The organism is Rickettsia endosymbiont of Urophora cardui (assembly GCF_964030725.1).
In the GTDB taxonomy this organism is placed as follows: Bacteria; Pseudomonadota; Alphaproteobacteria; order Rickettsiales; family Rickettsiaceae; genus Rickettsia.
In genome coordinates this window covers 1-115,343 of record NZ_CAXIPY010000006.1, presented here as the reverse complement: position 1 = coordinate 115,343, position 115,343 = coordinate 1, and the positions used below count along the sequence as shown (strand labels likewise).

The following is a 115,343-nucleotide window of genomic DNA, read 5'->3' as shown; positions in this document are numbered from 1 at the left end:
TCAGGATAGTAAGAAATTAGCTGTTGAAAAGAATAATGAAATCTTGTATCTTGAATATGTATCTGACAGTCAAAATTTAACTGACAATCAGGTGCGAAATTTATAGTGTCTGTAAGATCAAATCTTGACTTCTACAAATAGAATAAATAAATTTTGTTATTACTAAAAAAGTATAAAAAAATTGGAATACATTTCTCCTGATGGAAAGGATTTTGTCAAAACTTCAGAGTTAAAAAATGCTAATTTATAGCATTTTTTATTATTTTTTTTGGATTGCCGCGTCGCTACGCTCCTCGCAATGACGATTTACGATCCATGCAACAACGCTGGACAAGCCACGGAATGACAGCACTGAAGCTAATCCATGCAACAATAACCGCCACAGGATGACACCGAAAAATAAAAATGACCTACTAAATAATCATAGATACCAATGAAATTACTAACTGCTAAGACTTACTTAATATTTCAAACAATCACTAGAATAGCTTTATGCACATATGCATCGTTCTATAAACAAGTTTCGCTTATAGAATTGCCGTTAGTGTTTATTTTCGGTTTAATTAATGATCTCATTTCTGCGGCTTATTTCTTGCCTATAATGTTAGTGTTAATATTGCTAGGCAACTTAGCATTATCAAGGTTTAGGCTAGTCTACACGCCGCTTTGTTACTTATTTTACTGCGGTTTTATTGCTTCACTAATTTTTATTACAGCAGCTGAACTTACTTTTTGGGATGAGTTTGGTACGCGCTTTAATTTTATTGCCGTTGATTATCTAGTATATACTCATGAAATTATCGGCACAGTTAAAGAATCTATGCACTATATAGAGATCATTAGCGGAATTCTGATAGTTAGTGCTATTACTACCTATATCTTGCGAAAAGCTGTTATTGATGCAACATATAATATAAACAGAAAATGTTGTTTAGCTACAGCAATTATTCTAGCTGCAATTAGTTTTATTGCATTTAAATTTTATAGCCCTGAAAAGCTAAATTTCCACTCTAATAAATATGCAGAAGAGCTTGCTAAAAACGGTCCATATGAGATTTTTTCCGCTTATCTTAATAACAGTCTAAATTATAATAGCTTCTATCCCACTATAGATAGTAAGCAGGCTTTAAGCATAGTACGTGATAGCTTACAAAATAATAGTGATAAATGTGTAGATAATGAATCTATCGAGCGTATTATTATTTCTAAAAATTCGAATAAGCAAAAATATAATGTAATCTTTATTACAGTAGAAAGCTTAAGTGCCAAATTCATGCAAAGCTTTGGTAATAGCGATAATATTACGCCTTACTTGGATGAATTAACAAATAAAGCTATGTTCTTCACTAATATTTATGCTACTGGTACAAGGACAGTGCGGGGACTTGAAGCTATAACTTTATCAATTCCTCCAACTCCAGGTTCATCACTCGTGCGTAGACCTGATAACCAGAATTTATTTAATATCGGCACTGTGTTTAGGAATCAAGGATATAACACTAACTTTATATTTGGTGGTTATAGCTATTTTGATAATTTACGTAATTATTTCGGCGGTAATCACTATAATATAATAGACCGAGGTAACTTAACAGCTTCAGAGATAAGCTTTGCAAATGTATGGGGAGTAGCAGACGAGGATATTCTAAACAAGGCAATAGAGCAAGCTGATACAGATTATAAAGATGGTAAGCCGTTTTTCTCGTTAATTATGACTACCTCAAATCATCGACCTTATACTTTCCCTGATAATAGGATTGATTTACCATCAGGCGGTGGACGTAATGCAGCAGTTAAATATACCGATTATGCAATAAATAAGTTCTTAGAAACTGCTAAAACGAAAGAATGGTTTAACAATACTATCTTTGTTATTACTGCCGATCATTGTGCTTCAAGTGCCGGTAAAACGGAGCTACCTGTAGAAAAATATCATATACCACTAATTATCTATGCACCACAAATATTAAAGCCGAAAAAAATAGATAATCTAGCAAGTCAAATAGATATAGCACCGACGATTTTTGGTTTGCTTGGCTTTGAATATAAAAGCAAATTATGGGGGCAGGATATAATAAATAATCCAGCAAATAGAGCTTTCATAAGCACTTATCAGTTACTAGGCTTTTTAAAAGATGATAAGCTAGTAATTTTAAGCCCTAAACTACACCCGAAAACCTATATATTATTAGGAGAAGAAAAAGAAGAAATCCCGAGTTCTATTAGCCTTACCGAGGAAGCAATTAGCTTTTACCAAACCGCATACGATTTTTACGTACAAGGTAAATTAGGTGAATAAAAGATACTGGTATTAAGTTATAATTATTTTTAAGAAAATTTAAGTCCGATTATAGATACTATTAAGGTAGTAACAAAAAATAAGCGTAATATAGATACCGGTTCATTGAAAACAAGTATACCTAATATAACTGTCCCTGCCGCACCTATACCTGTCCATGGCTTGGAAAGTTCTATAATTAATTAAGCCAGATATAATCAATTTTTAATCTCTCAGGGTTTAATTCCCCGAAGCTCTGCTTCGTGATATCATAAGAAACAACTAAAACTTTTTTAGATACCTCGTAGCTCTGCTGCGAGGAGCATCATTTAAATATAGATATATCATGGCTCATTTAACGATAGATGAAAGATTTAAAATATACGAAATGAATAAGAGTGGTTATAGCTCGCGATATATAGGGACAAAGATTGGCCGTGATAAAAGCACTATATGTTATGAACTCAAGAGAATGAGGCATAATTATAGACCAGATAGGGCTAACACACTTGCTTGCAGTTTAAGGCAAGGTAAGAGAAAAAGAAAATTAGATATTGATAATAATTTACGAGCAGAAATAATAAAGCAGTTAACACAGGGTATTTCACCAGATATAATTTCAGGTAGACGTAAACTATCACGAGATACTGTCAATATTTCTACAGAGAGTATAGACCAGTTTATTTATACATCTCCTATAGCACAAAGGCAAAAATTATATTTATCTTTAGCAAGAAAAAGGAAAAATAGGTTGCATCATGGTACAAGAATCAGAAACAAAAGAATTACAATACCAAATCGAGTTTCCATTACTGAAAGACCAGAGATAAATAGAAAGATAGCAGCAATAGGTCATTTAGAAGGTGATTTAACTTTTAACAAAGGTAATCAAAGTCGTAATATAGGCGCTCTTGTGGATATCAGAACACAAAAAGTGTTTCTCACTTTAAACCGTTCAAAAAGAACACAAGATGTGATTGGTAACATGAATAAAAAACTTAAACAATTGTCGCATATAATCAAAAGCATAACGTTAGATAATGGCAAAGAATTTACCAATCATGAACAACTATTGCCAAAATCTGAACGAAAAGTATATTTTTGCAATCCTTATTCTCCATGGCAAAAACCATTGATAGAGAAGATTAACTCAATGGTGCACAGAGTATACTCTAAATCTTTAGATATAAAAAAATTAACAATAAAGCAATTACAAGAAATTGAGGATTTTTTAAATAATTTACCAAGAAAAGTGCTCGGTTATAAAACACCCAATGAGGTATGGGAAGAAAATATAAATCTGGCTTAATTAATACTGGAATTTACCCTTTGTTGCATAAATAAGATTTGTAGAGCAAGAGTGGTGATAATCTGGTAAGATGTCCTGAATTAAAAATAATCCAGATTATATGAGATCTCGGAAGAAAGCCCCTTTTAGTAAATCACGCAAGTATTCTAAATATAAAATAACGAATTGGTCAGAATATAATAATTTTTTACGCAATAGGGGTCGCATAGATTTTATGATTGCCAGTGATTTGGCGATTGGCTGGTATGCTGATTACAGAGAGGAAATGAAACGAGGAAGACCTAGACGCTATAGTGATCACGCTATATTACAGTGTTTGAAGATCAGATGCTTATTCGGTCTTAAGTTACGCCAAACCCAAGGCTTTATAAACTGGCTCTTTGAAATATCGGGTTTATCTATTAGATGTCCAGACTATACAACATTAAGTAAGCGTATGAAGTCATTAGATCTTAGGTATTTACATGGAAATCAAGATAAAGAATTTAGTTGTATTGCAATGGATAGTACAGGGATACAAGCCTACACAGGGAACGAATGGCTAGAAAATAAGCATGGTAAGCAATATAAGCGTCGCATATGGAAAAAGCTACATATCGTTATAGAAGATCAAGGTATGATACTTGCCGATAGTACCACAGAGCATACTATAGATGATAGATCACAGATTGGACTACTAACAGCTAATGTCAGAGCCAAGGATTTTCTGGGAGATCGAGGGTATGACGGTGAATCTACATATCAATTGTTGAGAAAGAAGAAGATAAAACCAGTTATTAGACTCCCAAACTCTTCAGTAAAAGTTCAATCGCTTAGGGATAAAACTGAGAGAGATGCAGCTGTTATATATCAACAAAACAAAGGATACCAAGCATGTGATGAACGAACATTAGAATTACCCATGACGAATATTAAAATTACCCATTTTTGAGTAAAAAGTCCGTCCGCCAAAACTCTACAAGCCTTATAGATAATATGGTTTTAAGACAAGAAGTAATACAACAATCCGTAAGAAAATGATAAAATATGGTCATAAACCTTATGGATTTCAGTCAATGCCAATAGACAACATTATCAAATCGCAAGAACAAGGGAAACTGTTTGGTTATAAATTAAAAGAAGAATTAAACCCAAATAATAAGCTATATAAATTAAGAGAATTAATAAATTGGTCTAGGCTCGAAGAGTGGTTATCAAAAAATGTTTGTATTAAGAAATTTGGTAGAAATAGAAAATGTCATAGAGTGATGCTTGGCATAACGATGCTACAAGCAATGTATAATTTTTCAGATTCATTATCAGAGGAAGAGCTAAAAGAGAATATGTATTGGCAGTATTTCTGCGGGTGGGAATATATAGAAAAAGACATAGCTATCTCGGAAACTAGTATACGACGGTTTCGTAGTGTATTAGGTGAAGCTGGATATAATGAGATATTATCGGAGTTGATCAGGGTTGGGATAAAAACTAACACAATTAAAAAAAAAGATTTGGAATTAATCATCGCTGATACGACTGTACAAATTAAGAATATCAAACACCCACACGATGTTTATTTAATGGATAAAGCTAGGCTTAGCATAGTAAAGCTTTGCAACAGTTTGGGTATACATTTGAATGAAACATACGCTAGAACCTATAAACGCGATATAGTAAAGCTATGGAAATATAAAGAACATAGTAAAGCCAAGAAGCGTTGGAAAATAATGAAGCATTTAAAAATATTACTGGGTCGTTTGATTAGAGTATGTGAGCGTGAGATCAAAAATAAGCAATTAAACTTGTCTCTCAAAAATCAAGAAGTATTGCAAAAAATAAAACAAATACATAACCAATCTGTTTTAAAAAGAGAAGCTAAAAAGCAATATAAAGAAGATAACAAAGTATTATATAGTTTTCATGCCCCTGAAGTAGAGTGTATAGGAAAGGGAAAACGCAACAAGCCATATGAGTTTGGCAATAAAGTAGCGGTAGTAGTAAGTGGTCGTAGAAATTTTGTTTTATCCGCAAAATCGTTTCATAATAATCCTTATGATGGTCATACATTGCATCAGAGCTTTGAAGCAGTAGAGAGTGTCACTGGAATCAAGATAAAGAAATCATTTGTTGATCTTGGGTATAGTGGTAGCAATGTAAAGGAGAAGAGTAAGGTATATACCCCAAAAACGCGGAAGAAGTTGTTACAAGAGGACAAGTCTATGATCAAGAGACGCAGTGCCATAGAACCAATAATAGGTCACTTAAAGCAATATGGTCGGATGGGTAGAAACTTCTTGAAAGGTATGATAGGAGATATTATCAATCCAATAATCTCTGCTATTGGTTTGAATTTACGATGCATTGCAAATCATTTACAAATCGTGTCTAACTCCACATAAATCAAAAATATCATCATGCAAAAACTAGATGAACGATAAAAAATCGTTAACAATAGCTCCATATCAAAATTAGACCAACACAGAAATGTATCAGTAAAAATTAACATAACTTATTAATTTTTATTGAAAATCTTAGCAATTTGTTGTCAAAACTCTATCCCATTACAAATGATCAGGATTTGAAGTGTTTTTGGCGGATAGACTAAAAAATATTGTCTAAAGTGTTACATTATTATCCTCCGAGGCTCTGTCTCATCAATTGTGTAAATTTCGTGAACCATTAAATTCTACCATCAAATTTGATCATAAAATGAGCCATAGCTTCATTCCAATTGGGGATAGGCATAGACCATTTTTTGGTAATATAATCAATTGTCAGATATAAAACCTTAAATACTGCGTCATCATTTGGAAAGATGCGTTTATTCTTAGTAACTTTTCTCAATTGGCTATTCAGCGATTCTATCGCATTTGTAGTGTAAATAATCTTACGAATCTCCTTTGGATATTGCAAGAAAATTATCAAATTATCCCAATTATTATACCAAGATTTAGCTATATGCGGATATTGCTTACTCCATTTTTGATCAAATGACTCAAGAGCTAATTCTGCTTCTTTTTCAGTAGCAGAAGTATAGATTAGTTTCAAATCCGCTGCTAATTGCTTTCTATCTTTATATGATACATATTTGAGGCTATTCCTGATCTGATGGACAATACAAATTTGATGTTCAGTTTTCGGATATACTGATGCAATAGCATCAGACATACCAGTTAGATTATCACTACAAGCAATTAAGATATCTTTTACTCCTCGATTCTTCATTTCAGTAAAATTACCAAGCCAAAATTTAGCTCCTTCATTCTCACTTATCCATAAGCCTAAAATATCCTTTCTGCCAGATAAATCTATTCCTAAAGCTACATATACTGATTTATTAATAATAAGTTTATCTTGTCTTACTTTCACTACTAAACAGTCAAAATATACTATAGGGTATACTGATTCAAGAGGTCTACTCTGCCAAATCTTGACCTCATCTATTACTTCATCTGTAATCCTGCTGATTAGGCTCTCACTGATCTCAGCTCCATATAATTCTTGCAATTGTGTTTTAATATCAGACACACTCATACCCTTCGCATATAAGGATATTATCTTTTGGTCTAAGCCATCTATTCTTGTTTGTTGGTAAATTCCAGTATTAATTAAGCCAGATTTATATTTTCTTCCCATACCTCATTGGGTGTTTTATAACCGAGCACTTTTCTTGGTAAATTATTTAAAAAATCCTCAATTTCTTGTAATTGCTTTATTGTTAATTTTTTTATATCTAAAGATTTAGAGTATACTCTGTGCACCATTGAGTTAATCTCTCAGGGTTTAATTCCCCGAAGCTCTGCTTCGTGATATCATAAGAAACAACTAAAACTTTTTTAGATACCTCGTAGCTCTGCTGCGAGGAGCATCATTCTTCTCTATCAATGGTTTTTGCCATGGAGAATAAGGATTGCAAAAATATACTTTTCGTTCAGATTTTGGCAATAGTTGTTCATGATTGGTAAATTCTTTGCCATTATCTAACGTTATGCTTTTGATTATATGCGACAATTGTTTAAGTTTTTTATTCATGTTACCAATCACATCTTGTGTTCTTTTTGAACGGTTTAAAGTGAGAAACACTTTTTGTGTTCTGATATCCACAAGAGCGCCTATATTACGACTTTGATTACCTTTGTTAAAAGTTAAATCACCTTCTAAATGACCTATTGCTGCTATCTTTCTATTTATCTCTGGTCTTTCAGTAATGGAAACTCGATTTGGTATTGTAATTCTTTTGTTTCTGATTCTTGTACCATGATGCAACCTATTTTTCCTTTTTCTTGCTAAAGATAAATATAATTTTTGCCTTTGTGCTATAGGAGATGTATAAATAAACTGGTATATACTCTCTGTAGAAATATTGACAGTATCTCGTGATAGTTTACGTCTACCTGAAATTATATCTGGTGAAATACCCTGTGTTAACTGCTTTATTATTTCTGCTCGTAAATTATTATCAATATCTAATTTTCTTTTTCTCTTACCTTGCCTTAAACTGCAAGCAAGTGTGTTAGCCCTATCTGGTCTATAATTATGCCTCATTCTCTTGAGTGCATAACATATAGTGCTTTTATCACGGCCAATCTTTGTCCCTATATATCGCGAGCTATAACCACTCTTATTCATTTCGTATATTTTAAATCTTTCATCTATCGTTAAATGAGCCATGATATATCTATATTTAAATGATGCTCCTCGCAGCAGAGCTACGAGGTATCTAAAAAAGTTTTAGTTGTTTCTTATGATATCACGAAGCAGAGCTTCGGGGAATTAAACCCTGAGAGATTAAAAATTGATTATATCTGGCTTAATTAATTATAGAACTTTCCCATAAGAGTCATAATGTCACAGTACTAATATATCATTTAGTAACGCCGGCAAAGTATAGAAGAGTAATATTCAATCAAGAACTAGATGATTATTTGTGTAAAATTTGTGAGCACATAGAAGATCGTTATGAAATTAGATTTTTAGAAATAGGAGTAGATAAAGATCACGTACATTTTTTATTACAGTCAATACCAATGTATAGCCCAACAAAAATAACTCAAATCATAAAAAGTATTACTTCTAAGAAAATGTTTAAGAAATATCCAAATCTTAAAGAAAAATTATGGGGAAGTGAGTTTTGGAGTAAAGGATATTTTATGAGCACAGTAGGTAAACATGGTGATGAGCAGAAATTACGTAATTATGTACAGAATCAAGGTTCAGGCAAACCTTCTTATAAAGCATTTCAACAAAAACAGTTAAAGCTTTTTGGATAGATACCTCGTAGCTCTGCTGCGAGGAGCATCATTTTACAATCAAAAGTCAAATATTATTTTTAGAAATTCTACTTTTGTTATATTTTATGGGAAAAATTTTGTAATTATTTGAAGATATTCATCAAGTATTTTTTGGTTTCTTTCAACAAATTTTAGTGAATTTTCTTGATAGTTTTTTAATTCTCTAGAATTATTAGGATCAAGCAAATATTCCAGCATATTTAATAACTCTTCACCGCTTTTGATTTGAATAGCTGCTTTACTTTGCAACACGCCTTTAGCAATATCAGTGTTTTTACTCATATCAGGACCAAAGATAATACAATTAGAGAAATGTGCCGCCTCTAAAATATTATGCCCGCCTTGTTTGAAAGAACCACCAATAAAAGATATTGAAGATATGGAGAAAAATAAACCCATTTCACCGAATCTATCAACTATATAAAGATCATCAGTTAAAACAGGTAAGTCATTCTGTGATTTAGCAGTAGCTGATAAATCTTGTGCTATGCAGTTATCAAGAATTGATTTAATACGTTCAGGATGCCTAGGGATTAAGATAATATAGCAATTTATAACTTGTTTTTTTAAGTTTTTTATAATAGGTAAAATAATTTGTTCATCTTCCGGATGGGTGCTAGCAAATACGATAATTTGCTTGTTTTTTAGATGTTCACTTAGTTTTATAAGTTCTTCTTGATTAACAGGAAGTTTTTCATTAGCAAATTTAATATTTCCTAAGTTAGTTGTGTGTGATATTCCAAGCTCATTAAATTTTTGTAAATCACGCTCACTTTGCACAATAACTTCGCTAAAATTTTTAACAATGAGCTGAAAAAAGCCTTTTCTTTTCTTCCAAGATTCAAAGGATTTATCAGACATACGGGCATTCACAAGCAATAATTTACACTGCTTTGCTGCTTCGTTAATAGTACCTGGCCATAATTCCGATTCTATGAAAATACCTAAATCAGGCTTCCAATTATTTAGAAAAATTTTGGTAAAAATAATATTATCTATCGGAAGCAATTGGTGAGTAGCTATTTTAGGTAATTTGCTGCTTAATATTTTAGCAGAAGATTGTGTCCAAGAAGTGATTAAAAAACGGACTTCAGGAAAATGTTTGCTTATATTATCAACTAAATTTAAAGCAATCATAGATTCGCCGACGCTAGCCGCATGAATCCAAATTAAAAATCCATTATCTTGCCTGTGTTTACCGATTGCAAAACGCTCCTTAACACGCCTTATATCTTCTTTGCCTATTAATAAGCGAATGAAAATTATAACAAAATAAATAGGTAATAATAAAAAACTTAAAAAGTAATATAAACGCATCATTTTATTAAGTTCTCAGTTAAATTAACTAAATATTTTTCAAGATTCATATGATTTTGTACTTTATTGTCGGTCAGCTCTAAAGGTGACCCTATTATTACTTTAATCGTACCAAATGGCAAAGGGATTATCAACTTATCCCAGCTTTTGAACCTAAAACATCTAGAAGTAGTACTGACTACCGGAATTAATTTTTTATTGTATTTATAAGCAATTTCAGTAATTCCACTATTTATTTTATATACAGGACCTTTAGGACCATCAGGCGTAATTATTACATTTGCACCTTGAGAAAGCTTTTTGATAATATTCCGCAATGCCCCAAGTGGATTTTTATTGCTAGAACCGACTATAACTTTGCAGCCAAATTTATCGACTAAATCATTTAATATCTTACCATCTAAATGTGGGGATATTAATGCGTAAACATCTGACATTCCTTTAAACATAGCAGGACTTAATGCAAGCATATTATGCCAAAATGCAAAAATTACGCCTTGCTCATTTAAAAACTTTTCCTTATTGCCATTATCATAAAATATAAATTTTTGCTTTGAAGTAAAATAAACAAAACGCAAATACCAATATAGTAAAATAGTAATTAAACTAAGGACAAATTCATTACGTTTTAAAAATTTTTTAAAAGCTTTACGCATTAGTTTTTTTATTAGTTTAGTAGTTGTAACGTCATTGCGAGGAAAATTACAAAGTAATTTGACGAAGCAATCTCAGGAAGTTCGATAAGATTGCCGCGTCGATGTTACACATCTCCTCGCAATGACGCTATAGAATTACAAGCCCGCTCCATCCGCAAACAAGCCTCTTCCAGCTCTTCCATAGAAGTAGCATAGGAAATCCTGAAATATCCCTCTAAGCCAAAAGCAATACCAGGGACTACAGCGACTTTTGCTTCTTCAAGTAAATATTCACCGAAATCATTACTATTATTAATTACTTTTCCTGATTTAGTTTTAGCTCCAAAAATCTTATCACATTTAATAAATAAGTAAAAAGCCCCCTCAGGTTTATAGCATTCAAAATATTTCACTCTTTGTAGAATCGATAAAGCAAGATCATGTTTTTTCTCAAAATTTAAAGCATTTTGTGCAATATAGCCTTGCACGCCATTTAGTGCCTCAACGGCTGCTACTTGGCTTATTGAACATGGGTTTGAAGTACTTTGTGACTGAATAATAGTCATAGCTTTAATTAAAGCTTTCGAACCTGCACCATAACCTATACGCCAACCTGTCATAGAATATGCTTTGGATACGCCATTAACAGTAAATATTCGATCTTTTAAATCAGGAGCTATTTCTGCTAAAGTATAAAATTTAAAACCATCAAAAGTAATATGCTCATAAATATCATCAGACATGACGTTTACATACGGATACTTTCCTAGAATTTCAGCAATATTTTCTAACTCTGAATGGCTATAGCTTGCACCTGTTGGATTACTAGGCGAATTAATAATAAGCCATTTTGTTTTAGGCGTAATTAACTGCTCTAAAGCCTCACCACTTAGTTTAAAGTTACTTTCAATACCACAATTTGCAAAAACTGGCACGCCTTCAGCAAGTAAAACCATATCGGGGTAAGATACCCAATAAGGAGCAGGAATAATAACCTCATCACCTTTATTTAAAGATGCCATAAATAAATTATATATAACTTGCTTGCCGCCGGTGCTAACTATTATTTCCTCAAGATCATAATCTATATTATTTTCTCGTTTAAATTTAGCTTGTATCGCTTCTTTTAAAGCTGGTATCCCCTCAACGTTTGTATATTTAGTAAACCCATCTTTAATAGCTTTGATCGCCGCTTCTTTGATATTATCAGGCGTATCAAAATCAGGCTCACCTGCCCCAAGTGCAATAATATCAATGCCCGCTCTTTTAAGCTCAAGCGTTTTCCTAACTACTGCAAGCGTCGGAGATGGTTTTATAGCATTTAATCGCGTAGAAATAATTGACATAACGTTAGCCCGTATTAATGAAAATGATCATATAGTAAGTTTTAAATTCTGTGAAGAAAATCTTAATCATCTAAATCAACTTCAATAAATTCGCCTCTTTCCGCTCGCTTAATAGCTTCCATTATTCGGCTAGCATTTACTGAATTAGACAGTAAATATAGTGTTTCTTTTGTAGATTCATCATCTTCATCAGTAATTGATTTCATAATATAACCATTATTTTATTTTAAAATTTATAAAGATATGCTTTATTATATTAGATAATATTTAATTTAAAAATAGCTATGCTTAGTAAAATAAAGGATAAAATCAAACATTTTTGCTTAACGATACTAAATATACCAAATTTTATTAAAAACAAAATTCTAGAATTTAAAAAATATTTAAATGATTGTAAATATAAAATGAATCATTTAAGTGAAACCAATTATGAGCTTGGACTTGAACATTTATATAGAGGTAATTTAAACGATGCATTACTGAGATTTAAATTAGTCGATAACTTTTTTAGTCCTAATGATTCTAGAGTATATTACCAATTAGGTTGGACTTGTTTTTTAAAAAATGACTATCCAAAAGCCATAAAATATTTAGAAAAATCAAATGAAAAATATAAAGCAATTTTTATAAATTTTTTGAACAATTATAAAAATGCTACCGAAATACCTGTGGAAATTTGGGGACAATACAGGGACTTAACTGCAAAAAATTATCCAAGTATTTTTAACAATGATAAAAATATTCATTTGCCTTATAGATTTGTGAATGAGAGCTTGAAGCATATAACTGACCTGCCAGATGATTATTCTATCTTAGAACTTGGTGGTAATATAGGACTTGCCGGATACGAATTAGAAAAGCGTTTTCCAGAAAGCTTTACTTTAACAGCTGTAGAAATTTCTAGTTTAATGAATGATATTCAAGAAGAATATTATGCTAACCTTAAAATTTACGATCAGATATATAATATTTCCATAAGTGAGTTTCTGAAACAAAATTCAAATAAATTTGATATTATCTTAAGTTTTTGTGGATTGACTTTTTCTAAAGATCTTTCTGCATATTTCAATGCAATATATTCATCGCTCAATCAAGATGGGTATTTTTCTCTTTGTTTACCTACTAATTCGAATACGCATTATTCAGTAAAACGTAAAGAATTTATTTTTAATTTAAATGAAATAAATAATATTTTACAAAAAAATAATTTCGTTATATTAACTTCTGAAGAAATAATCCTAGCGGAAAATAATAAATACGGTATTATTATTTGTAAGAAAACTGAAAATAAATCATGAGAATACTAATTATACTTTCGATTATCCTATGTTCATTATTCGCAAAAGCCGATCTTGAATATGTAGATGATGACATATACAACTATAATGGTAGCAGTAATATTAATGGTTGCCGAGAAGTTTACGATCCATACGAAAAATTTAACCGTAAAATTTTTGCTTTTAACTCAGTATTAGATTATATATTCTTGCGTCCTTTAGCGGTTGGGTATAAAAACCTTACAAATGATTATATGAAAGCACGCGTTAATAGTTTTGTTGGTAATATTGATATGCCACTTACGGCTGTAAATTATGGGTTGCAGCTTAATTACGATAAGACTATGAAAAGCGTATGGCGGTTTATCATTAACACAACGCTTGGTATAGGTGGTTTATTTGACGTAGCAGGTAAAGTAGGGCTGCCATCAGATCACCAGACTTTTGGTAATACTCTTGCACATTATGGAGTAGGTCCAGGTCCTTATTTGGTGTTACCGATAATAGGTAGTACTAATGCAAGGGATATGACTGACCCAATATTTACTAATTATGCACTTAATCCTTTAATGTATTATACTCATAAAGATTTTGAATTAAGTGTTTTAGCGGTGAGTAAAATAAATGATAGATATAATGTATTATCATTTAGTGATTATGTTATGAAGAATTCGTTAGACCCTTATGCTACTATCAGATCGGCATTACACCAAGCTCGTGAAGCATCTGTTCAATATCCTAAAAACTTTAAATGCCCTAACCTAAAAACGTAAATTCTAATTAAAAGAGGTTCTTATGCAAAAAATTATTACTAGCTTATTTTTATTGATTTTTACATTTTCTTCTTATGCAGACGATAATGCCCCTGCAGGTTTAAATGATTATGTTACTAACTTAGTAAATGAAGCTTCTACTACTTTAAATAATCCTAACCTATCTCAAGATGCAAAAGTTGCCAAAGCACGTGAACTAATGCATAATAATCTAGATTTTGACTGGATGGCTAGGTATACATTAGGACGTAACGGAGTACAAACTTTATCTAAGGAACAAATTGCAAAGTTTACAGAAGTTTATTCTAAATATGTTACTAAAGCTTATACTGATCTAATAAAAGATTACAAAGGTGAAAAACCTCAAGTAACAGGAGTGCGTGTTCTAAGCCCAAAAGATTCTATGGTGAGCATGAATATTAATAATAAAGGACAGGATATTAAAGTAGAATATTTAGTGCGTAAAATGGAAAATGGAAAATTCAAAGTTTCCGACGTTATTACAGAGGGTGTAAGTCTTATTGGTGCTCAACAACAAGATTTTACTTCGACTCTAAAAGACCAAGGTTTTGATGCTTTAGTGCAAAGCCTACAAAGCCGTTCATAAAAATTTGTCTATGTAGAAGTCAAGATTTGATCTTACAGACACTATAAATTTCGCACCTGATTGTCAGTTAAATTTTGACTGTCAGATACATATTCAAGATACAAGATTTCATTATTCTTTTCAACAGCTAATTTCTTACTATCCTGAAAAGTTTGCATAGGAGTTTTACCATAACAATATTTACCAGAATGAGGTCTTTCATTATTGAAATGCTCTAACCAAATATCAAGATCTAATTGTAAATCATCAAGATCTGTATAAATCTTTTTTCGCATAGCCGTATCAAAGAATTCTTGTTTCATGGTTTTAATTTAATTAAAAAAATCTATCATACTCAACATTAATCTCCTTTAAACCCTTTATCTATAAGCTTTCTATCTATCCCTTATCCTAAATTAGCGTTGATACACTCGCCACTTTTTTTAATAAAAATTTTTTGTCAAAACTTCAGTTTATAAGAAGGTTTGCCTGAACCTTGATTCTGTACATAATTACGTAATTTCTGCTCATCACCATGTTTACCTACTGTGCTCATAAAATATCCTTTACTCCAAAACTCACTTCCCCATAATTTTTCTTTAAGATTTGGATATTTCTCAAACATTTTCTTAGAAGTAATACTTTTTATGATTTGAGTTATTTTTGTTTGGGCTATACATTGGTATTGACTGTAATAAAAAATGTACGTGATCTTTATCTACTCCTATTTCTAAAAATCTAATTTCATAACGATCTTCTATGTGCTCACAAATTTTACACAAATAATCATCTAGTTCTTGATTGAATATTACTCTTCTATACTTTGCCGGCGTTACTAAATGATATATTAGTACCGTGACATTATGACTCTTATGTATATAACTGCTTTCTTCCATTCAAGTAGTATATCACGAAGCAGAGCTTCGGGGAATTAAACCCTGAGAGATTAAGATACTGACACTAAATTTGTGGGATGCCTTATTATATGACATATTAAACATTACCACCATGTAAGGACCTTAGTGAAATAAGCTATACAACGTAACCTCATCAATAAGCTTATCTATATGTTTAAATTCTTCACTTGTAACTAAATTGTGCATATGTTTTACCTTTTTTTATAATAAATAACTATATAAATTTCTGCCGTTTCTTTTTAGCCATAATTTAGCCGGTTGGTATTCGGGATAAATATCCTCAACTAGCTGCCAAAAATTTTTGCTATGGTTCATTTCCTTTAAATGTGCCATTTCATGAGCTACTAAATATTTTAGAACTTCGTAAGGAGCAAAAACTATTCGCCAGTTAAAAGAAAGATTGCCGCAGCTAGAGCAGCTGCCCCATTTCGTAGTTACATTTTTCATTATTCTAATATTAGAATAAATTAAATTATGCTTTTTGGAAATGGTTTCTACTATAGCTTTTATTTCTGATAGTAATTTCTTTTTCAAAAATACTTCAATGCTAATTTTTTTAAGTACTTTGCTGCAATATACTTCCAATGCGTCATTTTGTAATTTCACCTGATTTTCAGGTGAATCAGTATGAATTATTTGATAATCTTTGCCTAAAATGGCAATCTTATTTTCTTCATTGATAGGTTTAGTTACGTTACGGCGTAATTTTTGCCTAACCCAATGTTCTTTACTTAGCAAAAAATTATAACCCCTTTCAGCTTTTACCTTAAGGGGTAATACAAGCTCAGCCCCTTTATGTGTAATTCGAATGCTAACATTCTTGGCCTGAGTGCTTCTTCTGACTGCTACATTCTGAGGATCACCATATTTAGTTAAAGTAATAAGCTCCATTTTAGAATGCGATATATTTAGTTGGGTCAATTGCTACTTTGCCTTTACGCATAGCTAGATACAACTTATCTTCCACATGCCCGATTATGCTAGTTTTAGTAACCTTATCGCCTTTTTTAACTGATAAATCTTTTAAGCCGGCATAAGCTACTTCTAGATCGTCTTTATCTAATTTGACTATTACTAAGTTACCGAATTGTGCATTATTTCCTGAAAATATAACAGTTCCTGAGCCTATAGAATTAACACTACTTTCTTCTAAAACAGCAATATCTATGCCTTTATTCTTCCCCTCTTTAAACTCGGTAACAATCTCGCCATCTAGAGGTTTCTCAAAAATTAATTTTGTTATTTCTTCATCATGTTTTGTGGTAGGAATCACGACAGCATCATTATCGTTTTCAGTAGTTTCTATTGCAGGCTCTTCTAAAGAGCCGCTTACTTCTAATTTAGGAGCTTCTTCTATAGTGCTACTAGTTATTATTCCCTCATCATTATCAATAACATTACCAGAATTACTAACGGTAATTCCTCTTTCTTTATACTCGATTGGGGCAGGAGGTTGATCAACGCAAGCAGTTAGAAAAAAGCATAATATAGTACTAAGTGTACACCGAATCAGTAGAGAATTAGCATACGAAGTTTTATTTGGACAAGAGCAAGGAATTTGTAGACCGAGGAACGGAGCGTACACACTTAGTACGTGAGTACCGAAGGAGCTGCAAAGATGATGTAGCCAATTTTTCAAATAAAACGAGTATGCAACAGAGTATTTCATATATTTAATAAGATTATTATATTGTGTTAGTCAATAAATTATACTTATTATATAATTCTTATCATTCATTTTCCATTAAAAAAATTAATGTCCCCCTACGGGGATAAAAAATCCCTCGCCTTCAGGCGAAGGGAAGATATAATGAAGTTGCTTTAGCAACGAATTTATAAAAAGATATGAGAAGTTATAGAAAAAATAGTCATAGCCAGTATGATTTAAAAGTACATATTATATGGATACCAAAGTATAGAAAAAGAGCATTGGTAGGAAAAGTAGCTGAGAGAGTCAGGGATTTATTAAGGCAAATTTGCATGGAACATGAAGCATATATAGTCTATCCGCCAAAAACACTTCAAATCCTGATCATTTGTAATGGGATAGAGTTTTGACAACAAATTGCTAAGATTTTCAATAAAAATTAATAAGTTATGTTAAGAGTCTTTTGCAATGATTGTGTAAATTTTTGTTGAGCCTATATTAGAAGTAATTAAAAATATAGGTAACAGAAATGCAAATAGAGAAGAATAAAAAAATAAATGAAGCAATAGATTTGCTGATAGAAGGCGGAGTAGATTTAAAAACAGTACTAAGTCAGAATGGATTAATTAAGGAATTAACCAAGGGTATTTTAGAGCGAGCACTGCATGCTGAGATGTCAGAACATTTAGGTTATAGCAAGTATGATAGAGCTGAAACTGAGAATGCGAGGAATGGTAGTTTTAGTAAGAATCTGATTAGTGAGAATGGTACTATAGAGCTAAATGTTCCAAGAGACAGACAAGGTAAATTTGAACCTATAATAGTCTCAAAGAAACAAACAAGAATAGATGGCTTAGACCAAAAGATAATATCCTTATATGCGAAGGGTATGAGTGTGTCTGATATTAAAACACAATTGCAAGAATTATATGGAGCTGAGATCAGTGAGAGCCTAATCAGCAGGATTACAGATGAAGTAATAGATGAGGTCAAGATTTGGCAGAGTAGACCTCTTGAATCAGTATACCCTATAGTATATTTTGACTGTTTAGTAGTGAAAGTAAGACAAGATAAACTTATTATTAATAAATCAGTATATGTAGCTTTAGGAATAGATTTATCTGGCAGAAAGGATATTTTAGGCTTATGGATAAGTGAGAATGAAGGAGCTAAATTTTGGCTTGGTAATTTTACTGAAATGAAGAATCGAGGAGTAAAAGATATCTTAATTGCTTGTAGTGATAATCTAACTGGTATGTCTGATGCTATTGCATCAGTATATCCGAAAACTGAACATCAAATTTGTATTGTCCATCAGATCAGGAATAGCCTCAAATATGTATCATATAAAGATAGAAAGCAATTAGCAGCGGATTTGAAACTAATCTATACTTCTGCTACTGAAAAAGAAGCAGAATTAGCTCTTGAGTCATTTGATCAAAAATGGAGTAAGCAATATCCGCATATAGCTAAATCTTGGTATAATAATTGGGATAATTTGATAATTTTCTTGCAATATCCAAAGGAGATTCGTAAGATTATTTACACTACAAATGCGATAGAATCGCTGAATAGCCAATTGAGAAAAGTTACTAAGAATAAACGCATCTTTCCAAATGATGACGCAGTATTTAAAGTTTTATATCTGACAATTGATTATATTACCAAAAAATGGTCTATGCCTATCCCCAATTGGAATGAAGCTATGGCTCATTTTATGATCAAATTTGATGGTAGAATTTAATGGTTCACGAAATTTACACAATTGATGAGACAGAGCCTATGTTAATTTTTACTGATACATTTCTGTGTTGGTCTAATTTTGATATGGAGCTATTGTTAACGATTTTTTATCGTTCATCTAGTTTTTGCATGATGATATTTTTGATTTATGTGGAGTTAGACACGATTTGTAAATGATTTGCAATGCATCGTAAATTCAAACCAATAGCAGAGATTATTGGATTGATAATATCTCCTATCATACCTTTCAAGAAGTTTCTACCCATCCGACCATATTGCTTTAAGTGACCTATTATTGGTTCTATGGCACTGCGTCTCTTGATCATAGACTTGTCCTCTTGTAACAACTTCTTCCGCGTTTTTGGGGTATATACCTTACTCTTCTCCTTTACATTGCTACCACTATACCCAAGATCAACAAATGATTTCTTTATCTTGATTCCAGTGACACTCTCTACTGCTTCAAAGCTCTGATGCAATGTATGACCATCATAAGGATTATTATGAAACGATTTTGCGGATAAAACAAAATTTCTACGACCACTTACTACTACCGCTACTTTATTGCCAAACTCATATGGCTTGTTGCGTTTTCCCTTTCCTATACACTCTACTTCAGGGGCATGAAAACTATATAATACTTTGTTATCTTCTTTATATTGCTTTTTAGCTTCTCTTTTTAAAACAGATTGGTTATGTATTTGTTTTATTTTTTGCAATACTTCTTGATTTTTGAGAGACAAGTTTAATTGCTTATTTTTGATCTCACGCTCACATACTCTAATCAAACGACCCAGTAATATTTTTAAATGCTTCATTATTTTCCAACGCTTCTTGGCTTTACTATGTTCTTTATATTTCCATAGCTTTACTATATCGCGTTTATAGGTTCTAGCGTATGTTTCATTCAAATGTATACCCAAACTGTTGCAAAGCTTTACTATGCTAAGCCTAGCTTTATCCATTAAATAAACATCGTGTGGGTGTTTGATATTCTTAATTTGTACAGTCGTATCAGCGATGATTAATTCCAAATCTTTTTTTTTAATTGTGTTAGTTTTTATCCCAACCCTGATCAACTCCGATAATATCTCATTATATCCAGCTTCACCTAATACACTACGAAACCGTCGTATACTAGTTTCCGAGATAGCTATGTCTTTTTCTATATATTCCCACCCGCAGAAATACTGCCAATACATATTCTCTTTTAGCTCTTCCTCTGATAATGAATCTGAAAAATTATACATTGCTTGTAGCATCGTTATGCCAAGCATCACTCTATGACATTTTCTATTTCTACCAAATTTCTTAATACAAACATTTTTTGATAACCACTCTTCGAGCCTAGACCAATTTATTAATTCTCTTAATTTATATAGCTTATTATTTGGGTTTAATTCTTCTTTTAATTTATAACCAAACAGTTTCCCTTGTTCTTGCGATTTGATAATGTTGTCTATTGGCATTGACTGAAATCCATAAGGTTTATGACCATATTTTATCATTTTCTTACGGATTGTTGTATTACTTCTTGTCTTAAAACCATATTATCTATAAGGCTTGTAGAGTTTTGGCGGACGGACTATATAATTTCAGGTAAAGTATCTTGTGATCATGTTCATATATTTATTTCATACCGTCCTCAAGTGGCTTTAAGTAAGCTTGTACAATATCTAAAAGGGAGTAGCTCAAGAATATTATTGCAAGAATTTGCTCATTTAAGGAAACAATTTTGGGGTAATCATTTTTGGGCTAGAGGATATATGGCAGTGAGTTCAGGTAATATTACTGACGAAATGATACAGCAGTATATTGATGAACAAGAAGGTGAGCCAGTAAATGATGATCGATTTCTAATCGATTCCACTTTATAACCCCTCAGCTTATAGCTGAGGGTTGTTTAGTTATGAAAACTTACGATATTGTTATACTGAAGTTTTGACAAAAAATTTTTAAAATGATGCTCCTCGCAGCAGAGCTACGAGGTATCTAAAAAAGTTTTAGTTGTTTCTTATGATATCACGAAGCAGAGCTTCGGGGAATTAAACCCTGAGAGATTAATCCACTGCTCGCTAATTTTACAAAAATCATCGACAAAACAAAATAATGCAGTAATATCTTTCTTCATGGGGATACTCTTGTTTTTTTGCTAAAAATTATATAGAGTATCTTCTATCCCTTGTAAATACTTACTTCCAAACCTAGATTAATCCAGAATTCAGGTTCATAAAATATCCTTTACTCCAAAACTCACTTCCCCATAATTTTTCTTTAAGATTTGGATATTTCTCAAACATTTTCTTAGAAGTAATACTTTTTATGATTTGAGTTATTTTTGTTGGGCTATACATTGGTATTGACTGTAATAAAAAATGTACGTGATCTTTATCTGAAGTTTTGACAAAAATTCAGTTGATTGAATATTACTCTTCTATACTTTGCCGGCGTTACTAAATGATATATTAGTACTGTGACATTATGACTCTTATGTATATAACTGCTTTCTTCCATTCAAGTAGTATATCACGAAGCAGAGCTTTGGGGAATTAAACCCTGAGAGATTAAAAAAAGTGGCGAGTGTATCAATCTATAATTTGTATTATATATCAAATAATTTACTTTAAATTGTAGAAATATCGCTTTTAAGCTGATAAAAGCACTAAATATTTAACTTTAAATATAAATTTTTACTTTAGTCAGAAAAATTAGAATTTTTGTCAAAACTTCAGATCTTGAATATATATCTGACAGTCAAAATTTAACTGACAATCAGGTGCGAAATTTATAGTGTCTGTAAGATCAAATCTTGACTTCTACAAATATTCACAATATTCTTTAATAGGGCAGATTTCACAATCGGGTTTTCGTGCTTTGCAAATATATCTGCCGTGCAGGATTAGCCAGTGATGGGCGTGACTTAGCCATTTTCCATCGATAATTTGCAGCAGCTCCTTTTCAACTGCTTCAGGGGTATTACCTTTAGCAAGCCCTATTCTTTTTGCTACTCTAAATACATGGGTATCAACTGCCATTGTTGGCAAGCCAAATAAACAATTAAGTATAACATTTGCGGTTTTTCTGCCTACTCCCGGTAGTTTAACTAACTCTTCAAAATTATTCGGCACTTTGCTATCATAATTGTTTATCAATATTTGACATGAGGCAATAACATTTTTTGCTTTGCTATTAAATAGTCCTATAGATTTTATGTATTTTTTTAAGCCCTCTTCACCAAGCCCTAAAATTTTTTCTGGTGTGTCATAAATTTCAAATAAAGATTTAGTCGCTAAATTCACTGACATATCTGTTGCTTGAGCTGATAATATTACCGCTACTAATAGGGTAAAATCGTTTTTATAAACTAATTCAGTTTTTGGGTTTTCATTATTCGTGCTAAAAACTTCAAAGATTTTATTAACTATTTCTGCTTGCATGGTGTATAATGTTACAAATAAAATTAAACATATCAGGTTTTTAATGTTAGAAAATAAAAGTTTTAAATTTATAGAAAATGAGATAAAAAATAATAAAGTAGTATTATTTATGAAAGGCACTAAGGAAGCTCCTATGTGTGGGTTTTCTGGTAAAGTAGTTGCTATTTTGACTAAGCTAGGAACAGAATTTCGTGATATTGATGTGTTATCAGATCCCGAGTTACGTGAGTCTTTAAAAGTTTTTAGCGATTGGCCTACATTCCCACAATTATATATTAATGGCGAATTAGTTGGCGGCTGCGATATCGTAACAGAACTATATAATAATGGCGAACTTGAGAAAATGCTGAAATAGTATTGTCATACCGCGATCAAGTCGCGGTATGACGGATTTGAATCATGAACAAAAACTTTGAATACCCTGAAATAGCAAGTATCGAACAGCCGGCAAAAAAGCTAGTAGTGTTGCTGCACGGTGTCGGTTCGGACGGTCACGATTTAATAGGATTAGTTCCTTATATCAAAGACGATTTACCGGATTGTCATTTTATTTCGCCGCATGGCATCGAGCCTTATGATATGGCTCCATATGGCAGACAATGGTTTAGTTTACAGGATCGTAGCCCTGATAATATATCTAAGCTTCTGGTAAAAAATATTTCTAAGCTTGAAGGTATAATAAAGCAAAAACAAGAAGAGCTAAATTTAACCAATAAAGATACAATAATTATTGGATTTTCTCAAGGTACTATGATTGGGTTATATTTAACTCTCATTCAAAAAGAGCCATTTTATTGTACTGTAGGTTTTTCGGGTGCATTAATTCCGCCTGCTGAGATTAATAATAAGACCACGCCTATATGCTTGATTCATGGAGAGCTGGATGATGTAGTAAGTGTTAATGAAATGTATAACGCTTCGTACTATTTATCCAAATATCATATACCTCATAGCGGGCATAAATTAACGAGACTTAGCCATTCAATAGATGGTAGAGGGATTGAGATTGCTGTTAATTTTATAAATGGATGTCATTGCGAGCAGCCGTAGGCTGCGTAGCAATCTCAGGATTTTTATTGTCATCCCGTGGCGGCTTTGTTGCGTGGATTATTCTCCCCCTGTCATCCCGTGATTTATTCACGAGATCCAGCTAAAAAATACTAATAAAATTAGTATTTTTTATTATTTTCTAGATGCCGTGGTCAAGCAACTAGATGACACCGAGGACGTTTTTTGATCCACGCGGGCATGCCATACGGGAATGACATAAATATATAACAAAACCAAATAAATACTTGAGGCATAATGAACATTTTTAATAATAAATTACAAGAAATAGATAAAGAAATTTTCGAAATAATTAAGCACGAGAAAGCTCGTCAAAATAGCGTGATTGAGCTTATTGCCTCTGAGAATTTCGTAAGCCCTGCGGTGCTTGAAGCTCAAGGATCGGTGCTGACTAATAAATATGCTGAAGGATATTCAGGTAAGCGTTTTTATAATGGCTGCGAAGAAGTGGATAAGGCTGAAAATTTGGCGATAGAGCGAGCAAAAAAGCTATTTAACTGTAAATATGCCAACGTGCAACCTCATTCCGGTTCGCAAGCAAATCAAGCTGTATATCTTGCTTTAATGCAGCCTGGTGATACTGTGCTTGGTATGTCTTTAGATAGCGGTGGGCATTTAACGCATGGCTCAACTGCTAATATGTCAGGTAAGTGGTTTAATGCAGTTTCTTATAGCGTCGATAAAGAGACTTACTTAATTGATTATGATGAAGTTGAACGCTTAGCAATTTTACATAAGCCAAAATTGCTTATAGCTGGTTTTTCAGCTTACCCACGCAATCTTGATTTTGCTAAATTCAGAGAAATAGTGGATAAAGTAGGAGCATATCTTATGGCTGATATCGCTCATATTGCGGGGTTAGTTGCGGCAGGTGAGCATCAAAGCCCTATTCCGCACGCTCATATTGTTACCTCAACTACCCATAAAACACTTAGAGGACCAAGAGGTGGCTTAATTTTGTCTAACGATGAAGAGATAGGCAAAAAAATAAATTCTGCTTTATTCCCGGGTTTGCAAGGTGGACCATTAATGCATATAATAGCTGCAAAAGCTGTAGCATTTTTAGAAAGCTTGCAGCCGGAATATAAAAGCTATATAAAACAAGTTATAATTAATGCCAAGGCTCTAGCTAGTAGCTTGCAAGAGCGAGGATATGATATATTAACAGGTGGCACTGATAATCATATTGTGCTAGTGGATTTACGAAAAGACGGCATTACCACCGGTAAAATCGCTGCTAATTCTTTAGATAGAGCAGGTATGACTTGCAATAAAAATGCTATTCCTTTTGATGAAACTTCGCCTTTTATTACTTCAGGTATTAGGCTCGGTACACCAGCCTGCACTACTAGAGGATTTAAGGAAAAAGATTTTGTGCTAGTTGGTCATTTAATAGCTGATATTTTAGATGGTTTAAAGGATAACGAAGATAATAGCAAAGCCGAACAGAAAGTATTAAGCGAAGTAACAAAATTAATTAAATTATTTCCATTTTATGACTAATTTAGATAGACATCTTTCCAAATTCGCTTATAGAGAGGAATTTGCAGGAAACACGGAAGCGCTTGCCACCGCAGCGTACAAAGAAGTACGTGAGGATGCGAGTACCGGATTGACGCCCAAATTACCTCTAGAAGTAGAATTTGGAAAGATGTCTAAAAGACCTAATTGGATAAAGGTTAAAGCTCCTAACTCTTCAGAGTATTATAATACAAAAGATTTAATCAAAAATCTCAAGTTAAATACTGTGTGTGAGGAAGCTGCTTGCCCTAATATCGGTGAATGCTGGTCAAAGAAACATGCAACTGTGATGATCTTAGGTTCTGTCTGTACTAGAGCTTGCAGGTTTTGTAACGTTAAAACTGGTAGACCGGATTTGCTTGATCCGCATGAACCGCAAAGGCTAGCGGAAGCAGTACAAAAGCTGGGTCTTAAACATGTAGTAATTACTTCGGTTGATCGTGATGATTTAGAAGACGGCGGAGCTACACATTTTGCAGAGTGCATTAGTGAAATTCGCAAATCTTCACCAAATACTACTATCGAGATTTTAACCCCTGATTTTTTAAGAAAAGATGGAGCTGCTGAAATAATAGCGAACGCAAAACCTGATGTTTTTAACCATAATGTTGAGACTGTCCCGTTTTTATATAAAACGATTAGACCAGGAGCTAGATATTATACTTCTCTAAGCTTACTCCATAACATCAAGAAATTATCACCGGAAGTTTTTACAAAATCTGGTATGATGGTAGGGCTTGGGGAAGAAATCAGCGAAGTAGTGCAAGTTATGGATGATTTAAGGGAAGCAGAGGTTGATTTTCTAACTATTGGGCAGTATCTACAACCTACGAAAAATCACGCAGAAGTGGCAAAATACGTTACTCCTGAAGAGTTTAAATATTTAGAGCGAGTAGCACGCACAAAAGGATTTTTGATGGTTTCCGCAAGCCCACTAACCCGCTCTTCATACCATGCTGACGAGGATTTTGAGAAGTTAAAGGAAAATTATAAGCATCGTCATTGCGAGGAAAGGCGAAACCTTGACGTGGCAATCTCATAAAACAGTATAAGTTCCTGAGATTGCTTCGTCAAAACTTACAGTTTTTCTGAGTTCAGACGACAAAAATTATATAATAATGATAAACGTAGAGATTATAAAAAACTACAGCAAATGGCGTGAATATAAGCAAATAGGTAAATTCCAGTATTAATTAAGCCAGATTTATATTTTCTTCCCATACCTCATTGGGTGTTTTATAACCGAGCACTTTTCTTGGTAAATTATTTAAAAAATCCTCAATTTCTTGTAATTGCTTTATTGTTAATTTTTTTATATCTAAAGATTTAGAGTATACTCTGTGCACCATTGAGTTAATCTTCTCTATCAATGGTTTTTGCCATGGAGAATAAGGATTGCAAAAATATACTTTTCGTTCAGATTTTGGCAATAGTTGTTCATGATTGGTAAATTCTTTGCCATTATCTAGTCCGTCCGCCAAAACTCTACAAGCCTTATAGATAATATGGTTTTAAGACAAGAAGTAATACAACAATCCGTAAGAAAATGATAAAATATGGTCATAAACCTTATGGATTTCAGTCAATGCCAATAGACAACATTATCAAATCGCAAGAACAAGGGAAACTGTTTGGTTATAAATTAAAAGAAGAATTAAACCCAAATAATAAGCTATATAAATTAAGAGAATTAATAAATTGGTCTAGGCTCGAAGAGTGGTTATCAAAAAATGTTTGTATTAAGAAATTTGGTAGAAATAGAAAATGTCATAGAGTGATGCTTGGCATAACGATGCTACAAGCAATGTATAATTTTTCAGATTCATTATCAGAGGAAGAGCTAAAAGAGAATATGTATTGGCAGTATTTCTGCGGGTGGGAATATATAGAAAAAGACATAGCTATCTCGGAAACTAGTATACGACGGTTTCGTAGTGTATTAGGTGAAGCTGGATATAATGAGATATTATCGGAGTTGATCAGGGTTGGGATAAAAACTAACACAATTAAAAAAAAAGATTTGGAATTAATCATCGCTGATACGACTGTACAAATTAAGAATATCAAACACCCACACGATGTTTATTTAATGGATAAAGCTAGGCTTAGCATAGTAAAGCTTTGCAACAGTTTGGGTATACATTTGAATGAAACATACGCTAGAACCTATAAACGCGATATAGTAAAGCTATGGAAATATAAAGAACATAGTAAAGCCAAGAAGCGTTGGAAAATAATGAAGCATTTAAAAATATTACTGGGTCGTTTGATTAGAGTATGTGAGCGTGAGATCAAAAATAAGCAATTAAACTTGTCTCTCAAAAATCAAGAAGTATTGCAAAAAATAAAACAAATACATAACCAATCTGTTTTAAAAAGAGAAGCTAAAAAGCAATATAAAGAAGATAACAAAGTATTATATAGTTTTCATGCCCCTGAAGTAGAGTGTATAGGAAAGGGAAAACGCAACAAGCCATATGAGTTTGGCAATAAAGTAGCGGTAGTAGTAAGTGGTCGTAGAAATTTTGTTTTATCCGCAAAATCGTTTCATAATAATCCTTATGATGGTCATACATTGCATCAGAGCTTTGAAGCAGTAGAGAGTGTCACTGGAATCAAGATAAAGAAATCATTTGTTGATCTTGGGTATAGTGGTAGCAATGTAAAGGAGAAGAGTAAGGTATATACCCCAAAAACGCGGAAGAAGTTGTTACAAGAGGACAAGTCTATGATCAAGAGACGCAGTGCCATAGAACCAATAATAGGTCACTTAAAGCAATATGGTCGGATGGGTAGAAACTTCTTGAAAGGTATGATAGGAGATATTATCAATCCAATAATCTCTGCTATTGGTTTGAATTTACGATGCATTGCAAATCATTTACAAATCGTGTCTAACTCCACATAAATCAAAAATATCATCATGCAAAAACTAGATGAACGATAAAAAATCGTTAACAATAGCTCCATATCAAAATTAGACCAACACAGAAATGTATCAGTAAAAATTAACATAACTTATTAATTTTTATTGAAAATCTTAGCAATTTGTTGTCAAAACTCTATCCCATTACAAATGATCAGGATTTGAAGTGTTTTTGGCGGATAGACTATCTAACGTTATGCTTTTGATTATATGCGACAATTGTTTAAGTTTTTTATTCATGTTACCAATCACATCTTGTGTTCTTTTTGAACGGTTTAAAGTGAGAAACACTTTTTGTGTTCTGATATCCACAAGAGCGCCTATATTACGACTTTGATTACCTTTGTTAAAAGTTAAATCACCTTCTAAATGACCTATTGCTGCTATCTTTCTATTTATCTCTGGTCTTTCAGTAATGGAAACTCGATTTGGTATTGTAATTCTTTTGTTTCTGATTCTTGTACCATGATGCAACCTATTTTTCCTTTTTCTTGCTAAAGATAAATATAATTTTTGCCTTTGTGCTATAGGAGATGTATAAATAAACTGGTATATACTCTCTGTAGAAATATTGACAGTATCTCGTGATAGTTTACGTCTACCTGAAATTATATCTGGTGAAATACCCTGTGTTAACTGCTTTATTATTTCTGCTCGTAAATTATTATCAATATCTAATTTTCTTTTTCTCTTACCTTGCCTTAAACTGCAAGCAAGTGTGTTAGCCCTATCTGGTCTATAATTATGCCTCATTCTCTTGAGTTCATAACATATAGTGCTTTTATCACGGCCAATCTTTGTCCCTATATATCGCGAGCTATAACCACTCTTATTCATTTCGTATATTTTAAATCTTTCATCTATCGTTAAATGAGCCATGATATATCTATATTTAAATGATGCTCCTCGCAGCAGAGCTACGAGGTATCTAAAAAAGTTTTAGTTGTTTCTTATGATATCACGAAGCAGAGCTTCGGGGAATTAAACCCTGAGAGATTAAAAATTGATTATATCTGGCTTAATTAATTATAGAACTTTCCCTTGTTTATTAGTGGGAGATGACACCTTATTGTCAAAGCAATACAGTAAGAGGATCGAGCTTGTAAATTATCAATATTCTGGGGCTGTACATGATGTTATACCTGGTATAGGAATGGTAAACTTACTGCATTACAATACTCAAATTGATCAATCTACTCCTGTAGATTATAGAATATATGATAAAGAAACTGATGGTAAAACAAAGAACGAGCATTTTTGTGATATGCTTACTTTAGCTAAAGAAAGAGGTATCAAGCCTGATGCTATAGTTATGGATGCTTGGTATAGTGGTTTGGATAATTTAAAACATATACGTAGTCTATCCGCCAAAAACACTTCAAATCCTGATCATTTGTAATGGGATAGAGTTTTGACAACAAATTGCTAAGATTTTCAATAAAAATTAATAAGTTATGTTAATTTTTACTGATACATTTCTGTGTTGGTCTAATTTTGATATGGAGCTATTGTTAACGATTTTTTATCGTTCATCTAGTTTTTGCATGATGATATTTTTGATTTATGTGGAGTTAGACACGATTTGTAAATGATTTGCAATGCATCGTAAATTCAAACCAATAGCAGAGATTATTGGATTGATAATATCTCCTATCATACCTTTCAAGAAGTTTCTACCCATCCGACCATATTGCTTTAAGTGACCTATTATTGGTTCTATGGCACTGCGTCTCTTGATCATAGACTTGTCCTCTTGTAACAACTTCTTCCGCGTTTTTGGGGTATATACCTTACTCTTCTCCTTTACATTGCTACCACTATACCCAAGATCAACAAATGATTTCTTTATCTTGATTCCAGTGACACTCTCTACTGCTTCAAAGCTCTGATGCAATGTATGACCATCATAAGGATTATTATGAAACGATTTTGCGGATAAAACAAAATTTCTACGACCACTTACTACTACCGCTACTTTATTGCCAAACTCATATGGCTTGTTGCGTTTTCCCTTTCCTATACACTCTACTTCAGGGGCATGAAAACTATATAATACTTTGTTATCTTCTTTATATTGCTTTTTAGCTTCTCTTTTTAAAACAGATTGGTTATGTATTTGTTTTATTTTTTGCAATACTTCTTGATTTTTGAGAGACAAGTTTAATTGCTTATTTTTGATCTCACGCTCACATACTCTAATCAAACGACCCAGTAATATTTTTAAATGCTTCATTATTTTCCAACGCTTCTTGGCTTTACTATGTTCTTTATATTTCCATAGCTTTACTATATCGCGTTTATAGGTTCTAGCGTATGTTTCATTCAAATGTATACCCAAACTGTTGCAAAGCTTTACTATGCTAAGCCTAGCTTTATCCATTAAATAAACATCGTGTGGGTGTTTGATATTCTTAATTTGTACAGTCGTATCAGCGATGATTAATTCCAAATCTTTTTTTTTAATTGTGTTAGTTTTTATCCCAACCCTGATCAACTCCGATAATATCTCATTATATCCAGCTTCACCTAATACACTACGAAACCGTCGTATACTAGTTTCCGAGATAGCTATGTCTTTTTCTATATATTCCCACCCGCAGAAATACTGCCAATACATATTCTCTTTTAGCTCTTCCTCTGATAATGAATCTGAAAAATTATACATTGCTTGTAGCATCGTTATGCCAAGCATCACTCTATGACATTTTCTATTTCTACCAAATTTCTTAATACAAACATTTTTTGATAACCACTCTTCGAGCCTAGACCAATTTATTAATTCTCTTAATTTATATAGCTTATTATTTGGGTTTAATTCTTCTTTTAATTTATAACCAAACAGTTTCCCTTGTTCTTGCGATTTGATAATGTTGTCTATTGGCATTGACTGAAATCCATAAGGTTTATGACCATATTTTATCATTTTCTTACGGATTGTTGTATTACTTCTTGTCTTAAAACCATATTATCTATAAGGCTTGTAGAGTTTTGGCGGACGGACTACGTAATTTAGGTTGGATATGGGTTACCAACCTAAGAAAAAATAGAAAAGTTAATCGTAATGTTAGCTTGGAAACTTTAGAGATTCCCGATGAAGGGCTAAAAATTCACCTACGTGGATACGGTTGGGTTACGGTATTTAAGTTTGTGGCAAAAAATGGTCGCATTGATTACATAACAACTAATTTAGAGAATCCTACACGTGAGCAAATAGAGAAAATTGTTAAGGCGCGTTGGTCTATAGAAGTTTATCATCGAGAATTGAAACAAACTTGTGGTATTGAATGCTGTCAGGCACGCACGGGTCGAGCTCAAAGAAATCATATTTGCCTTGCTGTATTGGCCTGGCTTGATATGAACAAAAGGAGGATAAATGAAAACATTACTTTATATCAACAAACTTGGGAAGTTATAAAAACATCAATTCAGAACAACATTAAATGGCTTCTAACTAATACACAATTTTGCTAAGTGCGAAACTCCTGCCTATATATCGCGAGCTATAACCACTCTTATTCATTTCGTATATTTTAAATCTTTCATCTATCGTTAAATGAGCCATGATATATCTATATTTAAATGATGCTCCTCGTAGCTCTGCTGCGAGGAGCATCATTTAATTATAGAACTTCCCTTCATTCTCACTTATCCATAAGCCTAAAATATCCTTTCTGCCAGATAAATCTATTCCTAAAGCTACATATACTGATTTATTAATAATAAGTTTATCTTGTCTTACTTTCACTACTAAACAGTCAAAATATACTATAGGGTATACTGATTCAAGAGGTCTACTCTGCCAAATCTTGACCTCATCTATTACTTCATCTGTAATCCTGCTGATTAGGCTCTCACTGATCTCAGCTCCATATAATTCTTGCAATTGTGTTTTAATATCAGACACACTCATACCCTTCGCATATAAGGATATTATCTTTTGGTCTAAGCCATCTATTCTTGTTTGTTTCTTTGAGACTATTATAGGTTCAAATTTACCTTGTCTGTCTCTTGGAACATTTAGCTCTATAGTACCATTCTCACTAATCAGATTCTTACTAAAACTACCATTCCTCGCATTCTCAGTTTCAGCTCTATCATACTTGCTATAACCTAAATGTTCTGACATCTCAGCATGCAGTGCTCGCTCTAAAATACCCTTGGTTAATTCCTTAATTAATCCATTCTGACTTAGTACTGTTTTTAAATCTACTCCACCTTCTATCAGCAAATCTATTGCTTCATTTATTTTTTTATTCTTCTCTATTTGCATTTCTGTTACCTATATTTTTAATTACTTCTAATATAGGCTCAACAAAAATTTACACAATCATTGCAAAAGACTCTACTCATTTTTTTGTCTTGATTTTTCATGTATGGACCTCCTGTAGAATGCAAGAAAAAAATAACATCAATAATAAAAACAAACAAATGCAGTCATGTATCCGGCTTATAGCTGATAAATCAACCTAATTTATTCTACAGCCCTGATGGAATTCGCTGGCTTACAAACTATATACTTATCAGTCCATCGGCTTCTAAAAGAGCCACTGAAAAACGCAGTTTTTTTGTAAGCTAAGGTTTGTCTTATTTACCATCAATATTAATTATCTCAAGCATATTTCGGGTTGGAATCTCTTACATATTGTTTTGCTTTTACCTATTCATTATATAAATCACCATTTATTTTACTTATAAGTGCTATGCTACACACTCTTTAGCTACAAACTTTACTCTCTACATAATCATCTCCTGATCTTAGTACAGCAAACACCACTCTTGCCAACTTATTAGCTATGGCAACTGTCGTTTTATTATGGCTACTTCGCTCAGATAAATTAAACATCCATTTCGTAAATTGGCTAAAATCTTTTTTAGATTTCTGTTCTTCCGATGTAAATCTTATCTTGGCATTTAGTACAGCTCTAGCCCCTTGAATTAATAAAGTGCGTAAGTATACATCACCTCGCTTGCTAATTCCCAGCAGCTTATCCTTCCCACCACTTGAATGTTGTCTTGGCACTAATCCTAGCCATGCCGATAATTGCCTGCCATTCTCAAAACTTGTAGCATTACCTATTGATGCTATTAAAGCAGTAGCAGTAATTAAACCAAGACCAGGTATAGCTCTTAATCGTTGATATTGAGTTAGGTTACTTGCTATCATTGTTAATCGTTTTTCTATCTCTTTTATTTTTCTGTTATTATCTAAGAATTCTTCTTTTAGTTCACTAAATGTTTGATAACTTAACTGGCTTAATTTCCCTGCATCTAAAATCTCAATTAATTTTGTGATAACCTTATTAATGCCTTGAGGAACAATAAAACCAAACTCATGTAGTAGCCCCCTAATTTCATTAGCAAGTGCTGTACGATTTTTTACCAATCTCTCTCTTACCCTATGTATTGATAAAATTTCTTGTTGCTCTATAGTTTTAATTGCAACAAATCTCATATTAGGTCTTGTCACGGCTTCACATATCGCTTCAGCATCTGCTTGATCATTTTTATTAGTTTTAACATATGGTTTGACAAATTGCGGTGCCATTAGTTTTACTTCATGCCCTAATTTAGTTATTTCTCTTGCCCAATAACTAGAACCACCACAAGCTTCCATCCCTACTAAACATTGTGGTAAATTAGCCATAAATGTCAAAACCTGATCTCTCATCAATTTTTTCTTTAATACTGTCTTGCCATTTTTATCTACACCATGAATTTGAAAAATTCTTTTTGCAATATCTATACCAATTGTAGTAACCTCCATATGGACCTCCTTAATTGTTGTTTTAATATGTTAAATATTAACCCTAGAAGATTAGCAACTGCTTTTCATTCTCTATATCAGGAGGTCCATACCATTAGTCCACTATCAACCTTTTCTGCAAACAGCGTAATTGCTTCCCATTATAATTCCCATGATACTTTTCTGTCAAATATGCTAATATGGTAGTTGCTTGCAACTCCGGTGCTGATTCTAGCATTGATTCTATTTCATCCCAGTGCTTCACAAATGGATCCTTACGTGTCCTATATTTACGTATTGTGCGTAATTCGCTTGGATACTTATTAATACGTAAATACTTACGTGCCGTTTTTACACTCATACCTGCTTTTGCAGCAGAAATTATCTGATTATATTTTTTGATCTTTTGCATTAAAATACCTACTTGGTTATTTGTACATGTCATCAGTAATTCTCGAATAATATTTAAATATTTAAAAATAAATTTTTATTCGATTTTACTGTCCATAGTTACTTCTTTTTTATAGGTAATTTTAATGTTCGTTGAGGGTAATTCTAATATTCGTTAGTCAAAATTCTACCATCAAATTTGATCATAAAATGAGCCATAGCTTCATTCCAATTTGGGGATAGGCATAGACCATTTTTTGGTAATATAATCAATTGTCAGATATAAAACCTTAAATACTGCGTCATCATTTGGAAAGATGCGTTTATTCTTAGTAACTTTTCTCAATTGGCTATTCAGCGATTCTATCGCATTTGTAGTGTAAATAATCTTACGAATCTCCTTTGGATATTGCAAGAAAATTATCAAATTATCCCAATTATTATACCAAGATTTAGCTATATGCGGATATTGCTTACTCCATTTTTGATCAAATGACTCAAGAGCTAATGGTAAATTCCAGTATTAATTAAGCCAGATTTATATTTTCTTCCCATACCTCATTGGGTGTTTTATAACCGAGCACTTTTCTTGGTAAATTATTTAAAAAATCCTCAATTTCTTGTAATTGCTTTATTGTTAATTTTTTTATATCTAAAGATTTAGAGTATACTCTGTGCACCATTGAGTTAATCTTCTCTATCAATGGTTTTTGCCATGGAGAATAAGGATTGCAAAAATATACTTTTCGTTCAGATTTTGGCAATAGTTGTTCATGATTGGTAAATTCTTTGCCATTATCTAACGTTATGCTTTTGATTATATGCGACAATTGTTTAAGTTTTTTATTCATGTTACCAATCACATCTTGTGTTCTTTTTGAACGGTTTAAAGTGAGAAACACTTTTTGTGTTCTGATATCCACAAGAGCGCCTATATTACGACTTTGATTACCTTTGTTAAAAGTTAAATCACCTTCTAAATGACCTATTGCTGCTATCTTTCTATTTATCTCTGGTCTTTCAGTAATGGAAACTCGATTTGGTATTGTAATTCTTTTGTTTCTGATTCTTGTACCATGATGCAACCTATTTTTCCTTTTTCTTGCTAAAGATAAATATAATTTTTGCCTTTGTGCTATAGGAGATGTATAAATAAACTGGTATATACTCTCTGTAGAAATATTGACAGTAGGTAAATTCCAGTATTAATTAAGCCAGATTTATATTTTCTTCCCATACCTCATTGGGTGTTTTATAACCGAGCACTTTTCTTGGTAAATTATTTAAAAAATCCTCAATTTCTTGTAATTGCTTTATTGTTAATTTTTTTATATCTAAAGATTTAGAGTATACTCTGTGCACCATTGAGTTAATCTTCTCTATCAATGGTTTTTGCCATGGAGAATAAGGATTGCAAAAATATACTTTTCGTTCAGATTTTGGCAATAGTTGTTCATGATTGGTAAATTCTTTGCCATTATCTAACGTTATGCTTTTGATTATATGCGACAATTGTTTAAGTTTTTTATTCATGTTACCAATCACATCTTGTGTTCTTTTTGAACGGTTTAAAGTGAGAAACACTTTTTGTGTTCTGATATCCACAAGAGCGCCTATATTACGACTTTGATTACCTTTGTTAAAAGTTAAATCACCTTCTAAATGACCTATTGCTGCTATCTTTCTATTTATCTCTGGTCTTTCAGTAATGGAAACTCGATTTGGTATTGTAATTCTTTTGTTTCTGATTCTTGTACCATGATGCAACCTATTTTTCCTTTTTCTTGCTAAAGATAAATATAATTTTTGCCTTTGTGCTATAGGAGATGTATAAATAAACTGGTATATACTCTCTGTAGAAATATTGACAGTATCTCGTGATAGTTTACGTCTACCTGAAATTATATCTGGTGAAATACCCTGTGTTAACTGCTTTATTATTTCTGCTCGTAAATTATTATCAATATCTAATTTTCTTTTTCTCTTACCTTGCCTTAAACTGCAAGCAAGTGTGTTAGCCCTATCTGGTCTATAATTATGCCTCATTCTCTTGAGTTCATAACATATAGTGCTTTTATCACGGCCAATCTTTGTCCCTATATATCGCGAGCTATAACCACTCTTATTCATTTCGTATATTTTAAATCTTTCATCTATCGTTAAATGAGCCATGATATATCTATATTTAAATGATGCTCCTCGCAGCAGAGCTACGAGGTATCTAAAAAAGTTTTAGTTGTTTCTTATGATATCACGAAGCAGAGCTTCGGGGAATTAAACCCTGAGAGATTAAAAATTGATTATATCTGGCTTAATTAATTATAGAACTTTCCCTAAATTCTTTATCTTGATTTCCATGTAAATACCTAAGATCTAATGACTTCATACGCTTACTTAATGTTGTATAGTCTGGACATCTAATAGATAAACCCGATATTTCAAAGAGCCAGTTTATAAAGCCGTGGGTTTGGCGTAACTTAAGACCGAATAAGCATCTGATCTTCAAACACTGTAATATAGCGTGATCACTATAGCGTCTAGGTCTTCCTCGTTTCATTTCCTCTCTGTAATCAGCATACCAGCCAATCGCCAAATCACTGGCAATCATAAAATCTATGCGACCCCTATTGCGTAAAAAATTATTATATTCTGACCAATTCGTTATTTTATATTTAGAATACTTGCGTGATTTACTAAAAGGGGTTTTCTTCCGAGATCTCATATAATCTGGATTATTTTTAATTCAGGACATCTTACCAGATTATAACCACTCTTGCTCTACAAATCTTATTTATGCAACAAAGCCCTACTGCATCTCTTATATCTATAGCTCGGCTATCAGGATTATTTGCTAAAAATTCAATTATATTCTCCTTATTAGTAAACCTAGCATCACGTCCACTTTGCAGATGTTGTCTTGAGCTGTAGTCTCCATTTTCTTTATAACGTCTAATCCAATTTGATATCGTATGACGCTCTATACCTAATAAGTCTGATATTGCTTTTATTCTATATTTAGAGGTTTTGTGAAGACTGATTACCCTATCTCTTAAATCCTGACTGTATGCTTTCATCTCTACCGTAGTTAAAATCATTATCTTACATTATTCTAAGGAATAATTCTAGTCGCGTTAGCTATAAAAGATCAGTAACTTAACATGAAAAGATGTATCATAACTGTATATTATTTAGTAGATAATTTTTGTAAAATATATGAAGAATGGATAGAACACCGTCTATTATCAACAAATCAGCAAAGGCATAGAATAGGAAAATTAAGTCTTGCAGAATTGATGACAATAGTCATATATTTTGGCTCTGTCTCATCAATTGTGTAAATTTCGTGAACCATTAAATTCTACCATCAAATTTGATCATAAAATGAGCCATAGCTTCATTCCAATTGGGGATAGGCATAGACCATTTTTTGGTAATATAATCAATTGTCAGATATAAAACCTTAAATACTGCGTCATCATTTGGAAAGATGCGTTTATTCTTAGTAACTTTTCTCAATTGGCTATTCAGCGATTCTATCGCATTTGCAGTGTAAATAATCTTACGAATCTCCTTTGGATATTGCAAGAAAATTATCAAATTACCCCAATTATTATACCAAGATTTAGCTATATGCGGATATTGCTTACTCCTGAAGTTTTGACAAAAAATTTTTAATGATGCTCCTCGCAGCAGAGCTACGAGGTATCTAAAAAAGTTTTAGTTGTTTCTTATGATATCACGAAGCAGAGCTTCGGGGAATTAAACCCTGAGAGATTAAAAATTGATTATATCTGGCTTAATTAATTATAGAACTTTCCTTTGATGGTAGGATTTAATGGCTCACGAAATTTACACAATTGATGCAACAGAGCCTAACTGGCATAAAGAAGAAAATGAAGAATAAACTTATGCCATTATTTGAAAAAATATTATTACGCAAACGCTCAATTATCGAAACAGTATTTAGTGTGCTGAAGGGTGCTTTCGAGATCGAACATACAAGACATAGATCAATTTGGAATGCCTTTGTACATATCTTATCCGCCCTAATTGCATACTGTATGAAACCTAACAAACCTGCTATATCTCAAAATTAGCTAATCCAGAATTCAGGTTGAGAGATTAAATGCCACTTATTAAACAAAATGTTTGAAATTGGTAAACCTGTGTCTGTTGGCTAGGCTAGCATTGCGGGGTTAGGGGCAGTATATTCAAAAGCTTATTTATGCAACAAAGCCATGAACTCCTAGCTCTTTTGAACAGGAGTTTCGCACTTAGCAAAGTTGCGAATCAGTTAAAAGCCATCTGATATTGTTTTGAATTGATGTTTTTATAACTTCCCAAGTTTGTTGATATAAAGTAATGTTTTCATTTATCCTCCTTTTATTCATATCAAGCCAGGCAAATACTGCAAGGCAAATATGATTTCTTTGAGCTCGGCCCGTGCGTGCCTGACAGCGTTCAATACCACAAGTTTGTTTTAATTCTCGATGATAAACCTCTATAGACCAACGTGCCTTAACAATTTTCTCTATTTGCTCACGTGTGGGATTTTCCAAGTTCGTTGTTATGTAATCAATGCGACCATTCTTTGCCACAAACTTAAATACCGTAACCCAACCGTATCCACGTAGGTGAATTTTTAGCCCCTCATCGGGTATCTCTAAACTTTCCAAGCTAACATTATGATTAACTTTTCTATTTTTCCTTAGGGTGGTAACCCATAGCCAGCCTAAATTACGTATATGTTTTAAATTCTCCAACCCGCTATACCAAGCATCCATGACTATGGCATCAGGATTGAGACCTCTTTCTTTAGCTAAAGTAAGCATATCACAAAAATGCTCATTCTTTGTTTTACCATCAGTGTCTTTATCATATATTCTATAATCTACGGGAGTAGATTGAGCAATTTTAGTATTGTAATGTAGTAAGTTTACCATTCCTATACCAGGTATAACATCATGTACAGCTCCAGAATATTGATAACGTACAAGCTCAATCTTCTGACTGTATTGCTTTGATAATAAGGTGTCATCCCCCACTAATAAACACGGTGCTTCCCAATCTATATATTTTGACACTTCCTTATAGATTTCGCTAGGACGAAAATCCTTACTCTTTAACCATCGACTTGCACTATCGTGAGATAGATCTACTGGACTCACTTCAGATAATGCCTTGCTAGTATATCTGACACTACTTGCTTGTAAAAATGATTTATATAAGTCCTTGCTACATTTTGTTCTTGTCATTTTTATCTAAAACTATTTTTCTCTAGATTAACATACTTTTTGCTAAGTGCGAAACTCCTGTTGAAGTTGATCTTCGTCTATCTACTATAATTTCACATCCTTAAATATTGCTAATTCAAACCTATTATGACTTCTTTAAAGGGAGTTTTGGGGAAAGGTCAATGATATTTTTACCACATTTATATAGCACTATTTGTATTTTATAGTATTTTAGCCTTTAAACTCATAAAATAATGATATATACTAACCTCATAGTTTTAGTTAGTTTAAACTTGTTATCTAACTGAATAATTTAAATTTTAATAAATTATAACCTCAAGGAGTTTAATTATGAAAATAACAAAAATAACATTAGCTTTTCTTGCATTATTTGTGCTTGCAGGGTGTAATAAAACCAAAAGAGCGTCACATGGTTGTGGAATGAATCAATCAGAAGAAACATCTATAATGAAAGATTTTGAAAAGCAAGCAGGTAATGCTGTATGGTTTGCTTTCGATAGTTCTGCTTTATCTGAAAAAGCTAAAGAAGAATTACAAAGACAAGCTTGCTGGTTATCAAGACATCCTCATGTAAAAGCTACTGTCGAAGGACATTGTGATGAAAGAGGTACTAGAGAGTATAACTTAGCTTTGGGTGAAAGAAGAGCACAAAAAGCTGCAGAATTCCTAAAACATAAAGGAATTGAGCATCATAGAGTAAGCACAATATCTTATGGTAAAGATAGACCTGCTATGATGGGTAACACTGAAGAAGCTTTTGCTTATAATCGTAGAGCTGTAACAGTTGTACATCGCTAAAAATTTCTAAATCATCAGATTTAGTATTTATAGGAAAGGTCGAGTAATTATTACTCGACCTTTTTTATTTGTATACTCTTCTGCTTTGAAGAATTGGAGCTCTGCAAAACTTTTGGAAACTCACATGCTCACCTATTAAGTTAGGCTCTGCGTGTTCGATCCTTGTTTTATATTTCAATTTTCCAAATCATTTGAGTATACTAACGCTAATTTAGGATAAGGGATAGATAGAAAGCTTATAGATAAAGGGTTTGAAGGAGAATGATGCTCCTCGCAGCAGAGCTACGAGGGGTAAATTCCAGTATTAATTAAGCCAGATTTATATTTTCTTCCCATACCTCATTGGGTGTTTTATAACCGAGCACTTTTCTTGGTAAATTATTTAAAAAATCCTCAATTTCTTGTAATTGCTTTATTGTTAATTTTTTTATATCTAAAGATTTAGAGTATACTCTGTGCACCATTGAGTTAATCTTCTCTATCAATGGTTTTTGCCATGGAGAATAAGGATTGCAAAAATATACTTTTCGTTCAGATTTTGGCAATAGTTGTTCATGATTGGTAAATTCTTTGCCATTATCTAACGTTATGCTTTTGATTATATGCGACAATTGTTTAAGTTTTTTATTCATGTTACCAATCACATCTTGTGTTCTTTTTGAACGGTTTAAAGTGAGAAACACTTTTTGTGTTCTGATATCCACAAGAGCGCCTATATTACGACTTTGATTACCTTTGTTAAAAGTTAAATCACCTTCTAAATGACCTATTGCTGCTATCTTTCTATTTATCTCTGGTCTTTCAGTAATGGAAACTCGATTTGGTATTGTAATTCTTTTGTTTCTGATTCTTGTACCATGATGCAACCTATTTTTCCTTTTTCTTGCTAAAGATAAATATAATTTTTGCCTTTGTGCTATAGGAGATGTATAAATAAACTGGTATATACTCTCTGTAGAAATATTGACAGTATCTCGTGATAGTTTACGTCTACCTGAAATTATATCTGGTGAAATACCCTGTGTTAACTGCTTTATTATTTCTGCTCGTAAATTATTATCAATATCTAATTTTCTTTTTCTCTTACCTTGCCTTAAACTGCAAGCAAGTGTGTTAGCCCTATCTGGTCTATAATTATGCCTCATTCTCTTGAGTTCATAACATATAGTGCTTTTATCACGGCCAATCTTTGTCCCTATATATCGCGAGCTATAACCACTCTTATTCATTTCGTATATTTTAAATCTTTCATCTATCGTTAAATGAGCCATGATATATCTATATTTAAATGATGCTCCTCGCAGCAGAGCTACGAGGTATCTAAAAAAGTTTTAGTTGTTTCTTATGATATCACGAAGCAGAGCTTCGGGGAATTAAACCCTGAGAGATTAAAAATTGATTATATCTGGCTTAATTAATTATAGAACTTTCCAGGTATCTAAAAAAGTTTTAGTTGTTTCTTATGATATCACGAAGCAGAGCTTCGGGGAATTAAACCCTGAGAGATTAAAAAAAGTGGCGAGTGTATCAATCTATAATTTGTATTATATAGCTAACGCGGAAAGGTTTTTACCATAGTTTTTGTATTTACTCACATATTCACCAGATCTAAATCCTATTAAACATTGCTGGACTAACTTTAAAAACTGTTTACGTAAAATTATTGATCAATGCCTAAGTTGTTCCTAATCTGTGGTAGAAACATTGCCGTGTTAGCTATATATCAAATAATTTACTTTAAATTGTAGAAATATCGCTTTTAAGCTGATAAAAGCACTAAATATTTAACTTTAAATATAAATTTTTACTTTAGTCAAAAAAATTAGAATTTTTGTCAAAACTTCAGATCTAGTTCTTGATTGAATATTACTCTTCTATACTTTGCCGGCGTTACTAAATGATATATTAGTACTGTGACATTATGACTCTTATATATATAACTGCTTTCTTCCATTCAAGTAGTATATCACGAAGCAGAGCTTCGGGGAATTAAACCCTGAGAGATTAAAAATTCTTTACTTACGTTGCTAATAAATGTATAAAGTACTAATAAAAAATTACAATTTAGTTAACAATAATTAAATTATAGCACGAACATAAAAATTGAATTTTAGGAGAAAATAAAATGAGAGTTTTATTAATTGAAGATGAACCAGAAATGGCTAATCTAATCGAGCTGACTTTAGCTTCAGAAGGAATAGTTTGCGATAAAGTTTCGGTTGGTTTAGAAGGTTTAAGATTAGGTAAACTTGGTAGGTATGATCTAATGATTTTAGATTTAATGTTACCTGATATTAATGGTTTCGAAATATTACTAAGATTGCGTGCAGCAAAAATAAAAACCCCTATTTTAATCTTATCTAGTTTAACTGATACAGACCAAAAGATTACTGGCTTTTCTTCAGGAGCTGATGACTATTTAACTAAACCATTTGTTAGAGAAGAGCTAATCGCTAGAATTAAAGCTATAGTTAGACGTTCTAAAGGGCATGCGGCATCAGTATTTAGATTTGATAAAGTTAGTGTAAATTTAGATACTAGAAGTGTGGAAATTGACGGTAAAAAAGTACATTTAACCAATAAAGAATATGCTATTTTAGAACTATTAATATTGCGTAGAGGAACAATTTTAACTAAAGAGATGTTCTTAAATCATTTATATAGTAGTCTTGATGAGCCTGAAATGAAGATCATTGATGTGTTTATCTGTAAATTGCGTAAGAAATTAAGCGATGCTTCTGGTGGTAAAGACTATATAGATACCGTTTGGGGACGTGGTTATATGCTAAAAGAGTATGATGAGCATGGACATAAGGAAGCTTTAGCCCAAGGAGCATAGTGTATTTTCATTTAGAAATAGGTGTTGTTGCATGAATACTAAGTCGTCATTGCGAGCAGCTGTAGGCTGCGTGGCAATCTCATGAAGTGGTATAAAACTCCTGAGATGAGTCTTTTGCAATGATTGTGTAAATTTTTGTTGAGCCTATATTAGAAGTAATTAAAAATATAGGTAACAGAAATGCAAATAGAGAAGAATAAAAAAATAAATGAAGCAATAGATTTGCTGATAGAAGGCGGAGTAGATTTAAAAACAGTACTAAGTCAGAATGGATTAATTAAGGAATTAACCAAGGGTATTTTAGAGCGAGCACTGCATGCTGAGATGTCAGAACATTTAGGTTATAGCAAGTATGATAGAGCTGAAACTGAGAATGCGAGGAATGGTAGTTTTAGTAAGAATCTGATTAGTGAGAATGGTACTATAGAGATAAATGTTCCAAGAGACAGACAAGGTAAATTTGAACCTATAATAGTCTCAAAGAAACAAACAAGAATAGATGGCTTAGACCAAAAGATAATATCCTTATATGCGAAGGGTATGAGTGTGTCTGATATTAAAACACAATTGCAAGAATTATATGGAGCTGAGATCAGTGAGAGCCTAATCAGCAGGATTACAGATGAAGTAATAGATGAGGTCAAGATTTGGCAGAGTAGACCTCTTGAATCAGTATACCCTATAGTATATTTTGACTGTTTAGTAGTGAAAGTAAGACAAGATAAACTTATTATTAATAAATCAGTATATGTAGTCCCTCCGCCAAAACTCTAAAAAATATCACTTGTGTCACTAATTTCCAAAAATAGTGCGATTTTAGAGCAAATTACTCTAATTTTGAGGGCTGATTTTAAATTTTTGTATTAAAAACCACACTATTTCCCAAAATGCATTCATTTTTTTATTGTCATTTTTTTGTATTTCCATAAGCTTTTGATATAAAACCTTTCATTTTCTTATGGATTTTACTATGCATTTTTGCCTTAAAACCCTATTGCCTATAAGGCTTTTAGAGTTTTGGCGGACGGACTATGTAGCTTTAGGAATAGATTTATCTGGCAGAAAGGATATTTTAGGCTTATGGATAAGTGAGAATGAAGGAGCTAAATTTTGGCTTGGTAATTTTACTGAAATGAAGAATCGAGGAGTAAAAGATATCTTAATTGCTTGTAGTGATAATCTAACTGGTATGTCTGATGCTATTGCATCAGTATACCCGAAAACTGAACATCAAATTTGTATTGTCCATCAGATCAGGAATAGCCTCAAATATGTATCATATAAAGATAGAAAGCAATTAGCAGCGGATTTGAAACTAATCTATACTTCTGCTACTGAAAAAGAAGCAGAATTAGCTCTTGAGTCATTTGATCAAAAATGGAGTAAGCAATATCCGCATATAGCTAAATCTTGGTATAATAATTGGGATAATTTGATAATTTTCTTGCAATATCCAAAGGAGATTCGTAAGATTATTTACACTACAAATGCGATAGAATCGCTGAATAGCCAATTGAGAAAAGTTACTAAGAATAAACGCATCTTTCCAAATGATGACGCAGTATTTAAAGTTTTATATCTGACAATTGATTATATTACCAAAAAATGGTCTATGCCTATCCCCAATTGGAATGAAGCTATGGCTCATTTTATGATCAAATTTGATGGTAGAATTTAATGGGAGTCTTGTGCAATGATTGTGTAAATTTTTGTTGAGCCTATATTAGAAGTAATTAAAAATATAGGTAACAGAAATGCAAATAGAGAAGAATAAAAAAATAAATGAAGCAATAGATTTGCTGATAGAAGGTGGAGTAGATTTAAAAACAGTACTAAGTCAGAATGGATTAATTAAGGAATTAACCAAGGGTATTTTAGAGCGAGCACTGCATGCTGAGATGTCAGAACATTTAGGTTATAGCAAGTATGATAGAGCTGAAACTGAGAATGCGAGGAATGGTAGTTTTAGTAAGAATCTGATTAGTGAGAATGGTACTATAGAGCTAAATGTTCCAAGAGACAGACAAGGTAAATTTGAACCTATAATAGTCTCAAAGAAACAAACAAGAATAGATGGCTTAGACCAAAAGATAATATCCTTATATGCGAAGGGTATGAGTGTGTCTGATATTAAAACACAATTGCAAGAATTATATGGAGCTGAGATCAGTGAGAGCCTAATCAGCAGGATTACAGATGAAGTAATAGATGAGGTCAAGATTTGGCAGAGTAGACCTCTTGAATCAGTATACCCTATAGTATATTTTGACTGTTTAGTAGTGAAAGTAAGACAAGATAAACTTATTATTAATAAATCAGTATATGTAGCTTTAGGAATAGATTTATCTGGCAGAAAGGATATTTTAGGCTTATGGATAAGTGAGAATGAAGGAGCTAAATTTTGGCTCGGTAATTTTACTGAAATGAAGAATCGAGGAGTAAAAGATATCTTAATTGCTTGTAGTGATAATCTAACTGGTATGTCTGATGCTATTGCATCAGTATATCCGAAAACTGAACATCAAATTTGTATTGTCCATCAGATCAGGAATAGCCTCAAATATGTATCATATAAAGATAGAAAGCAATTAGCAGCGGATTTGAAACTAATCTATACTTCTGCTACTGAAAAAGAAGCAGAATTAGCTCTTGAGTCATTTGATCAAAAATGGAGTAAGCAATATCCGCATATAGCTAAATCTTGGTATAATAATTGGGATAATTTGATAATTTTCTTGCAATATCCAAAGGAGATTCGTAAGATTATTTACACTACAAATGCGATAGAATCGCTGAATAGCCAATTGAGAAAAGTTACTAAGAATAAACGCATCTTTCCAAATGATGACGCAGTATTTAAGGTTTTATATCTGACAATTGATTATATTACCAAAAAATGGTCTATGCCTATCCCCAATTGGAATGAAGCTATGGCTCATTTTATGATCAAATTTGATGGTAGAATTTAATGGTTCACGAAATTTACACAATTGATGAGACAGAGCCTTTAATGGTTCACGAAATTTACACAATTGATGAGACAGAGCCAAAGCTACATATACTGATTTATTAATAATAAGTTTATCTTGTCTTACTTTCACTACTAAACAGTCAAAATATACTATAGGGTATACTGATTCAAGAGGTCTACTCTGCCAAATCTTGACCTCATCTATTACTTCATCTGTAATCCTGCTGATTAGGCTCTCACTGATCTCAGCTCCATATAATTCTTGCAATTGTGTTTTAATATCAGACACACTCATACCCTTCGCATATAAGGATATTATCTTTTGGTCTAAGCCATCTATTCTTGTTTGTTTCTTTGAGACTATTATAGGTTCAAATTTACCTTGTCTGTCTCTTGGAACATTTAGCTCTATAGTACCATTCTCACTAGTCTATCCGCCAAAAACACTTCAAATCCTGATCATTTGTAATGGGATAGAGTTTTGACAACAAATTGCTAAGATTTTCAATAAAAATTAATAAGTTATGTTAATTTTTACTGATACATTTCTGTGTTGGTCTAATTTTGATATGGAGCTATTGTTAACGATTTTTTATCGTTCATCTAGTTTTTGCATGATGATATTTTTGATTTATGTGGAGTTAGACACGATTTGTAAATGATTTGCAATGCATCGTAAATTCAAACCAATAGCAGAGATTATTGGATTGATAATATCTCCTATCATACCTTTCAAGAAGTTTCTACCCATCCGACCATATTGCTTTAAGTGACCTATTATTGGTTCTATGGCACTGCGTCTCTTGATCATAGACTTGTCCTCTTGTAACAACTTCTTCCGCGTTTTTGGGGTATATACCTTACTCTTCTCCTTTACATTGCTACCACTATACCCAAGATCAACAAATGATTTCTTTATCTTGATTCCAGTGACACTCTCTACTGCTTCAAAGCTCTGATGCAATGTATGACCATCATAAGGATTATTATGAAACGATTTTGCGGATAAAACAAAATTTCTACGACCACTTACTACTACCGCTACTTTATTGCCAAACTCATATGGCTTGTTGCGTTTTCCCTTTCCTATACACTCTACTTCAGGGGCATGAAAACTATATAATACTTTGTTATCTTCTTTATATTGCTTTTTAGCTTCTCTTTTTAAAACAGATTGGTTATGTATTTGTTTTATTTTTTGCAATACTTCTTGATTTTTGAGAGACAAGTTTAATTGCTTATTTTTGATCTCACGCTCACATACTCTAATCAAACGACCCAGTAATATTTTTAAATGCTTCATTATTTTCCAACGCTTCTTGGCTTTACTATGTTCTTTATATTTCCATAGCTTTACTATATCGCGTTTATAGGTTCTAGCGTATGTTTCATTCAAATGTATACCCAAACTGTTGCAAAGCTTTACTATGCTAAGCCTAGCTTTATCCATTAAATAAACATCGTGTGGGTGTTTGATATTCTTAATTTGTACAGTCGTATCAGCGATGATTAATTCCAAATCTTTTTTTTTAATTGTGTTAGTTTTTATCCCAACCCTGATCAACTCCGATAATATCTCATTATATCCAGCTTCACCTAATACACTACGAAACCGTCGTATACTAGTTTCCGAGATAGCTATGTCTTTTTCTATATATTCCCACCCGCAGAAATACTGCCAATACATATTCTCTTTTAGCTCTTCCTCTGATAATGAATCTGAAAAATTATACATTGCTTGTAGCATCGTTATGCCAAGCATCACTCTATGACATTTTCTATTTCTACCAAATTTCTTAATACAAACATTTTTTGATAACCACTCTTCGAGCCTAGACCAATTTATTAATTCTCTTAATTTATATAGCTTATTATTTGGGTTTAATTCTTCTTTTAATTTATAACCAAACAGTTTCCCTTGTTCTTGCGATTTGATAATGTTGTCTATTGGCATTGACTGAAATCCATAAGGTTTATGACCATATTTTATCATTTTCTTACGGATTGTTGTATTACTTCTTGTCTTAAAACCATATTATCTATAAGGCTTGTAGAGTTTTGGCGGACGGACTCACTAATCAGATTCTTACTAAAACTACCATTCCTCGCATTCTCAGTTTCAGCTCTATCATACTTGCTATAACCTAAATGTTCTGACATCTCAGCATGCAGTGCTCGCTCTAAAATACCCTTGGTTAATTCCTTAATTAATCCATTCTGACTTAGTACTGTTTTTAAATCTACTCCACCTTCTATCAGCAAATCTATTGCTTCATTTATTTTTTTATTCTTCTCTATTTGCATTTCTGTTACCTATATTTTTAATTACTTCTAATATAGGCTCAACAAAAATTTACACAATCATTGCAAAAGACTCAAACCCTGAGAGATTAATCCTCCAACACTAGTGCCTGTGATGATCGGGAATAACTCCGTTATAGATTTCCCTGTCCGCTCCTCTATTTCAGAAAGTATCACTAATTCCGCTACCCCCTTTACTCCTCCTCCTGATAAGGATAATATCCGATTACTCTTCACAATCTCGGTTTCTATATTTGATGTTACATTTTGTTCTTTATTGCTCATTGCCTCGTTCATATCTTTTTTGATAACTTTAATTGATACTTATATAATATTTTTCAATAATTACTAGTCAGTCATTATGGCTTTGTTGCATAAATAAGCTTTTGACTGAAGTTTTGACAAATGATGCTCCTCGCAGCAGAGCTACGAGGTATCTATCCAAAAAGCTTTAACTGTTTTTGTTGAAATGCTTTATAAGAAGGTTTGCCTGAACCTTGATTCTGTACATAATTACGTAATTTCTGCTCATCACCATGTTTACCTACTGTGCTCATAAAATATCCTTTACTCCAAAACTCACTTCCCCATAATTTTTCTTTAAGATTTGGATATTTCTCAGACATTTTCTTAGAAGTAATACTTTTTATGATTTGAGTTATTTTTGTTGGGCTATACATTGGTATCGACTGTAGTTAATCACCCTGCATTGTAAATGCAGGGCTTAAGATTACGGCATAAATGCCTTAGCTAGTCTATCCGCCAAAAACACTTCAAATCCTGATCATTTGTAATGGGATAGAGTTTTGACAACAAATTGCTAAGATTTTCAATAAAAATTAATCTCTCAGGGTTTAATTCCCCGAAGCTCTGCTTCGTGATATCATAAGAAACAACTAAAACTTTTTTAGATACCTCGTAGCTCTGCTGCGAGGAGCATCATTAAGTTATGTTAATTTTTACTGATACATTTCTGTGTTGGTCTAATTTTGATATGGAGCTATTGTTAACGATTTTTTATCGTTCATCTAGTTTTTGCATGATGATATTTTTGATTTATGTGGAGTTAGACACGATTTGTAAATGATTTGCAATGCATCGTAAATTCAAACCAATAGCAGAGATTATTGGATTGATAATATCTCCTATCATACCTTTCAAGAAGTTTCTACCCATCCGACCATATTGCTTTAAGTGACCTATTATTGGTTCTATGGCACTGCGTCTCTTGATCATAGACTTGTCCTCTTGTAACAACTTCTTCCGCGTTTTTGGGGTATATACCTTACTCTTCTCCTTTACATTGCTACCACTATACCCAAGATCAACAAATGATTTCTTTATCTTGATTCCAGTGACACTCTCTACTGCTTCAAAGCTCTGATGCAATGTATGACCATCATAAGGATTATTATGAAACGATTTTGCGGATAAAACAAAATTTCTACGACCACTTACTACTACCGCTACTTTATTGCCAAACTCATATGGCTTGTTGCGTTTTCCCTTTCCTATACACTCTACTTCAGGGGCATGAAAACTATATAATACTTTGTTATCTTCTTTATATTGCTTTTTAGCTTCTCTTTTTAAAACAGATTGGTTATGTATTTGTTTTATTTTTTGCAATACTTCTTGATTTTTGAGAGACAAGTTTAATTGCTTATTTTTGATCTCACGCTCACATACTCTAATCAAACGACCCAGTAATATTTTTAAATGCTTCATTATTTTCCAACGCTTCTTGGCTTTACTATGTTCTTTATATTTCCATAGCTTTACTATATCGCGTTTATAGGTTCTAGCGTATGTTTCATTCAAATGTATACCCAAACTGTTGCAAAGCTTTACTATGCTAAGCCTAGCTTTATCCATTAAATAAACATCGTGTGGGTGTTTGATATTCTTAATTTGTACAGTCGTATCAGCGATGATTAATTCCAAATCTTTTTTTTTAATTGTGTTAGTTTTTATCCCAACCCTGATCAACTCCGATAATATCTCATTATATCCAGCTTCACCTAATACACTACGAAACCGTCGTATACTAGTTTCCGAGATAGCTATGTCTTTTTCTATATATTCCCACCCGCAGAAATACTGCCAATACATATTCTCTTTTAGCTCTTCCTCTGATAATGAATCTGAAAAATTATACATTGCTTGTAGCATCGTTATGCCAAGCATCACTCTATGACATTTTCTATTTCTACCAAATTTCTTAATACAAACATTTTTTGATAACCACTCTTCGAGCCTAGACCAATTTATTAATTCTCTTAATTTATATAGCTTATTATTTGGGTTTAATTCTTCTTTTAATTTATAACCAAACAGTTTCCCTTGTTCTTGCGATTTGATAATGTTGTCTATTGGCATTGACTGAAATCCATAAGGTTTATGACCATATTTTATCATTTTCTTACGGATTGTTGTATTACTTCTTGTCTTAAAACCATATTATCTATAAGGCTTGTAGAGTTTTGGCGGACGGACTAGCTATAGCTAGTTTTCAACTTGAAAGTTTCCAAACTTATCATCTCTCGATTCATGTTTATCAATATAATCCTTAATCATTTTGTCAGTCACATTGCCTGTGGTTCTGACAAAATATCCAACAGCCCATAAGTGTTTACCCCAATACTGTTGCCGTAATTCTGGAAATTCCTGCTGAATCTTCCTTGAACTCTTTCCTTTTAGATACTGTACCACCCTTACTAATACTTTGATAAGGTGGCACAGATACATAGATATGTACGTGATTTGAAGCTATCTTCCCTCTTAATATCTCTACACCATTATTCTTACATATCTCTTGGATTAGGTCCTTGACTCTCCTACCAATATATTATAGCGATATTTAGTCACCCATACTATATGATAAGTGCAATCGTAAACTGTGTGGCTTAGCTTCATACTGCATCTCTTCATTCTATATGTTAAAACGACGCACTGCAAGTGCGGGGTTTTTCTCCCAAATTTGGGACAATAAAAAATGTACGTGATCTTTATCTACTCCTATTTCTAAAAATCTAATTTCATAACGATCTTCTATGTGCTCACAAATTTTACACAAATAATCATCTAGTTCTTGATTGAATATTACTCTTCTATACTTTGCCGGCGTTACTAAATGATATATTAGTACTGTGACATTATGACTCTTATGTATATAACTGCTTTCTTCCATTCAAGTAGTATATCACGAAGCAGAGCTTCGGGGAATTAAACCCTGAGAGATTAACCTTGGCCATAATTGTACTATTCTACTATAACATGGTAAATTAAAGTAACCCTTATATTTATGCGGTAAGTAGTATAAATAATAGTTTTTAAAGTCCTTGCAAGGCGATAGATAAAAATATATGACTATTGTCATCAATTCTGCAAGACTTAATTTTCCTATTCTATGCCTTTGCTGATTTGTTGATAATAGACGGTGTTCTATCCATTCTTCATATATTTTACAAAAATTATCTACTAAATAATATACAGTTATGATACATCTTTTCATGTTGAGTTACTGATCTTTTATTAAAAAAATCTATCATAACTCAACATTAATCTCCTTTAAACCCTTTATCTATAAGCTTTCTATCTATCCCTTATCCTAAATTAGCGTTATAAATAAAAAGTTATGAACTTTTTGACTTTATAGTATTTCATTTAATACTTCAAGTAAGTTGTAATATTTGTGCTGATTTAATATGATTTTCGGTGTGAGAAGATAGAAGTACAATACCGCCACTATTTGCTTTCATGACAATTAAGTTATTTAGTAAATCTCTATTTTCTTTACTTAAATTGGTTTCAACTTCATCAAGCAACCATAGATCCGATTGGCAAGCAATAAGTCTTGCTAAAGCTACAACTTTCTGCAATCCACTGGATAAAGTGTAGCATTTCTCATCTAATAAATCATATAATTTAAAATAATGAATGGCAGCATCTAGAGTTTCTACTGAATTATAAATCTCTGACCAGAATTTTAGATTTTCCAAAACAGTCATCTCAAGCTTTAGACCTAAATTATGACCAATATAAGTGCAGTAAGGCTTAGCAATATTGTTAATGTTAAGCTTTCTGTAGAAAATATTACCGTTACTTGGCTGCATAATGCCCGCTACCATGCGTAATAGCGAAGTTTTACCACAACCATTAGCTCCTTTTATATAAGTAATAGCAGGATCTAAAAAAGTAATACTTAAATTATCAAATAATTGTTTTTGATATATATTAAATTTTAATTGGTGGAATGATAGCATCTTAGTATAGCTCTAATAATATTAGACCTCTTTCCAAACTCGCTTATAGGAAGGAATTTAAAGGAGACACGGAGCACAGAACCGCAGCGTATACAGACATACGTGAGGATTCGAGCACCGGATCGACGTATAAACTACCCCTAGAAGTAGAGTTTCGAAAGGGGTCTACTATATCATGATTAGGGTTGTCATCTAACTTAGTTTCTAAAGCTTGGCTTCCAACACTTACATCAGTTATAGCAAAAATGATGCTCCTCGCAGCAGAGCTACGAGGTATCTATCCAAAAAGCTTTAACTGTTTTTGTTGAAATGCTTTATAAGAAGGTTTGCCTGAACCTTGATTCTGTACATAATTACGTAATTTCTGCTCATCACCATGTTTACCTACTGTGCTCATAAAATATCCTTTACTCCAAAACTCACTTCCCCATAATTTTTCTTTAAGATTTGGATATTTCTCAAACATTTTCTTAGAAGTAATACTTTTTATGATTTGAGTTATTTTTGTTGGGCTATACATTGGTATTGACTGTAATAAAAAATGTACGTGATCTTTATCTACTCCTATTTCTAAAAATCTAATTTCATAACGATCTTCTATGTGCTCACAAATTTTACACAAATAATCATCTAGTTCTTGATTGAATATTACTCTTCTATACTTTGCCGGCGTTACTAAATGATATATTAGTACTGTGACATTATGACTCTTATGTATATAACTGCTTTCTTCCATTCAAGTAGTATATCACGAAGCAGAGCTTCGGGGAATTAAACCCTGAGAGATTAACGTCTTGACCAACTGCTCTACTTGCATCATCTAGCTTCTCATTTACGTCTTTAACTGTTTTTTTTATTCTGTTTTTCATATAGACCTCAATTTAAAGTTCTATAATTAGAGTAACACTTGAATCTTTTATAATCAACTAGAAAAATTTAACTAACAAATTCTCTACCGACAAATGAAATACATTTAAAATAGAACTTGGCATTAGACCGAAATAAATAATTAGTAATATTAAAGGAGCGATTGAGATTATTTCATAACTATATAAATCTCTGAAATTAATGATTTCTTTATTAGTAATTTTGCCTAGCATCACTTCTTTATATAGCTTCAGCATGTAAACAGCACCAAGAATTATACCAAGAGCTGCTAAGAAAGTTGCTATCACATTTACCTTATAAATTCCAAGTAGGCTTAAAAACTCACCGATAAATCCGCTAGTTCCTGGCAAGCCGACAGAGCCAAGCATTGCAATCATAAAAAATGTGGCAAGCACCGGCATTTTACTTGCAACGCCACCATATTTAGCTATCTCTTTAGTATGTAACCTTTCATATAAAGTGCCAACTATTAAGAATAAGCAGGAGGATATTATACCATGGCTTAACATTTGAAATAATGCCCCGCTCACTCCGCTATCAGTAAAGCTAAAAATACCTATAGTAACATAACCCATATGGGCAATAGACGAATAGGCAATCATTTTCTTCATATCTTTTTGGGCCAAGGCGACAAGGGAGGCATATATTATAGCAATAACACTAAGCCAAATTACATAAATTGCAAATTCCTGCGATGCATTAGGTAGAAGCGGCAGTAATACCCTTAAAAAACCATAGCCACCAAGTTTTAGCAAAATACCAGCAAGAATAACTGAGCCGCTAGTAGGGGCTTGTACGTGAGCGTCAGGTAACCATGTGTGAAATGGAATCATAGGAATTTTGATGGCAAAGGCGATAAAAATAGCCCACCATAAAATTTGCTGCACATGCAAGGGGAAATTATTAGTAAATTCGCCAATATTGCTTAAATCAAAGCTGTGAATCTTACTATAAATATATATTATTGATAATAAGAAAAATACCGAGCCAAAGAAAGTATATAAGAAGAATTTAACAGCCGCATATATTCTATTCTCACCGCCCCATACTCCGATAATAATATACATTGGTACTAATATTACTTCGAAAAATAAGTAGAATAATAATAAATTTATTGAGGTAAATGCTCCTATACAAAAGGATTCCATTAATAAAAAACATACCAAATATTCTTTGATATATTTTTTAACAGTAAATAAGCTCCCAATAATGCAAATAAGAGTAAGAAAGGAAGTTAAGCTTACGAAAAATATTGATATACCATCAATACCTACATGAAATTCAAGCCCAATTTTATCAAGCCAGCTATATCGTTCAACAAATTGATAAGCAGGGTTAGATGAATCAAATTCTATTAATATATATATAGTTGAGATGAATTTTAAAACACTACTCAGCACCGCAACATACATTGTATGTATTTGCTTATCGGGTTTTTTGCTTTGACTAATAAATAGCAAAATATATAGCACGCTTATTAGCGGCAGAAAGATAGTAATTGATATGATTGGTAATTCTAACATTTTTTTAAGATCTTATAATTTTTTCGTCATTCTTAGCAATGGCAGAAACCCTTGACATATAGCTTAATCCATTAAGATACTGACACTAAATTTGTGGGATGCCTTATTATATGCCATATTAAATATTAGCACCATGTAAGGACCTTAGTGAAATAAGCTATACCGCAAGCTTGTAGCGGTATCCAATTAAAAATACTAATATTATTTAGTATTTTTAATTATTTTCTGGATCCCGTGGTCAAGCCACGGGATGACAGAAGTGGAGGTGCTACCCTATCCACACGAAACAGCTTATTGCTGCAACCATGAAAAATACTACATATAAAGTATAATTAAAAACATATCCAGTTTGGGTTTTGCCGGTCAACCTACTGAAACAATTAACACTCCTAGCAAAGCCATTAGGACCAAAACGATCAATTATTTTTTGATCACCAGAATAAAATAAACAAGCTAAGCAGTTAATAGGTTTTACTATTAAGAAATTATATAGCTCATCAAAATAATATTTATTGATTACTATTTTAGTAAAGTAATTATCTTTACTGGATTCCCGCCTACGCAGGAATGACATAACAACATCTGATTTATATAAATAAATCCCTGCAACAATCCCTATTATTCCCACTATAATTGGTAATAATTTAATATGCAAAGGTGGATGAGTAATTAATAGCTTATAAGCTTGTAAATTAAGTAAACTATCATGGAAATAACCATTCGGTTTATCCATTGAAAGCAGATAATAACCAATCATCCCGCTAAAAAAGCTTCCTGCCACCAACAATGTAAGGGGATTATTCATTACTTTAGGCGGTTCATGAGCATGCTCGAAAACATCTTTTTCTAGTCTAGTTTTGCCGTGAAATACCAACATAATAATTTTCATTGAGTAAATAGCGGTAAGTATTGCAGCTAATATACCAAATATAAACATAAATGACCCTCTGCTATAAACCGCTTCTAAGATCGAATCTTTCGAATAAAACCCTGCAAGCGGATAGATCCCTATTAACGCAAGCGAACCGATTAAAAAATTTCCATAAGTTATAGGCATCTTATTTCGCAGCTCACCCATTTTAAATATATCCTGCTCATGAACCGCATGTATAACGCTGCCAGCTGATAAAAATAGTAAGGCTTTAAAAAAGGCATGCGTTACTAAATGAAATATACCGCTATTATATGCTGATACCCCGCAAGCCATAAACATATAACCAAGCTGGCTACAAGTTGAATAGGCGATAATTTTTTTGATATCGTGTTGCATAATGGCAATACTTGCAGCAAAAAGGCAAGTAATACCGCCGATGATCGTGATGAATTGTAGCACCATAGGGCTGTATTCAAACAAATATGAACAGCGTGCTACTAAAAACACTCCTGCCGTTACCATAGTTGCTGCGTGAATCAGTGCAGATACAGGAGTAGGTCCTTCCATTGCATCAGGAAGCCATACATGCAAGCCTATCTGTGCCGATTTACCCATACAACCGATGAATAACAATAAGCAGGCAATATCAAGGATAGAAATTTCAAAATTAGCTAGCAATATTTTTGTATTAGCTAATTTTGGAGCAAGCAAAAATACATCCTCATAATTTGCTGAATGACAATAAAAAATAATCGTTATTACGCCTAAAATAAATGCAAAATCTCCGACTCTATTGGCTATAAAAGCTTTAATAGCTGCTTTATTTGCTGATTCTTTTGAGTACCAAAAACCAATTAATAAATACGAACAAACGCCAACTCCCTCCCAACCAAAAAATAATTGTAAGAAATTATCAGCTGATACTAGCATTAGCATAAAGAAAGTAAACAACGACAGGAAAGATAAGAAACGTACTATCCCCTTATCTCGAGACATATAGCCGAGAGAATAAATATGCACGACGCTAGATACCCATGTGACGGCTATAAACATTATGCTTGTTAGCTGATCTATATAAATCGACCAATCTACCTTAAATTGGCTTACTGTAATCCATGTCAATAATTTTATATGGATTATATGCCCGTTTAATCCTGTGTGATAAAATATTATTAATGCAAATAATGCTGATAAAGATAAAAACGATGTTGCAACTATAGACGCTAGTTTTTTATCTATTCTTCTTACAAATAATCCGTTTATTAAAGCAGAAGCAAGAGGTAATACAATAATCATTATAGCAATGCTTTGATACATCTTTATCCCCTCATCTGATTGATATCTGTGACTTCAATCGAGCCTTTATTACGGAAATATATCAGTAATATTGCAAGACCAATAGAAGTTTCAGCAGCAGCTATAGTTAGAATTATGATGCTGAAAATCTGCCCTGATAATTCTTGCATATATACCGAGAAAGCAATAAAATTTATATTAACTGCAAGCAGCATTAGTTCAATCGACATTAATATATTGATAATGTTTTTGCGGTGCATAAAGAATCCAAGCATCCCGATAGTAAACACTAAACTGCTTAAAACTAAATAGTGATTAAGCCCTATATATTCATTCATATTTAATATTCTCAATTCCTTTATTTATAAAAGGTTTTGTCATTAATACAGCATTTTCCTTATTATGCGAAAGTTGTTTTGTGATATTTTGACGCTTTACTCCGTCACGTTTTCTAAGAGTTAAGGTAATACAACCGATCATGGCAGCAAATAAAATAAGTCCCGCAATTTGGAAAGGTATAATAAAATCAGTATATAATATTTTTCCTATTGCTTTAGTATTTGATACATCACTTACTATGGCAAATGATAAATCAGAACTAAAATGAATATTTTTAGTACCGAGTAAAATAATCACTACTAAATCAGCAAACATAATCAAAGATACAACAATGCTTAAGATAGGCTTTTCCTTTAGCTGCATTATAGCCTTATTAAAATGCATATCCAGCATCATTATCACAAATAAAAATAATACTGCTACTGCTCCGACATATATGACTATTAGCATCATTGCTAAAAATTCTGCACCAAGCAGTATCATAATTCCAGAGCCGTTAATAAAGGCAAAAATTAACCATAATACTGAGTATACGGAATTTTTGCTCAAAACAACGCATAGACTGCTAATTATGATTAATGTTGTAAATAAATAAAAAAATATGGGCATGAGTTATTATATTGTGTTTCCTCGTCATTGAGAGGATATGCATGGCATCAACGCAGCAATCTTTTCAAACATCCTGAGATTGCCACGCTCCTTGCAGTCACTCGCAATGACGGGTTGTATATTAAACCAATAAAGCGTTAGCGGCAAACTTGTCAATCATTGGCATAAATAAAACCTCGAGTTGTTTACGTATCACTTCTTGATCTTCTATCTTTTGTCCGTCTTTGCTTAAATTTATTTCACCTTTTACTACATGACCCATCACTGCGTCAATAATAGCTTTCTTATCATGCTTACCATCCATATATCTTAATAGCAAGTTTTTCAAAGAAATTAACCCCTACTGGCTCGTGTTTTAAATTTGTAACCCACATATAAGGAGTATGTATTGCTTGATGTATTACAAGCTTCGTAGTTTTAGGCTTATTAAGCTCAGGCGTTTCTCTATGTTTCTGAGTAGTAATATTAATGTAACCTTGTAATACTAACTTCATTGCGTTTTCCAAAAGCTCAGCTTTTATTTCATTTAATCTCTCAGGGTTTAATTCCCCGAAGCTCTGCTTCGTGATATCATAAGAAACAACTAAAACTTTTTTAGATACCTCGTAGCTCTGCTGCGAGGAGCATCATTTTAGTACCATGGAGCTTTTTATTAGCTTCCTCGGTTATTTTCTCAAAACTTAAGGGGTTATTAAGATGCTCACTAAAAGTATATAAAATAGCTTTCATGTAGGGGGAGGCAGTGTTGTCACATTACTATCTGTATTGCCGTTCAAAAAGAACGCTAAGCTTTCAGAAGAATTATTAAGATCAACCTCTTTAAGCGATTTTTCAGGAACGACGTTAAAGATCATAAATGATGCTCCTCGCAGCAGAGCTACGAGGTATCTATCCAAAAAGCTTTAACTGTTTTTGTTGAAATGCTTTATAAGAAGGTTTGCCTAAACCTTGATTCTGTACATAATTACGTAATTTCTGCTCATCACCATGTTTACCTACTGTGCTCATAAAATATCCTTTACTCCAAAACTCACTTCCCCATAATTTTTCTTTAAGATTTGGATATTTCTCAAACATTTTCTTAGAAGTAATACTTTTTATGATTTGAGTTATTTTTGTTGGGCTATACATTGGTATTGACTGTAATAAAAAATGTACGTGATCTTTCTCTACTCCTATTTCTAAAAATCTAATTTCATAACGATCTTCTATGTGCTCACAAATTTTACACAAATAATCATCTAGTTCTTGATTGAATATTACTCTTCTATACTTTGCCGGCGTTACTAAATGATATATTAGTACTGTGACATTATGACTCTTATGTATATAACTGCTTTCTTCCATTCAAGTAGTATATCACGAAGCAGAGCTTCGGGGAATTAAACCCTGAGAGATTAATCCATTCTGACTTAGTACTGTTTTTAAATCTACTCCGCCTTTTATCAGCAAATCTATTGCTTCATTTATTTTTTTATTCTTCTCTATTTGCATTTCTGTTACCTATATTTTTAATTACTTCTAATATAGGCTCAACAAAAATTTACACAATCATTGCAAAAGACTCAACCCCTCAGCTTATAGCTGAGGGTTGTTTAGTTTTTTTGCATATATTCACCTTGCACGTATGTTATACGTATATTATACCACTATTATAAAAACTAATCAATTATCTGGATCTTCAGCTCTTCTTTTTTTGCAGTTATTTTTACTATTTTTCCGCTACTTACCTCGCCTGCTAAAATCATCTTAGCTAAGTTATTTTGTATTTCACGCTGGATAAGTCGCTTTAATGGTCTTGCTCCAAAGCTCGGATCATAACCTTTTAAGGCTAAATAGTTTAAAGCCGGTTCATCAAATTCAAGAATGATATTTTGTGCTGATAAGATTTTCTTTAAACCCTCTAGCTGAATTTTTACTATATCGTGAATATTACTTTGGTTTAATCTATGGAATAATATAATTTCATCTAACCTATTCAAGAATTCAGGTTTAAATACCATCTTCACATATTCCATAACTTGGTCTTTTACCTTATAAGTATCTTCACTCTCTTTCTGGTTAACGAGTATTTCAGCCCCTAAATTAGATGTTAGCACAATAATAGTATTCTTAAAATCAACTGTGATACCCTGACTATCGGTAAGTCTTCCCTCATCTAGGATTTGCAGCATAATATTAAAAATATCAGGATGGGCTTTTTCTATTTCATCAAACAATATGACTTGATAAGGTCGGCGTCTTACGGCTTCGGTAAGCACTCCACCTTGATCATATCCAACATACCCGGGAGGTGCTCCGATAAGCCGTGAAATAGCATGCTTCTCCATATATTCCGACATATCGATACGTAAGATGGCGTTACGATCATCGAAAAGAAAACCCGCTAAAGCTTTAGTCAGCTCTGTTTTACCTACTCCAGTCGGACCGAGAAACAAGAAAGAACCAAGCGGGCGGTTAATATCCTGAATACCTGCACGTGACCGCCTAACTGCATCACTAACACCTTTAATCGCCTCATCCTGCCCTATTACGGCTTCACGTAATTTCTGCTCCATCACAAGCAAACGTTCACGCTTACTTGATAGCATAGTATCGATCGGAATACCGGTAATACGAGAGATAATACTTGCTATATCACTTTCTGAAACAATTTCCTTTAACAATCCTTTACTGTCAGCATTTTCGGATTCCTGAATTTTCTTCATAATCTCAGGAATAATTCCATATTTTAACTCACTAGCTTTGGCTAAATTAGCATCACGTTCTGCTCGCTCTAAATCAATCCTAGCACGGTCTAACTCTTCTTTAAGTTTTTGCTGCCCTTGAATCTTGGATTTTTCGGCTTGCCATTTAGAACTCATATCGTAAGATTTGGATTCTAACTTTTCTAACTCTGCGGTTAAATGCTCAATTTTCTTTTTAGAATGTTCATCAATTTCTTTCTTCAAAGCTGCAAGCTCTATCTTTATCTGAATAATGCGGCGATCTAGTGCGTCCAGTTCTTCAGGTTTACTTGATAGCTCGATTTTCATACGACTACAAGCTTCATCCATTAAATCAATCGCTTTATCAGGTAGAAAACGATCCGTAATATAGCGGTTTGATAGAGTTGCTGCCGCAACTATTGCACTATCGGAAATCCGTACCGCATGGTGCAGTTCATACTTTTCCTTAATACCTCTAAGTATCGATATAGTATCCTCTACTGTCGGCTCGCTAACATAAACAGGTTGGAAGCGGCGAGCAAGTGCCGCATCTTTCTCGATATATTTGCGATACTCGTCTAAAGTAGTAGCCCCGATACAATGCAGTTCACCGCGTGCAAGCATTGGCTTTAGTAAATTTGATGCATCCATAGCTCCGTCAGTTTTACCCGTACCAACTAATAAATGTAATTCATCGATAAATAAAATAATCTCACCGCTTGATTCTTTTATTTCACCAAGAACAGCTTTAAGCCTCTCTTCAAACTCACCACGATATTTTGCTCCCGCAATCAACGCTCCCATATCAAGCTCGATAATTCGGCAATTAATAAGAGTTTCTGGCACATCTTTGCTAAATATTCGTTGTGCTAATCCTTCAATTATCGCAGTTTTACCAACACCAGGCTCACCAATTAACACAGGATTATTTTTCATACGACGAGATAATACTTGCACTGTTCTTCTGATTTCTTCATCACGTCCGATTATTGGATCAAGCTTACCACTGTCAGCAAGCTCAGTTACGTCTCTGCCGTATTTTTTTAGAGCATCATAGCTATTTTCTGCTGATTCAGTATCCGCTTTTTTGCCTTTACGAAGCTGCAAAATACTAGCCGCTAGCTTCTTACTACTGATTCCATTATTGGTTAAAATTTTACCAGCTATAGTATTATCAAAACTTAAAGCTTCCAAAATACGCTCAATCGTGACAAAGCTATCCCCATTATTTTTAGCAAGGTCATCAGCTCTTTGTAAAACTTTAAGGAGTTCGGCAGAAAAATAAATTGTTCCTCCGCCATCAACTTGTACTTTTGGAATTTTATTTAATTCTACCTGTACTTGATCAGCTAAAATATTTAAGTTACCTCCACTATTATTAATAAGCGTTCTGATAATCCCAGTATCTTCATTAAAAAGACTAGCTAATAAGTGCAAAGGTAATATTTGCTGATGATCATTTTTAGCAGCAATGTGTTGACAGTTTGTTATTGCTGATTTAGCATGTGCAGTAAATTTATCAATATTCATATAATTAATCCCTGTTGGGTTAAATTCCCCGTGGCTTGCCACGATTATTTGAATCAAAGCAGGACGGTCCGCAGGAAAATTTGCCGTAAATACCCCGTAGGCTTGCCTCGGGGATAGGCAAATTTAGTTCTGCGAATTTTATTTTTAGTTATAAACGACTCTAAATCATCTTTAGTAAATTTGAACTTAGCAATATTTTCATCATAAGTTTTAGTTTTATCAAATCTTGCATCTTTGCTTTTATCTATAGCAAACACCTCTATAAAACTTTCTTTTACTTCATTAGAAGTACTCGGAGCATTCAATACATGGAATAAAGCTTTTACTGAATTTGTATTGTCTTTTAATATACCATTACGGCTAGTTGCAGCTGCTATTACATATTCTGTAAGAAGTAGTTGTAAATTTTCTTTAGTTAAAGCATTAACATTACAAAATGATAATAGTATTTTTGCTTTATCATCATGGTTTTCAACAACTCCTTGTTGCCATTTAGAATCATTATTTTCCTTTGACGGAATAAACATTTCTAATAATTTGGTTCCAAAGGTTTTATTTAAATTTTTGTTGTCATAAACTTCATAAACATTTAATAGAAATTTCTGATGTTCAAGCGTTTTATCTTTTTCTTTAGCAAGCCCATGATTATTAGCATATTCCATAGTTTGGCAATACCCTTTAATATGTAAGTAATTAGCATATTTTTGGGCATCTTTAAAATCAAGAGTATCGATTCCTTGAGTATCTAAAACAACAGTATTTAAAGCATTTTCACGTAGCTGCTCATTTGTTTCTTTTAGAGTATCGGTATATTTTAATTTTCCACCTATTTTTGCAATCATTTTAAATAATACGTCAGCTAAAAATTTTACAATTTCACTTGGACTTTTAAATTCTTTAGCACTATATATTGCAATATTTGCATCCGCTTCCATGCCAACACCAAAAGCCATAGAAAGAGTTCTACCTTGCTTTTTAGCTAATATAATCTCATCTGTATCATTCGTTATTTCTTTTACATCAAATTCCGGCTCATTATCTTTAAAATATTTTGTCGGTACGTTATCCAAATAACCACCATCAACATATTTTTTGCCATTAATTTCTACTGGCTCAAAAACAAGGGGGATAGAAGCAGAAGCACGACAGGCTAAAGCAACTTCAACATCAGGCGTATCAAGGCTGCTAAAAATAGTTAGCACACCTACATCTTTCTCAACAGCCGTAACCACTAAATCTTTATAGTTAGTAGGATCATATTTTCGAAGTAATGCTAAATCCCTAAAATATATTTTACCGCCGCTTTTATGCCTTTCTCTTAACCTATCTAAATCTTTATCATCTTGGACATTTATAATATCTGGTCTTTGTAAAAAATCACCTACATTATCTTTTATAGTTTTATCAAGCAAATTATATAAAGGTTTACCATCTTTATTTAACTGTAGAACACCAGCAGAAAATCCTTTTTGTCCTAATAAATCCTGTAAATTAGTAGTTTTAGATATTTCTTCAAATCGCTCAGCTGGGGTACCAAATGCCACTATTGCAGCAGTTATAGCACCGGCTGATGAGCCTGCAACAGCTTTTACATTATCTACAAGATCGGCTTTTTTTAGTGCAGCATAAGCACCTGAATATATAGCCCCTTTAGCCCCACCACCGCTAAAAGCTACATATTCTATAAGAGCTTCTTTAGAATCTTCTATATTTCTAATTGGAGTTTCTTGAACTTCTTTTAGATCATCTATATATTTGACTTGATCTTCTTGAACTTCCTTTAAATCAACAATAGGTTTAATAAAATTTCGATTTTTTTTAAAGTTTTCTATTTCTGCCATAATTTATATTTATTTAGTTAAATTATTTTCTACAAATTCCCAATTGATCATATGCTTAATAAAAATGTCAACGTAATCAGGACGTTTGTTACGATAATCAATATAATAAGCATGCTCCCAAACATCACATGCAAGAAGCGGTTGCATACCATTTGCTATAGGTGTACCAGCATTTGCAGTTTTTACAATTTGTAATCTATTATTATGATATATCAGCCAAGCCCAGCCACTCCCGAACTGCCCCGTTGCTTCTGCTTTAAACTGTTCACAAAACTCTTCAAAACTACCAAAATCCTCATTAATTTGCTTTAATATCTTACCACTTGGCTTTCCTCCACCATTCGGCTTTATTGAATGCCAAAAAAATGTATGATTCCAAACTTGTGCAGCATTATTAAAAATTGCAATATTTTGATTTTGTGATGACCAGTCTATAATTTCTTCTAAATTCTTTTTTTGTAGTTCTTTTTTATCTTTTAGCAAATTATTTAAATTCTGCACGTAAGCATTATGGTGTTTACCATGATGATACTCAAAAGTTTCAGCAGTAAAATGTGGTTTAAAACTTTCTTTATCATAAGGTAAATTAGGTAGCACAAAAGGATAGGAAGTTTGATTAGATTTATCACAATAAGTCATGTTATTTTTCTCCTGTTTTATTATTAGTCTCTAGAAAAAATATATAGAGAATAGCTTTTTGTACGAATAACCAAAAAGACTTATATCATATATAAGCATACTGTATTTGGTAGAATATTAAAACTAATAAAATTATTTTTAAGTGTTTTTAGCATTAAATTATTTTAACTTTATTCTTGACTTACATATTAATATCCTTTAGTAAAGGAGCGTATTTTATGGTTTTTAACTTAAATTGGAGAATAAATTATATATATACCTAAAGTTTTTAAATGTGTTATGCCTGTAGGTTTAACCGAAATTACCGATAAATTAGGTAATAATATGAAATATGCAATTTCTCAAATAGCCAGCAAAACATTTCTGTCTGTTTATACAACAAATAATGATGGAGAATTCAGAGAAGGTTAGTCCGCTAATATTTTATCATGTGATTTACCGCAGATTTATAAGGATAGTAAGCAAGAAGGAGCAAGTTTAACAACAGTATTTAAGAATTGTGGTAATAGAAATGCAATACATGAAATAGCGGGTCTTATTAACGCCAATTTAGGATAAGAGAAGTTGTTCTGGAGCTAAAGCATCAAGTTTTATACGAGATTTAGTGATAGCATAAGAAGTAACACAAGCTAGAATATGCACCAAGAAATTAACAGGAGATCTATGCCTTGTATGCTCTGGGTTCATTCTATTTTTTTGTAATAGTTGAGATTATATCTTACATTTAGTAAAATAAATTAATTATTAAATGGAGATAAAGAATGAACTTAAATCAAAAAATAATAAAACCAAAATTAGGTTTACTTGAATTAGCTAAGAGCCTTGGTAGTATATCATCAGCATGTAAAGCGATGGGATATAGTAGAGATAGTTATTACAGATTTAAAGAACTGTATGAAACTGGTGGCGAAGAAGCGTTGTATGAAATTAGTCGAAGAAAGCCAATAATAGCGAATAGAGTTGATCCTGCTGTAGAGAAAGCAGTACTAGATATGGCAATAGAATATCCAGCATATGGTCAGCTAAGAGTATCAAATGAGCTTAAAAAGACAGGTGTACTTGTATCACCTGGGGGAGTAAGATCAATTTGGTTACGTAATGATTTAAACAACATCAGTAAAAGACTTAAAGCATTAGAAGCAAAAATGGCTCAAGATGGTATTGTGCTTACTGAGGCACAATTACAAGTGCTAGAGAAGCGTCGTAATGAAAAAGAAGCTCATGGAGAAATTGAGACACAGCATCCAGGGTATCTAGGATGCCAAGATACATATTATGTAGGCAACTTTAAGGGTATAGGTAAGGTTTATTCTCAGGTATTTATTGATAGCTACAGCAGAGTAGCTGATGTTAAACTATATACTGATAAAACAGCTTTAACTGCTGCTGATATGCTTAATGACCGAGTGTTACCATGGTATGAGACTCAAGGGATACCAATACTTCGTATTCTGACAGATCGTGGGTCAGAATATAAGGGGAATATAGAGCATCATGCTTTTGAATTATTTCTAAGTATCGAAGGTATAGAGCATACTACTACTAAAGCATATTCTCCTCAAACAAACGGTATGTGTGAGCGTTTTAATAAAACCATGAAACAAGAATTCTTTGATACAGCTATGCGGAAAAAGATTTATACAGATCTTGATGACCTACAATTAGATCTTGATATCTGGCTAGAGTATTTCAATAATGAAAGACCTCATTCTGGTAAATATTGTTATGGAAAAACTCCTATGCAAACTTTTAAGGATAGTAAGAAATTAGCTGTTGAAAAGAATAATGAAATCTTGTATCTTGAATATGTATCTGACAGTCAAAATTTAACTGACAATCAGGGGCAAAATTTATAGTGTCTGTAAGATCAAATCTTAACTTCTACAATTCAAATGATGCTCCTCGCAGCAGAGCTACGAGGTATCTATCCAAAAAGCTTTAACTGTTTTTGTTGAAATGCTTTATAAGAAGGTTTGCCTGAACCTTGATTCTGTACATAATTACGTAATTTCTGCTTATCACCATGTTTACCTACTGTGCTCATAAAATATCCTTTACTCCAAAACTCACTTCCCCATAATTTTTCTTTAAGATTTGGATATTTCTCAAACATTTTCTTAGAAGTAATACTTTTTATGATTTGAGTTATTTTTGTTGGGCTATACATTGGTATTGACTGTAATAAAAAATGTACGTGATCTTTATCTACTCCTATTTCTAAAAATCTAGTCCGTCCGCCAAAACTCTACAAGCCTTATAGATAATATGGTTTTAAGACAAGAAGTAATACAACAATCCGTAAGAAAATGATAAAATATGGTCATAAACCTTATGGATTTCAGTCAATGCCAATAGACAACATTATCAAATCGCAAGAACAAGGGAAACTGTTTGGTTATAAATTAAAAGAAGAATTAAACCCAAATAATAAGCTATATAAATTAAGAGAATTAATAAATTGGTCTAGGCTCGAAGAGTGGTTATCAAAAAATGTTTGTATTAAGAAATTTGGTAGAAATAGAAAATGTCATAGAGTGATGCTTGGCATAACGATGCTACAAGCAATGTATAATTTTTCAGATTCATTATCAGAGGAAGAGCTAAAAGAGAATATGTATTGGCAGTATTTCTGCGGGTGGGAATATATAGAAAAAGACATAGCTATCTCGGAAACTAGTATACGACGGTTTCGTAGTGTATTAGGTGAAGCTGGATATAATGAGATATTATCGGAGTTGATCAGGGTTGGGATAAAAACTAACACAATTAAAAAAAAAGATTTGGAATTAATCATCGCTGATACGACTGTACAAATTAAGAATATCAAACACCCACACGATGTTTATTTAATGGATAAAGCTAGGCTTAGCATAGTAAAGCTTTGCAACAGTTTGGGTATACATTTGAATGAAACATACGCTAGAACCTATAAACGCGATATAGTAAAGCTATGGAAATATAAAGAACATAGTAAAGCCAAGAAGCGTTGGAAAATAATGAAGCATTTAAAAATATTACTGGGTCGTTTGATTAGAGTATGTGAGCGTGAGATCAAAAATAAGCAATTAAACTTGTCTCTCAAAAATCAAGAAGTATTGCAAAAAATAAAACAAATACATAACCAATCTGTTTTAAAAAGAGAAGCTAAAAAGCAATATAAAGAAGATAACAAAGTATTATATAGTTTTCATGCCCCTGAAGTAGAGTGTATAGGAAAGGGAAAACGCAACAAGCCATATGAGTTTGGCAATAAAGTAGCGGTAGTAGTAAGTGGTCGTAGAAATTTTATTTTATCCGCAAAATCGTTTCATAATAATCCTTATGATGGTCATACATTGCATCAGAGCTTTGAAGCAGTAGAGAGTGTCACTGGAATCAAGATAAAGAAATCATTTGTTGATCTTGGGTATAGTGGTAGCAATGTAAAGGAGAAGAGTAAGGTATATACCCCAAAAACGCGGAAGAAGTTGTTACAAGAGGACAAGTCTATGATCAAGAGACGCAGTGCCATAGAACCAATAATAGGTCACTTAAAGCAATATGGTCGGATGGGTAGAAACTTCTTGAAAGGTATGATAGGAGATATTATCAATCCAATAATCTCTGCTATTGGTTTGAATTTACGATGCATGGCTTTGTTGCATAAATAAGATTTGTAGAGCAAGAGTGGTGATAATCTGGTAAGATGTCCTGAATTAAAAATAATCCAGATTATATGAGATCTCGGAAGAAAGCCCCTTTTAGTAAATCACGCAAGTATTCTAAATATAAAATAACGAATTGGTCAGAATATAATAATTTTTTACGCAATAGGGGTCGCATAGATTTTATGATTGCCAGTGATTTGGCGATTGGCTGGTATGCTGATTACAGAGAGGAAATGAAACGAGGAAGACCTAGACGCTATAGTGATCACGCTATATTACAGTGTTTGAAGATCAGATGCTTATTCGGTCTTAAGTTACGCCAAACCCAAGGCTTTATAAACTGGCTCTTTGAAATATCGGGTTTATCTATTAGATGTCCAGACTATACAACATTAAGTAAGCGTATGAAGTCATTAGATCTTAGGTATTTACATGGAAATCAAGATAAAGAATTTAGTTGTATTTCAATGGATAGTACAGGGATACAAGCCTACACAGGGAACGAATGGCTAGAAAATAAGCATGGTAAGCAATATAAGCGTCGCATATGGAAAAAGCTACATATCGTTATAGAAGATCAAGGTATGATACTTGCCGATAGTACCACAGAGCATACTATAGATGATAGATCACAGATTGGACTACTAATAGCTAATGTCAGAGCCAAGGATTTTCTGGGAGATCGAGGGTATGACGGTGAATCTACATATCAATTGTTGAGAAAGAAGAAGATAAAACCAGTTATTAGACCCCCAAACTCTTCAGTAAAAGTTCAATCGCTTAGGGATAAAACTGAGAGAGATGCAGCTGTTATATATCAACAAAACAAAGGATACCAAGCATGGAGGGTAAAGAATAATTATGGTAGAAGGGAGCGTGTAGAGAACACGTTCTTTCGATTTAAAACTTCTTTTGGTAGTAAGTTTCTATCAAGACATGATCAAAATATGACAAAAGAAATGTCTATTAAATGCCACTTATTAAACAAAATGTTTGAAATTGGTAAACCTATCTCTGTGCCTGTTGGCTAGGCTAGCATTGCGGGGTTAGGGGCAGTATATTCAAAAGCTTATTTATGCAACAAAGCCGCTCCGCTCGGCTTTGTTGCATAAATAAAATTTGTAGAGCAAGAGTGGTGATAATCTGGTAAGATGTCCTGAATTAAAAAATAATCCAGATTATATGAGATCTCGGAAGAAAGCCCCTTTTAGTAAATCACGCAAGTATTCTAAATATAAAATAACGAATTGGTCAGAATATAATAATTTTTTACGCAATAGGGGTCGCATAGATTTTATGATTGCCAGTGATTTGGCGATTGGCTGGTATGCTGATTACAGAGAGGAAATGAAACGAGGAAGACCTAGACGCTATAGTGATCACGCTATATTACAGTGTTTGAAGATCAGATGCTTATTCGGTCTTAAGTTACGCCAAACCCAAGGCTTTATAAACTGGCTCTTTGAAATATCGGGTTTATCTATTAGATGTCCAGACTATACAACATTAAGTAAGCGTATGAAGTCATTAGATCTTAGGTATTTACATGGAAATCAAGATAAAGAATTTAGTTGTATTTCAATGGATAGTACAGGGATACAAGCCTACACAGGGCACGAATGGCTAGAAAATAAGCATGGTAAGCAATATAAGCGTCGCATATGGAAAAAGCTACATATCGTTATAGAAGATCAAGGTATGATACTTGCCGATAGTACCACAGAGCATACTATAGATGATAGATCACAGATTGGACTACTAATAGCTAATGTCAGAGCCAAGGATTTTCTGGGAGATCGAGGGTATGACGGTGAATCTACATATCAATTGTTGAGAAAGAAGAAGATAAAACCAGTTATTAGACCCCCAAACTCTTCAGTAAAAGTTCAATCGCTTAGGGATAAAACTGAGAGAGATGCAGCTGTTATATATCAACAAAACAAAGGATACCAAGCATGGAGGGTAAAGAATAATTATTGTAGAAGGGAGCGTGTAGAGAACACGTTCTTTCGATTTAAAACTTCTTTTGGTAGTAAGTTTCTATCAAGACATGATCAAAATATGACAAAAGAAATGTCTATTAAATGCCACTTATTAAACAAAATGTTTGAAATTGGTAAACCTATCTCTGTGCCTGTTGGCTAGGCTAGCATTGCGGGGTTAGGGGCAGTATATTCAAAAGCTTATTTATGCAATAAAGCCATGCTGACTTAGTTGTAATAGTTGAGATTATATCTTACATTTAGTAAAATAAATTAATTATTAAATGGAGATAAAGAATGAACTTAAATCAAAAAATAATAAAACCAAAATTAGGTTTACTTGAATTAGCTAAGAGCCTTGGTAGTATATCATCAGCATGTAAAGCGATGGGATATAGTAGAGATAGTTATTACAGATTTAAAGAACTGTATGAAACTGGTGGCGAAGAAGCGTTGTATGAAATTAGTCGAAGAAAGCCAATAATAGCGAATAGAGTTGATCCTGCTGTAGAGAAAGCAGTACTAGATATGGCAATAGAATATCCAGCATATGGTCAGCTAAGAGTATCAAATGAGCTTAAAAAGACAGGTGTACTTGTATCACCTGGGGGAGTAAGATCAATTTGGTTACGTAATGATTTAAACAACATCAGTAAAAGACTTAAAGCATTAGAAGCAAAAATGGCTCAAGATGGTATTGTGCTTACTGAGGCACAATTACAAGTGCTAGAGAAGCGTCGTAATGAAAAAGAAGCTCATGGAGAAATTGAGACACAGCATCCAGGGTATCTAGGATGCCAAGATACATATTATGTAGGCAACTTTAAGGGTATAGGTAAGGTTTATTCTCAGGTATTTATTGATAGCTACAGCAGAGTAGCTGATGTTAAACTATATACTGATAAAACAGCTTTAACTGCTGCTGATATGCTTAATGACCGAGTGTTACCATGGTATGAGACTCAAGGGATACCAATACTTCGTATTCTGACAGATCGTGGGTCAGAATATAAGGGGAATATAGAGCATCATGCTTTTGAATTATTTCTAAGTATCGAAGGTATAGAGCATACTACTACTAAAGCATATTCTCCTCAAACAAACGGTATGTGTGAGCGTTTTAATAAAACCATGAAACAAGAATTCTTTGATACAGCTATGCGGAAAAAGATTTATACAGCTCTTGATGACCTACAATTAGATCTTGATATCTGGCTAGAGTATTTCAATAATGAAAGACCTCATTCTGGTAAATATTGTTATGGAAAAACTCCTATGCAAACTTTTAAGGATAGTAAGAAATTAGCTGTTGAAAAGAATAATGAAATCTTGTATCTTGAATATGTATCTGACAGTCAAAATTTAACTGACAATCAGGGGCAAAATTTATAGTGTCTGTAAGATCAAATCTTAACTTCTACAACTTAGTACTGTTTTTAAATCTACTCCGCCTTCTATCAGCAAATCTATTGCTTCATTTATTTTTTTATTCTTCTCTATTTGCATTTCTGTTACCTAGTCCGTCCGCCAAAACTCTACAAGCCTTATAGATAATATGGTTTTAAGACAAGAAGTAATACAACAATCCGTAAGAAAATGATAAAATATGGTCATAAACCTTATGGATTTCAGTCAATGCCAATAGACAACATTATCAAATCGCAAGAACAAGGGAAACTGTTTGGTTATAAATTAAAAGAAGAATTAAACCCAAATAATAAGCTATATAAATTAAGAGAATTAATAAATTGGTCTAGGCTCGAAGAGTGGTTATCAAAAAATGTTTGTATTAAGAAATTTGGTAGAAATAGAAAATGTCATAGAGTGATGCTTGGCATAACGATGCTACAAGCAATGTATAATTTTTCAGATTCATTATCAGAGGAAGAGCTAAAAGAGAATATGTATTGGCAGTATTTCTGCGGGTGGGAATATATAGAAAAAGACATAGCTATCTCGGAAACTAGTATACGACGGTTTCGTAGTGTATTAGGTGAAGCTGGATATAATGAGATATTATCGGAGTTGATCAGGGTTGGGATAAAAACTAACACAATTAAAAAAAAAGATTTGGAATTAATCATCGCTGATACGACTGTACAAATTAAGAATATCAAACACCCACACGATGTTTATTTAATGGATAAAGCTAGGCTTAGCATAGTAAAGCTTTGCAACAGTTTGGGTATACATTTGAATGAAACATACGCTAGAACCTATAAACGCGATATAGTAAAGCTATGGAAATATAAAGAACATAGTAAAGCCAAGAAGCGTTGGAAAATAATGAAGCATTTAAAAATATTACTGGGTCGTTTGATTAGAGTATGTGAGCGTGAGATCAAAAATAAGCAATTAAACTTGTCTCTCAAAAATCAAGAAGTATTGCAAAAAATAAAACAAATACATAACCAATCTGTTTTAAAAAGAGAAGCTAAAAAGCAATATAAAGAAGATAACAAAGTATTATATAGTTTTCATGCCCCTGAAGTAGAGTGTATAGGAAAGGGAAAACGCAACAAGCCATATGAGTTTGGCAATAAAGTAGCGGTAGTAGTAAGTGGTCGTAGAAATTTTGTTTTATCCGCAAAATCGTTTCATAATAATCCTTATGATGGTCATACATTGCATCAGAGCTTTGAAGCAGTAGAGAGTGTCACTGGAATCAAGATAAAGAAATCATTTGTTGATCTTGGGTATAGTGGTAGCAATGTAAAGGAGAAGAGTAAGGTATATACCCCAAAAACGCGGAAGAAGTTGTTACAAGAGGACAAGTCTATGATCAAGAGACGCAGTGCCATAGAACCAATAATAGGTCACTTAAAGCAATATGGTCGGATGGGTAGAAACTTCTTGAAAGGTATGATAGGAGATATTATCAATCCAATAATCTCTGCTATTGGTTTGAATTTACGATGCATTGCAAATCATTTACAAATCGTGTCTAACTCCACATAAATCAAAAATATCATCATGCAAAAACTAGATGAACGATAAAAAATCGTTAACAATAGCTCCATATCAAAATTAGACCAACACAGAAATGTATCAGTAAAAATTAACATAACTTATTAATTTTTATTGAAAATCTTAGCAATTTGTTGTCAAAACTCTATCCCATTACAAATGATCAGGATTTGAAGTGTTTTTGGCGGATAGACTACCTATATTTTTAATTACTTCTAATATAGGCTCAACAAAAATTTACACAATCATTGCAAAAGACTCAAAGTTTTATATCTGACAATTGATTATATTACCAAAAAATGGTCTATGCCTATCCCCAATTGGAATGAAGCTATGGCTCATTTTATGATCAAATTTGATGGTAGAATTTAATGGTTCACGAAATTTACACAATTGATGAGACAGAGCCCAGTTTATAGCTCAATATGGCCTTGCTATGCCAATCTATAATAGCTGCCATATACATAAAGCCACCATTAGTTCTAATGTAAGTAATGTCACCACTCCAAACCTCATTCACATTAGGCACATACACTTGCTTTGTTGAGCCAGATTTAGTCCAATATTGATCAAGTAAGTAGCTATAGATCTTATGCTCACTATCGTTTCGAGAAGTAGATTTTTTCTTATGTGGGTAAATAGCTTCTATACCCATCATCCTCATATATTTCAGTACTCGATCTTTACCGACAATAAAACCATCTTCTAGTAACTGTTGATGAATATAGCGATAACCAAATTCAGGATTATCTGTATATATTTCATCTATTCTATTTAAAATACTTAATTTATTTATACTCATCTCCTTGGATTTATAGTAGGCTGTAGATCGACTAATCTTTAATAGTTCACACTGTCTTGATTTTGAGAGTTGATTTAGCTTGGAGTGTACAAGACTCTTTTTATTTGATAAATCCAAGCTTTTGAGCTTTCCCACGGCCCAGTCCCTCTCAACTGTGATTCTACCAAGAGCTTTAGCAAGTTCATCATTTTGCTCTTGTAAATGATTTATTTGTTCTTGATATTCACTCAAAACTTTAGCTGGTTCAAAAGCTAATGCCGCATTACCTAAAAACTGTTTTTTCCAATTTTGAATTGTTTTAACACTTATTGCATATTTTGAAGCTAACTGACCAAGTGTCGACTCCTCTTTTATTAATCTCTCAGGGTTTAATTCCCCGAAGCTCTGCTTCGTGATATCATAAGAAAACAACTAAAACTTTTTTAGATACCTCGTAGCTCTGCTGCGAGGAGCATCATTAAAAATTTTTTGTCAAAACTTCAGTAGATAAGGATATGCCAACTCTTCATTTATTAGCAGCATAAACCACTAGTAAATGAAGAGATTAATTAGAAACTTTTATTGCATTTAATTTATTATATAGTTTGTAAATAGACTGTTCAGCATCGTTAATTTTTCTATTAACTACTTTCAATAATTTTTTTGAAGGCTCTTCAGTTATTTGTGCAGCAGAGCTTATCTGTTCTGCTAAATTTTTAAGAGATTCTTGTATTTCTATAAAGGATCTTCTAAATTGCTCTTTAATCGTAGTAGATGATTCTTCAAGCTCTTTTATTTTTAAACATAAATTTTCTAAAAGCTGCTCTACCTTAGCTTGCATTAAGTTTAATTTTTGCTTCTCTTTTTCACTAAGATAACTTAATGTTTCTTGCATTTTTGCTTGAATTCTTACCTTTGTAGTACGATCAAGTTCTGAAGCAAGCCCAACCTTACTCATCAAGAATATTATCCATTTGTGGACATCAAAATGATACCATTTTGCACCATTACGATAGTCTGAAGGGAAAGCATGGTGATAATTATGCCAATTTTCTCCAAGTAAAAATAAAGCCATCCACCAAATATCTCCAGCAGTTCCTTTATAATATTTTTTACTACCGACAAAGTGGCATAAAGAATTTACACAAAAAGTTGCTTGTTGTTGCAAGAATCTACCAAGCCCCATAAATAAAAATCCCATATATGCCGAATGCAGAGTGCCGCCGACTAGGTAACCTATAATTAATGGTACAGCTATATTCATAAAGGCTGCTATCTGCCAATAATATCTTAGCTGCCACTTTAACAAATTATTTTTACCAAGTTTAACCCAAGTAATACGATCAATAGATTTATAGCTGCCTTGCCCAACTAACATCCAACCTATATGAGACCAAATAAAACCTAAAACCCTATTTTCAAATTTTACAGGACTATGCGGATCTTGATCTGTATCTGTTTTAGCATGGTGCTTATAGTGGTTTGAAGCCCAAGATAAAGCAGGTCCTTGCAAAGTTCCAGCAGATAGTGCAACTAAAACAAACTCAGCATATTTATTTATCTTATAAGAATGATGAGACCATAATCTATGCAATCCAATTCCAACCGTAATATTATTAACATAATAACTGCTCATCAGAAAAATAATTTCAGTCCAACCTATTCCATAATTGGATACATATTTAACTAAAAGCGATATTAGGATAAGAGGATAAATTATTAGTGCAAAAAATGCAGGCTTATTTATTTTACTTAGCATAAAGTTTAACCGATTTTTAATTGTAACAATGAACCTAACTAGCATCAATAAGAAATATTAACACAATGAATATATAAATACAAAGAAATTTTTAATTTACCTCCTGTTATGTTACTTCTAAAAAGACTTGTATGCAGTGTTCGATGTCATTCCCGCGCAGGCGGGAATCCAGTAATAAAAAATACAACTATACTAAAATCTTAAAATAACAAGCTCGATTTATCTCGCTTTATACTGGATTCCCGCCTACGCGGGAATGACATAGGAATCATACAATAATGCCGCTGCGGAATGACACCAGAAATTAATTTGTCTTTTATTTAAAAGTAACCTATGTTAGATCTGAAGTTTTGACAAAAAATTTTTATTAAAAAAAGTGGCGAGTGTATCAATCTATAATTTGTATTATATATCAAATAATTTACTTTAAATTGTAGAAATATCGCTTTTAAGCTGATAAAAGCACTAAATATTTAACTTTAAATATAAATTTTTACTTTAGTCAGAAAAATTAGAATTTTTGTCAAAACTTCAGTTAGATATTATTTAAAGGAATAATGTGTAAATCTATGGAAATTGTTAATAGTGTTGATGCATCTGTATCTTGCGGCGGTAAAGAGCCGCCTTATGATCATCCGAAAGTTTATTTAGAAATTGATAAAGAAAAAAAAGAAGTTAGCTGCCCTTATTGTAGTAAAAAATTTAGATTAATAGAACCAAAATGACTATAAAGCTTCTTTCAGAAAGTACTATCAACCGCATTGCTGCCGGCGAAGTTATAGAGCGTCCCGCATCGGTTGTAAAGGAATTGGTTGAAAATGCCGTTGATGCAGGTAGTACCAAAATTAACATTATCTTAGAGCGTGCTGGTAAAAATCTAATCATTATTTCCGATGACGGCGTCGGTATGACGGATAAGGAGCTAGAGATTGCCGTTGAGCGTCATACTACTTCTAAACTTGATGAGACCGATTTCCTAAATATACATACTTTCGGTTTTAGGGGCGAAGCATTACCATCTATTGCTGCTATTAGTAAAATGCTAATTACCTCTAAAAAACGCGACAATCAAAAAGCTTTTCAAATTAAATTAATTGGTGGTGACGAAAAACAAATTACGGCTTCTATACATAATGAAGGTACTAAAATTGAGATAAGAGATTTATTTTTTGCTACGCCCGCACGTCTGAAATTTTTAAGAACTGATAAAACCGAGCTTGCAGCTACTGTAGATGTGGTTAAAAAGATTGCACTCGCACATCCTGAAATATCATTTAGCCTAACACATGATGGTAAAACCTTACTAAAGCTTAAAGGACAAAATAAGGACGCCGAAAACAACTTGAAACAAAGAATAATTGACGTAATAGGGGAGGATTTTATAAAAAATGCCTCTTATATAGATTTTAAATCCCATGATTTCTCTATTTACGGCTATACGAGCATCCCAACATATAATAGAGCATCTAGCGAAGATCAGTTTTTATTCATCAATAACAGACCGGTAAAAGATAAATTACTGCAAGTAGCTCTAAGGGTAGCATATCAAGATTATATGCCGCGTGATCGCTATCCGCTATGTGCCATATTCCTGCAAGTCGATCCACAACTTGTTGACGTAAATGTCCATCCGGCAAAAGCTGAAGTTAGGTTTCATGATCCAAATTATGTGCGAAATTTACTTATAGATTCAATCAAAAATGCCTTGTCGAATAAAAGTCATATCGCATCAACCGCTATTGCATCTAGTGCTATTGAATTATTTAAAAACCCATTCGTTAATAAAGAACCAGCTATAAGTAAACCCTTAAACGTGAATAGTAAACCTAGCGAATATCGACCTGCTATATCACCTACTGTGCCTAAATATACGCCAAATAACACTTGTCAAAAACTAATCGATACACTGCCCCATGCTAAAATAGAGCAGGAAGTAGAACAGCGTATCCAAAATGAACCACAAAAATCTTCGCAATATAGGCTGGGAGCTGCTAAAGCACAGCTTCATACCACTTATATTATTTCTCAAACAGAGGATAGTATAGTAATTACTGATCAGCATGCAGCACATGAGCGTCTTGGATATGAAAAAATCAAGAATTATATTAAGAATGAAGAGCTGATAAAACAGCGTTTACTTATCCCTGAAATAGTGGAGTTACCAGACGAAAAAAGAGCAGATATTTTATATGAGAACAAAGATAAATTGTCTAAATTAGGCTTAAGCTTAGAAAAATTCGGCGAAAAATCTATTATAGTAACCGAAATTCCCAATATTCTTGGTGATATAAACGTACAAAAGCTAATTCAAGATTTAGCTGATCATTTAGCAGAATGCGGCGAAGATATAGCCTTGACTGAGTTAATTGAGCATGTTACCGAGACCTATGCTTGCCACTACTCTATCCGAGCAGGACGAAAATTATCAGCGGATGAAATGAACGCACTACTCCGCCAAATGGAAAACACGCCATTTTCAGGACAGTGCAACCACGGCAGACCTACCTATATTGAACTTAAGCTTCAAGATATCGAACGTTTATTTGGTAGAAAATAGATAGCCTTATTGCGTGGATCGACAAACGTCTTGAGTGTCACCCCATGGCGGCATTGTTGCGTGGATCGAAAAGCACTCTCGATGTCATCCCGTGGCTTGTCCAGGAGATCCAGAAAAAGCAACTTTTAATACTAATAATTTTAGTATTTTAACGCTAATTTACTGAAGTTTTGACAAAAATTCTAATTTTTCTGACTAAAGTAAAAATTTATATTTAAAGTTAAATATTTAGTGCTTTTATCAGCTTAAAAGCGATATTTCTACAATTTAAAGTAAATTATTTGATATATAATACAAATTATAGATTGATACACTCGCCACTTTTTTTAATCTCTCAACCTGAATTCTGGATTAATCTAGGTTTGGAAGTAAGTATTTACAAGGGATAGAAGATACTCTATATAATTTTTAGCAAAAAAACAAGAGTATCCCCATGAAGAAAGATATTACTGCATTATTTTGTTTTGTCGATGATTTTTGTAAAATTAGCGAGCAGTGGATTAATAAATCATTTCTACCATTAATTAATAAAAACCCTACAAGAAAGCCTGAAATAAGCTATTCTGAGCTGTTAACAATAGTGCTTTTATACCATCAATCACCTTGTAAAAACTTTAAATATTTTTATATAGCTAACGCGGAAAGGTTTTTACCATAGTTTTTGTATTTACTCACATATTCACCAGATCTAAATCCTATTAAACATTGCTGGACTAACTTTAAAAACTGTTTACGTAAAATTATTGATCAATGCCTAAGTTTTTCCTAATCTGTGGTAGAAACATTTCCGTGTTAGCTATATGTCCTATCTACAATTATATAAATCAGACTTTGTAACTCTTCCATCATATACTCGTTTTATAGCTCTAAAACCAAGAGTGCTGAGTTATTTAGTTTTATTACTTGAATGGTATATGCAGGCAGCTCAATCTACGGGAGTTTCTTATATTGACGCCACATCTTTAGAACCTGAATTCTGGATTAGCTAATTTTGAGATATAGCAGGTTTGTTAGGTTTCATACAGTATGCAATTAGGGCGGATAAGATATGTACGGAAAGTTCTATAATTAATTAAGCCAGATATAATCAATTTTTAATCTCTCAGGGTTTAATTCCCCGAAGCTCTGCTTCGTGATATCATAAGAAACAACTAAAACTTTTTTAGATACCTCGTAGCTCTGCTGCGAGGAGCATCATTAATTTGCTTAAGTTTTAAACTAAGCTTTGCTTCTAGTAATTGTTGAACCAAATTAGCTGCTGTTGTATATAATACACGTCTACCAGCAAGACACCACTCACGTGCTAAACCTATACTAAGATGACTTTTGCCAGTGCCAGGATTACCAAAAATAAGTATATTTTCATAGCGATCCATAAATTCTCCTTGTGCAAGATATTGGATCTTAGTTGGCGATAATCCTGGGATACGCTTAATATCAAAGTTGCTTAATAACTTATCTCGAGAGAGTTTTGCTTGCTTCAGCAATCTGGCAATACGTTGTTGTTGTTTATGTTCTAACTCACGTATGGCTAACTCCTGTAGATAATCTATATATGTTTTCTTTTCTTGCTCAAAGCTTTCTGCAACTGATTTATAGCACGATGCAAAAGTAGGTAAGCAAAGGTTCTTGGCTTTGTTGCATAAATAAGCTTTTGAATATACTGCCCCTAACCCCGCAATGCTAGCCTAGCCAACAGGCACAGAGATAGGTTTACCAATTTCAAACATTTTGTTTAATAAGTGGCATTTAATAGACATTTCTTTTGTCATATTTTGATCATGTCTTGATAGAAACTTACTACCAAAAGAAGTTTTAAATCGAAAGAACGTGTTCTCTACACGCTCCCTTCTACCATAATTATTCTTTACCCTCCATGCTTGGTATCCTTTGTTTTGTTGATATATAACAGCTGCATCTCTCTCAGTTTTATCCCTAAGCGATTGAACTTTTACTGAAGAGTTTGGGGGTCTAATAACTGGTTTTATCTTCTTCTTTCTCAACAATTGATATGTAGATTCACCGTCATACCCTCGATCTCCCAGAAAATCCTTGGCTCTGACATTAGCTATTAGTAGTCCAATCTGTGATCTATCATCTATAGTATGCTCTGTGGTACTATCGGCAAGTATCATACCTTGATCTTCTATAACGATATGTAGCTTTTTCCATATGCGACGCTTATATTGCTTACCATGCTTATTTTCTAGCCATTCGTTCCCTGTGTAGGCTTGTATCCCTGTACTATAGCTAACACGGAAATGTTTCTACCACATATTAGGAAAAACTTAGGCATTGATCAATAATTTTATGTAAACAGTTTTTAAAGTTAGTCCAGCAATGTTTAATAGTATTTAGATCTGGTGAATATGTGAGTAAATACAAAAACTATGGTAAAAACCTTTTCGCGTTAGCTATATCCATTGAAATACAACTAAATTCTTTATCTTGATTTCCATGTAAATACCTAAGATCTAATGACTTCATACGCTTACTTAATGTTGTATAGTCTGGACATCTAATAGATAAACCCGATATTTCAAAGAGCCAGTTTATAAAGGGTAAATTCCAGTATTAATTAAGCCAGATTTATATTTTCTTCCCATACCTCATGGCTTTGTTGCATAAATAAGATTTGTAGAGCAAGAGTGGTGATAATCTGGTAAGATGTCCTGAATTAAAAATAATCCAGATTATATGAGATCTCGGAAGAAAGCCCCTTTTAGTAAATCACGCAAGTATTCTAAATATAAAATAACGAATTGGTCAGAATATAATAATTTTTTACGCAATAGGGGTCGCATAGATTTTATGATTGCCAGTGATTTGGCGATTGGCTGGTATGCTGATTACAGAGAGGAAATGAAACGAGGAAGACCTAGACGCTATAGTGATCACGCTATATTACAGTGTTTGAAGATCAGATGCTTATTCGGTCTTAAGTTACGCCAAACCCAAGGCTTTATAAACTGGCTCTTTGAAATATCGGGTTTATCTATTAGATGTCCAGACTATACAACATTAAGTAAGCGTATGAAGTCATTAGATCTTAGGTATTTACATGGAAATCAAGATAAAGAATTTAGTTGTATTTCAATGGATAGTACAGGGATACAAGCCTACACAGGGAACGAATGGCTAGAAAATAAGCATGGTAAGCAATATAAGCGTCGCATATGGAAAAAGCTACATATCGTTATAGAAGATCAAGGTATGATACTTGCCGATAGTACCACAGAGCATACTATAGATGATAGATCACAGATTGGACTACTAATAGCTAATGTCAGAGCCAAGGATTTTCTGGGAGATCGAGGGTATGACGGTGAATCTACATATCAATTGTTGAGAAAGAAGAAGATAAAACCAGTTATTAGACCCCCAAACTCTTCAGTAAAAGTTCAATCGCTTAGGGATAAAACTGAGAGAGATGCAGCTGTTATATAGTCTATCCGCCAAAAACACTTCAAATCCTGATCATTTGTAATGGGATAGAGTTTTGACAACAAATTGCTAAGATTTTCAATAAAAATTAATAAGTTATGTTAATTTTTACTGATACATTTCTGTGTTGGTCTAATTTTGATATGGAGCTATTGTTAACGATTTTTTATCGTTCATCTAGTTTTTGCATGATGATATTTTTGATTTATGTGGAGTTAGACACGATTTGTAAATGATTTGCAATGCATCGTAAATTCAAACCAATAGCAGAGATTATTGGATTGATAATATCTCCTATCATACCTTTCAAGAAGTTTCTACCCATCCGACCATATTGCTTTAAGTGACCTATTATTGGTTCTATGGCACTGCGTCTCTTGATCATAGACTTGTCCTCTTGTAACAACTTCTTCCGCGTTTTTGGGGTATATACCTTACTCTTCTCCTTTACATTGCTACCACTATACCCAAGATCAACAAATGATTTCTTTATCTTGATTCCAGTGACACTCTCTACTGCTTCAAAGCTCTGATGCAATGTATGACCATCATAAGGATTATTATGAAACGATTTTGCGGATAAAACAAAATTTCTACGACCACTTACTACTACCGCTACTTTATTGCCAAACTCATATGGCTTGTTGCGTTTTCCCTTTCCTATACACTCTACTTCAGGGGCATGAAAACTATATAATACTTTGTTATCTTCTTTATATTGCTTTTTAGCTTCTCTTTTTAAAACAGATTGGTTATGTATTTGTTTTATTTTTTGCAATACTTCTTGATTTTTGAGAGACAAGTTTAATTGCTTATTTTTGATCTCACGCTCACATACTCTAATCAAACGACCCAGTAATATTTTTAAATGCTTCATTATTTTCCAACGCTTCTTGGCTTTACTATGTTCTTTATATTTCCATAGCTTTACTATATCGCGTTTATAGGTTCTAGCGTATGTTTCATTCAAATGTATACCCAAACTGTTGCAAAGCTTTACTATGCTAAGCCTAGCTTTATCCATTAAATAAACATCGTGTGGGTGTTTGATATTCTTAATTTGTACAGTCGTATCAGCGATGATTAATTCCAAATCTTTTTTTTTAATTGTGTTAGTTTTTATCCCAACCCTGATCAACTCCGATAATATCTCATTATATCCAGCTTCACCTAATACACTACGAAACCGTCGTATACTAGTTTCCGAGATAGCTATGTCTTTTTCTATATATTCCCACCCGCAGAAATACTGCCAATACATATTCTCTTTTAGCTCTTCCTCTGATAATGAATCTGAAAAATTATACATTGCTTGTAGCATCGTTATGCCAAGCATCACTCTATGACATTTTCTATTTCTACCAAATTTCTTAATACAAACATTTTTTGATAACCACTCTTCGAGCCTAGACCAATTTATTAATTCTCTTAATTTATATAGCTTATTATTTGGGTTTAATTCTTCTTTTAATTTATAACCAAACAGTTTCCCTTGTTCTTGCGATTTGATAATGTTGTCTATTGGCATTGACTGAAATCCATAAGGTTTATGACCATATTTTATCATTTTCTTACGGATTGTTGTATTACTTCTTGTCTTAAAACCATATTATCTATAAGGCTTGTAGAGTTTTGGCGGACGGACTATATATCAACAAAACAAAGGATACCAAGCATGGAGGGTAAAGAATAATTATGGTAGAAGGGAGCGTGTAGAGAACACGTTCTTTCGATTTAAAACTTCTTTTGGTAGTAAGTTTCTATCAAGACATGATCAAAATATGACAAAAGAAATGTCTATTAAATGCCACTTATTAAACAAAATGTTTGAAATTGGTAAACCTATCTCTGTGCCTGTTGGCTAGGCTAGCATTGCGGGGTTAGGGGCAGTATATTCAAAAGCTTATTTATGCAACAAAGCCCAGCACCACCAGGGAAAAGCGTAGCATATTTTTGATCAATACGATATAGTAACTCGTTTAACGAGCAAGATTCATGCAACGGTTCTACATTAGGACGCAAAATATAAATACCATCCTTTAGTCTATGCACCTTATCAAGTAGGTTGTAATCATACGTCCCACCGCCTAATATTTTATTTTCTACTGAGTCTATATCTCTATTAAATTGTAAAGTAGTAATATTACTCTTATTATCAGGATTTGATGCAATAATAGCTGTATGGCCTCGCACAAGGTAAATATCACCAGGTTGGATTAATTTTAATTGTTCATCTTTGATATCACCTCTTAAAAAAGTAACGGGATTATAATGATATTCATTGCCTGGGTTAGAATATGCTGCCTTCATAGTGATAGTACTTATACTTTCAACTTGTTCGGTAGTAAGGTATGTTGCTTTACCTACAGATGTCGAACAATCTTCAGCACCAAATAATAATTGCTTTTTAAAATCACGTTGAGCACCATATTGATAATCTCCAAACAGCATCATGCTCTGTGTAGAAGAGAAAGGATAAGAGTACGGTATCAAGTCATCCGGTAAGTGATAGCTAGTATTACGACAAGAGAATGATGTAGCCGCACCAACCATACTGTCTTGCTTTTTATTACAAGTGGCAGCAAGACTCGCAAGCAATACTGAACTGACAGAAGGATTCTCATTACCCCAATATGTCTGTTCACTTGGCGATTGTAAAGTTGGGAGCTCACAAGGGTCAATAGTATTAGTTAATTTATGATAAAATTTACCATCATTTATTTGGCTAACTAACGTCTCCTCTTGACTCTCTGCCCAGTGTTTAGCCATATTAAGTTGTAAGTGAGTTTTATTAGTCTTTATAGGATATCCTATATTACTTAAGTCTTGATCTTTTAAATAGTTATTAATTACTATACTAGTACCATTAAATTCTTTTAAGCTTTGTGTAAACAGTGTGACTAATTCTGCATCTGATATATCAGTATGTTGTTCACGATATTCAAGAATAATCTTTTGTATTTTATCTTGACTATCTTTTGTGTAGAAGTTAAGATTTGATCTTACAGACACTATAAATTTTGCCCCTGATTGTCAGTTAAATTTTGACTGTCAGATACATATTCAAGATACAAGATTTCATTATTCTTTTCAACAGCTAATTTCTTACTATCCTTAAAAGTTTGCATAGGAGTTTTTCCATAACAATATTTACCAGAATGAGGTCTTTCATTATTGAAATACTCTAGCCAGATATCAAGATCTAATTGTAGGTCATCAAGAGCTGTATAAATCTTTTTCCGCATAGCTGTATCAAAGAATTCTTGTTTCATGGTTTTATTAAAACGCTCACACATACCGTTTGTTTGAGGAGAATATGCTTTAGTAGTAGTATGCTCTATACCTTCGATACTTAGAAATAATTCAAAAGCATGATGCTCTATATTCCCCTTATATTCTGACCCACGATCTGTCAGAATACGAAGTATTGGTATCCCTTGAGTCTCATACCATGGTAACACTCGGTCATTAAGCATATCAGCAGCAGTTAAAGCTGTTTTATCAGTATATAGTTTAACATCAGCTACTCTGCTGTAGCTATCAATAAATACCTGAGAATAAACCTTACCTATACCCTTAAAGTTGCCTACATAATATGTATCTTGGCATCCTAGATACCCTGGATGCTGTGTCTCAATTTCTCCATGAGCTTCTTTTTCATTACGACGCTTCTCTAGCACTTGTAATTGTGCCTCAGTAAGCACAATACCATCTTGAGCCATTTTTGCTTCTAATGCTTTAAGTCTTTTACTGATGTTGTTTAAATCATTACGTAACCAAATTGATCTTACTCCCCCAGGTGATACAAGTACACCTGTCTTTTTAAGCTCATTTGATACTCTTAGCTGACCATATGCTGGATATTCTATTGCCATATCTAGTACTGCTTTCTCTACAGCAGGATCAACTCTATTCGCTATTATTGGCTTTCTTCGACTAATTTCATACAACGCTTCTTCGCCACCAGTTTCATACAGTTCTTTAAATCTGTAATAACTATCTCTACTATATCCCATCGCTTTACATGCTGATGATATACTACCAAGGCTCTTAGCTAATTCAAGTAAACCTAATTTTGGTTTTATTATTTTTTGATTTAAGTTCATTCTTTATCTCCATTTAATAATTAATTTATTTTACTAAATGTAAGATATAATCTCAACTATTACAGATTTAACACGTACTGATAATATTGTAGGTGCATTCCATTTCCTGATTGGTAACTCTTGTAAATGAACTAATTCTTCAGCTAATTTTTCTTTTCTACAGCTATTGCGCTTTTCTTTAATTTGTGTAAGGAATAATTCATAAGCTTTTAAATCAACAAAATTACGTGATCCACGTAATAGCAGATGTTGATTCACTGCTTGCTTAAATGTATCATGACTTTTTTCAACAGAACCATTTTCATGACTGACGCCTGGATTATTTCGCGATGGTGCAAAATTGTAATAACCAAGCAATTCTTGCCATCTTTCTGTAAATTGTCTACTATTACCACATTGCTTGGTAGCTGCACTTAAATTATCTGTACGATGCTCTGGTAAAACTCCACCTAACTCCCATACAGCTTTTTCAAACCCTGATGCTAATATATCAAAACTTTCACTATGGCATATGCTAAAAGTTTCCCAACATGAATAAGGCAACATAAAATGAAATAGTAAGTGAGGATATGGTTGCCCACCAATACAAATACCCAATTGATTCATATTGGTCCAATCAGACTGACTCTGTTTGCCAGGAAGAATATTTTGTAAAAAGATTACTGTCTTATCCTTACCATGTGCAGCTCTCCATTGTTTTAACCTTTTCTGCAAACAGCGTAATTGCTTCCCATTATAATTCCCATGATACTTTTCTGTCAAATATGCTAATATGGTAGTTGCTTGCAACTCCGGTGCTGATTCTAGCATTGATTCTATTTCATCCCAGTGCTTCACAAATGGATCCTTACGTGTCCTATATTTACGTATTGTGCGTAATTCGCTTGGATACTTATTAATACGTAAATACTTACGTGCCGTTTTTACACTCATACCTGCTTTTGCAGCAGAAATTATCTGATTATATTTTTTGATCTTTTGCATTAAAATACCTACTTGGTTATTTGTACATGTTATCAGTAATTCTCGAATAATATTTAAATATTTAAAAATAAATTTTTATTCGATTTTACTGTCCATAGTTACTTCTTTTTTATAGGTAATTTTAATGTTCGTTGAGGGTAATTCTAATATTCGTTAGTCAATTATCAAAAAAGTTTTAATTATACAATACTTACGCTATGTTATTATAAATAAGCTTAAAAACCCTTGATGTCAAGGTACGTTTTTATAGTGCATCACTTCATAAGATCCCTGAATGCATGGGAATTATGCGACACATAGAGTAAGTCTTGTTATATTCTCTTTACTGCACAGGTATTTCCTTACCATTTTGGTCTTTGAGTTCAATTCTAGGCAAAATAATGGTCAAGATGCCATTTTTTAGCTTAGAAGAAATGGCATTTTGATCAATATCATCATACAGAGAGATAACATAATTAAATTTTTTATTTAAATGATCAGTAGCACTATTTGCTTTAGTATCGTCAATGTTAGCTTCAATAAAAAGCTTATAATTATTTACTTTAAGTTTAATGTTGTCCTTATCATATCCTGGTATTTCTAGGACTAGGATATATTGTTTATCTTGAGTAATTAATTTACTTTTTATAGAACTTGAGTCATAGATAGATAATCTATCATCAAATATGCTATTCCAGTAATAATCAAAGGCAGAGAAAGGACGATTAATAAAATCTAATGGATGACGTAAATAAATAGTATTAGTATAATGATTACTATTTGATGTTTTTTTATCCTCAGCCGCAATGGTTGGATTAGCCAATAAAATAACAGTAATGCAAGTTATTAAAAATTTAATATTGTTGTATAACATAATTACCTTCTTTTACTTCAATTTGACTATATAACATATAAGGTTAATTTATAGAATTGTAACATAATTATATATCTAAACTAGATATAGTTTTAGAATAGAAAAATTCAAGTAATTATTCATGACGCTTATATCCTCCTAGGAATCTAATAAGGTATAAAAATAGGTTAATAAAGTCTAGATATAAGTTAAAAGCAGCTACAATAGACATTTTTTGTGCTAAATGATTGTCAGTATTAGTGAAGTAAAAAGATTTAATTTTTTGAGTATCCCAAGCTATTAGCCCAATGAAGATGATTACTCCTAGAAAAGAAGAAGCAAAATACACAGCAGGACTTTGCAAGAAAAGGTTAACCAGTGCAGTAAGCAGTAATCCAACAAGTCCCATTACAAAGAAAGAACCCCAAGAAGTAAGATCCTTATTAGTGCTATATCCATATAAGCTCATTATACCAAAAACAGCAGCACAAATAAAGAAAGTTCTAGCAATAGAGATAGTAGTGTAAATAAGAAATAGGTACGATAAAGACATGCCTACTAGAGCTGCATATATCCAAAATAAAGTTTGAGCTGATTGGATAGATGGTAAATTCCAGTATTAATTAAGCCAGATTTATATTTTCTTCCCATACCTCATTGGGTGTTTTATAACCGAGCACTTTTCTTGGTAAATTATTTAAAAAATCCTCAATTTCTTGTAATTGCTTTATTGTTAATTTTTTTATATCTAAAGATTTAGAGTATACTCTGTGCACCATTGAGTTAATCTTCTCTATCAATGGTTTTTGCCATGGAGAATAAGGATTGCAAAAATATACTTTTCGTTCAGATTTTGGCAATAGTTGTTCATGATTGGTAAATTCTTTGCCATTATCTAACGTTATGCTTTTGATTATATGCGACAATTGTTTAAGTTTTTTATTCATGTTACCAATCACATCTTGTGTTCTTTTTGAACGGTTTAAAGTGAGAAACACTTTTTGTGTTCTGATATCCACAAGAGCGCCTATATTACGACTTTGATTACCTTTGTTAAAAGTTAAATCACCTTCTAAATGACCTATTGCTGCTATCTTTCTATTTATCTCTGGTCTTTCAGTAATGGAAACTCGATTTGGTATTGTAATTCTTTTGTTTCTGATTCTTGTACCATGATGCAACCTATTTTTCCTTTTTCTTGCTAAAGATAAATATAATTTTTGCCTTTGTGCTATAGGAGATGTATAAATAAACTGGTATATACTCTCTGTAGAAATATTGACAGTATCTCGTGATAGTTTACGTCTACCTGAAATTATATCTGGTGAAATACCCTGTGTTAACTGCTTTATTATTTCTGCTCGTAAATTATTATCAATATCTAATTTTCTTTTTCTCTTACCTTGCCTTAAACTGCAAGCAAGTGTGTTAGCCCTATCTGGTCTATAATTATGCCTCATTCTCTTGAGTTCATAACATATAGTGCTTTTATCACGGCCAATCTTTGTCCCTATATATCGCGAGCTATAACCACTCTTATTCATTTCGTATATTTTAAATCTTTCATCTATCGTTAAATGAGCCATGATATATCTATATTTAAATGATGCTCCTCGCAGCAGAGCTACGAGGTATCTAAAAAAGTTTTAGTTGTTTCTTATGATATCACGAAGCAGAGCTTCGGGGAATTAAACCCTGAGAGATTAAAAATTGATTATATCTGGCTTAATTAATTATAGAACTTTCCAAATAATGCAGTAATATCTTTCTTCATGGGGATACTCTTGTTTTTTTGCTAAAAATTATATAGAGTATCTTCTATCCCTTGTAAATACTTACTTCCAAACCTAGATTAATCCAGAATTCAGGTTACAAGAAGCTAAGCCACACAGTTTACGATTGCACTTATCATATAGTATGGGTGACTAAATATCGCTATAATATATTGGTAGGAGAGTCAAGGACCTAATCCAAGAGATATGTAAGAATAATGGTGTAGAGATATTAAGAGGGAAGATAGCTTCAAATCACGTACATATCTATGTCAGGAGTTTCGCACTTAGCAAAAAGTATGTTAATCTAGAGAAAAATAGTTTTAGATAAAAATGACAAGAACAAAATGTAGCAAGGACTTATATAAATCATTTTTACAAGCAAGTAGTGTCAGATATACTAGCAAGGCATTATCTGAAGTGAGTCCAGTAGATCTATCTCACGATAGTGCAAGTCGATGGTTAAAGAGTAAGGATTTTCGTCCTAGCGAAATCTATAAGGAAGTGTCAAAATATATAGATTGGGAAGCACCGTGTTTATTAGTGGGGGATGACACCTTATTATCAAAGCAATACAGTCAGAAGATTGAGCTTGTACGTTATCAATATTCTGGAGCTGTACATGATGTTATACCTGGTATAGGAATGGTAAACTTACTACATTACAATACTAAAATTGCTCAATCTACTCCCGTAGATTATAGAATATATGATAAAGACACTGATGGTAAAACAAAGAATGAGCATTTTTGTGATATGCTTACTTTAGCTAAAGAAAGAGGTCTCAATCCTGATGCCATAGTCATGGATGCTTGGTATAGCGGGTTGAAGAATTTAAAACATATACGTAATTTAGGCTGGCTATGGGTTACCACCCTAAGGAAAAATAGAAAAGTTAATCATAATGTTAGCTTGGAAAGTTTAGAGATACCCGATGAGGGGCTAAAAATTCACCTACGTGGATACGGTTGGGTTACGGTATTTAAGTTTGTGGCAAAGAATGGTCGCATTGATTACATAACAACGAACTTGGACAATCCCACACGTGAGCAAATAGAGAAAATTGTTAAGGCACGTTGGTCTATAGAGGTTTATCATCGAGAATTAAAACAAACTTGTGGTATTGAACGCTGTCAGGCACGCACGGGCCGAGCTCAAAGAAATCATATTTGCCTTGCAGTATTTGCCTGGCTTGATATGAATAAAAGGAGGATAAATGAAAACATTACTTTATATCAACAAACTTGGGAAGTTATAAAAACATCAATTCAAAACAATATCAGATGGCTTTTAACTGATTCGCAACTTTGCTAAGTGCGAAACTCCTGTATGTATCTGTGCCACCTTATCAAAGTATTAGTAAGGTGGTACAGTATCTAAAAGGAAAGAGTTCAAGGAAGATTCAGCAGGAATTTCCAGAATTACGGCAACAGTATTGGGGTAAACACTTATGGGCTGTGGGATATTTTGTCAGAACCACAGGCAATGTGACTGACAAAATGATTAAGGATTATATTGATAAACATGAATCGAGAGATGATAAGTTTGGAAACTTTCAAGTTGAAAACTAGCTATAGCTAAGGCATTTATGCCGTAATCTTAAGCCCTGCATTTACAATGCAGGGTGATTAACTATTATTTTCTGGATCTAGTTCCCAAGCCACGGGATGACATCGTTTTATATTAGGAGTATCAAAAAAATGGACACGATATTTGCACAAAGCTCTAGCTTTGGTAAAGCAGGGGTAGCAGTTTTTAGAGTTTCTGGGGCTAAAAGTTTAGAGGTTTTAAAGTTACTAACTGGTAAATCTAATTTTAAACCACGCTTTATGTATTATCAAAAACTTACTTCCCCAGAAAGCAATGACTTAATTGATAATGCTATGGTTGTTTATTTCAAAGCACCTAATAGCTTTACCGGCGAAGATGTGGTGGAAATTCATACGCACGGTAGTAAAGCCATCTCTATAATGCTTACGAATGCTTTACTAAACATACCAGGTGTTCGTTTGGCAGAAGCAGGGGAATTCACCAAAAGAGCTTTTCTAAATAATAAATTCGATTTAACTGCAGCAGAGGGCATTGCCGATTTAATTAATGCTGAAACAATTATGCAACATAAACAGGCAATTAGGCAAGCAGGGGGAGCACTTGAAGAACTATATAATAGCTGGCGAAGTCAGTTGCTGCGGATTATATCTTTACTTGAGGCTTATATAGATTTTCCTGATGAAGATATACCAAAAAGCGTATTAAAAGATGTTACAAATACTCATAAAACACTTATAAACACAATATCCGAATATCTTAATGATAATAGAAAAGGAGAATTGCTCCGAAGTGGGTTAAAGCTCGCAATTATAGGACCACCGAATGCTGGCAAGTCTAGCCTACTTAATTTCCTGATGCGAAGAGATATTGCAATTGTCTCAAATATAGCAGGTACTACTAGAGATATAATAGAGGGACATTTGGATATAGGCGGATACCCTATTATTTTGCAAGATACAGCAGGTATAAGAGGCGAAAGCAATGATGTTATAGAACAAGAGGGGATAAAGAGGGCAATAGATTCAGCAAAAAACGCTGATATTAAAATTGTGATGTTCGATGCTGAGACTTTAGACTCCGCAGTCAATGAAGATATAACAGGTTTGATTGATGAAAATACTATTGTAATAATTAACAAAATTGACCTTATTCCCGAAAATAGAATATTTAATATAGAAAATAAATATAAATGCTTAAAGGTTTCAATTAAAAACAATATAGCTTTACCGAGTATATTAAAAAACATTGAAGAAATTGCTGAAAATATGGCAGGTTTTACTGAAACGCCTTATATAACAAATGAACGCCACCGCCATCACCTTAAGCAAGTTCTTGCCTATCTAAAAGATTTTAACCTTGATAATGATTTAGTTCTAGCAACTGAAGATATCAGAATGACTATGCGTAGAATAGGTACTATTACAGGCATTATTGATGTTGAAGAAATCCTCGGCGAGATATTTAAGAATTTCTGTATAGGGAAGTGAGGAATCTGCATCATTGCGAGTGGCTTTGTTGCATAAATAAGATTTGTAGAGAAAGAGTGGTGATAATCTGGTAAGATGTCCTGAATTAAAAATAATCCAGATTATATGAGATCTCGGAAGAAAGCCCCTTTTAGTAAATCACGCAAGTATTCTAAACGCCAATTTAGGATAAGAGAAGTTGTTCTGGAGCTAAAGCATCAAGTTTTATACGAGATTTAGTGATAGCATAAGAGGCTCTCAGGAGTTTCGCACTTAGCAAATAATATGCTAATCTAGAGAAAAATAGTTTTAGATAAAAATGACAAGATCAAAATGTAGCAAAGATTTATATAAATCATTCTTACAAGCAAGTAGTGTAAGATATACTAGCAAAGCATTATCTGAAGTAAGTCCATTAGATCTATCGCACGATAGTGCAAGTCGATGGTTAAAGAGTAAGGATTTTCGCCCTAGCGAAATCTATAGCAAAGTGTCAAAATATATTGATCTGGAAGATCCTTGTTTATTAGTGGGAGATGACACCTTATTGTCAAAGCAATACAGTAAGAGGATCGAGCTTGTAAATTATCAATATTCTGGGGCTGTACATGATGTTATACCTGGTATAGGAATGGTAAACTTACTGCATTACAATACTCAAATTGATCAATCTACTCCTGTAGATTATAGAATATATGATAAAGAAACTGATGGTAAAACAAAGAACGAGCATTTTTGTGATATGCTTACTTTAGCTAAAGAAAGAGGTATCAAGCCTGATGCTATAGTTATGGATGCTTGGTATAGTGGTTTGGATAATTTAAAACATATACGTAATTTAGGTTGGATATGGGTTACCAACCTAAGAAAAAATAGAAAAGTTAATCGTAATGTTAGCTTGGAAACTTTAGAGATTCCCGATGAAGGGCTAAAAATTCACCTACGTGGATACGGTTGGGTTACGGTATTTAAGTTTGTGGCAAAAAATGGTCGCATTGATTACATAACAACTAATTTAGAGAATCCTACACGTGAGCAAATAGAGAAAATTGTTAAGGCGCGTTGGTCTATAGAAGTTTATCATCGAGAATTGAAACAAACTTGTGGTATTGAATGCTGTCAGGCACGCACGGGTCGAGCTCAAAGAAATCATATTTGCCTTGCTGTATTGGCCTGGCTTGATATGAACAAAAGGAGGATAAATGAAAACATTACTTTATATCAACAAACTTGGGAAGTTATAAAAACATCAATTCAGAACAACATTAAATGGCTTCTAACTAATACACAATTTTGCTAAGTGCGAAACTCCTGGCTCTGTCTCATCAATTGTGTAAATTTCGTAAACCATTAAATTCTACCATCAAATTTGATCATAAAATGAGCCATAGCTTCATTCCAATTGGGGATAGGCATAGACCATTTTTTGGTAATATAATCAATTGTCAGATATAAAACCTTAAATACTGCGTCATCATTTGGAAAGATGCGTTTATTCTTAGTAACGCCAATTTAGGATAAGAGAAGTTGTTCTGGAGCTAAAGCATCAAGTTTTATACGAGATTTAGTGATAGCATAAGAAGTAACACAAGCTAGAATATGCACCAAGAAGGCTCTGTCTCATCAATTGTGTAAATTTCGTGAACCATTAAATTCTATAGCTAACGCGGAAAGGTTTTTACCATAGTTTTTGTATTTACTCACATATTCACCAGATCTAAATCCTATTAAACATTACTGGACTAACTTTAAAAACTGTTTACGTAAAATTATTGATCAATGCCTAAGTTTTTCCTAATCTGTGGTAGAAACATTTCCGTGTTAGCTATACCATCAAATTTGATCATAAAATGAGCCATAGCTTCATTCCAATTGGGGATAGGCATAGACCATTTTTTGGTAATATAATCAATTGTCAGATATAAAACCTTAAATACTGCGTCATCATTTGGAAAGATGCGTTTATTCTTAGTAACGCCAATTTAGGATAAGAGAAGTTGTTCTGGAGCTAAAGCATCAAGTTTTATACGAGATTTAGTGATAGCATAAGAAGTAACACAAGCTAGAATATGCACCAAGAAGGCTCTGTCTCATCAATTGTGTAAATTTCGTGAACCATTAAATTCTATAGCTAACGCGGAAAGGTTTTTACCATAGTTTTTGTATTTACTCACATATTCACCAGATCTAAATCCTATTAAACATTACTGGACTAACTTTAAAAACTGTTTACGTAAAATTATTGATCAATGCCTAAGTTTTTCCTAATCTGTGGTAGAAACATTTCCGTGTTAGCTATACCATCAAATTTGATCATAAAATGAGCCATAGCTTCATTCCAATTGGGGATAGGCATAGACCATTTTTTGGTAATATAATCAATTGTCAGATATAAAACCTTAAATACTGCGTCATCATTTGGAAAGATGCGTTTATTCTTAGTAACTTTTCTCAATTGGCTATTCAGCGATTCTATCGCATTTGTAGTGTAAATAATCTTACGAATCTCCTTTGGATATTGCAAGAAAATTATCAAATTATCCCAATTATTATACCAAGATTTAGCTAGTCCGTCCGGCTTTGTTGCATAAATAAGATTTGTAGAGCAAGAGTGGTGATAATCTGGTAAGATGTCCTGAATTAAAAATAATCCAGATTATATGAGATCTCGGAAGAAAGCCCCTTTTAGTAAATCACGCAAGTATTCTAAATATAAAATAACGAATTGGTCAGAATATAATAATTTTTTACGCAATAGGGGTCGCATAGATTTTATGATTGCCAGTGATTTGGCGATTGGCTGGTATGCTGATTACAGAGAGGAAATGAAACGAGGAAGACCTAGACGCTATAGTGATCACGCTATATTACAGTGTTTGAAGATCAGATGCTTATTCGGTCTTAAGTTACGCCAAACCCAAGGCTTTATAAACTGGCTCTTTGAAATATCGGGTTTATCTATTAGATGTCCAGACTATACAACATTAAGTAAGCGTATGAAGTCATTAGATCTTAGGTATTTACATGGAAATCAAGATAAAGAATTTAGTTGTATTTCAATGGATAGTACAGGGATACAAGCCTACACAGGGAACGAATGGCTAGAAAATAAGCATGGTAAGCAATATAAGCGTCGCATATGGAAAAAGCTACATATCGTTATAGAAGATCAAGGTATGATACTTGCCGATAGTACCACAGAGCATACTATAGATGATAGATCACAGATTGGACTACTAATAGCTAATGTCAGAGCCAAGGATTTTCTGGGAGATCGAGGGTATGACGGTGAATCTACATATCAATTGTTGAGAAAGAAGAAGATAAAACCAGTTATTAGACCCCCAAACTCTTCAGTAAAAGTTCAATCGCTTAGGGATAAAACTGAGAGAGATGCAGCTGTTATATATCAACAAAACAAAGGATACCAAGCATGGAGGGTAAAGAATAATTATGGTAGAAGGGAGCGTGTAGAGAACACGTTCTTTCGATTTAAAACTTCTTTTGGTAGTAAGTTTCTATCAAGACATGATCAAAATATGACAAAAGAAATGTCTATTAAATGCCACTTATTAAACAAAATGTTTGAAATTGGTAAACCTATCTCTGTGCCTGTTGGCTAGGCTAGCATTGCGGGGTTAGGGGCAGTATATTCAAAAGCTTATTTATGCAACAAAGCCATACCTCATTGGGTGTTTTATAACCGAGCACTTTTCTTGGTAAATTATTTAAAAAATCCTCAATTTCTTGTAATTGCTTTATTGTTAATTTTTTTATATCTAAAGATTTAGAGTATACTCTGTGCACCATTGAGTTAATCTTCTCTATCAATGGTTTTTGCCATGGAGAATAAGGATTGCAAAAATATACTTTTCGTTCAGATTTTGGCAATAGTTGTTCATGATTGGTAAATTCTTTGCCATTATCTAACGTTATGCTTTTGATTATATGCGACAATTGTTTAAGTTTTTTATTCATGTTACCAATCACATCTTGTGTTCTTTTTGAACGGTTTAAAGTGAGAAACACTTTTTGTGTTCTGATATCCACAAGAGCGCCTATATTACGACTTTGATTACCTTTGTTAAAAGTTAAATCACCTTCTAAATGACCTATTGCTGCTATCTTTCTATTTATCTCTGGTCTTTCAGTAATGGAAACTCGATTTGGTATTGTAATTCTTTTGTTTCTGATTCTTGTACCATGATGCAACCTATTTTTCCTTTTTCTTGCTAAAGATAAATATAATTTTTGCCTTTGTGCTATAGGAGATGTATAAATAAACTGGTATATACTCTCTGTAGAAATATTGACAGTATCTCGTGATAGTTTACGTCTACCTGAAATTATATCTGGTGAAATACCCTGTGTTAACTGCTTTATTATTTCTGCTCGTAAATTATTATCAATATCTAATTTTCTTTTTCTCTTACCTTGCCTTAAACTGCAAGCAAGTGTGTTAGCCCTATCTGGTCTATAATTATGCCTCATTCTCTTGAGTTCATAACATATAGTGCTTTTATCACGGCCAATCTTTGTCCCTATATATCGCGAGCTATAACCACTCTTATTCATTTCGTATATTTTAAATCTTTCATCTATCGTTAAATGAGCCATGATATATCTATATTTAAATGATGCTCCTCGCAGCAGAGCTACGAGGTATCTAAAAAAGTTTTAGTTGTTTCTTATGATATCACGAAGCAGAGCTTCGGGGAATTAAACCCTGAGAGATTAAAAATTGATTATATCTGGCTTAATTAATTATAGAACTTTCCAAGCCTTGGGTTTGGCGTAACTTAAGACCGAATAAGCATCTGATCTTCAAACACTGTAATATAGCGTGATCACTATAGCGTCTAGGTCTTCCTCGTTTCATTTCCTCTCTGTAATCAGCATAATCGCCAAATCACTGGCAATCATAAAATCTATGCGACCCCTATTGCGTAAAAAATTATTATATTCTGACCAATTCGTTATTTTATATTTAGAATACTTGCGTGATTTACTAAAAGGGGCTTTCTTCCGAGATCTCATATAATCTGGATTATTTTTTAATGTCCCCCTTCGGGGATCAAAAATCCCTCGCCTTTAGGCGAAGGGAAGATATAATGAAATTGCTTTAGCAATGAATTTATATCAAGAAATATGAGAAGTTATAGAAAGAATAGTCATAGTCAGTATGATTTAAAAGTGCATCTTATATGGATACCAAAATATAGGAAGAGAATATTGATAGGCAAAGTATCGGAAAGGACTAGAGATTTACTGAGGCAGATTTGCATGGAACATGAAGTACATATAATTTCAGGGAAAATATCATGTGATCACGTACATATGTTTATCTCATATAAGCCGCAAATATCTCTTAGCAAGTTAGTACAGTATTTAAAAGGCATTAGCTCAAGAATTTTATTGCAAGAATTTACTCATTTACGAAAACAATTTTGGGGCAATCATTTGTGGGCTAGGGGCTATATGGCAGTCAGTTCAGGTAATATAACTGATGAAATGATACAGCACTATATTGATGAACAGGAAGGTGAACCTGTGAATGATGATCGATTTCTAATCGATTCCACTTTATAACCCCTCAGCTTATAGCTGAGGGTTGTTTAGTTCAGGACATCTTACCAGATTATCACCACTCTTGCTCTACAAATTTTATTTATGCAACAAAGCCGAGCGGAGCGGCTTTGTTGCATAAATAAGCTTTTGAATATACTGCCCCTAACCCCGCAATGCTAGCCTAGCCAACAGGCACAGAGATAGGTTTACCAATTTCAAACATTTTGTTTAATAAGTGGCATTTAATAGACATTTCTTTTGTCATATTTTGATCATGTCTTGATAGAAACTTACTACCAAAAGAAGTTTTAAATCGAAAGAACGTGTTCTCTACACGCTCCCTTCTACAATAATTATTCTTTACCCTCCATGCTTGGTATCCTTTGTTTTGTTGATATATAACAGCTGCATCTCTCTCAGTTTTATCCCTAAGCGATTGAACTTTTACTGAAGAGTTTGGGGGTCTAATAACTGGTTTTATCTTCTTCTTTCTCAACAATTGATATGTAGATTCACCGTCATACCCTCGATCTCCCAGAAAATCCTTGGCTCTGACATTAGCTATTAGTAGTCCAATCTGTGATCTATCATCTATAGTATGCTCTGTGGTACTATCGGCAAGTATCATACCTTGATCTTCTATAACGATATGTAGCTTTTTCCATATGCGACGCTTATATTGCTTACCATGCTTATTTTCTAGCCATTCGTGCCCTGTGTAGGCTTGTATCCCTGTACTATCCATTGAAATACAACTAAATTCTTTATCTTGATTTCCATGTAAATACCTAAGATCTAATGACTTCATACGCTTACTTAATGTTGTATAGTCTGGACATCTAATAGATAAACCCGATATTTCAAAGAGCCAGTTTATAAAGCCTTGGGTTTGGCGTAACTTAAGACCGAATAAGCATCTGATCTTCAAACACTGTAATATAGCGTGATCACTATAGCGTCTAGGTCTTCCTCGTTTCATTTCCTCTCTGTAATCAGCATACCAGCCAATCGCCAAATCACTGGCAATCATAAAATCTATGCGACCCCTATTGCGTAAAAAATTATTATATTCTGACCAATTCGTTATTTTATATTTAGAATACTTGCGTGATTTACTAAAAGGGGCTTTCTTCCGAGATCTCATATAATCTGGATTATTTTTTAATTCAGGACATCTTACCAGATTATCACCACTCTTGCTCTACAAATTTTATTTATGCAACAAAGCCATGCCGCATTACCTAAAAACTGTTTTTTCCAATTTTGAATTGTTTTAACACTTATTGCATATTTTGAAGCTAACTGACCAAGTGTCGACTCCTCTTTTATTAATTCTAATACTATCCCCGTTTTTTCTGAAGCACTGAAAATTTTTACTTTATTTTTCTTCATCTTTCCTCTTAAGTTTATTGCTATTTATTCTAACTTATTGCGGAAACACACTCCTTCATTTTTTTGTCCAATTTTTTCATGTATGGACCTCCTGTAGAATGCAAGAAAAAAATAACATCAATAATAAAAACAAACAAATGCAGTCATGTATCCGGCTTATAGCTGATAAATCAACCTAATTTATTCTACAGCCCTGATGGAATTCGCTGGCTTACAAACTATATACTTATCAGTCCATCGGCTTCTAAAAGAGCCACTGAAAAACGCAGTTTTTTTGTAAGCTAAGGTTTGTCTTATTTACCATCAATATTAATTATCTCAAGCATATTTCGGGTTGGAATCTCTTACATATTGTTTTGCTTTTACCTATTCATTATATAAATCACCATTTATTTTACTTATAAGTGCTATGCTACACACTCTTTAGCTACAAACTTTACTCTCTACATAATCATCTCCTGATCTTAGTACAGCAAACACCACTCTTGCCAACTTATTAGCTATGGCAACTGTCGTTTTATTATGGCTACTTCGCTCAGATAAATTAAACATCCATTTCGTAAATTGGCTAAAATCTTTTTTAGATTTCTGTTCTTCCGATGTAAATCTTATCTTGGCATTTAGTACAGCTCTAGCCCCTTGAATTAATAAAGTGCGTAAGTATACATCACCTCGCTTGCTAATTCCCAGCAGCTTATCCTTCCCACCACTTGAATGTTGTCTTGGCACTAATCCTAGCCATGCCGATAATTGCCTGCCATTCTCAAAACTTGTAGCATTACCTATTGATGCTATTAAAGCAGTAGCAGTAATTAAACCAAGACCAGGTATAGCTCTTAATCGTTGATATTGAGTTAGGTTACTTGCTATCATTGTTAATCGTTTTTCTATCTCTTTTATTTTTCTGTTATTATCTAAGAATTCTTCTTTTAGTTCACTAAATGTTTGATAACTTAACTGGCTTAATTTCCCTGCATCTAAAATCTCAATTAATTTTGTGATAACCTTATTAATGCCTTGAGGAACAATAAAACCAAACTCATGTAGTAGCCCCCTAATTTCATTAGCAAGTGCTGTACGATTTTTTACCAATCTCTCTCTTACCCTATGTATTGATAAAATTTCTTGTTGCTCTATAGTTTTAATTGCAACAAATCTCATATAGCTAACACGGAAATGTTTCTACCACAGATTAGGAAAAACTTAGGCATTGATCAATAATTTTACGTAAACAGTTTTTAAAGTTAGTCCAGCAATGTTTAATAGGATTGAGATCTGGTGAATATGTGAGTAAATACAAAAACTATGGTAAAAACCTTTCCGCGTTAGCTATATTAGGTCTTGTCACGGCTTCACATATCGCTTCAGCATCTGCTTGATCATTTTTATTAGTTTTAACATATGGTTTGACAAATTGCGGTGCCATTAGTTTTACTTCATGCCCTAATTTAGTTATTTCTCTTGCCCAATAACTAGAACCACCACAAGCTTCCATCCCTACTAAACATTGTGGTAAATTAGCCATAAATGTCAAAACCTGATCTCTCATCAATTTTTTCTTTAATACTGTCTTGCCATTTTTATCTACACCATGAATTTGAAAAATTCTTTTTGCAATATCTATACCAATTGTAGTAACCTCCATATGGACCTCCTTAATTGTTGTTTTAATCTCTCAGGGTTTAATTCCCCGAAGCTCTGCTTCGTGATATCATAAGAAACAACTAAAACTTTTTTAGATACCTCGTAGCTCTGCTGCGAGGAGCATCATTATGTTAAATATTAACCCTAGAAGATTAGCAACTGCTTTTCATTCTCTATATCAGGAGGTCCATACCATTAGTCCATTATATTTTTCTTTAAGATTTGGATATTTCTCAAACATTTTCTTAGTAAGTAATACTTTTTATGATTTGAGTTATTTTTGTTGGGCTATACATTGGTATTGACTGTAATAAAAAATGTACGTGATCTTTATCTACTCCTATTTCTAAAAACCTAATTTCATAACGATCTTCTATGTGCTCACAAATTTTACACAAATAATCATCTCGTTCTTGATTGAATATTACTCTTCTATACTTTGCCGGCGTTACTAAATGATATATTAGTACTGTGACATTATCAGGAGTTTCGCACTTAGCAAAGTTGCGAATCAGTTAAAAGCCATCTGATATTGTTTTGAATTGATGTTTTTATAACTTCCCAAGTTTGTTGATATAAAGTAATGTTTTCATTTATCCTCCTTTTATTCATATCAAGCCAGGCAAATACTGCAAGGCAAATATGATTTCTTTGAGCTCGGCCCGTGCGTGCCTGACAGCGTTCAATACCACAAGTTTGTTTTAATTCTCGATGATAAACCTCTATAGACCAACGTGCCTTAACAATTTTCTCTATTTGCTCACGTGTGGGATTTTCCAAGTTCGTTGTTATGTAATCAATGCGACCATTCTTTGCCACAAACTTAAATACCGTAACCCAACCGTATCCACGTAGGTGAATTTTTAGCCCCTCATCGGGTATCTCTAAACTTTCCAAGCTAACATTATGATTAACTTTTCTATTTTTCCTTAGGGTGGTAACCCATAGCCAGCCTAAATTACGTATATGTTTTAAATTCTCCAACCCGCTATACCAAGCATCCATGACTATGGCATCAGGATTGAGACCTCTTGCTTTAGCTAAAGTAAGCATATCACAAAAATGCTCATTCTTTGTTTTACCATCAGTGTCTTTATCATATATTCTATAATCTACGGGAGTAGATTGAGCAATTTTAGTATTGTAATGTAGTAAGTTTACCATTCCTATACCAGGTATAACATCATGTACAGCTCCAGAATATTGATAACGTACAAGCTCAATCTTCTGACTGTATTGCTTTGATAATAAGGTGTCATCCCCCACTAATAAACACGGTGCTTCCCAATCTATATATTTTGACACTTCCTTATAGATTTCGCTAGGACGAAAATCCTTACTCTTTAACCATCGACTTGCACTATCGTGAGATAGATCTACTGGACTCACTTCAGATAATGCCTTGCTAGTATATCTGACACTACTTGCTTGTAAAAATGATTTATATAAGTCCTTGCTACATTTTGTTCTTGTCATTTTTATCTAAAACTATTTTTCTCTAGATTAACATACTTTTTGCTAAGTGCGAAACTCCTGATTATGACTCTTATGTATATAACTGCTTTCTTCCATTCAAGTAGTATATCACGAAGCAGAGCTTCGGGGAATTAAACCCTGAGAGATTAATAACTATTTAATAATCTGCTTTTATGAAATAAAGACCGCAAGCAGGGGCGGTAGGACCGGCAGCTTTTCTATCTGTTGCCTCTAAAACTTGCTGCATTTGTTCAGCTTGCCAAATATTTTTACCGACTAATACTAGGCTACCGACTATATTACGCACCATGTGATGTAAAAAGGATGGGGCAGAAAAATATAATTTTATTTCCTCATTGTCCTTTATAATATCAAGCTTTGTTAAGGTTTTGATGGGAGATTTTGATTGACAAGAGCTAGCTCTAAATGAAGTAAAGTTATGTTTACCTAAAAGATATAAGCTACTTTTTTGCATAGCTGAAACATCTAACGGCACACTAATCCACCAAACACGATCATAATCAATTACTGATGGGTAGGGTCTATTAAGAATTCTATATACATAATGACGTGCTATTGCGGAAAAGCGAGCATGGAAATTATTGTCTACTAATTCACAATTACACACTCCTACTATATATGGTCTTGTAAAATAATTAATCGCTCTGATAATTTTATAAGGTTCAAAATATTTTGAGAGATCAAAATGTGCTATGTGACCTATTGCATGAACGCCAGCATCAGTTCTACCTGATCCGAATAATGTTACTTGCTCACCAGAAAATTTATAGATCGCTTCTTCTAATATCTGCTGTACCGACATTACTCCCGATTGTCTTTGCCAACCCGCAAGATTCGTGCCTAGATATTCAACGCTAATTTTATATCGATACATAGTTTTACAATGATCATGCCGTGGTGAGATCTACTCGTTGCATGGCTTCTATGTCATTCCCACGAAGTATAGCTTAATGCGATAAGGTAGTGACTTTTTTAAGAACATAGTAAACAGCATCATAGAATGTTTCAAAATCTCCTGCAACTTTCCTAATTTCATTCTTGATTTTAAACCAGTAATGCTCAATAGGATTTAAATCAGGAGAATAAGTTGGTAAAAATAAAATACTGCAACCAACAGATTCAATTAACGTTTTCACTTTTGTACTTTTATGAAAATTAATATTATCCATTACGACTATCTGACTAGGCTTTAATTCCTTGATCAATATCTCTTGTACATAAGTTTCAAAAATGTTCTTATTACATGTTCCATCAAATATTATCGGGGCAATCATATCTTTGACACACAGCCCAGCAATCATACTAATACGTGATTGATGTTGATAGACCTTTTCACCATAACATCTTTGACCGATAATGCTCCACCCGTGTTCTCTACAGCTATTATCTTCTATCCCAAACTCATCTATAAATACTAAATCTTGTTGATCTATAGTTTTTAGTTTCAATATAAACTCATTCCTTAGACCAATATCCCTTTTGGGATGAAGAAAAGTTTTTTTTATAACTATAACCTAATTTATTAAGCAATCTTGATATAGTACTTGCAGATACTTTTTGACTCCAGTTCTTAGCTAGCTCCATGGTGGTTTTATCAAAATTAAGTTCTATAAATTTTTTAAATCCCTCTATGTCTCTTATTATTCTACGATGTCCTGTATGATAACCACTTTTTGCTTTGACATCGCCAGTTTGTTTCTTTAATTTTTTCCACTCTATTATAGTCTTCCTACTAATAGAGTATATCTCTGCAGTCTCTTTTATTGTTTTACCATCTGTTAAACTTTTTATTACTCGTATTCTTAAATCGTATGAATATGCCTTTGCCATAAGTTTTTCATTTAGTATAATCCAACTCATACTATAAGTCACTACCTTATCGCATTAAGCTATATTGCCTGCGTGGATCAATTTCCCCTCTGTCATCCCGCGGCGGCGTTGCCCGCGTGGATCGAGAGTCGTCATTGCGAGGAGCGAAGCGACGTGGCAATCTCAGGAAATAATGACGAGATTGCTTCGTCCTGAAGTTTTGACAAAAATTCTAATTTTTCTGACTAAAGTAAAAATTTATATTTAAAGTTAAATATTTAGTGCTTTTATCAGCTTAAAAGCGATATTTCTACAATTTAAAGTAAATTATTTGATATATAATACAAATTATAGATTGATACACTCGCCACTTTTTTTAATAAAAATTTTTTGTCAAAACTTCAGTTCGTCAAAACTTACAGTTTTTCCTCGCAATGACGAGAAAATGATCTACGCAGGCAATGCCTCCCCACGAAAGCGGGAATGACATACAGGGCATTTTCCAAGCTATGCAATAGCAACTAGATAAAAGTTTAGATTTAAGCTTCTAACAAATCAGAAGGGTTACCATCGCCACGTTTTCCACCGCTTCTAAAGCTATTAAGCTTTTTGGATCTGATAGGATGTTGTAACTTTCTTAAGGCTTTTGACTCAATTTGTCTTATACGTTCTCTAGTTACTTTAAATTGCTGCCCTACTTCTTCAAGCGTATGGTCGGTATTCATACCTATTCCAAAACGCATTCTAAGCACCCTTTCTTCACGAGGCGTAAGGGTGGCAAGCACTCTAGTTGTAACTTCACGTAAATTTGACTGAATTGCCGCATCAATCGGTGCTACTGCATTTTTATCTTCGATAAAATCACCTAAATAACTATTATCATCACCATCCCCTACCGGATTTTCAAGGCTAATCGGCTCTTTAGCTATTTTCATAACTTTTCTTACCTTATCAATCGGCATAGAAAGTCTTGCTGCTATTTCTGCTGGAGTTGGTTCATACCCAAGCTCATTAAGCATTTGTCTTGAAGTTCTGATTATCTTATTAATTGTTTCGATCATATGCACAGGAATACGTATAGTTCTTGCTTGATCGGCAATCGCTCTTGTTATTGCTTGTCTAATCCACCAAGTTGCATAAGTAGAAAATTTATAACCACGGCGATATTCAAATTTATCAACCGCTTTCATAAGTCCTATGTTACCTTCTTGAATTAAGTCTAAGAATTGTAAGCCTCTATTAGCATATTTTTTAGCAATAGATATTACTAAGCGTAAATTCGCCTCTATCATATCTTTTTTCGCTTGCAACGTTTGTCGCTCACTTTTTTGGATAGTATTTACTAACTTTTTAAAATCATTAACTAGAAGACCGGTATTAACCTCTATAGTTGATAATTCAGCAATCATCTGATCTATATAATCCGATTCTTTAGTGAGTAATTCTTTCCAATCAGCTTTCTTATTTTTCAGCATTTTTTCTTTCCATGCTGCATTAATTACGGCTCCTATATATTCATCTAAGAAGTTCTGACGAGTTATTCCGTATTTTTCAGCAAGCTTTAAGAAGGCTGTTTCTTTATTTATTAAATCACGATTTATCCCATACATTTCAGACAGAATTTCTTCTGTTCTTTTAGAATTAAAATGTATTTCTGAAACTTCGCTAATTAACAGTTCTAAATTATCATTATATTTTTTACTATTTTGTAATATTTTTGGATCAGCAGACTTTTCAAACGATTTTTTAGTTTCAATTAATAATTCTTCACAAATACAAGCGATCTTTTTCATTCGCTCTATAATATTAGGCAATATCTGCGTTTCTACTTTAGACATCGATAAGATATTTTCTTCATGGTCGTGGTCATGATCCCGCTCTTCTTCATGATCACTATTATGATCGTCTTCACTTTCCGAAGTCTCATCATCATGCATCATATTAGATTCTAGATCTATGAGATCACGCAGTAACATATTATTCTCATTAACTAAATCCGCATACCACTTTCTAAACTTATCCATAGCAATAGGACTTCTACATAATGCAGCGATCAATGTTTTGCGACCTTCTTCAATTCTTTTTGCTATTTCAACTTCGTTTTCACGAGTAAGTAGATCAACCCCTCCCATATCTTTCAGGTAAAGCCTTACCGGATCATCAGTAGTACCTATATTTTCTTCCTCTGTTTCATCTTTAGGTTCATGATCAATATTGGTGGATATTTTAAAACCTTCTTCCATTTCCATGTCATCAATCTTAATTGCGTCATCCTCGTTAGCATCTAAAATATCTACTTCCGCCTCGGAAAATCTAAACATAACTTTATCTATCTCTTCCACAGATGTCCCATCAGGAAGAGCTTTATTTATATCATTATAAGTAACCGAACCTTTTTTAGATTTAGCTTTTTTTAGTAAACTATCTATTTTATTTAGATTATTATTATCTGTATTTGTCATTAAATACCTATGGAATTAAGCTGATTAAGTTATAATAATATTTTATTGTGAAACCGCAATAAATCACGATTTCTACAGTTTGTTATTTGCTATTATCAATAATATGATTAATAAAAGATTCATTTAAGTCTTGTAATTCACTTGCAATCTTTAAGATTTCTTTTTTATAAAACAAAACTTTCTCATAATCATCAATGTTAGTTATAACATATTCTTTTGTAATATGTGCATATTCTTGCTGTAAATTTAATAGATAATATCTTTTGTATAACCATTGCCATAATAAATCTAAGCGCACATTATCTTTATTAAATGCTATATCTAAGAATAAGTTGTCTGCTTTTGATAATAATAAAAAAATATCAAAAAAGCTAGTTTTTTCCACAATTGCGGCAATTTCACCTGCCTCTACAGCATTATCAATAATCTCACTTAAGTACCAATTACGGAATTCTTCAAGTAGTTTATTACTGAAATTTAAATTTAATATAAATTCTTTAATTTCGAATTCCTGTAATATTTGCGGGAATTTTATCAATAAAGCACAAAAAGCATGCTCTAATATTTCAAGTTCTGAATAACCGCTACTAAGAGGCAGCAAGTTTACATTTTTAGCTACAGTCCTTTGCTGTTTTGTAACTAAATTTTGCCATATTTGATCTTTAAAAAACCTATAATAGCTGGCTCTTAAATTACTATCAGATATTTTACTGCAATAATCTTTTAAATTCTTTTCTAAATTAGCCTTATCTTCTGCTGTTTTAAAATTTTTACCAGCATATGCTATTTGCCAAATCATTTCCGATAAGCTTATCCTTGTATCTATAAGCTTTGTAAAAAAATCCACACCATTTTTATTTACTGCATCATCAGGGTCTAGCCCGCTAGGTAGCCTAATAAAAGAAATTTTCTTTTCACTATTAATAAGCGGCAAAGCTAAATTAATTGTCCTAACACTTGCCTTTATTCCAGCACTATCCCCATCAAGACATAGTATAATTTCATCTCCTGCTCGCCATAATTTGTGCAAATGATTTTCAGTAACACTAGTGCCAAGGCTTGCTACTGCTTCACTAAATCCTGCTTGATGCAGGGAAATAACATCAAAATAACCTTCTACTAAAATCGAGTAATTTTTTTTATAGCTACTGCTTATGGCTTTATGCTCACCATAAAGAGTTTCGCTTTTTTGGAATACTACAGTTTCCGGCGAATTCAAATATTTAGGTAGACCTTGCCCAATTACTCTACCCCCAAAACCTACTATTTTATTGTAAATATTTCTGATAGGAATAGTTATACGATTTGAAAATAAGCTATATATTTCGCCATCTTCTCTTTTTCCTATAAGACCTGCTTTTCCAAGTTGCACATTTGTTATATTTTTATCATGAAAAAATTTCTCAAATTTGTTACCTCTAGGTGCAAAACCGATTGAAAATTCCTTTATTGTCTCATTAGTAATATTTCTTTCATTTAGATAGTTTAATATTTCAGGTGTTAATTGTGATTTAAAAAACTTATTGGCAAGTTCAAGAATATTTAAAATCTCGTCTGATTCTTCATAAAATTCTTTTTGCTTCTGGGTTAATTTTGGTATTTCTATACCATAATCGGTAGCTAATTTTATAGCAGAATCACTATAAGATAAACCGCTAACATTGGAGGTAAATTTTATAACGTCCCCTGCTGCCTTACAGCCAAAACAATAAAAAAATCTTTTACTATCACTAACTGTAAAAGATGGGGTTTTCTCTTGATGGAAAGGACATAAACCTACATAATTACCGGATTTTCTAGTTAAAACTACCTTTTGACGCACTACATCAGATATGTTAATACGATTTCTTAAAACTTCATAAAATTCTGGTGCAAGCTTCATGTTTTAAATAATATAAGAAAGGATAGCTGTAGAAAAACAATAAGTAAGCGGAATTGATAAATTATCATTAACTTTCAAATCCTTTGAATAAAATTCAATTGCTGTAGTTGCTATAGAACTTATAATAATAATAATAAAACTAGTATTAAATCCTAAGTAAAAATACACTAATATACTTATAAAAATTGCGGATAGCAAGAATGCTGTAGAGCCTGCAAATGACTTACCATTATTTAAACTATTGCCTATTTTTGTACCAACAAGAGCTGCTAGACAGTCAGAAACAATTAAAATCAACCAGGAACAAATTGCCAAATTTTTAGGAAAAAGAAGAGCTGTTAAGAAAAAACCAAGCATCATGAAGCTAGAACCACTTAAGGCAAAAGAGCCATTGCTTTCGTCTACTCTCATAATTTTTGTAAAAAACTTAGTTACAAACTCACTGATTTTAATGCTACTATGACGTGATATATCTAAATACAAAGTCGCAGCAGTTACTATAAGTAATAGTATAGTAATAGAGGTTCTTGAGATGAATATATATATTAAAGGTAGTATTATAGCAGATAAATGAAAAGCTTTACGCTTTTTTTCAAAATCAAAATCTTCAATGTTCATGAGGTTAATAATTTATTTTTAGGTATACGAAAGATAATAAAGATGATATAATACCATACTAAAATTACCAATTTTACACAATAACAATATGATGGCAAAATTTCCTATCACTGACCAAGGCTTTGAAAAATTAGAACATGAGCTTAAGCATTTAAAACATGTAGAGCGTAAAAAAGTTAGCGAAGATATAGCAGAAGCACGAGCACATGGCGATTTATCCGAAAATGCTGAATATGAAGCTGCACGTGAAAAACAAGCATTCGTAGAAGCTCGTATTAAACATCTGGAAGATATAACAGCAAGAGCAGAAATTATAAATGTTGCTAAATTGTCAGGTGATAGCATAAAATTTGGTGCTACTGTCGTGTTAATAGATGACGAAACTGAAGAAGAAGTTATGTATCATATAGTTGGTGAATATGAAGCTAATATCACTAAGAAAAGAGTTTCTATTGCATCTCCTATAGCGAAAGCCTTAATTGGCAAATCAGTAGGTGATATTGTGGAAGTTATGACCCCTGGCGGCGTTAAGTCATATGAAGTTGTAACAATAAAATATGAAGAATTAGTATTTTAATTGTTTCAGATTTTATTAAAAGTACTAAATATATGGTGCAATTCATTACTATACCAACACCTATAGACTATCAAGATAGCTTAACGTTAATGGAAGATTATGTTAACAAAGTTATTGATGGTGAAGCACCGGAAGCAGTCTATCTAGTTGAGCATTTAGATGTATATACTGCCGGCACTAATTATAAGCAGGAAGAATTATTAAACCATAATAATATTCCTGTTATTTATACTGGTCGTGGCGGTAAGTTTACCTTTCACGGAGCTGGACAGCGTGTTATTTACCCTATCCTTAATTTAGCCTTACCGAATCGTACCAAAGACTTAAAGCTATATGTAAGAATGCTTGAAGCATGGATTATAAATAGTCTAGATATTTTGGGAATAAAGGCATATATTATAAAAGATAAAGTAGGTATTTGGGTAAAAACAAATGATGATATTCCATCGAAAATTGCTGCGATAGGAGTCAGAGTACGGAAATGGGTTACATATCATGGCATAGCCATAAATATTTCAACAGACTTAAGTAAGTTCAACGGAATTATTCCTTGTGGTCTTGAAAATTCTTTAGTAACATCTCTAAATCAACTAGGAGTTTATATTGAAATAACTGAATTTGATAAAATTCTTGAAGCTGAATTTATTAAAATATTCAAATGATACGAAAAATTGCCCTTACAATTTTAACAATATTCGCTATTTGGGCTAGCGGTTTTGTTTATTATTTATATCTGGTAAACTCTTATAAACCAAGTAGTAATACTGCTAATGCAATAATAGTATTCGCTGGTGGAGGACACAAAATTGAAACCGGAATTGCTTTACTAAAAGCTGGATATGCACCTATATTATTTATTACCGGCATTGAAACTTCCGATCAGCTAAAAAATCTACTAAAAGAAAATAACGTGCTAGAACAGCAAGTGATACTTGCTCCAAATAAAATAATGTCGGAAGACGATTATATTAAGAAAGCCTCAGATTTTATTTTAAAGTATAATATTACTTCTGTGCGTTTAGTAGCTTATAATTACGATATACCCTCTATAGTGAACAACCTTACAACAGCCATCTCATCTTCTAATAATAATATTTATATAGCTCCATATCCTGTTATTGCTAAACAACCAAACTATATGACGCTAATTAAACACTACAATAATTATTTATTAAGTTTATAAATCGCTTATCTACTCTTTATTAGATATATACTTATAATAGAAAATCTTATATAATGCTCTCCTATTAAACCCTGAGAGATTAAAAATATAGGTAACAGAAATGCAAATAGAGAAGAATAAAAAAATAAATGAAGCAATAGATTTGCTGATAGAAGGCGGAGTAGATTTAAAAACAGTACTAAGTCAGAATGGCTTTGTTGCATAAATAAGCTTTTGAATATACTGCCCCTAACCCCGCAATGCTAGCCTAGCCAACAGGCACAGAGATAGGTTTACCAATTTCAAACATTTTGTTTAATAAGTGGCATTTAATAGACATTTCTTTTGTCATATTTTGATCATGTCTTGATAGAAACTTACTACCAAAAGAAGTTTTAAATCGAAAGAACGTGTTCTCTACACGCTCCCTTCTACCGTAATTATTCTTTACCCTCCATGCTTGGTATCCTTTGTTTTGTTGATATATAACAGCTGCATCTCTCTCAGTTTTATCCCTAAGCGATTGAACTTTTACTGAAGAGTTTGGGGGTCTAATAACTGGTTTTATCTTCTTCTTTCTCAACAATTGATATGTAGATTCACCGTCATACCCTCGATCTCCCAGAAAATCCTTGGCTCTGACATTAGCTATTAGTAGTCCAATCTGTGATCTATCATCTATAGTATGCTCTGTGGTACTATCGGCAAGTATCATACCTTGATCTTCTATAACGATATGTAGCTTTTTCCATATGCGACGCTTATATTGCTTACCATGCTTATTTTCTAGCCATTCGTTCCCTGTGTAGGCTTGTATCCCTGTACTATCCATTGAAATACAACTAAATTCTTTATCTTGATTTCCATGTAAATACCTAAGATCTAATGACTTCATACGCTTACTTAATGTTGTATAGTCTGGACATCTAATAGATAAACCCGATATTTCAAAGAGCCAGTTTATAAAGCCTTGGGTTTGGCGTAACTTAAGACCGAATAAGCATCTGATCTTCAAACACTGTAATATAGCGTGATCACTATAGCGTCTAGGTCTTCCTCGTTTCATTTCCTCTCTGTAATCAGCATACCAGCCAATCGCCAAATCACTGGCAATCATAAACAGGAGTTTCGCACTTAGCAAAATTGTGTATTAGTTAGAAGCCATTTAATGTTGTTCTGAATTGATGTTTTTATAACTTCCCAAGTTTGTTGATATAAAGTAATGTTTTCATTTATCCTCCTTTTGTTCATATCAAGCCAGGCCAATACAGCAAGGCAAATATGATTTCTTTGAGCTCGACCCGTGCGTGCCTGACAGCATTCAATACCACAAGTTTGTTTCAATTCTCGATGATAAACTTCTATAGACCAACGCGCCTTAACAATTTTCTCTATTTGCTCACGTGTAGGATTCTCTAAATTAGTTGTTATGTAATCAATGCGACCATTTTTTGCCACAAACTTAAATACCGTAACCCAACCGTATCCACGTAGGTGAATTTTTAGCCCTTCATCGGGAATCTCTAAAGTTTCCAAGCTAACATTACGATTAACTTTTCTATTTTTTCTTAGGTTGGTAACCCATATCCAACCTAAATTACGTAGTCCGTCCGCCAAAACTCTACAAGCCTTATAGATAATATGGTTTTAAGACAAGAAGTAATACAACAATCCGTAAGAAAATGATAAAATATGGTCATAAACCTTATGGATTTCAGTCAATGCCAATAGACAACATTATCAAATCGCAAGAACAAGGGAAACTGTTTGGTTATAAATTAAAAGAAGAATTAAACCCAAATAATAAGCTATATAAATTAAGAGAATTAATAAATTGGTCTAGGCTCGAAGAGTGGTTATCAAAAAATGTTTGTATTAAGAAATTTGGTAGAAATAGAAAATGTCATAGAGTGATGCTTGGCATAACGATGCTACAAGCAATGTATAATTTTTCAGATTCATTATCAGAGGAAGAGCTAAAAGAGAATATGTATTGGCAGTATTTCTGCGGGTGGGAATATATAGAAAAAGACATAGCTATCTCGGAAACTAGTATACGACGGTTTCGTAGTGTATTAGGTGAAGCTGGATATAATGAGATATTATCGGAGTTGATCAGGGTTGGGATAAAAACTAACACAATTAAAAAAAAAGATTTGGAATTAATCATCGCTGATACGACTGTACAAATTAAGAATATCAAACACCCACACGATGTTTATTTAATGGATAAAGCTAGGCTTAGCATAGTAAAGCTTTGCAACAGTTTGGGTATACATTTGAATGAAACATACGCTAGAACCTATAAACGCGATATAGTAAAGCTATGGAAATATAAAGAACATAGTAAAGCCAAGAAGCGTTGGAAAATAATGAAGCATTTAAAAATATTACTGGGTCGTTTGATTAGAGTATGTGAGCGTGAGATCAAAAATAAGCAATTAAACTTGTCTCTCAAAAATCAAGAAGTATTGCAAAAAATAAAACAAATACATAACCAATCTGTTTTAAAAAGAGAAGCTAAAAAGCAATATAAAGAAGATAACAAAGTATTATATAGTTTTCATGCCCCTGAAGTAGAGTGTATAGGAAAGGGAAAACGCAACAAGCCATATGAGTTTGGCAATAAAGTAGCGGTAGTAGTAAGTGGTCGTAGAAATTTTGTTTTATCCGCAAAATCGTTTCATAATAATCCTTATGATGGTCATACATTGCATCAGAGCTTTGAAGCAGTAGAGAGTGTCACTGGAATCAAGATAAAGAAATCATTTGTTGATCTTGGGTATAGTGGTAGCAATGTAAAGGAGAAGAGTAAGGTATATACCCCAAAAACGCGGAAGAAGTTGTTACAAGAGGACAAGTCTATGATCAAGAGACGCAGTGCCATAGAACCAATAATAGGTCACTTAAAGCAATATGGTCGGATGGGTAGAAACTTCTTGAAAGGTATGATAGGAGATATTATCAATCCAATAATCTCTGCTATTGGTTTGAATTTACGATGCATTGCAAATCATTTACAAATCGTGTCTAACTCCACATAAATCAAAAATATCATCATGCAAAAACTAGATGAACGATAAAAAATCGTTAACAATAGCTCCATATCAAAATTAGACCAACACAGAAATGTATCAGTAAAAATTAACATAACTTATTAATTTTTATTGAAAATCTTAGCAATTTGTTGTCAAAACTCTATCCCATTACAAATGATCAGGATTTGAAGTGTTTTTGGCGGATAGACTACGTATATGTTTTAAATTATCCAAACCACTATACCAAGCATCCATAACTATAGCATCAGGCTTGATACCTCTTTCTTTAGCTAAAGTAAGCATATCACAAAAATGCTCGTCCTTTGTTTTACCATCAGTTTCTTTATCATATATTCTATAATCTACAGGAGTAGATTGATCAATTTGAGTATTGTAATGCAGTAAGTTTACCATTCCTATACCAGGTATAACATCATGTACAGCCCCAGAATATTGATAATTTACAAGCTCGATCCTCTTACTGTATTGCTTTGACAATAAGGTGTCATCTCCCACTAATAAACAAGGATCTTCCAGATCAATATATTTTGACACTTTGCTATAGATTTCGCTAGGGCGAAAATCCTTACTCTTTAACCATCGACTTGCACTATCGTGCGATAGATCTAATGGACTTACTTCAGATAATGCTTTGCTAGTATATCTTACACTACTTGCTTGTAAGAATGATTTATATAAATCTTTGCTACATTTTGATCTTGTCATTTTTATCTAAAACTATTTTTCTCTAGATTAGCATATTATTTGCTAAGTGCGAAACTCCTGATAAAATCTATGCGACCCCTATTGCGTAAAAAATTATTATATTCTGACCAATTCGTTATTTTATATTTAGAATACTTGCGTGATTTACTAAAAGGGGCTTTCTTCCGAGATCTCATATAATCTGGATTATTTTTTAATTCAGGACATCTTACCAGATTATCACCACTCTTGCTCTACAAATTTTATTTATGCAACAAAGC

The 115,343-nt window shown here is 32.9% G+C and carries 93 protein-coding genes and 40 pseudogenes (1 of these 133 running past the window's edge); 48 read left to right on the top strand and 85 right to left on the bottom strand.

Features of this window, described 5'->3' with window-relative positions; translation table 11 throughout:
• A pseudogene (locus AAHI98_RS08170) lies at window positions 1–106 on the top strand (IS481 family transposase) (its annotated part extends 152 nt beyond the left edge of the window); the annotation flags it as partial.
• Window positions 107–433: 327 nt separating this feature from the next.
• Window positions 434–2,299, top strand: a complete 1,866-nt coding sequence (locus tag AAHI98_RS08165; RefSeq protein WP_342225604.1) for an LTA synthase family protein — start codon at window positions 434–436, stop codon at window positions 2,297–2,299.
• A gap of 29 nt (window positions 2,300–2,328) precedes the next feature.
• Here the strand turns inward: AAHI98_RS08165 and AAHI98_RS08160 are convergent, their stop codons facing one another.
• A complete protein-coding gene (locus tag AAHI98_RS08160) occupies window positions 2,329–2,448 on the bottom strand; it encodes a DMT family transporter (protein ID WP_342226138.1) in 120 nt (39 codons plus the stop codon).
• 176 nt (window positions 2,449–2,624) lie between these two features.
• On the opposite strand from AAHI98_RS08160, the gene AAHI98_RS08155 reads away from it, so the two are divergent.
• The 3 genes from AAHI98_RS08155 (at window position 2,625) to AAHI98_RS08145 (ending at window position 5,965) form a co-directional block, all read left to right on the top strand.
• Window positions 2,625–3,587 (top strand): IS30 family transposase, encoded by a 963-nt coding sequence (locus tag AAHI98_RS08155; RefSeq protein WP_342225603.1) that lies wholly within the window; start codon window positions 2,625–2,627, stop codon window positions 3,585–3,587.
• A gap of 100 nt (window positions 3,588–3,687) precedes the next feature.
• On the top strand, window positions 3,688–4,518 hold the full coding sequence (locus AAHI98_RS08150) for an IS5 family transposase (protein ID WP_342225602.1): 831 nt from the start codon (window positions 3,688–3,690) through the stop codon (window positions 4,516–4,518).
• 85 nt (window positions 4,519–4,603) lie between these two features.
• Window positions 4,604–5,965, top strand: a complete 1,362-nt coding sequence (locus tag AAHI98_RS08145; protein WP_342224717.1) for an IS5 family transposase — start codon at window positions 4,604–4,606, stop codon at window positions 5,963–5,965.
• A gap of 280 nt (window positions 5,966–6,245) precedes the next feature.
• On the opposite strand, the pseudogene AAHI98_RS08140 reads toward AAHI98_RS08145, so the two are convergent.
• Both AAHI98_RS08140 and AAHI98_RS08130 read right to left on the bottom strand, forming a co-directional pair.
• Window positions 6,246–7,157, bottom strand: a pseudogene (locus AAHI98_RS08140) (IS256 family transposase); the annotation flags it as partial.
• 17 nt (window positions 7,158–7,174) lie between these two features.
• A pseudogene (locus AAHI98_RS08130) lies at window positions 7,175–8,237 on the bottom strand (IS30 family transposase).
• Window positions 8,238–8,383: 146 nt separating this feature from the next.
• Between AAHI98_RS08130 and tnpA (AAHI98_RS08125) the strand changes: the two are divergent.
• The gene (gene tnpA / locus AAHI98_RS08125; protein WP_342226137.1) at window positions 8,384–8,836 is read left to right on the top strand and encodes an IS200/IS605 family transposase; all 453 of its coding nucleotides are present in this window, start codon (window positions 8,384–8,386) and stop codon (window positions 8,834–8,836) included.
• Window positions 8,837–8,920: 84 nt separating this feature from the next.
• Here the strand turns inward: tnpA (AAHI98_RS08125) and waaA are convergent, their stop codons facing one another.
• The 4 genes from waaA to AAHI98_RS08105 all read right to left on the bottom strand — a co-directional run bounded on the left by waaA (window position 8,921) and on the right by AAHI98_RS08105 (window position 12,361).
• Window positions 8,921–10,177, bottom strand: a complete 1,257-nt coding sequence (waaA, locus tag AAHI98_RS08120) for a lipid IV(A) 3-deoxy-D-manno-octulosonic acid transferase (RefSeq protein ID WP_342225598.1) — start codon at window positions 10,175–10,177, stop codon at window positions 8,921–8,923.
• Window positions 10,174–10,830 carry a lysophospholipid acyltransferase family protein gene (locus tag AAHI98_RS08115; RefSeq protein WP_342225597.1) on the bottom strand — a complete coding sequence of 219 codons (657 nt, stop codon included), beginning with the start codon at window positions 10,828–10,830 and terminating at the stop codon, window positions 10,174–10,176. Before AAHI98_RS08115 ends, waaA begins: the two co-directional genes overlap by 4 nt.
• Window positions 10,831–10,934: 104 nt before the next feature.
• Complete coding sequence (locus AAHI98_RS08110) at window positions 10,935–12,155, bottom strand: pyridoxal phosphate-dependent aminotransferase (protein WP_342225596.1); 1,221 nt, start codon at window positions 12,153–12,155, stop codon at window positions 10,935–10,937.
• A 62-nt stretch (window positions 12,156–12,217) separates the two neighbouring features.
• Complete coding sequence (locus AAHI98_RS08105) at window positions 12,218–12,361, bottom strand: hypothetical protein (protein ID WP_342225595.1); 144 nt, start codon at window positions 12,359–12,361, stop codon at window positions 12,218–12,220.
• A 78-nt stretch (window positions 12,362–12,439) separates the two neighbouring features.
• Between AAHI98_RS08105 and AAHI98_RS08100 the strand changes: the two genes are divergently transcribed.
• Genes AAHI98_RS08100 through AAHI98_RS08090 form a run of 3 tightly spaced genes read left to right on the top strand, consistent with a single transcriptional unit; the run spans window position 12,440 to window position 14,812 of the window.
• Window positions 12,440–13,453 (top strand): methyltransferase domain-containing protein, encoded by a 1,014-nt coding sequence (locus AAHI98_RS08100; protein WP_342225594.1) that lies wholly within the window; start codon window positions 12,440–12,442, stop codon window positions 13,451–13,453.
• On the top strand, window positions 13,450–14,205 hold the full coding sequence (locus AAHI98_RS08095; protein ID WP_342225593.1) for an MlaA family lipoprotein: 756 nt from the start codon (window positions 13,450–13,452) through the stop codon (window positions 14,203–14,205). The genes AAHI98_RS08100 and AAHI98_RS08095 overlap by 4 nt, the downstream gene beginning before the upstream one ends.
• Before the next feature lie 22 nt (window positions 14,206–14,227).
• On the top strand, window positions 14,228–14,812 hold the full coding sequence (locus AAHI98_RS08090; protein ID WP_342225592.1) for an MlaC/ttg2D family ABC transporter substrate-binding protein: 585 nt from the start codon (window positions 14,228–14,230) through the stop codon (window positions 14,810–14,812).
• Window positions 14,813–14,853: 41 nt separating this feature from the next.
• Here AAHI98_RS08090 and AAHI98_RS08085 read toward each other — a convergent pair.
• From AAHI98_RS08085 to AAHI98_RS08070, 4 genes and pseudogenes are all read right to left on the bottom strand, one after another.
• Window positions 14,854–15,120: pseudogene (locus tag AAHI98_RS08085) on the bottom strand (integrase core domain-containing protein); the annotation flags it as partial.
• Between the two features lie 131 nt (window positions 15,121–15,251).
• Window positions 15,252–15,687, bottom strand: a pseudogene (tnpA, locus tag AAHI98_RS08080) (IS200/IS605 family transposase).
• A 222-nt stretch (window positions 15,688–15,909) separates the two neighbouring features.
• Window positions 15,910–16,599, bottom strand: a complete 690-nt coding sequence (locus AAHI98_RS08075; protein WP_342225591.1) for a M48 family metallopeptidase — start codon at window positions 16,597–16,599, stop codon at window positions 15,910–15,912.
• Window position 16,600: 1 nt separating this feature from the next.
• Complete coding sequence (locus AAHI98_RS08070) at window positions 16,601–17,377, bottom strand: murein hydrolase activator EnvC family protein (protein ID WP_410526223.1); 777 nt, start codon at window positions 17,375–17,377, stop codon at window positions 16,601–16,603.
• Window positions 17,378–17,553: 176 nt separating this feature from the next.
• Here AAHI98_RS08070 and AAHI98_RS08060 point away from each other — a divergent pair.
• Window positions 17,554–17,712: pseudogene (locus AAHI98_RS08060) on the top strand (transposase); the annotation flags it as partial.
• 173 nt (window positions 17,713–17,885) lie between these two features.
• Window positions 17,886–19,100, top strand: coding sequence for an IS256 family transposase (locus AAHI98_RS08055; protein ID WP_342224662.1), 1,215 nt, complete (start codon window positions 17,886–17,888; stop codon window positions 19,098–19,100).
• A 145-nt stretch (window positions 19,101–19,245) separates the two neighbouring features.
• Here the strand turns inward: AAHI98_RS08055 and AAHI98_RS08050 are convergent, their stop codons facing one another.
• Window positions 19,246–20,607: an IS5 family transposase gene (locus tag AAHI98_RS08050; RefSeq protein ID WP_342224717.1), complete on the bottom strand. Its 1,362-nt coding sequence runs from the start codon at window positions 20,605–20,607 to the stop codon at window positions 19,246–19,248.
• A gap of 78 nt (window positions 20,608–20,685) precedes the next feature.
• Here AAHI98_RS08050 and tnpA (AAHI98_RS08045) point away from each other — a divergent pair.
• A pseudogene (tnpA, locus tag AAHI98_RS08045) lies at window positions 20,686–20,976 on the top strand (IS200/IS605 family transposase); the annotation flags it as partial.
• A 327-nt stretch (window positions 20,977–21,303) separates the two neighbouring features.
• On the opposite strand, the gene AAHI98_RS08040 reads toward tnpA (AAHI98_RS08045), so the two are convergent.
• From AAHI98_RS08040 to nth, 3 genes are all read right to left on the bottom strand, one after another.
• Entirely contained in the window at window positions 21,304–21,453 is a 150-nt protein-coding gene (locus AAHI98_RS08040) for a transposase (protein WP_342225587.1), read from the bottom strand.
• Window positions 21,454–21,487: 34 nt separating this feature from the next.
• Window positions 21,488–21,613: a hypothetical protein gene (locus AAHI98_RS08035; protein ID WP_342225586.1), complete on the bottom strand. Its 126-nt coding sequence runs from the start codon at window positions 21,611–21,613 to the stop codon at window positions 21,488–21,490.
• Window positions 21,614–21,915: 302 nt separating this feature from the next.
• A complete protein-coding gene (gene nth / locus AAHI98_RS08030; protein ID WP_342225585.1) occupies window positions 21,916–22,536 on the bottom strand; it encodes an endonuclease III in 621 nt (206 codons plus the stop codon).
• A gap of 43 nt (window positions 22,537–22,579) precedes the next feature.
• Between nth and grxD the strand changes: the two genes are divergently transcribed.
• The 4 genes from grxD (at window position 22,580) to lipA (ending at window position 26,167) form a co-directional block, all read left to right on the top strand.
• Window positions 22,580–22,891 (top strand): Grx4 family monothiol glutaredoxin, encoded by a 312-nt coding sequence (gene grxD / locus AAHI98_RS08025; RefSeq protein ID WP_342225584.1) that lies wholly within the window; start codon window positions 22,580–22,582, stop codon window positions 22,889–22,891.
• A 44-nt stretch (window positions 22,892–22,935) separates the two neighbouring features.
• Window positions 22,936–23,586 carry an alpha/beta hydrolase family protein gene (locus AAHI98_RS08020; protein ID WP_342225583.1) on the top strand — a complete coding sequence of 217 codons (651 nt, stop codon included), beginning with the start codon at window positions 22,936–22,938 and terminating at the stop codon, window positions 23,584–23,586.
• 255 nt (window positions 23,587–23,841) lie between these two features.
• On the top strand, window positions 23,842–25,107 hold the full coding sequence (gene glyA, locus AAHI98_RS08015; protein WP_342225582.1) for a serine hydroxymethyltransferase: 1,266 nt from the start codon (window positions 23,842–23,844) through the stop codon (window positions 25,105–25,107).
• Between the two features lie 148 nt (window positions 25,108–25,255).
• Window positions 25,256–26,167 (top strand): lipoyl synthase, encoded by a 912-nt coding sequence (lipA, locus tag AAHI98_RS08010; protein WP_410526241.1) that lies wholly within the window; start codon window positions 25,256–25,258, stop codon window positions 26,165–26,167.
• A 151-nt stretch (window positions 26,168–26,318) separates the two neighbouring features.
• Here the strand turns inward: lipA and AAHI98_RS08005 are convergent.
• Window positions 26,319–26,594 (bottom strand): annotated as a pseudogene (locus AAHI98_RS08005) (transposase); the annotation flags it as partial.
• A gap of 77 nt (window positions 26,595–26,671) precedes the next feature.
• On the opposite strand from AAHI98_RS08005, the gene AAHI98_RS08000 reads away from it, so the two are divergent.
• On the top strand, window positions 26,672–28,033 hold the full coding sequence (locus tag AAHI98_RS08000) for an IS5 family transposase (RefSeq protein ID WP_342224717.1): 1,362 nt from the start codon (window positions 26,672–26,674) through the stop codon (window positions 28,031–28,033).
• 165 nt (window positions 28,034–28,198) lie between these two features.
• Here the strand turns inward: AAHI98_RS08000 and AAHI98_RS07995 are convergent.
• A pseudogene (locus tag AAHI98_RS07995) lies at window positions 28,199–28,930 on the bottom strand (IS30 family transposase); the annotation flags it as partial.
• A gap of 160 nt (window positions 28,931–29,090) precedes the next feature.
• Here AAHI98_RS07995 and AAHI98_RS07990 point away from each other — a divergent pair.
• Window positions 29,091–29,414 (top strand): annotated as a pseudogene (locus tag AAHI98_RS07990) (IS701 family transposase); the annotation flags it as partial.
• A 198-nt stretch (window positions 29,415–29,612) separates the two neighbouring features.
• Here the strand turns inward: AAHI98_RS07990 and AAHI98_RS07985 are convergent.
• Window positions 29,613–30,974: an IS5 family transposase gene (locus AAHI98_RS07985; RefSeq protein WP_342224717.1), complete on the bottom strand. Its 1,362-nt coding sequence runs from the start codon at window positions 30,972–30,974 to the stop codon at window positions 29,613–29,615.
• A gap of 77 nt (window positions 30,975–31,051) precedes the next feature.
• Here AAHI98_RS07985 and AAHI98_RS07980 point away from each other — a divergent pair.
• Window positions 31,052–31,522 (top strand): annotated as a pseudogene (locus AAHI98_RS07980) (transposase); the annotation flags it as partial.
• 151 nt (window positions 31,523–31,673) lie between these two features.
• On the opposite strand, the pseudogene AAHI98_RS07975 reads toward AAHI98_RS07980, so the two are convergent.
• The 8 genes and pseudogenes from AAHI98_RS07975 to AAHI98_RS07940 all read right to left on the bottom strand — a co-directional run.
• Window positions 31,674–32,321, bottom strand: a pseudogene (locus AAHI98_RS07975) (IS256 family transposase); the annotation flags it as partial.
• Window positions 32,322–32,765: 444 nt separating this feature from the next.
• On the bottom strand, window positions 32,766–33,815 hold the full coding sequence (locus tag AAHI98_RS07970; RefSeq protein WP_342224642.1) for an IS110 family RNA-guided transposase: 1,050 nt from the start codon (window positions 33,813–33,815) through the stop codon (window positions 32,766–32,768).
• A 94-nt stretch (window positions 33,816–33,909) separates the two neighbouring features.
• Window positions 33,910–34,239, bottom strand: a complete 330-nt coding sequence (locus tag AAHI98_RS07965) for a hypothetical protein (protein WP_342224746.1) — start codon at window positions 34,237–34,239, stop codon at window positions 33,910–33,912.
• Between the two features lie 110 nt (window positions 34,240–34,349).
• Window positions 34,350–34,692, bottom strand: a pseudogene (locus AAHI98_RS07960) (transposase); the annotation flags it as partial.
• Window positions 34,693–34,711: 19 nt separating this feature from the next.
• Window positions 34,712–35,374 (bottom strand): annotated as a pseudogene (locus AAHI98_RS07955) (IS30 family transposase); the annotation flags it as partial.
• 19 nt (window positions 35,375–35,393) lie between these two features.
• Window positions 35,394–36,356, bottom strand: a complete 963-nt coding sequence (locus AAHI98_RS07950) for an IS30 family transposase (RefSeq protein WP_342224646.1) — start codon at window positions 36,354–36,356, stop codon at window positions 35,394–35,396.
• Window positions 36,357–36,495: 139 nt separating this feature from the next.
• Entirely contained in the window at window positions 36,496–36,906 is a 411-nt protein-coding gene (locus AAHI98_RS07945; RefSeq protein ID WP_342225578.1) for a transposase, read from the bottom strand.
• 31 nt (window positions 36,907–36,937) lie between these two features.
• Window positions 36,938–37,279, bottom strand: coding sequence for a helix-turn-helix domain-containing protein (locus tag AAHI98_RS07940; protein ID WP_342225577.1), 342 nt, complete (start codon window positions 37,277–37,279; stop codon window positions 36,938–36,940).
• 63 nt (window positions 37,280–37,342) lie between these two features.
• Here AAHI98_RS07940 and AAHI98_RS18610 point away from each other — a divergent pair.
• Window positions 37,343–37,498 (top strand): annotated as a pseudogene (locus tag AAHI98_RS18610) (IS982 family transposase); the annotation flags it as partial.
• Window positions 37,499–37,535: 37 nt separating this feature from the next.
• Here AAHI98_RS18610 and AAHI98_RS07935 read toward each other — a convergent pair.
• Window positions 37,536–37,832 (bottom strand): annotated as a pseudogene (locus AAHI98_RS07935) (transposase); the annotation flags it as partial.
• A 224-nt stretch (window positions 37,833–38,056) separates the two neighbouring features.
• Between AAHI98_RS07935 and AAHI98_RS07930 the strand changes: the two are divergent.
• Window positions 38,057–38,281: pseudogene (locus tag AAHI98_RS07930) on the top strand (transposase); the annotation flags it as partial.
• A gap of 177 nt (window positions 38,282–38,458) precedes the next feature.
• Here the strand turns inward: AAHI98_RS07930 and AAHI98_RS07925 are convergent.
• On the bottom strand, window positions 38,459–39,439 hold the full coding sequence (locus AAHI98_RS07925; RefSeq protein WP_342224659.1) for an IS701 family transposase: 981 nt from the start codon (window positions 39,437–39,439) through the stop codon (window positions 38,459–38,461).
• A 330-nt stretch (window positions 39,440–39,769) separates the two neighbouring features.
• Here AAHI98_RS07925 and pal point away from each other — a divergent pair, with 330 nt between their 5' ends.
• Window positions 39,770–40,237, top strand: a complete 468-nt coding sequence (gene pal / locus AAHI98_RS07920; protein WP_342225576.1) for a peptidoglycan-associated lipoprotein Pal — start codon at window positions 39,770–39,772, stop codon at window positions 40,235–40,237.
• Between the two features lie 308 nt (window positions 40,238–40,545).
• Here the strand turns inward: pal and AAHI98_RS07915 are convergent, their stop codons facing one another.
• Window positions 40,546–41,508 carry an IS30 family transposase gene (locus AAHI98_RS07915; RefSeq protein ID WP_342224646.1) on the bottom strand — a complete coding sequence of 321 codons (963 nt, stop codon included), beginning with the start codon at window positions 41,506–41,508 and terminating at the stop codon, window positions 40,546–40,548.
• A 575-nt stretch (window positions 41,509–42,083) separates the two neighbouring features.
• Window positions 42,084–42,191, bottom strand: a pseudogene (locus AAHI98_RS07910) (IS200/IS605 family transposase); the annotation flags it as partial.
• 171 nt (window positions 42,192–42,362) lie between these two features.
• Between AAHI98_RS07910 and ctrA the strand changes: the two are divergent.
• The 4 genes and pseudogenes from ctrA (at window position 42,363) to AAHI98_RS07890 (ending at window position 46,045) form a co-directional block, all read left to right on the top strand.
• Window positions 42,363–43,076 (top strand): response regulator transcription factor CtrA, encoded by a 714-nt coding sequence (gene ctrA, locus AAHI98_RS07905; protein ID WP_342225575.1) that lies wholly within the window; start codon window positions 42,363–42,365, stop codon window positions 43,074–43,076.
• Window positions 43,077–43,256: 180 nt separating this feature from the next.
• Window positions 43,257–43,823, top strand: a pseudogene (locus AAHI98_RS07900) (IS256 family transposase); the annotation flags it as partial.
• 283 nt (window positions 43,824–44,106) lie between these two features.
• Window positions 44,107–44,754, top strand: a pseudogene (locus AAHI98_RS07895) (IS256 family transposase); the annotation flags it as partial.
• Between the two features lie 76 nt (window positions 44,755–44,830).
• Entirely contained in the window at window positions 44,831–46,045 is a 1,215-nt protein-coding gene (locus AAHI98_RS07890; protein ID WP_342224662.1) for an IS256 family transposase, read from the top strand.
• Window positions 46,046–46,117: 72 nt separating this feature from the next.
• On the opposite strand, the pseudogene AAHI98_RS07885 reads toward AAHI98_RS07890, so the two are convergent.
• From AAHI98_RS07885 to AAHI98_RS07775, 22 genes and pseudogenes are all read right to left on the bottom strand, one after another.
• Window positions 46,118–46,474, bottom strand: a pseudogene (locus tag AAHI98_RS07885) (transposase); the annotation flags it as partial.
• 204 nt (window positions 46,475–46,678) lie between these two features.
• Complete coding sequence (locus AAHI98_RS07880) at window positions 46,679–48,040, bottom strand: IS5 family transposase (protein WP_342224717.1); 1,362 nt, start codon at window positions 48,038–48,040, stop codon at window positions 46,679–46,681.
• 74 nt (window positions 48,041–48,114) lie between these two features.
• Window positions 48,115–48,345, bottom strand: a pseudogene (locus AAHI98_RS07875) (transposase); the annotation flags it as partial.
• Between the two features lie 72 nt (window positions 48,346–48,417).
• A pseudogene (locus tag AAHI98_RS07870) lies at window positions 48,418–48,633 on the bottom strand (patatin-like phospholipase family protein); the annotation flags it as partial.
• A gap of 152 nt (window positions 48,634–48,785) precedes the next feature.
• Window positions 48,786–49,028 (bottom strand): IS200/IS605 family transposase, encoded by a 243-nt coding sequence (tnpA, locus tag AAHI98_RS07865; RefSeq protein WP_342225571.1) that lies wholly within the window; start codon window positions 49,026–49,028, stop codon window positions 48,786–48,788.
• 376 nt (window positions 49,029–49,404) lie between these two features.
• Window positions 49,405–50,766, bottom strand: a complete 1,362-nt coding sequence (locus AAHI98_RS07860; protein WP_342224717.1) for an IS5 family transposase — start codon at window positions 50,764–50,766, stop codon at window positions 49,405–49,407.
• A gap of 87 nt (window positions 50,767–50,853) precedes the next feature.
• Window positions 50,854–51,264: pseudogene (tnpA, locus tag AAHI98_RS07855) on the bottom strand (IS200/IS605 family transposase).
• 16 nt (window positions 51,265–51,280) lie between these two features.
• Complete coding sequence (locus tag AAHI98_RS07850; protein WP_342225570.1) at window positions 51,281–51,538, bottom strand: transposase; 258 nt, start codon at window positions 51,536–51,538, stop codon at window positions 51,281–51,283.
• 48 nt (window positions 51,539–51,586) lie between these two features.
• A pseudogene (locus AAHI98_RS18135) lies at window positions 51,587–51,862 on the bottom strand (IS982 family transposase); the annotation flags it as partial.
• Window positions 51,863–52,022: 160 nt separating this feature from the next.
• Complete coding sequence (gene ccmA / locus AAHI98_RS07845) at window positions 52,023–52,613, bottom strand: heme ABC exporter ATP-binding protein CcmA (RefSeq protein ID WP_342225569.1); 591 nt, start codon at window positions 52,611–52,613, stop codon at window positions 52,023–52,025.
• Window positions 52,614–52,890: 277 nt separating this feature from the next.
• Window positions 52,891–53,349: an IS200/IS605 family transposase gene (tnpA, locus tag AAHI98_RS07835; RefSeq protein ID WP_342224823.1), complete on the bottom strand. Its 459-nt coding sequence runs from the start codon at window positions 53,347–53,349 to the stop codon at window positions 52,891–52,893.
• 190 nt (window positions 53,350–53,539) lie between these two features.
• Window positions 53,540–55,024 carry an NADH-quinone oxidoreductase subunit M gene (locus tag AAHI98_RS07830; protein WP_342225568.1) on the bottom strand — a complete coding sequence of 495 codons (1,485 nt, stop codon included), beginning with the start codon at window positions 55,022–55,024 and terminating at the stop codon, window positions 53,540–53,542.
• Between the two features lie 268 nt (window positions 55,025–55,292).
• Window positions 55,293–57,215, bottom strand: coding sequence for an NADH-quinone oxidoreductase subunit L (gene nuoL / locus AAHI98_RS07820; RefSeq protein ID WP_342225567.1), 1,923 nt, complete (start codon window positions 57,213–57,215; stop codon window positions 55,293–55,295).
• 2 nt (window positions 57,216–57,217) lie between these two features.
• Complete coding sequence (nuoK, locus tag AAHI98_RS07815) at window positions 57,218–57,532, bottom strand: NADH-quinone oxidoreductase subunit NuoK (RefSeq protein ID WP_342225566.1); 315 nt, start codon at window positions 57,530–57,532, stop codon at window positions 57,218–57,220.
• Window positions 57,525–58,142 (bottom strand): NADH-quinone oxidoreductase subunit J, encoded by a 618-nt coding sequence (locus AAHI98_RS07810; protein WP_342225565.1) that lies wholly within the window; start codon window positions 58,140–58,142, stop codon window positions 57,525–57,527. The genes nuoK and AAHI98_RS07810 overlap by 8 nt, the downstream gene beginning before the upstream one ends.
• Before the next feature lie 121 nt (window positions 58,143–58,263).
• Window positions 58,264–58,669, bottom strand: a pseudogene (locus AAHI98_RS07805) (hypothetical protein); the annotation flags it as partial.
• Between the two features lie 102 nt (window positions 58,670–58,771).
• Window positions 58,772–58,996 (bottom strand): annotated as a pseudogene (locus AAHI98_RS07800) (hypothetical protein); the annotation flags it as partial.
• A 34-nt stretch (window positions 58,997–59,030) separates the two neighbouring features.
• On the bottom strand, window positions 59,031–59,489 hold the full coding sequence (tnpA, locus tag AAHI98_RS07795) for an IS200/IS605 family transposase (RefSeq protein WP_342225564.1): 459 nt from the start codon (window positions 59,487–59,489) through the stop codon (window positions 59,031–59,033).
• Window positions 59,490–59,501: 12 nt separating this feature from the next.
• A complete protein-coding gene (locus AAHI98_RS07790) occupies window positions 59,502–59,636 on the bottom strand; it encodes a hypothetical protein (protein ID WP_342224747.1) in 135 nt (44 codons plus the stop codon).
• A 167-nt stretch (window positions 59,637–59,803) separates the two neighbouring features.
• Window positions 59,804–62,380 carry an ATP-dependent chaperone ClpB gene (gene clpB / locus AAHI98_RS07785; RefSeq protein ID WP_342226131.1) on the bottom strand — a complete coding sequence of 859 codons (2,577 nt, stop codon included), beginning with the start codon at window positions 62,378–62,380 and terminating at the stop codon, window positions 59,804–59,806.
• Between the two features lie 53 nt (window positions 62,381–62,433).
• Window positions 62,434–64,221, bottom strand: a complete 1,788-nt coding sequence (locus tag AAHI98_RS07780) for a patatin-like phospholipase family protein (protein WP_342225563.1) — start codon at window positions 64,219–64,221, stop codon at window positions 62,434–62,436.
• 9 nt (window positions 64,222–64,230) lie between these two features.
• Window positions 64,231–64,860 (bottom strand): superoxide dismutase, encoded by a 630-nt coding sequence (locus AAHI98_RS07775; protein WP_342225562.1) that lies wholly within the window; start codon window positions 64,858–64,860, stop codon window positions 64,231–64,233.
• 761 nt (window positions 64,861–65,621) lie between these two features.
• Here AAHI98_RS07775 and AAHI98_RS07770 point away from each other — a divergent pair.
• Window positions 65,622–66,716, top strand: coding sequence for an IS481 family transposase (locus tag AAHI98_RS07770; RefSeq protein WP_342225135.1), 1,095 nt, complete (start codon window positions 65,622–65,624; stop codon window positions 66,714–66,716).
• 68 nt (window positions 66,717–66,784) lie between these two features.
• On the opposite strand, the gene tnpA (AAHI98_RS07765) is transcribed toward AAHI98_RS07770, so the two are convergent.
• Window positions 66,785–67,075, bottom strand: a complete 291-nt coding sequence (gene tnpA, locus AAHI98_RS07765) for an IS200/IS605 family transposase (RefSeq protein WP_342226130.1) — start codon at window positions 67,073–67,075, stop codon at window positions 66,785–66,787.
• Between the two features lie 91 nt (window positions 67,076–67,166).
• Between tnpA (AAHI98_RS07765) and AAHI98_RS07760 the strand changes: the two genes are divergently transcribed.
• The 5 genes from AAHI98_RS07760 (at window position 67,167) to AAHI98_RS07740 (ending at window position 73,447) form a co-directional block, all read left to right on the top strand.
• Entirely contained in the window at window positions 67,167–68,510 is a 1,344-nt protein-coding gene (locus AAHI98_RS07760) for an IS5 family transposase (RefSeq protein WP_342225561.1), read from the top strand.
• 65 nt (window positions 68,511–68,575) lie between these two features.
• On the top strand, window positions 68,576–69,538 hold the full coding sequence (locus AAHI98_RS07755) for an IS5 family transposase (RefSeq protein ID WP_342224734.1): 963 nt from the start codon (window positions 68,576–68,578) through the stop codon (window positions 69,536–69,538).
• A 151-nt stretch (window positions 69,539–69,689) separates the two neighbouring features.
• Window positions 69,690–70,652, top strand: a complete 963-nt coding sequence (locus tag AAHI98_RS07750; protein WP_342225550.1) for an IS5 family transposase — start codon at window positions 69,690–69,692, stop codon at window positions 70,650–70,652.
• A gap of 134 nt (window positions 70,653–70,786) precedes the next feature.
• Complete coding sequence (locus tag AAHI98_RS07745) at window positions 70,787–71,881, top strand: IS481 family transposase (RefSeq protein ID WP_342224693.1); 1,095 nt, start codon at window positions 70,787–70,789, stop codon at window positions 71,879–71,881.
• A gap of 204 nt (window positions 71,882–72,085) precedes the next feature.
• Complete coding sequence (locus AAHI98_RS07740) at window positions 72,086–73,447, top strand: IS5 family transposase (protein ID WP_342224717.1); 1,362 nt, start codon at window positions 72,086–72,088, stop codon at window positions 73,445–73,447.
• A 394-nt stretch (window positions 73,448–73,841) separates the two neighbouring features.
• On the opposite strand, the gene AAHI98_RS07735 is transcribed toward AAHI98_RS07740, so the two are convergent.
• Together AAHI98_RS07735 and AAHI98_RS07730 are read right to left on the bottom strand one after the other, a co-directional pair.
• Window positions 73,842–74,489, bottom strand: coding sequence for an IS3 family transposase (locus AAHI98_RS07735; protein WP_342225560.1), 648 nt, complete (start codon window positions 74,487–74,489; stop codon window positions 73,842–73,844).
• Between the two features lie 313 nt (window positions 74,490–74,802).
• Window positions 74,803–75,996, bottom strand: a complete 1,194-nt coding sequence (locus tag AAHI98_RS07730; RefSeq protein ID WP_342225559.1) for a fatty acid desaturase — start codon at window positions 75,994–75,996, stop codon at window positions 74,803–74,805.
• 557 nt (window positions 75,997–76,553) lie between these two features.
• On the opposite strand from AAHI98_RS07730, the gene AAHI98_RS07725 reads away from it, so the two are divergent.
• The 4 genes and pseudogenes from AAHI98_RS07725 to AAHI98_RS07710 all read left to right on the top strand — a co-directional run.
• On the top strand, window positions 76,554–76,721 hold the full coding sequence (locus tag AAHI98_RS07725; RefSeq protein ID WP_342225558.1) for a zinc-finger domain-containing protein: 168 nt from the start codon (window positions 76,554–76,556) through the stop codon (window positions 76,719–76,721).
• Window positions 76,718–78,553 carry a DNA mismatch repair endonuclease MutL gene (mutL, locus tag AAHI98_RS07720; RefSeq protein WP_342225557.1) on the top strand — a complete coding sequence of 612 codons (1,836 nt, stop codon included), beginning with the start codon at window positions 76,718–76,720 and terminating at the stop codon, window positions 78,551–78,553. The genes AAHI98_RS07725 and mutL overlap by 4 nt, the downstream gene beginning before the upstream one ends.
• A 433-nt stretch (window positions 78,554–78,986) precedes the next feature.
• Window positions 78,987–79,175: pseudogene (locus AAHI98_RS07715) on the top strand (IS982 family transposase); the annotation flags it as partial.
• Between the two features lie 163 nt (window positions 79,176–79,338).
• Window positions 79,339–79,518: pseudogene (locus AAHI98_RS07710) on the top strand (IS982 family transposase); the annotation flags it as partial.
• A 186-nt stretch (window positions 79,519–79,704) separates the two neighbouring features.
• Here the strand turns inward: AAHI98_RS07710 and AAHI98_RS07705 are convergent.
• Both AAHI98_RS07705 and AAHI98_RS07700 read right to left on the bottom strand, forming a co-directional pair.
• Window positions 79,705–80,235: an ATP-binding protein gene (locus tag AAHI98_RS07705; RefSeq protein WP_342226129.1), complete on the bottom strand. Its 531-nt coding sequence runs from the start codon at window positions 80,233–80,235 to the stop codon at window positions 79,705–79,707.
• 6 nt (window positions 80,236–80,241) lie between these two features.
• Window positions 80,242–80,790, bottom strand: a complete 549-nt coding sequence (locus AAHI98_RS07700; RefSeq protein WP_342226128.1) for a transposase — start codon at window positions 80,788–80,790, stop codon at window positions 80,242–80,244.
• 460 nt (window positions 80,791–81,250) lie between these two features.
• Between AAHI98_RS07700 and AAHI98_RS07695 the strand changes: the two genes are divergently transcribed.
• A complete protein-coding gene (locus AAHI98_RS07695) occupies window positions 81,251–82,000 on the top strand; it encodes an IS5 family transposase (RefSeq protein WP_342225554.1) in 750 nt (249 codons plus the stop codon).
• A 202-nt stretch (window positions 82,001–82,202) separates the two neighbouring features.
• On the opposite strand, the gene AAHI98_RS07690 is transcribed toward AAHI98_RS07695, so the two are convergent.
• The 7 genes and pseudogenes from AAHI98_RS07690 to AAHI98_RS07660 form a co-directional block, all read right to left on the bottom strand.
• Window positions 82,203–83,564: an IS5 family transposase gene (locus AAHI98_RS07690; RefSeq protein ID WP_342224717.1), complete on the bottom strand. Its 1,362-nt coding sequence runs from the start codon at window positions 83,562–83,564 to the stop codon at window positions 82,203–82,205.
• A gap of 299 nt (window positions 83,565–83,863) precedes the next feature.
• Complete coding sequence (locus tag AAHI98_RS07685; protein ID WP_342225553.1) at window positions 83,864–85,009, bottom strand: RP439 family protein; 1,146 nt, start codon at window positions 85,007–85,009, stop codon at window positions 83,864–83,866.
• Window positions 85,009–86,103: an IS481 family transposase gene (locus AAHI98_RS07680; RefSeq protein ID WP_342224693.1), complete on the bottom strand. Its 1,095-nt coding sequence runs from the start codon at window positions 86,101–86,103 to the stop codon at window positions 85,009–85,011. The genes AAHI98_RS07685 and AAHI98_RS07680 overlap by 1 nt, the downstream gene beginning before the upstream one ends.
• A gap of 33 nt (window positions 86,104–86,136) precedes the next feature.
• Window positions 86,137–87,087, bottom strand: a complete 951-nt coding sequence (gene istA / locus AAHI98_RS07675) for an IS21 family transposase (RefSeq protein WP_342225552.1) — start codon at window positions 87,085–87,087, stop codon at window positions 86,137–86,139.
• A 322-nt stretch (window positions 87,088–87,409) separates the two neighbouring features.
• Window positions 87,410–87,940, bottom strand: a complete 531-nt coding sequence (locus tag AAHI98_RS07670) for an Hsp20/alpha crystallin family protein (RefSeq protein ID WP_342225551.1) — start codon at window positions 87,938–87,940, stop codon at window positions 87,410–87,412.
• Window positions 87,941–88,055: 115 nt separating this feature from the next.
• Window positions 88,056–88,511 (bottom strand): annotated as a pseudogene (locus tag AAHI98_RS07665) (Bax inhibitor-1/YccA family protein); the annotation flags it as partial.
• Window positions 88,512–88,542: 31 nt separating this feature from the next.
• Window positions 88,543–89,505: an IS30 family transposase gene (locus AAHI98_RS07660; protein WP_342224646.1), complete on the bottom strand. Its 963-nt coding sequence runs from the start codon at window positions 89,503–89,505 to the stop codon at window positions 88,543–88,545.
• 269 nt (window positions 89,506–89,774) lie between these two features.
• Between AAHI98_RS07660 and tnpA (AAHI98_RS07655) the strand changes: the two are divergent.
• The 5 genes and pseudogenes from tnpA (AAHI98_RS07655) to AAHI98_RS07635 form a co-directional block, all read left to right on the top strand.
• Window positions 89,775–89,965: pseudogene (gene tnpA / locus AAHI98_RS07655) on the top strand (IS200/IS605 family transposase); the annotation flags it as partial.
• A gap of 59 nt (window positions 89,966–90,024) precedes the next feature.
• Window positions 90,025–91,005, top strand: a complete 981-nt coding sequence (locus tag AAHI98_RS07650; RefSeq protein WP_342224818.1) for an IS701 family transposase — start codon at window positions 90,025–90,027, stop codon at window positions 91,003–91,005.
• A gap of 11 nt (window positions 91,006–91,016) precedes the next feature.
• Window positions 91,017–91,262 (top strand): annotated as a pseudogene (gene tnpA / locus AAHI98_RS07645) (IS200/IS605 family transposase); the annotation flags it as partial.
• 129 nt (window positions 91,263–91,391) lie between these two features.
• On the top strand, window positions 91,392–92,729 hold the full coding sequence (mnmE, locus tag AAHI98_RS07640; protein WP_342226127.1) for a tRNA uridine-5-carboxymethylaminomethyl(34) synthesis GTPase MnmE: 1,338 nt from the start codon (window positions 91,392–91,394) through the stop codon (window positions 92,727–92,729).
• 298 nt (window positions 92,730–93,027) lie between these two features.
• Window positions 93,028–94,008: an IS701 family transposase gene (locus AAHI98_RS07635; RefSeq protein ID WP_342224656.1), complete on the top strand. Its 981-nt coding sequence runs from the start codon at window positions 93,028–93,030 to the stop codon at window positions 94,006–94,008.
• Between the two features lie 50 nt (window positions 94,009–94,058).
• Here the strand turns inward: AAHI98_RS07635 and AAHI98_RS18605 are convergent.
• The 3 pseudogenes from AAHI98_RS18605 to AAHI98_RS07630 all read right to left on the bottom strand — a co-directional run.
• Window positions 94,059–94,214: pseudogene (locus AAHI98_RS18605) on the bottom strand (IS256 family transposase); the annotation flags it as partial.
• 263 nt (window positions 94,215–94,477) lie between these two features.
• Window positions 94,478–94,684 (bottom strand): annotated as a pseudogene (locus AAHI98_RS18600) (hypothetical protein); the annotation flags it as partial.
• 263 nt (window positions 94,685–94,947) lie between these two features.
• Window positions 94,948–95,277: pseudogene (locus AAHI98_RS07630) on the bottom strand (transposase); the annotation flags it as partial.
• A gap of 91 nt (window positions 95,278–95,368) precedes the next feature.
• Here AAHI98_RS07630 and AAHI98_RS07625 point away from each other — a divergent pair.
• Window positions 95,369–96,331 carry an IS5 family transposase gene (locus AAHI98_RS07625; RefSeq protein WP_342224734.1) on the top strand — a complete coding sequence of 321 codons (963 nt, stop codon included), beginning with the start codon at window positions 95,369–95,371 and terminating at the stop codon, window positions 96,329–96,331.
• A gap of 1 nt (window position 96,332) precedes the next feature.
• On the opposite strand, the gene AAHI98_RS07620 is transcribed toward AAHI98_RS07625, so the two are convergent.
• The 3 genes from AAHI98_RS07620 to AAHI98_RS07610 all read right to left on the bottom strand — a co-directional run bounded on the left by AAHI98_RS07620 (window position 96,333) and on the right by AAHI98_RS07610 (window position 97,745).
• Complete coding sequence (locus AAHI98_RS07620) at window positions 96,333–97,325, bottom strand: IS30 family transposase (protein WP_342225409.1); 993 nt, start codon at window positions 97,323–97,325, stop codon at window positions 96,333–96,335.
• 139 nt (window positions 97,326–97,464) lie between these two features.
• Window positions 97,465–97,587, bottom strand: coding sequence for a transposase (locus AAHI98_RS07615; RefSeq protein WP_342225408.1), 123 nt, complete (start codon window positions 97,585–97,587; stop codon window positions 97,465–97,467).
• A complete protein-coding gene (locus AAHI98_RS07610; protein ID WP_342225407.1) occupies window positions 97,584–97,745 on the bottom strand; it encodes a hypothetical protein in 162 nt (53 codons plus the stop codon). Before AAHI98_RS07610 ends, AAHI98_RS07615 begins: the two co-directional genes overlap by 4 nt.
• A 111-nt stretch (window positions 97,746–97,856) precedes the next feature.
• On the opposite strand from AAHI98_RS07610, the gene tnpA (AAHI98_RS07605) reads away from it, so the two are divergent.
• Complete coding sequence (gene tnpA, locus AAHI98_RS07605) at window positions 97,857–98,297, top strand: IS200/IS605 family transposase (protein WP_095568239.1); 441 nt, start codon at window positions 97,857–97,859, stop codon at window positions 98,295–98,297.
• A 160-nt stretch (window positions 98,298–98,457) separates the two neighbouring features.
• On the opposite strand, the gene AAHI98_RS07600 is transcribed toward tnpA (AAHI98_RS07605), so the two are convergent.
• From AAHI98_RS07600 to AAHI98_RS07550, 11 genes and pseudogenes are all read right to left on the bottom strand, one after another.
• Entirely contained in the window at window positions 98,458–99,420 is a 963-nt protein-coding gene (locus AAHI98_RS07600; protein ID WP_342225550.1) for an IS5 family transposase, read from the bottom strand.
• Window positions 99,421–99,452: 32 nt separating this feature from the next.
• Window positions 99,453–99,668: a helix-turn-helix domain-containing protein gene (locus tag AAHI98_RS07595; RefSeq protein WP_342224723.1), complete on the bottom strand. Its 216-nt coding sequence runs from the start codon at window positions 99,666–99,668 to the stop codon at window positions 99,453–99,455.
• A gap of 423 nt (window positions 99,669–100,091) precedes the next feature.
• Window positions 100,092–100,826, bottom strand: a pseudogene (locus AAHI98_RS07590) (IS110 family RNA-guided transposase); the annotation flags it as partial.
• A gap of 148 nt (window positions 100,827–100,974) precedes the next feature.
• Window positions 100,975–101,313: pseudogene (locus AAHI98_RS07585) on the bottom strand (IS110 family transposase); the annotation flags it as partial.
• A gap of 250 nt (window positions 101,314–101,563) precedes the next feature.
• Window positions 101,564–101,824 (bottom strand): annotated as a pseudogene (gene tnpA / locus AAHI98_RS07580) (IS200/IS605 family transposase); the annotation flags it as partial.
• Entirely contained in the window at window positions 101,808–102,788 is a 981-nt protein-coding gene (locus tag AAHI98_RS07575; RefSeq protein WP_342225548.1) for an IS701 family transposase, read from the bottom strand. The pseudogene tnpA (AAHI98_RS07580) and the gene AAHI98_RS07575, both read right to left, overlap by 17 nt.
• A gap of 157 nt (window positions 102,789–102,945) precedes the next feature.
• Entirely contained in the window at window positions 102,946–103,683 is a 738-nt protein-coding gene (gene truA, locus AAHI98_RS07570; protein WP_342225547.1) for a tRNA pseudouridine(38-40) synthase TruA, read from the bottom strand.
• Between the two features lie 73 nt (window positions 103,684–103,756).
• Window positions 103,757–104,639 (bottom strand): IS630 family transposase gene (locus tag AAHI98_RS07565; protein ID WP_342226124.1). Its coding sequence is split into 2 segments (ribosomal slippage): window positions 103,757–104,311 and window positions 104,313–104,639, totalling 882 coding nucleotides; the frame shifts between segments, so codons are not numbered across the junction.
• 518 nt (window positions 104,640–105,157) lie between these two features.
• Complete coding sequence (gene rpoD / locus AAHI98_RS07560; RefSeq protein WP_342225546.1) at window positions 105,158–107,080, bottom strand: RNA polymerase sigma factor RpoD; 1,923 nt, start codon at window positions 107,078–107,080, stop codon at window positions 105,158–105,160.
• A gap of 82 nt (window positions 107,081–107,162) precedes the next feature.
• Window positions 107,163–108,962 (bottom strand): DNA primase, encoded by a 1,800-nt coding sequence (gene dnaG, locus AAHI98_RS07555; RefSeq protein ID WP_342225545.1) that lies wholly within the window; start codon window positions 108,960–108,962, stop codon window positions 107,163–107,165.
• Window positions 108,963–108,965: 3 nt separating this feature from the next.
• Window positions 108,966–109,580 (bottom strand): diacylglycerol/polyprenol kinase family protein, encoded by a 615-nt coding sequence (locus AAHI98_RS07550; protein WP_342225544.1) that lies wholly within the window; start codon window positions 109,578–109,580, stop codon window positions 108,966–108,968.
• 88 nt (window positions 109,581–109,668) lie between these two features.
• Between AAHI98_RS07550 and greA the strand changes: the two genes are divergently transcribed.
• Genes greA through AAHI98_RS07535 form a run of 3 tightly spaced genes read left to right on the top strand, consistent with a single transcriptional unit; the run spans window position 109,669 to window position 111,340 of the window.
• Entirely contained in the window at window positions 109,669–110,157 is a 489-nt protein-coding gene (gene greA, locus AAHI98_RS07545) for a transcription elongation factor GreA (protein ID WP_342225543.1), read from the top strand.
• A gap of 14 nt (window positions 110,158–110,171) precedes the next feature.
• Window positions 110,172–110,819: a lipoyl(octanoyl) transferase LipB gene (gene lipB, locus AAHI98_RS07540; RefSeq protein WP_342226123.1), complete on the top strand. Its 648-nt coding sequence runs from the start codon at window positions 110,172–110,174 to the stop codon at window positions 110,817–110,819.
• Window positions 110,816–111,340 carry a YdcF family protein gene (locus AAHI98_RS07535; RefSeq protein ID WP_342225542.1) on the top strand — a complete coding sequence of 175 codons (525 nt, stop codon included), beginning with the start codon at window positions 110,816–110,818 and terminating at the stop codon, window positions 111,338–111,340. Before lipB ends, AAHI98_RS07535 begins: the two co-directional genes overlap by 4 nt.
• Before the next feature lie 247 nt (window positions 111,341–111,587).
• On the opposite strand, the gene AAHI98_RS07530 is transcribed toward AAHI98_RS07535, so the two are convergent.
• Together AAHI98_RS07530 and AAHI98_RS07525 are read right to left on the bottom strand one after the other, a co-directional pair.
• On the bottom strand, window positions 111,588–112,460 hold the full coding sequence (locus AAHI98_RS07530; protein ID WP_342225541.1) for an IS5 family transposase: 873 nt from the start codon (window positions 112,458–112,460) through the stop codon (window positions 111,588–111,590).
• Window positions 112,454–112,924, bottom strand: a pseudogene (locus tag AAHI98_RS07525) (transposase); the annotation flags it as partial. The pseudogene AAHI98_RS07525 and the gene AAHI98_RS07530, both read right to left, overlap by 7 nt.
• A 77-nt stretch (window positions 112,925–113,001) precedes the next feature.
• Here AAHI98_RS07525 and AAHI98_RS07520 point away from each other — a divergent pair.
• Window positions 113,002–114,363, top strand: coding sequence for an IS5 family transposase (locus AAHI98_RS07520; RefSeq protein WP_342224717.1), 1,362 nt, complete (start codon window positions 113,002–113,004; stop codon window positions 114,361–114,363).
• A gap of 198 nt (window positions 114,364–114,561) precedes the next feature.
• Here AAHI98_RS07520 and AAHI98_RS07515 read toward each other — a convergent pair.
• Window positions 114,562–115,083 (bottom strand): annotated as a pseudogene (locus AAHI98_RS07515) (transposase); the annotation flags it as partial.
• A 35-nt stretch (window positions 115,084–115,118) separates the two neighbouring features.
• Entirely contained in the window at window positions 115,119–115,259 is a 141-nt protein-coding gene (locus AAHI98_RS07510) for a hypothetical protein (RefSeq protein WP_342225538.1), read from the bottom strand.
• Window positions 115,260–115,343: the final 84 nt, after the last annotated feature.

What these genes read in the sequence shown, in the direction of transcription:
- AAHI98_RS07915 (WP_342224646.1), bottom strand. Translation starts at nt 41,508, where the DNA reads ATGGCTCATTTAACGATAGATGAAAGATTTAAAATATACGAAATGAAT.
- clpB (WP_342226131.1), bottom strand. Translation starts at nt 62,380, where the DNA reads ATGAATATTGATAAATTTACTGCACATGCTAAATCAGCAATAACAAAC.
- AAHI98_RS08095 (WP_342225593.1), top strand. Translation starts at nt 13,450, where the DNA reads ATGAGAATACTAATTATACTTTCGATTATCCTATGTTCATTATTCGCA.
- AAHI98_RS07775 (WP_342225562.1), bottom strand. Translation starts at nt 64,860, where the DNA reads ATGACTTATTGTGATAAATCTAATCAAACTTCCTATCCTTTTGTGCTA.
- nuoL (WP_342225567.1), bottom strand. Translation starts at nt 57,215, where the DNA reads ATGTATCAAAGCATTGCTATAATGATTATTGTATTACCTCTTGCTTCT.
- AAHI98_RS07985 (WP_342224717.1), bottom strand. Translation starts at nt 30,974, where the DNA reads ATGATAAAATATGGTCATAAACCTTATGGATTTCAGTCAATGCCAATA.
- ctrA (WP_342225575.1), top strand. Translation starts at nt 42,363, where the DNA reads ATGAGAGTTTTATTAATTGAAGATGAACCAGAAATGGCTAATCTAATC.
- AAHI98_RS07740 (WP_342224717.1), top strand. Translation starts at nt 72,086, where the DNA reads ATGATAAAATATGGTCATAAACCTTATGGATTTCAGTCAATGCCAATA.
- AAHI98_RS07595 (WP_342224723.1), bottom strand. Translation starts at nt 99,668, where the DNA reads ATGAAGAAAAATAAAGTAAAAATTTTCAGTGCTTCAGAAAAAACGGGG.
- AAHI98_RS08070 (WP_410526223.1), bottom strand. Translation starts at nt 17,377, where the DNA reads ATGAAATACTCTGTTGCATACTCGTTTTATTTGAAAAATTGGCTACAT.
- AAHI98_RS08105 (WP_342225595.1), bottom strand. Translation starts at nt 12,361, where the DNA reads ATGAAATCAATTACTGATGAAGATGATGAATCTACAAAAGAAACACTA.
- AAHI98_RS08035 (WP_342225586.1), bottom strand. Translation starts at nt 21,613, where the DNA reads ATGGAAGAAAGCAGTTATATACATAAGAGTCATAATGTCACAGTACTA.
- AAHI98_RS07945 (WP_342225578.1), bottom strand. Translation starts at nt 36,906, where the DNA reads ATGAGATCTCGGAAGAAAACCCCTTTTAGTAAATCACGCAAGTATTCT.
- AAHI98_RS07615 (WP_342225408.1), bottom strand. Translation starts at nt 97,587, where the DNA reads ATGAAACGAGGAAGACCTAGACGCTATAGTGATCACGCTATATTACAG.
- AAHI98_RS07860 (WP_342224717.1), bottom strand. Translation starts at nt 50,766, where the DNA reads ATGATAAAATATGGTCATAAACCTTATGGATTTCAGTCAATGCCAATA.
- AAHI98_RS07510 (WP_342225538.1), bottom strand. Translation starts at nt 115,259, where the DNA reads ATGAGATCTCGGAAGAAAGCCCCTTTTAGTAAATCACGCAAGTATTCT.
- AAHI98_RS07550 (WP_342225544.1), bottom strand. Translation starts at nt 109,580, where the DNA reads ATGAACATTGAAGATTTTGATTTTGAAAAAAAGCGTAAAGCTTTTCAT.
- AAHI98_RS07680 (WP_342224693.1), bottom strand. Translation starts at nt 86,103, where the DNA reads ATGAACTTAAATCAAAAAATAATAAAACCAAAATTAGGTTTACTTGAA.
- AAHI98_RS07620 (WP_342225409.1), bottom strand. Translation starts at nt 97,325, where the DNA reads ATGGCTCATTTAACGATAGATGAAAGATTTAAAATATACGAAATGAAT.
- AAHI98_RS08150 (WP_342225602.1), top strand. Translation starts at nt 3,688, where the DNA reads ATGAGATCTCGGAAGAAAGCCCCTTTTAGTAAATCACGCAAGTATTCT.
- AAHI98_RS07670 (WP_342225551.1), bottom strand. Translation starts at nt 87,940, where the DNA reads ATGTTATACAACAATATTAAATTTTTAATAACTTGCATTACTGTTATT.
- AAHI98_RS07760 (WP_342225561.1), top strand. Translation starts at nt 67,167, where the DNA reads ATGATAAAATATGGTCATAAACCTTATGGATTTCAGTCAATGCCAATA.
- AAHI98_RS07535 (WP_342225542.1), top strand. Translation starts at nt 110,816, where the DNA reads ATGATACGAAAAATTGCCCTTACAATTTTAACAATATTCGCTATTTGG.
- AAHI98_RS08165 (WP_342225604.1), top strand. Translation starts at nt 434, where the DNA reads ATGAAATTACTAACTGCTAAGACTTACTTAATATTTCAAACAATCACT.
- AAHI98_RS07690 (WP_342224717.1), bottom strand. Translation starts at nt 83,564, where the DNA reads ATGATAAAATATGGTCATAAACCTTATGGATTTCAGTCAATGCCAATA.
- tnpA (WP_342225564.1), bottom strand. Translation starts at nt 59,489, where the DNA reads ATGGAAGAAAGCAGTTATATACATAAGAGTCATAATGTCACAGTACTA.
- waaA (WP_342225598.1), bottom strand. Translation starts at nt 10,177, where the DNA reads ATGATGCGTTTATATTACTTTTTAAGTTTTTTATTATTACCTATTTAT.
- truA (WP_342225547.1), bottom strand. Translation starts at nt 103,683, where the DNA reads ATGTATCGATATAAAATTAGCGTTGAATATCTAGGCACGAATCTTGCG.
- AAHI98_RS07965 (WP_342224746.1), bottom strand. Translation starts at nt 34,239, where the DNA reads ATGACATGTACAAATAACCAAGTAGGTATTTTAATGCAAAAGATCAAA.
- AAHI98_RS07755 (WP_342224734.1), top strand. Translation starts at nt 68,576, where the DNA reads ATGAGATCTCGGAAGAAAGCCCCTTTTAGTAAATCACGCAAGTATTCT.
- pal (WP_342225576.1), top strand. Translation starts at nt 39,770, where the DNA reads ATGAAAATAACAAAAATAACATTAGCTTTTCTTGCATTATTTGTGCTT.
- AAHI98_RS07830 (WP_342225568.1), bottom strand. Translation starts at nt 55,024, where the DNA reads ATGTTAGAATTACCAATCATATCAATTACTATCTTTCTGCCGCTAATA.
- greA (WP_342225543.1), top strand. Translation starts at nt 109,669, where the DNA reads ATGATGGCAAAATTTCCTATCACTGACCAAGGCTTTGAAAAATTAGAA.
- AAHI98_RS07770 (WP_342225135.1), top strand. Translation starts at nt 65,622, where the DNA reads ATGAACTTAAATCAAAAAATAATAAAACCAAAATTAGGTTTACTTGAA.
- AAHI98_RS08020 (WP_342225583.1), top strand. Translation starts at nt 22,936, where the DNA reads ATGAACAAAAACTTTGAATACCCTGAAATAGCAAGTATCGAACAGCCG.
- AAHI98_RS07575 (WP_342225548.1), bottom strand. Translation starts at nt 102,788, where the DNA reads ATGACAAGAACAAAATGTAGCAAGGACTTATATAAATCATTTTTACAA.
- AAHI98_RS08145 (WP_342224717.1), top strand. Translation starts at nt 4,604, where the DNA reads ATGATAAAATATGGTCATAAACCTTATGGATTTCAGTCAATGCCAATA.
- AAHI98_RS08090 (WP_342225592.1), top strand. Translation starts at nt 14,228, where the DNA reads ATGCAAAAAATTATTACTAGCTTATTTTTATTGATTTTTACATTTTCT.
- AAHI98_RS07635 (WP_342224656.1), top strand. Translation starts at nt 93,028, where the DNA reads ATGACAAGATCAAAATGTAGCAAAGATTTATATAAATCATTCTTACAA.
- AAHI98_RS08110 (WP_342225596.1), bottom strand. Translation starts at nt 12,155, where the DNA reads ATGTCAATTATTTCTACGCGATTAAATGCTATAAAACCATCTCCGACG.
- AAHI98_RS08115 (WP_342225597.1), bottom strand. Translation starts at nt 10,830, where the DNA reads ATGCGTAAAGCTTTTAAAAAATTTTTAAAACGTAATGAATTTGTCCTT.
- tnpA (WP_342224823.1), bottom strand. Translation starts at nt 53,349, where the DNA reads ATGGAAGAAAGCAGTTATATACATAAGAGTCATAATGTCACAGTACTA.
- AAHI98_RS07810 (WP_342225565.1), bottom strand. Translation starts at nt 58,142, where the DNA reads ATGCCCATATTTTTTTATTTATTTACAACATTAATCATAATTAGCAGT.
- AAHI98_RS08075 (WP_342225591.1), bottom strand. Translation starts at nt 16,599, where the DNA reads ATGGAGCTTATTACTTTAACTAAATATGGTGATCCTCAGAATGTAGCA.
- rpoD (WP_342225546.1), bottom strand. Translation starts at nt 107,080, where the DNA reads ATGACAAATACAGATAATAATAATCTAAATAAAATAGATAGTTTACTA.
- AAHI98_RS07950 (WP_342224646.1), bottom strand. Translation starts at nt 36,356, where the DNA reads ATGGCTCATTTAACGATAGATGAAAGATTTAAAATATACGAAATGAAT.
- grxD (WP_342225584.1), top strand. Translation starts at nt 22,580, where the DNA reads ATGTTAGAAAATAAAAGTTTTAAATTTATAGAAAATGAGATAAAAAAT.
- AAHI98_RS07790 (WP_342224747.1), bottom strand. Translation starts at nt 59,636, where the DNA reads ATGCAAATAGAGAAGAATAAAAAAATAAATGAAGCAATAGATTTGCTG.
- AAHI98_RS07660 (WP_342224646.1), bottom strand. Translation starts at nt 89,505, where the DNA reads ATGGCTCATTTAACGATAGATGAAAGATTTAAAATATACGAAATGAAT.
- AAHI98_RS08155 (WP_342225603.1), top strand. Translation starts at nt 2,625, where the DNA reads ATGGCTCATTTAACGATAGATGAAAGATTTAAAATATACGAAATGAAT.
- AAHI98_RS07600 (WP_342225550.1), bottom strand. Translation starts at nt 99,420, where the DNA reads ATGAGATCTCGGAAGAAAGCCCCTTTTAGTAAATCACGCAAGTATTCT.
- AAHI98_RS08100 (WP_342225594.1), top strand. Translation starts at nt 12,440, where the DNA reads ATGCTTAGTAAAATAAAGGATAAAATCAAACATTTTTGCTTAACGATA.
- AAHI98_RS07925 (WP_342224659.1), bottom strand. Translation starts at nt 39,439, where the DNA reads ATGACAAGAACAAAATGTAGCAAGGACTTATATAAATCATTTTTACAA.
- AAHI98_RS08000 (WP_342224717.1), top strand. Translation starts at nt 26,672, where the DNA reads ATGATAAAATATGGTCATAAACCTTATGGATTTCAGTCAATGCCAATA.
- mnmE (WP_342226127.1), top strand. Translation starts at nt 91,392, where the DNA reads ATGGACACGATATTTGCACAAAGCTCTAGCTTTGGTAAAGCAGGGGTA.
- AAHI98_RS07880 (WP_342224717.1), bottom strand. Translation starts at nt 48,040, where the DNA reads ATGATAAAATATGGTCATAAACCTTATGGATTTCAGTCAATGCCAATA.
- AAHI98_RS07940 (WP_342225577.1), bottom strand. Translation starts at nt 37,279, where the DNA reads ATGATTTTAACTACGGTAGAGATGAAAGCATACAGTCAGGATTTAAGA.
- dnaG (WP_342225545.1), bottom strand. Translation starts at nt 108,962, where the DNA reads ATGAAGCTTGCACCAGAATTTTATGAAGTTTTAAGAAATCGTATTAAC.
- AAHI98_RS07730 (WP_342225559.1), bottom strand. Translation starts at nt 75,996, where the DNA reads ATGCTAAGTAAAATAAATAAGCCTGCATTTTTTGCACTAATAATTTAT.
- istA (WP_342225552.1), bottom strand. Translation starts at nt 87,087, where the DNA reads ATGCAAAAGATCAAAAAATATAATCAGATAATTTCTGCTGCAAAAGCA.
- AAHI98_RS07750 (WP_342225550.1), top strand. Translation starts at nt 69,690, where the DNA reads ATGAGATCTCGGAAGAAAGCCCCTTTTAGTAAATCACGCAAGTATTCT.
- AAHI98_RS07650 (WP_342224818.1), top strand. Translation starts at nt 90,025, where the DNA reads ATGACAAGAACAAAATGTAGCAAGGACTTATATAAATCATTTTTACAA.
- AAHI98_RS07890 (WP_342224662.1), top strand. Translation starts at nt 44,831, where the DNA reads ATGCAAATAGAGAAGAATAAAAAAATAAATGAAGCAATAGATTTGCTG.
- glyA (WP_342225582.1), top strand. Translation starts at nt 23,842, where the DNA reads ATGAACATTTTTAATAATAAATTACAAGAAATAGATAAAGAAATTTTC.
- nth (WP_342225585.1), bottom strand. Translation starts at nt 22,536, where the DNA reads ATGCAAGCAGAAATAGTTAATAAAATCTTTGAAGTTTTTAGCACGAAT.
- AAHI98_RS07725 (WP_342225558.1), top strand. Translation starts at nt 76,554, where the DNA reads ATGTGTAAATCTATGGAAATTGTTAATAGTGTTGATGCATCTGTATCT.
- AAHI98_RS07850 (WP_342225570.1), bottom strand. Translation starts at nt 51,538, where the DNA reads ATGGAAGAAAGCAGTTATATACATAAGAGTCATAATGTCACAGTACTA.
- AAHI98_RS07745 (WP_342224693.1), top strand. Translation starts at nt 70,787, where the DNA reads ATGAACTTAAATCAAAAAATAATAAAACCAAAATTAGGTTTACTTGAA.
- AAHI98_RS07610 (WP_342225407.1), bottom strand. Translation starts at nt 97,745, where the DNA reads ATGAGATCTCGGAAGAAAGCCCCTTTTAGTAAATCACGCAAGTATTCT.
- AAHI98_RS07780 (WP_342225563.1), bottom strand. Translation starts at nt 64,221, where the DNA reads ATGGCAGAAATAGAAAACTTTAAAAAAAATCGAAATTTTATTAAACCT.
- mutL (WP_342225557.1), top strand. Translation starts at nt 76,718, where the DNA reads ATGACTATAAAGCTTCTTTCAGAAAGTACTATCAACCGCATTGCTGCC.
- nuoK (WP_342225566.1), bottom strand. Translation starts at nt 57,532, where the DNA reads ATGAATGAATATATAGGGCTTAATCACTATTTAGTTTTAAGCAGTTTA.
- tnpA (WP_342225571.1), bottom strand. Translation starts at nt 49,028, where the DNA reads ATGTATAGCCCAACAAAAATAACTCAAATCATAAAAAGTATTACTTCT.
- lipA (WP_410526241.1), top strand. Translation starts at nt 25,256, where the DNA reads ATGTCTAAAAGACCTAATTGGATAAAGGTTAAAGCTCCTAACTCTTCA.
- tnpA (WP_095568239.1), top strand. Translation starts at nt 97,857, where the DNA reads ATGAGAAGTTATAGAAAGAATAGTCATAGTCAGTATGATTTAAAAGTG.
- ccmA (WP_342225569.1), bottom strand. Translation starts at nt 52,613, where the DNA reads ATGCTATCATTCCACCAATTAAAATTTAATATATATCAAAAACAATTA.
- AAHI98_RS08050 (WP_342224717.1), bottom strand. Translation starts at nt 20,607, where the DNA reads ATGATAAAATATGGTCATAAACCTTATGGATTTCAGTCAATGCCAATA.
- AAHI98_RS08055 (WP_342224662.1), top strand. Translation starts at nt 17,886, where the DNA reads ATGCAAATAGAGAAGAATAAAAAAATAAATGAAGCAATAGATTTGCTG.
- AAHI98_RS07695 (WP_342225554.1), top strand. Translation starts at nt 81,251, where the DNA reads ATGAGATCTCGGAAGAAAGCCCCTTTTAGTAAATCACGCAAGTATTCT.
- AAHI98_RS07970 (WP_342224642.1), bottom strand. Translation starts at nt 33,815, where the DNA reads ATGGAGGTTACTACAATTGGTATAGATATTGCAAAAAGAATTTTTCAA.
- AAHI98_RS07625 (WP_342224734.1), top strand. Translation starts at nt 95,369, where the DNA reads ATGAGATCTCGGAAGAAAGCCCCTTTTAGTAAATCACGCAAGTATTCT.
- AAHI98_RS08040 (WP_342225587.1), bottom strand. Translation starts at nt 21,453, where the DNA reads ATGTATAGCCCAACAAAAATAACTCAAATCATAAAAAGTATTACTTCT.
- AAHI98_RS07520 (WP_342224717.1), top strand. Translation starts at nt 113,002, where the DNA reads ATGATAAAATATGGTCATAAACCTTATGGATTTCAGTCAATGCCAATA.